The organism is Pseudarthrobacter linnaei (assembly GCF_055412825.1).
In genome coordinates, this window is record NZ_JBVAYX010000015.1 from 1 (window position 1) to 85820 (window position 85820).

General features: G+C 66.5%; 78 protein-coding genes, 3 tRNA genes and 1 pseudogene. 33 read left to right on the top strand and 49 right to left on the bottom strand.

Translation table 11 applies throughout. The features are described 5' to 3' along the window. The 9 genes and pseudogenes from ACZYZ3_RS13370 to ACZYZ3_RS13410 form a co-directional block, all read right to left on the bottom strand. Positions 1-565 (bottom strand): annotated as a pseudogene (locus ACZYZ3_RS13370) (enolase C-terminal domain-like protein); the annotation flags it as partial. A gap of 35 nt (positions 566-600) precedes the next feature. Next, on the bottom strand, positions 601-2037 hold the full coding sequence (locus ACZYZ3_RS13375) for a mannitol dehydrogenase family protein (RefSeq protein WP_463964304.1): 1437 nt from the start codon (positions 2035-2037) through the stop codon (positions 601-603). Next, complete coding sequence (gene uxaC, locus ACZYZ3_RS13380; RefSeq protein WP_463964305.1) at positions 2034-3437, bottom strand: glucuronate isomerase; 1404 nt, start codon at positions 3435-3437, stop codon at positions 2034-2036. Before uxaC ends, ACZYZ3_RS13375 begins: the two co-directional genes overlap by 4 nt. Before the next feature lie 53 nt (positions 3438-3490). Continuing rightward, complete coding sequence (locus tag ACZYZ3_RS13385; RefSeq protein ID WP_463964306.1) at positions 3491-4396, bottom strand: sugar phosphate isomerase/epimerase family protein; 906 nt, start codon at positions 4394-4396, stop codon at positions 3491-3493. Beyond that, on the bottom strand, positions 4393-5625 hold the full coding sequence (locus ACZYZ3_RS13390) for a Gfo/Idh/MocA family protein (protein ID WP_463964307.1): 1233 nt from the start codon (positions 5623-5625) through the stop codon (positions 4393-4395). The genes ACZYZ3_RS13385 and ACZYZ3_RS13390 overlap by 4 nt, the downstream gene beginning before the upstream one ends. Beyond that, positions 5622-6470 carry a sugar phosphate isomerase/epimerase family protein gene (locus tag ACZYZ3_RS13395; protein ID WP_463964308.1) on the bottom strand — a complete coding sequence of 283 codons (849 nt, stop codon included), beginning with the start codon at positions 6468-6470 and terminating at the stop codon, positions 5622-5624. The genes ACZYZ3_RS13390 and ACZYZ3_RS13395 overlap by 4 nt, the downstream gene beginning before the upstream one ends. Before the next feature lie 5 nt (positions 6471-6475). After that, entirely contained in the window at positions 6476-7297 is an 822-nt protein-coding gene (locus ACZYZ3_RS13400; protein WP_463964375.1) for a carbohydrate ABC transporter permease, read from the bottom strand. A gap of 89 nt (positions 7298-7386) precedes the next feature. Continuing rightward, on the bottom strand, positions 7387-8439 hold the full coding sequence (locus tag ACZYZ3_RS13405) for a carbohydrate ABC transporter permease (RefSeq protein WP_463964309.1): 1053 nt from the start codon (positions 8437-8439) through the stop codon (positions 7387-7389). 6 nt (positions 8440-8445) lie between these two features. Next, positions 8446-9804: an ABC transporter substrate-binding protein gene (locus ACZYZ3_RS13410; protein WP_463964310.1), complete on the bottom strand. Its 1359-nt coding sequence runs from the start codon at positions 9802-9804 to the stop codon at positions 8446-8448. 206 nt (positions 9805-10010) lie between these two features. Between ACZYZ3_RS13410 and ACZYZ3_RS13415 the strand changes: the two genes are divergently transcribed. After that, positions 10011-11120, top strand: a complete 1110-nt coding sequence (locus tag ACZYZ3_RS13415; RefSeq protein ID WP_463964311.1) for a LacI family DNA-binding transcriptional regulator — start codon at positions 10011-10013, stop codon at positions 11118-11120. Positions 11121-11166: 46 nt separating this feature from the next. Beyond that, positions 11167-11988: an NAD(+) synthase gene (gene nadE, locus ACZYZ3_RS13420; protein WP_463964312.1), complete on the top strand. Its 822-nt coding sequence runs from the start codon at positions 11167-11169 to the stop codon at positions 11986-11988. Positions 11989-12025: 37 nt separating this feature from the next. Here the strand turns inward: nadE and ACZYZ3_RS13425 are convergent, their stop codons facing one another. Beyond that, positions 12026-12802, bottom strand: coding sequence for an IclR family transcriptional regulator (locus tag ACZYZ3_RS13425; protein ID WP_463964313.1), 777 nt, complete (start codon positions 12800-12802; stop codon positions 12026-12028). A 198-nt stretch (positions 12803-13000) separates the two neighbouring features. On the opposite strand from ACZYZ3_RS13425, the gene ACZYZ3_RS13430 reads away from it, so the two are divergent. From ACZYZ3_RS13430 to ACZYZ3_RS13445, 4 genes are all read left to right on the top strand, one after another. Beyond that, entirely contained in the window at positions 13001-13753 is a 753-nt protein-coding gene (locus ACZYZ3_RS13430; protein WP_463964314.1) for a CoA transferase subunit A, read from the top strand. Between the two features lie 33 nt (positions 13754-13786). Continuing rightward, positions 13787-14485: a CoA transferase subunit B gene (locus ACZYZ3_RS13435; RefSeq protein ID WP_463964315.1), complete on the top strand. Its 699-nt coding sequence runs from the start codon at positions 13787-13789 to the stop codon at positions 14483-14485. Then, positions 14482-15666, top strand: coding sequence for an acetyl-CoA acetyltransferase (locus ACZYZ3_RS13440; RefSeq protein ID WP_463964316.1), 1185 nt, complete (start codon positions 14482-14484; stop codon positions 15664-15666). The genes ACZYZ3_RS13435 and ACZYZ3_RS13440 overlap by 4 nt, the downstream gene beginning before the upstream one ends. Positions 15667-15831: 165 nt before the next feature. Then, positions 15832-18639, top strand: coding sequence for a winged helix-turn-helix domain-containing protein (locus tag ACZYZ3_RS13445; protein ID WP_463964317.1), 2808 nt, complete (start codon positions 15832-15834; stop codon positions 18637-18639). Between the two features lie 12 nt (positions 18640-18651). On the opposite strand, the gene ACZYZ3_RS13450 is transcribed toward ACZYZ3_RS13445, so the two are convergent. The 5 genes from ACZYZ3_RS13450 to ACZYZ3_RS13470 all read right to left on the bottom strand — a co-directional run bounded on the left by ACZYZ3_RS13450 (position 18652) and on the right by ACZYZ3_RS13470 (position 26610). Further along, on the bottom strand, positions 18652-19473 hold the full coding sequence (locus ACZYZ3_RS13450) for a hypothetical protein (RefSeq protein WP_463964318.1): 822 nt from the start codon (positions 19471-19473) through the stop codon (positions 18652-18654). A 121-nt stretch (positions 19474-19594) separates the two neighbouring features. Then, positions 19595-21973 (bottom strand): hydantoinase B/oxoprolinase family protein, encoded by a 2379-nt coding sequence (locus tag ACZYZ3_RS13455; protein WP_463964319.1) that lies wholly within the window; start codon positions 21971-21973, stop codon positions 19595-19597. 64 nt (positions 21974-22037) lie between these two features. Further along, positions 22038-24164 carry a hydantoinase/oxoprolinase family protein gene (locus ACZYZ3_RS13460; protein ID WP_463964320.1) on the bottom strand — a complete coding sequence of 709 codons (2127 nt, stop codon included), beginning with the start codon at positions 24162-24164 and terminating at the stop codon, positions 22038-22040. Between the two features lie 27 nt (positions 24165-24191). Then, complete coding sequence (locus ACZYZ3_RS13465) at positions 24192-24632, bottom strand: acetone carboxylase subunit gamma (protein WP_463964321.1); 441 nt, start codon at positions 24630-24632, stop codon at positions 24192-24194. A 49-nt stretch (positions 24633-24681) separates the two neighbouring features. Further along, entirely contained in the window at positions 24682-26610 is a 1929-nt protein-coding gene (locus ACZYZ3_RS13470) for a hydantoinase/oxoprolinase family protein (RefSeq protein WP_463964322.1), read from the bottom strand. 221 nt (positions 26611-26831) lie between these two features. Here ACZYZ3_RS13470 and ACZYZ3_RS13475 point away from each other — a divergent pair, with 221 nt between their 5' ends. The 6 genes from ACZYZ3_RS13475 (at position 26832) to ACZYZ3_RS13500 (ending at position 33697) form a co-directional block, all read left to right on the top strand. Further along, complete coding sequence (locus tag ACZYZ3_RS13475; RefSeq protein ID WP_463964323.1) at positions 26832-27173, top strand: iron chaperone; 342 nt, start codon at positions 26832-26834, stop codon at positions 27171-27173. A gap of 38 nt (positions 27174-27211) precedes the next feature. Further along, a complete protein-coding gene (locus tag ACZYZ3_RS13480) occupies positions 27212-28267 on the top strand; it encodes a zinc-dependent alcohol dehydrogenase family protein (protein ID WP_463964324.1) in 1056 nt (351 codons plus the stop codon). A gap of 98 nt (positions 28268-28365) precedes the next feature. After that, positions 28366-28683 carry an NIPSNAP family protein gene (locus ACZYZ3_RS13485; RefSeq protein WP_463964325.1) on the top strand — a complete coding sequence of 106 codons (318 nt, stop codon included), beginning with the start codon at positions 28366-28368 and terminating at the stop codon, positions 28681-28683. A 9-nt stretch (positions 28684-28692) separates the two neighbouring features. Then, positions 28693-31437: a PEP/pyruvate-binding domain-containing protein gene (locus tag ACZYZ3_RS13490; protein WP_463964326.1), complete on the top strand. Its 2745-nt coding sequence runs from the start codon at positions 28693-28695 to the stop codon at positions 31435-31437. A 115-nt stretch (positions 31438-31552) separates the two neighbouring features. Then, positions 31553-32698, top strand: a complete 1146-nt coding sequence (locus tag ACZYZ3_RS13495; protein WP_463964327.1) for an alpha/beta hydrolase — start codon at positions 31553-31555, stop codon at positions 32696-32698. A gap of 60 nt (positions 32699-32758) precedes the next feature. Next, entirely contained in the window at positions 32759-33697 is a 939-nt protein-coding gene (locus tag ACZYZ3_RS13500) for an alpha/beta fold hydrolase (RefSeq protein WP_463964328.1), read from the top strand. 366 nt (positions 33698-34063) lie between these two features. Here ACZYZ3_RS13500 and ACZYZ3_RS13505 read toward each other — a convergent pair whose 3' ends face one another. Next, the gene (locus ACZYZ3_RS13505; protein WP_463964329.1) at positions 34064-34822 is read right to left on the bottom strand and encodes a glycosyltransferase family 2 protein; all 759 of its coding nucleotides are present in this window, start codon (positions 34820-34822) and stop codon (positions 34064-34066) included. A gap of 158 nt (positions 34823-34980) precedes the next feature. Here ACZYZ3_RS13505 and ACZYZ3_RS13510 point away from each other — a divergent pair, with 158 nt between their 5' ends. Next, the gene (locus ACZYZ3_RS13510; RefSeq protein ID WP_013599688.1) at positions 34981-35184 is read left to right on the top strand and encodes a cold-shock protein; all 204 of its coding nucleotides are present in this window, start codon (positions 34981-34983) and stop codon (positions 35182-35184) included. A gap of 180 nt (positions 35185-35364) precedes the next feature. Here ACZYZ3_RS13510 and ACZYZ3_RS13515 read toward each other — a convergent pair whose 3' ends face one another. Continuing rightward, positions 35365-35490 (bottom strand): hypothetical protein, encoded by a 126-nt coding sequence (locus tag ACZYZ3_RS13515; RefSeq protein ID WP_463964379.1) that lies wholly within the window; start codon positions 35488-35490, stop codon positions 35365-35367. A 161-nt stretch (positions 35491-35651) separates the two neighbouring features. Between ACZYZ3_RS13515 and ACZYZ3_RS13520 the strand changes: the two genes are divergently transcribed. Continuing rightward, a complete protein-coding gene (locus ACZYZ3_RS13520; protein WP_463964330.1) occupies positions 35652-37430 on the top strand; it encodes a sensor domain-containing diguanylate cyclase in 1779 nt (592 codons plus the stop codon). Positions 37431-37496: 66 nt separating this feature from the next. Here the strand turns inward: ACZYZ3_RS13520 and ACZYZ3_RS13525 are convergent, their stop codons facing one another. Next, positions 37497-38216 (bottom strand): FadR/GntR family transcriptional regulator, encoded by a 720-nt coding sequence (locus tag ACZYZ3_RS13525; RefSeq protein WP_463964331.1) that lies wholly within the window; start codon positions 38214-38216, stop codon positions 37497-37499. 230 nt (positions 38217-38446) lie between these two features. Here ACZYZ3_RS13525 and eat point away from each other — a divergent pair, with 230 nt between their 5' ends. From eat to ACZYZ3_RS13550, 5 genes are read left to right on the top strand one after another with little or no spacing between them, the layout of a single operon-like run. Further along, positions 38447-39901, top strand: coding sequence for an ethanolamine permease (gene eat, locus ACZYZ3_RS13530; protein WP_463964332.1), 1455 nt, complete (start codon positions 38447-38449; stop codon positions 39899-39901). Between the two features lie 49 nt (positions 39902-39950). Further along, entirely contained in the window at positions 39951-41333 is a 1383-nt protein-coding gene (locus ACZYZ3_RS13535) for a glutamine synthetase family protein (protein ID WP_463964333.1), read from the top strand. After that, positions 41314-42063 carry a gamma-glutamyl-gamma-aminobutyrate hydrolase family protein gene (locus ACZYZ3_RS13540; RefSeq protein ID WP_463964334.1) on the top strand — a complete coding sequence of 250 codons (750 nt, stop codon included), beginning with the start codon at positions 41314-41316 and terminating at the stop codon, positions 42061-42063. The genes ACZYZ3_RS13535 and ACZYZ3_RS13540 overlap by 20 nt, the downstream gene beginning before the upstream one ends. Next, a complete protein-coding gene (locus ACZYZ3_RS13545; RefSeq protein WP_463964335.1) occupies positions 42060-43433 on the top strand; it encodes an aldehyde dehydrogenase family protein in 1374 nt (457 codons plus the stop codon). The genes ACZYZ3_RS13540 and ACZYZ3_RS13545 overlap by 4 nt, the downstream gene beginning before the upstream one ends. 41 nt (positions 43434-43474) lie before the next feature. Beyond that, entirely contained in the window at positions 43475-44257 is a 783-nt protein-coding gene (locus tag ACZYZ3_RS13550; RefSeq protein ID WP_463964336.1) for a 3-oxoacyl-ACP reductase, read from the top strand. Between the two features lie 60 nt (positions 44258-44317). Here the strand turns inward: ACZYZ3_RS13550 and ACZYZ3_RS13555 are convergent, their stop codons facing one another. After that, a complete protein-coding gene (locus ACZYZ3_RS13555; RefSeq protein ID WP_463964376.1) occupies positions 44318-45484 on the bottom strand; it encodes an acyl-CoA dehydrogenase family protein in 1167 nt (388 codons plus the stop codon). Between the two features lie 262 nt (positions 45485-45746). Here ACZYZ3_RS13555 and ACZYZ3_RS13560 point away from each other — a divergent pair, with 262 nt between their 5' ends. The 3 genes from ACZYZ3_RS13560 to ACZYZ3_RS13570 all read left to right on the top strand — a co-directional run bounded on the left by ACZYZ3_RS13560 (position 45747) and on the right by ACZYZ3_RS13570 (position 48967). Further along, on the top strand, positions 45747-47486 hold the full coding sequence (locus ACZYZ3_RS13560) for an AMP-binding protein (RefSeq protein WP_463964337.1): 1740 nt from the start codon (positions 45747-45749) through the stop codon (positions 47484-47486). A gap of 41 nt (positions 47487-47527) precedes the next feature. Next, positions 47528-48034, top strand: coding sequence for a MarR family winged helix-turn-helix transcriptional regulator (locus ACZYZ3_RS13565; protein ID WP_463964338.1), 507 nt, complete (start codon positions 47528-47530; stop codon positions 48032-48034). Between the two features lie 78 nt (positions 48035-48112). Next, positions 48113-48967, top strand: coding sequence for a LuxR C-terminal-related transcriptional regulator (locus tag ACZYZ3_RS13570; protein ID WP_463964339.1), 855 nt, complete (start codon positions 48113-48115; stop codon positions 48965-48967). 94 nt (positions 48968-49061) lie between these two features. Here ACZYZ3_RS13570 and ACZYZ3_RS13575 read toward each other — a convergent pair whose 3' ends face one another. Further along, positions 49062-50459 (bottom strand): MFS transporter, encoded by a 1398-nt coding sequence (locus tag ACZYZ3_RS13575; protein WP_463964340.1) that lies wholly within the window; start codon positions 50457-50459, stop codon positions 49062-49064. Positions 50460-50630: 171 nt separating this feature from the next. Between ACZYZ3_RS13575 and ACZYZ3_RS13580 the strand changes: the two genes are divergently transcribed. Continuing rightward, a complete protein-coding gene (locus ACZYZ3_RS13580; protein WP_463964341.1) occupies positions 50631-51059 on the top strand; it encodes a DUF1761 domain-containing protein in 429 nt (142 codons plus the stop codon). Positions 51060-51272: 213 nt separating this feature from the next. Here ACZYZ3_RS13580 and ACZYZ3_RS13585 read toward each other — a convergent pair whose 3' ends face one another. Genes ACZYZ3_RS13585 through ACZYZ3_RS13600 form a run of 4 tightly spaced genes read right to left on the bottom strand, consistent with a single transcriptional unit; the run spans position 51273 to position 55637 of the window. Further along, the gene (locus tag ACZYZ3_RS13585; RefSeq protein ID WP_463964342.1) at positions 51273-52052 is read right to left on the bottom strand and encodes an enoyl-CoA hydratase; all 780 of its coding nucleotides are present in this window, start codon (positions 52050-52052) and stop codon (positions 51273-51275) included. A gap of 60 nt (positions 52053-52112) precedes the next feature. After that, positions 52113-53072: a 3-hydroxyisobutyrate dehydrogenase gene (gene mmsB, locus ACZYZ3_RS13590; protein ID WP_463964343.1), complete on the bottom strand. Its 960-nt coding sequence runs from the start codon at positions 53070-53072 to the stop codon at positions 52113-52115. After that, positions 53065-54138: an enoyl-CoA hydratase/isomerase family protein gene (locus ACZYZ3_RS13595; RefSeq protein WP_463964344.1), complete on the bottom strand. Its 1074-nt coding sequence runs from the start codon at positions 54136-54138 to the stop codon at positions 53065-53067. The genes mmsB and ACZYZ3_RS13595 overlap by 8 nt, the downstream gene beginning before the upstream one ends. Continuing rightward, complete coding sequence (locus ACZYZ3_RS13600; protein ID WP_463964345.1) at positions 54138-55637, bottom strand: CoA-acylating methylmalonate-semialdehyde dehydrogenase; 1500 nt, start codon at positions 55635-55637, stop codon at positions 54138-54140. The genes ACZYZ3_RS13595 and ACZYZ3_RS13600 overlap by 1 nt, the downstream gene beginning before the upstream one ends. 164 nt (positions 55638-55801) lie before the next feature. On the opposite strand from ACZYZ3_RS13600, the gene ACZYZ3_RS13605 reads away from it, so the two are divergent. Beyond that, a complete protein-coding gene (locus ACZYZ3_RS13605) occupies positions 55802-56608 on the top strand; it encodes an exodeoxyribonuclease III (RefSeq protein ID WP_463964346.1) in 807 nt (268 codons plus the stop codon). A 31-nt stretch (positions 56609-56639) separates the two neighbouring features. Then, on the top strand, positions 56640-57563 hold the full coding sequence (locus ACZYZ3_RS13610; RefSeq protein ID WP_463964347.1) for a DUF8083 family protein: 924 nt from the start codon (positions 56640-56642) through the stop codon (positions 57561-57563). Between the two features lie 113 nt (positions 57564-57676). Here the strand turns inward: ACZYZ3_RS13610 and ACZYZ3_RS13615 are convergent, their stop codons facing one another. The 15 genes from ACZYZ3_RS13615 to ACZYZ3_RS13685 form a co-directional block, all read right to left on the bottom strand. Beyond that, on the bottom strand, positions 57677-58789 hold the full coding sequence (locus tag ACZYZ3_RS13615; RefSeq protein WP_463964348.1) for a LacI family DNA-binding transcriptional regulator: 1113 nt from the start codon (positions 58787-58789) through the stop codon (positions 57677-57679). A 154-nt stretch (positions 58790-58943) separates the two neighbouring features. Further along, a complete protein-coding gene (locus ACZYZ3_RS13620; RefSeq protein WP_463964349.1) occupies positions 58944-59198 on the bottom strand; it encodes a hypothetical protein in 255 nt (84 codons plus the stop codon). A gap of 10 nt (positions 59199-59208) precedes the next feature. Next, positions 59209-60096, bottom strand: coding sequence for a carbohydrate ABC transporter permease (locus ACZYZ3_RS13625; protein WP_463964350.1), 888 nt, complete (start codon positions 60094-60096; stop codon positions 59209-59211). Beyond that, positions 60093-61130: a carbohydrate ABC transporter permease gene (locus ACZYZ3_RS13630; RefSeq protein ID WP_463964351.1), complete on the bottom strand. Its 1038-nt coding sequence runs from the start codon at positions 61128-61130 to the stop codon at positions 60093-60095. Before ACZYZ3_RS13630 ends, ACZYZ3_RS13625 begins: the two co-directional genes overlap by 4 nt. 7 nt (positions 61131-61137) lie before the next feature. Next, complete coding sequence (locus ACZYZ3_RS13635; RefSeq protein WP_463964352.1) at positions 61138-62421, bottom strand: ABC transporter substrate-binding protein; 1284 nt, start codon at positions 62419-62421, stop codon at positions 61138-61140. A 232-nt stretch (positions 62422-62653) separates the two neighbouring features. Continuing rightward, the gene (locus ACZYZ3_RS13640) at positions 62654-63265 is read right to left on the bottom strand and encodes a hypothetical protein (RefSeq protein WP_463964353.1); all 612 of its coding nucleotides are present in this window, start codon (positions 63263-63265) and stop codon (positions 62654-62656) included. Beyond that, the gene (locus ACZYZ3_RS13645; protein WP_463964377.1) at positions 63262-63825 is read right to left on the bottom strand and encodes a DUF6286 domain-containing protein; all 564 of its coding nucleotides are present in this window, start codon (positions 63823-63825) and stop codon (positions 63262-63264) included. The genes ACZYZ3_RS13640 and ACZYZ3_RS13645 overlap by 4 nt, the downstream gene beginning before the upstream one ends. A gap of 107 nt (positions 63826-63932) precedes the next feature. Beyond that, a complete protein-coding gene (locus ACZYZ3_RS13650) occupies positions 63933-64313 on the bottom strand; it encodes a hypothetical protein (protein WP_463964354.1) in 381 nt (126 codons plus the stop codon). Further along, positions 64310-64501 (bottom strand): hypothetical protein, encoded by a 192-nt coding sequence (locus ACZYZ3_RS13655; RefSeq protein ID WP_354172807.1) that lies wholly within the window; start codon positions 64499-64501, stop codon positions 64310-64312. The genes ACZYZ3_RS13650 and ACZYZ3_RS13655 overlap by 4 nt, the downstream gene beginning before the upstream one ends. Continuing rightward, positions 64498-64962, bottom strand: a complete 465-nt coding sequence (locus ACZYZ3_RS13660) for an Asp23/Gls24 family envelope stress response protein (protein WP_463964355.1) — start codon at positions 64960-64962, stop codon at positions 64498-64500. Before ACZYZ3_RS13660 ends, ACZYZ3_RS13655 begins: the two co-directional genes overlap by 4 nt. A gap of 207 nt (positions 64963-65169) precedes the next feature. Beyond that, positions 65170-65245: transfer RNA gene (locus ACZYZ3_RS13665), tRNA-Phe, on the bottom strand. A gap of 48 nt (positions 65246-65293) precedes the next feature. Continuing rightward, positions 65294-65367, bottom strand: a tRNA-Asp gene (locus ACZYZ3_RS13670). A 96-nt stretch (positions 65368-65463) separates the two neighbouring features. Next, a tRNA-Glu gene (locus ACZYZ3_RS13675) sits at positions 65464-65536 on the bottom strand. A gap of 159 nt (positions 65537-65695) precedes the next feature. Further along, positions 65696-66334 carry an FMN-binding negative transcriptional regulator gene (locus ACZYZ3_RS13680; RefSeq protein ID WP_463964356.1) on the bottom strand — a complete coding sequence of 213 codons (639 nt, stop codon included), beginning with the start codon at positions 66332-66334 and terminating at the stop codon, positions 65696-65698. Between the two features lie 55 nt (positions 66335-66389). Beyond that, the gene (locus ACZYZ3_RS13685; protein ID WP_463964357.1) at positions 66390-66992 is read right to left on the bottom strand and encodes a LysE/ArgO family amino acid transporter; all 603 of its coding nucleotides are present in this window, start codon (positions 66990-66992) and stop codon (positions 66390-66392) included. Between the two features lie 69 nt (positions 66993-67061). Here ACZYZ3_RS13685 and ACZYZ3_RS13690 point away from each other — a divergent pair, with 69 nt between their 5' ends. The 4 genes from ACZYZ3_RS13690 (at position 67062) to ACZYZ3_RS13705 (ending at position 70484) form a co-directional block, all read left to right on the top strand. Then, entirely contained in the window at positions 67062-67943 is an 882-nt protein-coding gene (locus tag ACZYZ3_RS13690) for an ArgP/LysG family DNA-binding transcriptional regulator (protein ID WP_463964358.1), read from the top strand. A gap of 95 nt (positions 67944-68038) precedes the next feature. Beyond that, a complete protein-coding gene (locus ACZYZ3_RS13695; protein ID WP_463964359.1) occupies positions 68039-69031 on the top strand; it encodes a DMT family transporter in 993 nt (330 codons plus the stop codon). Positions 69032-69052: 21 nt separating this feature from the next. Continuing rightward, complete coding sequence (locus tag ACZYZ3_RS13700) at positions 69053-69553, top strand: metallopeptidase family protein (RefSeq protein ID WP_463964360.1); 501 nt, start codon at positions 69053-69055, stop codon at positions 69551-69553. A gap of 10 nt (positions 69554-69563) precedes the next feature. Next, a complete protein-coding gene (locus ACZYZ3_RS13705) occupies positions 69564-70484 on the top strand; it encodes a cation diffusion facilitator family transporter (RefSeq protein ID WP_463964361.1) in 921 nt (306 codons plus the stop codon). 34 nt (positions 70485-70518) lie between these two features. On the opposite strand, the gene ACZYZ3_RS13710 is transcribed toward ACZYZ3_RS13705, so the two are convergent. From ACZYZ3_RS13710 to ACZYZ3_RS13725, 4 genes are all read right to left on the bottom strand, one after another. Then, positions 70519-71352 carry an ABC transporter permease gene (locus tag ACZYZ3_RS13710; RefSeq protein ID WP_463964362.1) on the bottom strand — a complete coding sequence of 278 codons (834 nt, stop codon included), beginning with the start codon at positions 71350-71352 and terminating at the stop codon, positions 70519-70521. Between the two features lie 7 nt (positions 71353-71359). After that, positions 71360-72346 carry an ABC transporter ATP-binding protein gene (locus ACZYZ3_RS13715; protein ID WP_463964363.1) on the bottom strand — a complete coding sequence of 329 codons (987 nt, stop codon included), beginning with the start codon at positions 72344-72346 and terminating at the stop codon, positions 71360-71362. 43 nt (positions 72347-72389) lie between these two features. Beyond that, a complete protein-coding gene (locus tag ACZYZ3_RS13720; RefSeq protein WP_463964364.1) occupies positions 72390-73547 on the bottom strand; it encodes a LolA family protein in 1158 nt (385 codons plus the stop codon). A 148-nt stretch (positions 73548-73695) separates the two neighbouring features. Beyond that, the gene (locus ACZYZ3_RS13725; protein WP_463964365.1) at positions 73696-74733 is read right to left on the bottom strand and encodes a universal stress protein; all 1038 of its coding nucleotides are present in this window, start codon (positions 74731-74733) and stop codon (positions 73696-73698) included. Between the two features lie 482 nt (positions 74734-75215). On the opposite strand from ACZYZ3_RS13725, the gene ACZYZ3_RS13730 reads away from it, so the two are divergent. Then, a complete protein-coding gene (locus ACZYZ3_RS13730) occupies positions 75216-75842 on the top strand; it encodes an NAD(P)/FAD-dependent oxidoreductase (protein ID WP_463964378.1) in 627 nt (208 codons plus the stop codon). Between the two features lie 150 nt (positions 75843-75992). On the opposite strand, the gene ACZYZ3_RS13735 is transcribed toward ACZYZ3_RS13730, so the two are convergent. After that, complete coding sequence (locus ACZYZ3_RS13735; RefSeq protein ID WP_463964366.1) at positions 75993-76586, bottom strand: copper resistance CopC family protein; 594 nt, start codon at positions 76584-76586, stop codon at positions 75993-75995. 110 nt (positions 76587-76696) lie between these two features. On the opposite strand from ACZYZ3_RS13735, the gene ACZYZ3_RS13740 reads away from it, so the two are divergent. Both ACZYZ3_RS13740 and hutG read left to right on the top strand, forming a co-directional pair. Continuing rightward, complete coding sequence (locus tag ACZYZ3_RS13740) at positions 76697-78139, top strand: NCS2 family permease (protein ID WP_463964367.1); 1443 nt, start codon at positions 76697-76699, stop codon at positions 78137-78139. Between the two features lie 166 nt (positions 78140-78305). Beyond that, complete coding sequence (gene hutG / locus ACZYZ3_RS13745; protein ID WP_463964368.1) at positions 78306-79259, top strand: formimidoylglutamase; 954 nt, start codon at positions 78306-78308, stop codon at positions 79257-79259. A gap of 32 nt (positions 79260-79291) precedes the next feature. Here the strand turns inward: hutG and ACZYZ3_RS13750 are convergent, their stop codons facing one another. Then, positions 79292-80596, bottom strand: a complete 1305-nt coding sequence (locus ACZYZ3_RS13750; protein WP_463964369.1) for a cation:proton antiporter — start codon at positions 80594-80596, stop codon at positions 79292-79294. A 157-nt stretch (positions 80597-80753) separates the two neighbouring features. Then, on the bottom strand, positions 80754-81371 hold the full coding sequence (locus ACZYZ3_RS13755) for a TetR/AcrR family transcriptional regulator (protein WP_463964370.1): 618 nt from the start codon (positions 81369-81371) through the stop codon (positions 80754-80756). Between ACZYZ3_RS13755 and ACZYZ3_RS13760 the strand changes: the two genes are divergently transcribed. Further along, entirely contained in the window at positions 81370-81693 is a 324-nt protein-coding gene (locus ACZYZ3_RS13760; RefSeq protein ID WP_463964371.1) for a cupin domain-containing protein, read from the top strand. The two genes, ACZYZ3_RS13755 and ACZYZ3_RS13760, sit on opposite strands and share 2 nt — an antisense overlap. 82 nt (positions 81694-81775) lie before the next feature. On the opposite strand, the gene ACZYZ3_RS13765 is transcribed toward ACZYZ3_RS13760, so the two are convergent. The 3 genes from ACZYZ3_RS13765 to hutU all read right to left on the bottom strand — a co-directional run bounded on the left by ACZYZ3_RS13765 (position 81776) and on the right by hutU (position 85564). Beyond that, on the bottom strand, positions 81776-82012 hold the full coding sequence (locus ACZYZ3_RS13765) for a hypothetical protein (RefSeq protein ID WP_463964372.1): 237 nt from the start codon (positions 82010-82012) through the stop codon (positions 81776-81778). 150 nt (positions 82013-82162) lie between these two features. Further along, entirely contained in the window at positions 82163-83767 is a 1605-nt protein-coding gene (gene hutH, locus ACZYZ3_RS13770; RefSeq protein WP_463964373.1) for a histidine ammonia-lyase, read from the bottom strand. Between the two features lie 99 nt (positions 83768-83866). After that, positions 83867-85564 carry a urocanate hydratase gene (gene hutU / locus ACZYZ3_RS13775; protein ID WP_463964374.1) on the bottom strand — a complete coding sequence of 566 codons (1698 nt, stop codon included), beginning with the start codon at positions 85562-85564 and terminating at the stop codon, positions 83867-83869. Positions 85565-85820: the final 256 nt, after the last annotated feature.

An 85820-nucleotide genomic window follows, 5' to 3' on the forward strand; every position in this document is an offset into this window, starting at 1 on the left:
CGATCGCCAGCGGGGTGGTGGTGTGCGCCCGGACCAGGCGCAGCGCCTCCTGGTTCTCCGCCGGGGTGCAGTCCTCCAGCCAGAACAGGTCGTAGGGTTCCAGCGCCTTGCCCAGCTTCGCGGCCTGGATCGGGGTCATCCGGTGGTGCCCGTCATGGAGCAGCGGCAGTTCGGGGCCGAACTCGTTCCGCACCGCCTCAAACACACCCGGCAGGTGCCGCAGGTACGCCCGGGTGTCCCAGTCCTCCTCCACCGGGAACGCCCCCCGCCCGGCCGGCTCGTAGTCGTAGCGCTCCCCCGAGGCCTGCGCCTGCGCCGCGACCCCGTACACCGCCTTGATCCCGGGCACCGCGGTCTGGATCCGCACCGACTTGTACCCCAGCTCCAGATGCTCCCGGACCGAATCAAACAACGACGGCAGGTCCGCGCCCGAGGCGTGCCCGTAGGCCCGCAACCCGGTCCGCGACGCCCCGCCCAGCAGCTGGTACACCGGCATCCCGGCCATCTTGCCCTTGATATCCCACAACGCCATATCCACCGCCGCGATNATTACGGGACGGACTGGTCACAAAGACCTCCGCAGCAATGATTTTCATGGGGTCAGCCGTTCTTTCCAGGAAGTGACGCGCTCGGTGACGCCGCCGCGTTCGAAGGGTGGTGGGAATTGTGTTGGGGCCCGGATTGCGGGTTGAAGGTACCGACGAGGCCGTAGACCAGCGCAACGACGCCAGGGTCCTGCGCCAATTCCGGTGATACCAGCGCCAGCAGCGCGGCAACCCGTTCCTCGCCGGCCATGGCGTTGGCGGCAGCGATGTCGTCAGCCAGCGGGTCCTGGACCTTGGGGGCGGTGGAGGTGTAGTCGGCCCACGCTGCCAGCATCAACGCGCTGGCAGACCCCAACTGCCCTCCGGCACGTTCCGCTTTGAGCACCGGCGCTGCCCTCATCCGCAGTTTGGTGGTGCCGTCAGCTGCAATCTGGGACAGGTGGTGGGCGATCCGCCCGTTGCCGAAGCGCGCACGCAATGCCTCGCGATATGCCGGGATGTCAAGGTCTTTGCCGTGCAGATGCGCAGATGCCTCGTCCCAGAACGCCTCAACGGCAGCCAGGCAGAGCGGATCCGCAAGTGCCTCCGCCACCGTGGTGTGCCCGCGGAGTTGGCCAGCATAGGCCATCAGCGAATGGGCTCCGTTGAGGAGCCACAACTTGCGGTTCTCATAGGGTTCGATCTCGTCGACGAACACTGCTCCGGCGTCTTCCCAGCGCGGCCGGCCGGCTGGAAAGTCCCCGCTCAGGACCCAGTCACGGAAAGGCTCGGCAACTACTGCCGAACTGTCGCGGAAGCCGCAGGTTTCCCGGACTTCAGCGAGGTCCTCGGCAGTTGTCCGCGGCGTGATCCGGTCCACGGACGTGCCGACAAAACTGACGTTCCGCCCGATCCAGCCGGCGAGTTCCGGGTCCACGGAGTCCGCCAGGCGCGCCACGGCCTTGCGGGCGACGGTTGCGTTGTCGGAGAGGTTGTCGCAACAGACCACGGCCATCGGCCCAGCACCGGCAGCGCGGCGCGCGGCGAGGGCGTGCACCAGGCGGCCCAGGGGCGTCGTCGGGGTCCCGGGGTCCCCACCGGCGATGGCCGCCGTCCGGTTCGCGATGACTTCCTCCTCGACCCGGTAGGCGACCTCCGTGATGGTGAGCGTCACGATAGAGGTCGTTGGGGCGGCCACGAGTTCGTCGAGTCGCACGAGGTCCCGCCCGTCCACCGCCTCCACGATGCTGCCGATCACCTCAAAAGTATCAAGCTCAGTGGATCGTTCGATCATGGTGAACAGACCATCCTGCGCGGCCAGGGCCTCGGCGGCGTCGGGGCGCCGTCCGGTGAAGGCGGCGATACCCCATTCTGAAGCATCGCCGGCATGGTGGGTGTACCAGGCCTGGTGCGACCGGTGGAAGGCGCCCAGTCCCAGGTGGACTATGCGCACCGGGGCCTTCGGCAGCGCCCGCACCTTGCGGTTGAGTTCCGGGATGGCATGGGTGGTCATAGCTTGAAAACCCGCCTTGGGGCGGAATCGACGACGTCCACGATGAGTTCGTGGGCTCGTTGCTCACTGACCCGGTGTTCGGACACGAGACGGGCCAGGAAGGCCGCCTCGATGCGCCTCGAGGTGTCGTGCCTGGCAGGGATGGAACAGAACGCCCGGGTGTCGTCGATGAACCCGGAAGACCGCGAGAAGCCGGCGGTCTCGGTGACAGCGGAGCGGAACCGAAGCATCGCGTCCGGGGCGTCAAGGAACCACCACGGTGCGCCGATGTAGACGGACGGGTAGAAGCCCGCGAGGGGTGCCAGTTCCCGGGAAAAAACGGTCTCGTCCAGGGTGAAGAGCACCAGGTGGAAGTCCTTGGCGGTTCCGAAGTCCTGCAGCAGGGGCCGGATCGCCTCGGTGTATCCCGCCGCGAATGGGATGTCGTGGCCGGTGTCGGCACCGTAGGCAGCAAGAGTCGGGCCGTGGTGGTTGCGGTAGGACCCCGGATGGATGGTCATCACGAGTCCGTCCTCCACCGACATCCGGGCCATCTCGTAAAGCATGTGGGCTTCGAACACCTCCCGGTCCTCGGCCGTCGCGGCGCCGTTCCGTGCCCGCTCGAAGATCCGCTCCGCGTCCCCCCGGTCCAGTTTGATCGTCGCAGGAGTCCGCACGCCATGGTCCGCGGAAACCGCGCCGTGGTCCACGAAGTGGCGCCGGCGGCCCTCGAGCGCGGTGAGGTAGCCGGAATACCCCGAAGCCCCGTCCCCGGACGCCGCAAGCAGTCGCTCCACATTCGATCCCCACGCGGGGTGGGCGACATTCAGATAGGCGTCGGGACGGAAGGTGGGAAGCACCCGGCCTGCGAAGGCAGGATCCTCGGCCAAGGCCGCATGGCTTTCCAGCCCGTCCAGAGGGTCGTCGGTGGTGGCCAGAACCTCGATGTTGAATTCCTTGAATAACTCCCGGGGGCGGAAGCCCGGTTCCTCCAACTTCGCGGATATGGCGTCGAAGGTCAGGTCCGCGTTTTCGGTGCTTGGCTCATCCCGGAGGCCGAACACGTGCTCGAATTCCTGTCGGATCCAGTATCCCGAGGCCGTTCCCTCGAATTGAGGCCAGGCTGCGCAGAAGTTGCGCCAGATCTGGCGGGAATCGGCTGTCCCGTCCCCCATCCCGAGTCTGTCAAGGGGAACGCCGCCGGCGTGGATGAGCCGGGTGACGTAGTGATCGGGAGTTACCAGCAGGGCCGCCGGATCCGGGAAGGGCAGGTTCTGTTCGATGACGGCTGCATCAACGTGCCCGTGCGGGGAAATGATGGGCAGGTGTTCCACCCGGGAAAACAGTGAGCGGGCTATCTTCCGCACACCGGGATCCGCGGGGAGGAGCCGGTCCGGGTGGGTTGCTAACGACTGTGGCATGGCTTTCTTTCAGAGCGTGGGGCAACGGCCGGCGAGCGGTCGTTCAGGGCTTTTTAGCGGATTCCGGCGGGCACGGAAAGTCCGGCCAGGGCCGCGGTGCGGCGAAGGTATTCCAGGTTCTGTCCCGTTCGTTGCTCCAGCGGAAGTGCGGTGGAGAAATCCTCCACTGTGACCCAGCCGTCGTAGCCGAGCTCCGCCAGTGCCCGGAAGTACTGGAGCACGCTGGCCTGTCCGGACTGGAGGGGCGCCCATTCGTTCGCCCAGACAGCGGCCCCGGATTCGTCGGTGGCAGCGGTCTTGATCCAGCGGGAGTTCTTGACGTGGACGTGTGCCAGATACTCGCCAAGCAGTTGGAGGCCAGGCAGTGGATCTTCCCAGCCCTCAATGACCAGATTGCCGAGGTCATGGATGACGCCCACATGCTGGGGGTCCAGGCCTTCCACCAAGCGGCGGGCAGCGGAGGCGGAGGCGGTGATGGTGCCATGGTGCAGCTCCACGAGGGCCTTCACTCCATGATGCGCCGCGCGGGCCGCCACCCATTCGAAGTGCTCGCGGGCCGATTCGAACAGCAGCGGGTAAGGAAGCCCGCTAGCCGCGTGCCCGCCCATGGTCGAGTTGCCCAGCGGCAGCACGTTCACGCGCACCTGCCTGGCACCAAGGGCCGCAGTTACAGCCAGGATGCGCTCCACGTCCTCATAGTTGTCGCACCGCGCATAGCCCCCGAGCCCGGAGTACTCAAGACCGGACTCCTGCGTGATCCTGGCAATCTCGGGCACGCTGTCCTCCAGCCCTGTCATCGGCCAGGTGGCGCGGTTCCCGGCCCAGAATCCGGGGTCGTCGGAGCCGACCTGGTCCGTGATGCGCCATTCAATGCCGTCCCAGCCCTGCGCCGCCAGCGTGGATGCGGCCTCCGCGGGTGACCATTCGGGGGTGGAAGCGGTGAAGACTGAGAATTTCATGCCGATACCTCTTCCAGTGCGGACGACGCCGACCCGCTGGGGCCGTTGCCCCCGGTGCGGACATCGACGTCGTTGTATTTGCCGGCGAGCACGTCGGCGATGAGAACTGGCTGCCGCAGCGTCGCGGAGACGTAGAGGGCCCGGACTGTGCCCAGCGCCATGATGGCGTCGTCCACGGTAACGCCGGCCCGCCGTCCCGTGTGGATAGCCTCGATGATGTCCCGGTATTGCCGGACGTGGCCGGCCGGATACTCGGTGGGGTCCAGCGGCAGGACAGTCTCGTCCGGGTACCTGCCCAGTTCCTCAGCCGCTTGGTTTCCAGCGCCGAGGAGGCCCATGTCGGACTTTCCTCCGGCGGCAGCGTCTGCCGCGTGGAAGTAGGCGAGCTCGTCCCCGTCGATCACGGCGGAACCCGCGCTGCCCATGATCTGGAGCCGGACGGTAAGTCCGGGGTAGGCGGCAGTGGTTGCATGGAGGACGGCGAGCGCGCCGGACTCAAAGGACAGGGTGGCCACGGCAGTGTCTTCCACCTCCACCCTTTCGTGCGCGAGCAGGGCGGTCTTTGCATTGATTTCCACGGGCCTGCCCAGGTACCAGAGGAGCAGATCCACTGTGTGGACGCCCTGGTTCATAACGGCTCCGCCTCCGTCGTCGGACCAGGTTCCGCGCCACGCACCCGAATCGTAATAGTTCTGGCCGCGCCACCAGGCGACGGACGCGATGGCCGACGTCAGTTGGCCGAAGCGGCCAGCGCGGACCGCGTCGTCGATTACCTTGCTCGCAGCGTCGAAACGGTGCTGACTGATGACGCTGGCAACGATCCCCTTGGCTTCGGCGGCGCGGCAGGCGGCCAGGATCTCGTCGGCGCGGTTGAGGTTCACGTCCAGGGGCTTCTCGATGATGACGTGTTTGCCTGCCTCCAGGACTTCCAGAGCCTGCCGGATGTGCATGCCACTCGGCGTCGCGATGACGACGACGTCAATTCCGGTGCCGTCGAACGCCTCCGCCAGCGTGCGGAACACGGCCGGGCGCGGCCGCCCTTCCGCCTCGATCCTGGCCGCGAGCGCCTCCGCCGGTTCGACGATTTCGTCAATCAGGGCGGCCACTTCGAGCTCGGGGAGCTCCCGGACTGACGCCGCGTGGGTGCGTCCGATGACCCCGCATCCTACGATGGCCAGCCGCAGCGGTGCTGTGCTTCGGACGTTGTCCTTGTTTTCTGCCTCGTTCATTTGCTCTCCACTCCTGCTGCGTCCATGACATTTGCGAAGGCCCTGGCCGCCATGCCAAAGGCCGTCGGCCCCGAGAATCCGCCGAGCCCGTGAGCGCCGGCCAAGTGCGGCTCCAGCGATGCAAAGCCCGAGTAGCCGTCCGCTTTGAGTGCCTCAACCGTACGGAGGAGATCGCCGTCCCCCAGCCCCGCGGGAACCACCTCGCCGGAGGCGAACAGCGCGTCTTTGACCTGGAGATACTCGAGATGCGGACGGAGTTTTGTATACGCCTCGTCGAATGGCTTGACGCCTACCTGGACAAAGTTGGCCGCGTCCCATGCCACCTTCAGTGCCGCCGACCCGACGGTCTCGATGATGTCCAGCACTCGGTCCGGGGTGTCCCCGAAGATATCCTTTTCGTTTTCGTGCAGCAGGACAACGCCGGCCTCTTCGGCCACAGCCGCGAGCGCTTTCATGCGTTCCATTACGGCGTCGCGAATGCTCTCGACTGCCACGCCGTCGGAGTAGTAGAAGGAGAAAATGCGGATGTAGCCGGCGCCGAGGGTCCCGGCTGCATTGATGGCACGGCGAAGCCTTTTCACCTCATGCTCCACCGGCAGGGAAACATCGACTTTGCCGATCGGGGAGGCGATGGCGGAGACCCCCATGCCGTGTTCCCGGAACAGGCGGTCCAGCCGGCCCAACCGCTCCTGGTCCAGGTCCACGATGTTAGTGCCCCAAGCACTGCGCACTTCGATGTGGTTCGCTCCCAGAGCCTGAAGCACGGCGATCTGGATGGCGGGATCGTCGTCGATCTCATCGCCAAATCCCGACAGCATCCACGCGGGCGAACTGTTTTCACTCATGATTGTCACTTGACTCCTCCGGCGGTAAGTCCGCCCACTAGATAGCGCTGGAAAACGAGGTAGAGAATCACCACTGGAGCTGCACACACCAAGGCGGAGGCCATCATCTGGCCGTAGAAGGGAATGGCGCCACCTTCAGCTGAGGAGCCGAACACCTGAAGGGCGACGGCGGCTGTCTGGCTTTCAGGACGGGTCATCACGGATGCGAACAAGACATCGTTCCACCCGAGAAGGAAGGCGAAGATCCCCGACACCACGATTCCTGGCCAGCTAAGCGGCAGCACGATCCTGAAAAGGATCCCCAACGACCCGGCGCCGTCAATCCGGGCGGCCTCTTCCAGCTCCCGCGGAAGCCCCCGCAGATACGTGACCATGACCCAGGTGGAGAAAGGCATTGCAAAGGTCAGATAGGTAAGGAACAGTCCCCACTGCGTCCCGATGATGTGTACCCCCAGATAGGTTGCGGCTGAGGAAAACAGTACAAAGACGGGCAAGAGCATCAGGGTGCCGGGAATTGACTGAAGAGCCAGCAGGCCCCGCAGGATAGTCAGGCGCCCGCGGAAGGTGTAGCGGACCAGGACGTAGGCAGTTGCAACGGAGAGAGCTGCCGAGACCACCGCCGTCGAACCGGCCACGATGACACTGTTCATTAGCCCGTTCGCGAGACCAACGCTGGTCCAGATTTTTGTGTAATTGGCCAGAGTGACCTCGGCGGGCCAAAAGTCGCCTTGGGCCACGCTGATGTCCGTGTTGATTGATGCCAGGAAAATATAGAGCATCGGCAGCAAAACGACGGCGCCGAGTACCGCGACAATCGACACGATCATCGGTGTTGGCAGCAACCGGGTGACTTCATGCTGTCGGCGGGACCCCGGGCGGAGGATCCCCGGGTCCGGCCGGTTGGACGTTGAGGTGCTCACTTACGGCCTCCTGGTGTTTCCGCGTCATCGAGTTTGACGGCGCGGAGGTAAACGAACAGCGGGATAGCAACGAGCACCAGGGAAACGAATGCCATCGCTGCACTGAGGCCGAAGCGGAAACTCTGGAAACTCGTGACGTAGGTCAGCATCGGGAGCACATCAACATCGATGGGCGCAGGCAGTCCGAAGAGTACGAACGGCAGCGTGAAGTTGTTGATGTGGTGCAGCATACCGATCAGGAATGCCAGCGAGAGCGGCCCCTTCAGGTAGGGGAAGACGACGTAGCGGAGCTTGTTCCACCAGAGCGCCCCGTCGAGTGCGGAGGCTTCGTGAACTTCGTGATCCACTGACTGCAGTCCGGATAGGGCCAGCAGATATATGAAAGGCCAGGATGCCCAGATCTGCACGATGATCAGGGTCCAGTAGCTGTTTGGTCCGTTGAGCCACAGACCGCCGCTGATACCGATTCCGCTGAGTGCGTTATCTACGATTCCCCCCGGCTGAAACATCGTGCGCCACACTGTGGCGACCACAAATGTGGGTAGAACGTAGGGAATCAAGAACACGGAGCGGACCAGTGCCCGGCCCTTGAAGGCGTTCTGCGTTGCCACGGCCGCCCCAATGCCCAGCGGCAGGGTGATCAGCATGGCCACGAGGGAGTAGCTGACGCTCAGCCACACGGCCCTCAGGAGGGGAGTTGCGGTGAGCGCCTCCACGAAGTTGCCGACGCCGATGAAGGGCGCATTCACCCATTTGCGAAGTGAATACTGGTCCAGGTCCAGCATCGACATGTAGATGCCAAGCAAGAGCGGCACCACAACGATGATGACCATCAGCGCACCGCCGGGGATCAGCATCCACAGCGGTCGGTTCTTCTCGCTGGATACCCGTCGCCGGCGCACCCGCCCCGCCTGTGTGGCCGGCGGGGGACCCGGTTCATGTCCGCCGGGTGCCGCGGGCACCGCCTGTAGTTCGTCGGCTGCCAAGGGCGCCACCGCAACGCGAGTCGCCAGCCCCGAGTCCCCGCTCGCCTCCAGTTCCGTGGGCATTACGCTTTATCCCTTCTTGGCGCGGTCAAGGGAGGCCTGGACCTTGGACTGGCCGTCCTTCAGCCGCTGGTTCAGCGCCGAATCAGGAACGGAACCACCCGCGAGTTCAGGAACGGACTGGACCACGACGTTCATCAGGGCAAGTTGGTAGTCTGCCCATGCACCGGTGAAGGGCGTGGCCTGGGACTTCGTGGCTGCGTCAGTGATGGCGGCGAACTTAGGATCCGAGCTGAGCTGTTTGAGGGCCTCAGCATTGGCCGGCAGGTCACCGAAGATCTTCTGGTAGTTCAGCTGTTCTTCCGTGGACGTGATGAGCTTGATGTATTCGAAAGCCAGATCCTTGTTTTGGGAGTAGTCGGCAACGACAAGGTTGTCGCCGGACAAGATGCTGGCTGCCGGGGTCTCTTGTGTCGGCTTGCTATCACCGGGGGCTGCAAGCGGCATGAGTGCGTAGTCGTATTTTCCAGCCATGGCAGATTTCTCCAGAGTTGGAATGGAGTTGGAGGTAGTCATCGGAAAGAAAGCTGTTTTCCCTGCTGCGAATGACGCGAGCGCCTGGCTGTTGCTCCATCCGATGGCAGCCGGGTCCACGATCTTGTCCTCGGTCAGCCATCCGAAATAGGTCTCGTAGGCCTTCTTGGTGGCGGGGTCTTCCATCTTGGCCGCATCCCCGTCAACCAGCTTGTTCCCTGCCTGAACGGACATGGCCCAGATGAACTTCCAGGGATCAAAGCTGTCCTTGTAGGCGACGGCCATTCCGTAGGTTCCTTCGGAGGCGTTTGTAGTTTTCTTTGCCTGTTCCCTGAGCCCGTCCCAGCTCGTCGCAGGCTTATCGATCCCCGCGGCTGCCAGCAGTTCCTTGTTGTAGGCCATCACAAAGGGACGGCTGACGAATGGAATGCCTGCCAGGTTGTCCTTGTCCGGACCCGATATGCCCAGCGCCGCTGCGTTGAAGCGGTCCTTGCCGCCCACCTTTTTCCAGTCCTCGTCCTTGAGGGTGACGAAGGCCTTGGTGGCGTAGGCGGTGGGGGTGAAAGTCGTGCCGAGGCTGTAGACGTCCGGACCCTGCCCGGAGACCACGGAGGTCTGGATCCGGGTCAGTTCTTCATTGGCGTTTGCGAATGTCTCGAATTTCACCTCGGCACCCGTCTGTGCCTTGAACTTGGAGACTATGTCCTGCATCCAGGCCTTCTGCTGTTCCGGATACGCCGCGTTGACGTTGACCAGGACGTTGAGGGTCTTCCCCTTCCCGTCGACGGGCCCTCCGGAACTGCTGGGCTCCGAGGATCCCGAACCACAAGCTGTCAGTGCTAGAGCCGCAGCCGTCAAATATGCTGCGAATCGGGTGGACGTTGCAAACTTCATTGTTTCCTCCTCTGGCCCGCCCACACGGCCACAACTTCCTGTGGCGCACGTCACTGCGGGAGATCCGAGCCCCAGTCTAGGAATTGGGAAATTGCATGGCAAGCGATTGCCAAAAGTTGCCAAATGTGGTGATATCAACGCAGGGCGGCCGTTCCCTGGGCGTGCCCACCCCAGGGTTCGCTCGCACACAAGGGAAGGCAAACAGGATGAGTCCGGTAAAAAATGACTCCAGTGACGGGGCGCCAACGGCACGGGTCGTGGGCTCTGGCGACGGTCCGCCGGTCGACAGGGTTCCGACCATCAAGGACGTAGCCGAGCTGGCCGGCGTGGCCACCTCGACAGTTTCCCGTGCCCTCTCCAACCCCGGCAGGGTCAATCCGCGGACGCGTGCACGCATCGAACAGGTAGCTGCGGCGCTGAACTACGTGCCAAGTTCCCAGGCCAGGGGCCTGAGCTCCGGCCGGACTAACGTCGTCGCCCTCTTGGTTCCTGACATCACCAACCCCTTCTACTTCGACATCATCCGGGGAACCCAGAGACAACTGAAGGCGGCGGGGTACACCCAACTGCTGGTGGACACTGAGGAATCGCCCGAGATGGAACTGGACGCGCTTCAGAAAATGCGAAAATCGGCAGATGGCTTCATCCTTGCGGCCTCGAGACTGACCGACGCCCAATTGGCCGAAGTCTCGGGCACGCACCCTTTGGTCACCATAAACCGCGCTTCGGCTGTCGCCCCAACTGTTGTGATAGACACACCGTCTGCGATCATCCAGGCGCTGGATCATCTCGCCTCCCTCGGTCACCACAGTGTCTGCTACGTGAGCGGGCCTCCGACGTCGTGGTCCAACCAGATGCGATGGAAGGTGTTCCAGGAGGATTCGCGCAACCGGGGAATGGAGACTCACTGCATTGGGCCGTTCGTCCCAAAAACCACGTCCGGGGCCGCTGCGGCGGACGCCGCTGTACGCACCGGCGCCACGGCGTGCATCGTGTTCAACGATCTTCTAGCCATCGGCATGCTGCAGAGGCTTCGGGAACGGGGAATCCGCGTCCCCGACGACATCAGCATTGTGGGATCGGACGACATCTTCGGCGCGGATTTCTGCAATCCGCCACTGACCACCATCGCCAGCCCCATTGAAGAGGCAGGGCGCGTGGCGGTTTCCATGCTCCTGTCCCAGCTGAACCCCATCTATGGCGGCGGAAACCGCAAGCTCGCCGTAATGCCTACTCATCTGACCGTGCGGTCATCCACGGGCCCGGCGCCCCTCAGCGCCCACAACGCCGCCCCCGCTGCGGGCGCACCGGCCTGACGGACATAGTTGAGCGCGGTTGACACTGCTGACTAGGCTTTGAGTCATGCGTGAACTCCAGGCGAAGATCATCGAAGAAATGGGCGTGCTGCCCCGGATCGACCCAACCGGGGAGGTGCGTAAACGTGTCACATTCCTCAAGGACTACCTGAAGACTACCCACACCAGGGGATTCGTCCTCGGGATCTCGGGCGGGCTCGACTCCTCCCTCGCCGGCCGGCTGGCCCAGCTGGCCGTCGAAGAGCTCGCGGCCGAAGGTGTGGAGGCGAACTTCGTCGCTGTCCGCCTCCCCTATGGTGTGCAGCACGACGAGCACGACGCCCAGGCCGCCCTGGACTTCATCCAGGCCAAGACCGAGTGGACGTTCAACATCTCCGCGGCCGTGGATGGCTTTGAGGACGAATTCGAAAAGACCGTGGGCAACGGCATCTCCGATTTCCACAAGGGCAACACCAAGGCCCGCACCCGCATGATCGCGCAGTACGCCCTCGCCGGCGAGCACAATTACCTGGTCATCGGCACCGACCACGGCGCGGAATCGGTCACCGGCTTCTTCACCAAGTACGGCGACGGCGGCGCGGATGTCCTGCCGCTGTTCGGACTGAATAAGCGCCAGAACCGCGCCCTGCTCGCCGAACTGGGCGCCCCGGCCCGGATCTGGGAGAAGGTGCCCACGGCCGACCTCCTCGACGGCCAGCCCGGCCGCACCGACGAGGACGAACTGGGCCTCAGCTACGACACGATCGATGACTACCTTGAGGGCCGCGACATCCCCGTGGCCGCAGCCGAGCTGATCGAAGAAAAATACCTCCGCACCCGGCACAAGCGCACCGTCCCGGTCACCCTCTTCGACACCTGGTGGAAGTAGCCCGGATGGCGCCCGGGACCCAGGTGGTGCCCTGCGCCTAGGTGGTGCCCTGCAGCAGTGTGGAGACCCGGTGGGCCTCGTCCATCAGCAGGCGTCCCAGCATCGCCTGGCGTTCCCCCTTGAAGCGCGGTTCGATTCCGGTCAGTGACAACGCCCAGGCCGGGCGCCCGCGCTGGTCGAATACGGCCGCTCCCATCCCCCAACTGCCTTCCAGCACGAGCCCCGGATTCACCGAGTAGCCGGCCTGCCGCGTCGCGGCCAGGTTGGCCCGGACCAGGGCCTCGGTGTGGGCCGCCGCGAAACTGCCCGCGTGCGCGGGCCAGTCCGCCAGCAGTTCCTCCTGCTCCGCCTCGGGCAGGAACGCCATAATGGCGGTTCCGGCGGAGGCGACGCCGAGCGGGAAGCGGACGCCCTCGTGCAGCACGAAGGACCGCACCGGGAAGCTGCCCTCCTCCCGCAGCAGGCACACCGTTTCGGTACCGCGCCGGATGGAGAAGAATGCGCTTTCGCCGGTCTCCTCGGCGAGCCGGCGGAGGCTGGGCCGGGCGATGTCCTCCAGCGGGAACCGCGCCGAGGCCACCGAACCCATCAGAAGGATCTCCGGTCCCAGCACCCAGTTGCCGCTGGCCTGGTCCTGGTCCAGCAGCCCCTCGGCGGCCAGCGAACTGAGCAGGCGGTGCACGGTGGGGCGGGTGAGCCCGGACTCCCTCACGAGTTCCACCAGCGGGGAGCCCTCCGGCTTCCGCCCGACGATGCGCAGCAGGGACGCGATGCGGCTGACGACCTGTGCGCCCTGGACCGGTAGTGCAGTCAAAATTCCTCGAAACTTGATGCCGATCTGCTCGAATCATCCACATTGTGGATAGTACCCAGCTTACCGTCCACACTGTAATAACGGCACCTTTGAACTCACAAACATCCATTGACAGCCCCCAATTCGGCACCGTAGGCTCCGACACCAGAGGAACAGTCCACAAAGTGGATTGCGTCAAGGGCTCAATGAGGAGATGCAATGTCAAAGCTGAAATCCGGAGCGGCCGCCGCGCTGCAGGACGTACTGCGGGACGGCATGACGCTCGCCGTCGGAGGCTTCGGCCTCAGCGGCATCCCGGCTGACCTGATCGAGGCGGTCCGCGACTCGGGCGTGAAAGACCTAACGGTGGTGTCCAACAACATGGGCGTGGACGGCAAGGGCCTCGGCGTGCTGATTGAAGCCGGCCAGGTCCGCAAGGTCATCGCCTCCTACGTGGGCGAGAACAAGCTCTTCGCCGAGCAGTACCTCGCCGGCAAGCTCGAAGTGGAGTTCACCCCGCAGGGCACCCTGGCCGAACGCCTCCGCGCCGGCGGTGCCGGCATCCCGGCGTTCTACACCAAGACCGGCGTCGGGACCCTAGTCGCTGAAGGCAAACCACTCGCGGAGTTCGACGGCGAGACTTTCGTCCTGGAACGCGCGATCAAGGCCGACGTTTCCCTGGTGCACGCCCACACCGCCGACACCGACGGCAACCTGACGTACCGCTACACCGCGCAGAATTTCAACCCCGTCGTCGCGGCTGCCGGCGCCGTGACCGTCGCGGAGGCCGAGGTCATCGTCGAGCCCGGCGTCCTGGACCCCCACCACATCATCACTCCCGGGGTTTTCGTCCAGCGCCTGGTCCAGGCCAGTGACCGGGTTAAGGACATCGAACAGCGCACGGTCCGCCCCCGCGCCGAAGCAGCCACCGCCGAGACATCCGAAACAGCTGCCGCCGCCGTTCCGGCCTAAGCGCCGCCCCTACTTTCTTCAGGAGAAATCATCATGGCTTGGACCCGGAATGAAATGGCTGCGATCGCGGCCGAAGAGCTCAACGACGGCGACTACGTCAACCTCGGCATCGGCATCCCCACGCTGGTCGCCAACAACCTGCGCGAGGGCGTCCGAGTCGTCCTGCAGAGCGAGAACGGCCTGCTCGGCATGGGCCCGTTCCCCTACGAGGGCGAGGAGGACGCGGACCTCATCAACGCCGGGAAGCAGACCGTCACGGTGCTGCCCGGCGGCAGCATCTTCGACTCCGCCGCCTCCTTCGGCATGATCCGCGGCGGGCACGTCAAGGTCGCCATTCTCGGCGCCATGCAGGTTTCCGGTAACGGCGACCTCGCCAACTGGACCATCCCCGGCAAAATGGTCAAGGGCATGGGCGGCGCCATGGACCTCGTCGCCGGCACCCCGCGCGTCGTGGTCCTCACCGAGCACAACGCCAAGGACGGCACCGCCAAAATCGTCAAGGAATGCACCCTGCCCCTCACCGGGCTGAGCTGCGTTGACCGCATTATCAGCGACCTCGCGGTCTTTGACCTGGTCAAGCCGGAACCCGCAGCCGGCGGCGGCCGGCAGCTCACGCTGACCCGCCTTGCCCCCGGCGTCACCGTGGAGGACCTCCGCGAAAAGACCGAGGCCCGGTTCGACGTCGCCCCGTCCCTCGATGCCACCCCCACCCTTGAAGGAGCCACCGTATGAGCCTGCGCGAACAGTTCGGCAAAGATGTGCTGCTGACCGGCTGGGGCCACAGCCGCTTCGGCAAACTCACGGACGAAACCCTCGAGTCCCTGATCGTCCAGGTCGCCACGGAGGCGATCGGCAATGCCGGGATCGAGCCGGGCCAGATCGACGAAATCTACCTCGGCCAGTTCAACTCCGGCATGATGCCGCTGGCGTTCCCGTCCTCGCTGGCCCTGCAGGTCTCGGAGCAGCTGGCCAACGTCCCGTCCACCCGGGTGGAAAACGCCTGCGCCTCCGGCTCCGCAGCATTCCAGCAGGGCACCAAGTCCCTGCTGGCCGGCACCGCGAAGACCGTCCTCGTGATCGGCGCCGAAAAGATGACCCACGCTGGGGCCGACGTGGTGGGCGCGGCCCTGCTCGGCGCCGACTACGACATGGCCGGCAAGGCTTCCAGCACCGGCTTCACCGGGCTCTTCGCCGAGGTCGCCAAGCATTACGAGAAGCGCTACGGACCGGTGTCGGACGTCCTGGGCACCATCGCCGCGAAGAACCACCGCAACGGCGTGGACAACCCCTACGCCCAGCTCCGCAAGGACCTCGGCGAGGCGTTCTGCCGCACCGTCTCGGACAAGAATCCGATGGTCGCCGACCCGCTGCGCCGCACCGACTGCTCGCCCGTGTCCGACGGCGCCGCCGCCGTCGTGCTCAGTGTCGCCCCGACCGGCGGCGCCACCGCCCCGGTCCGGCTTGCCGGGTTCGGCCACGCGAACGATTTTTTCCCCACCGACCGCCGCGACCCCACCGCCTTCACCGCGACGCGGGCCTCCTGGCAGCGCGCGCTGGGGATGGCCGGCGTCGGGCTCGATGAGCTGGACTTCGCCGAGGTGCACGACTGCTTCACCATCGCCGAACTCCTGATGTACGAGGCCATGGGACTGACCGAACCGGGCCAGGGTTCCCGCGCCATCGAGGAAGGCTGGGTCTTCAAGGACGGCAAGCTGCCCGTCAACGTCTCCGGCGGGCTCAAGGCCAAGGGCCACCCCGTGGGGGCGACCGGCGTCTCGCAGCACGTCATCGCGGCGATGCAGCTCACCGGCACAGCCGGAGCCATGCAGCTGGCGAACCCCCGCCGCGGCGCCGTGCAGAACATGGGCGGGGTCGGCATCGCCAACTACGTCAGCGTGCTTGAAGCAGTCTGAGAAAACCAACGCGGGGTCAGATACGGCCGATGCCGGGCACCTTAATGGGCCGTATCTGACCCCGCGTTGGCAGTTTGCCCCCTGTCTTTGGCGCCGCGGTTCCCATAGGATTCCAGAGGGCCAAAATGCATTCTTGGCGGCCGCCGGACTACAAGGAGGTGGCTGATGCCCACAGGGCCACCCAGCGCATCAAGCAAGTTCCGGGCGCCCGAGCCCGTCGGCCAGTGGGTCCACCGCACGAGACTGACGGAGATGCTCCACTCGGACCGGAAACGGCGGCTCGCGTTGATCCACGCCCCCGCCGGATTTGGCAAGTCAACCCTTGCCGCCCAATGGATGGAGGTCCTCGCCGCCCAGGGCCTCGTAACCGTCTGGCTGTCGTTGGACCGCGATGACAACAACACCATCTGGTTCCTGTCACATCTGCTTCAGGCAATCCGCAAAGCCCGTCCCGGACTTGACGAGGAACTGCAGCAGCTGCTGGAGGAGCGGCCCGATGACGCTGAGCACTATGTGGTTCCCGCTCTTATCAACGTGATCGATGAGGGCGGCCAGGACATAGTTATCACCCTGGACGACTGGCACCTAATCACGGAGCCCAGAACCAGGGCGGTCGTGGAACGGCTGCTAGAAGCCGGCGGCTCACATCTGTCCTTTATTATTACCAGCCGCAACCGGTCTGGCCTGCCACTGGGCCGGCTGATGGTGCGGGACCAGCTGATCGAAGTGGACGCCGTCGCCCTGCGTTTCGATGAAAACGAGTCCCAGGACTTCCTTGTCGGCATCAACCGGCTCGATCTGGATGCGGGGGACGTGGCCAGCCTCCACCGGACGACTGAGGGCTGGATCGCTGCGCTTCAACTGGTCTCGCTGTCCCTCAGAGACCACCGCGAGGCCTCAGACCTGATAGAACGGCTCTCCGGCAGACACGCGTCCATTGGTGAGTATCTCGCCGAAAACGTCCTCGACACCCTGGACCCCGAAACACTCGATTTCCTCCTGATGACATCGGTCCCGGAACGCCTCTGCGCGGGTCTGGCGTCCGCGCTCTCCGGGGTCGAACTGGGCCAGGCCATGCTGGAGAAGGTCCAGGCACAGGATCTTTTCCTGCAACCACTGGACGACGACGGTACGTGGTATCGCTATCATCACCTGTTTGAGGACTACCTGCGCCGCCGCCTGGAGCGCGACTACCCGGGTCGGACCAGGGATCTGAACCTGATCGCCGCCCGCTGGTATTCGGAAAACGGATTCCCCAGCGACGCGGTGGACCATGCCCTCGCCGCCGGGGACGTTGAGCTCGCGGTGGAAATCGTCGAACTCCGCGCGATGTGGCTGGTGGAGCACTCGAACATGTCGACCCTGCTGGCACTCGTCGGCAAGATCCCCGCCGATCATGCGGCCGGGCAGGCCCGGCTCCAGACGGCAATAGCCTGGGCCCATACATTGCTAAACCAATCCGGAGCGGCGCAGAGTGCCCTGAACATGGCCGAAGCCGTGATGCCCGCGGATGCGACGCTGACCGAACACGACCGTTTTGAACTGGGCGTCGAAGGACTCGTGGTTCAGAGCTGCATCGACATGTACGGCGACAGAGTAAATCACGTCGATGAATTGGACGAAAAATGCTTCTCCCAGGCCAACCTGCTCAGGCCCTGGATCGTCTCGGTGGCAGCGAACGTGTCAACGTTCAAGAAGATCCACGACGGCGACTACAGTCTCGCCTTGGAACAACAGCGCTGGGCCTCGAAGTTCCACGGCCAGACTTCGGGTCCCTTCAGTGGCGTGTACGGACACTGTTTTGCCGGTCTTGCCGCCTACGCCCTGCTCGATCTGGACCGCGTGGACCAGCACTTCACCGCGGCCGTGGAACTCGGCCGGCGCAAGGCCGGACGATACTCGCATGCGGCCCGGCTGGCGGGAGCGATGATGGGCCAACTCCTTTATGAACGCGGCGAACTCGATAAGGCCGAGAAGTTACTGGAGGAAACCCGTGAGCTGGGTTCCGAAGGCGGGGTGGTGGACTTCATGGTGTCCACGTACGCCACGCTGGCAAGAATAAAGGCGCTCCGCGGGGACACCCCTCGGGCCCGGGAAATACTCGACGAAGGCGATCTGGTGGCCGGCAGCCTTGGCCTGGACCGGCTCAAACTGGTCATGGATCTGGAACGCGTCCAATTGGGAATCAGCCCACGGCCCGCCAAGGTGGAACCCCGTGGGGACTTCCCGGGCCCGGCTGCGGCCCAGGAACCGGCGGACACCATCGGACCGCGGCTGGAAGGGCTGGCCGAAACCAAGCACCAGATCCGGCTGGCCACGCAGCTACGGTCCGCCATGGCTGGCGCCGGGCGGGAAGGCCAGGCCTCCCCCGGGCAACTGGCCACGGTGGAAGGCGCCCGCCGCTTGCTCTCGCGGGCAACAGCCTATTTGGGGCCGAGGGCGGAACTTAATACCCGGATCCTGCTGGCGGCCGCTCTCGAACAGGCGGGGAACCGTGAGGAAGCCGAAACGACGCTCTTGCCCGCCCTCGACACATGCTCCCGCCTGGGCCTGGTCCGGCCCGTGCTCGACGGCGGCCCAGGCTGCCTGGAGCTGGTGCGCGCCATCTCAGCCAGGCTGCGGCGGGAACCCGCCCCGGGCCAGGTCAGCCACGAGCTGACGCGGTTCCTCAGTATCCTCATCCGGCTGGATTCCCAGGCCCGGACCAGCCGGGATGCCGGGTGGTCTGCCGATGCGGTCCCTCCAGCCACCGGCCCGATGTCTGTTCCGGAACCTGGCCTGTCCCAGCGCGAACAGACGATCCTGCGTCTGGTCGAGAAGGACAGGTCCAACCGCGAAATCGCCCAGGAGCTGCATCTGGGCATCAATACCGTCAAGTGGTATCTGAAGAGCCTGTTCAACACGCTCGGCGTCAGCGACCGACGGGCCTGTGTCATAGAGGCCCGGCGCCGGCACCTGCTCCCGCCGAAGTGACCACGGAGGCGGTTACCCCAGGATTTCGAGCCTGGCCAGCACGCCCTCCGGTGACGCGGCGCCGGGGAGCTCGCCCAGGTAGAAGTCCCCGGCAGGGAGTTCCACGTCCGGCTCCAGCCAGAACCGCGCGGGGATGTAGGCTCCAACCGCAGCTTCCCCGTGTAGACGAGCCTGGTCGTCGTCGAGCTGCCCCAGCGTCCACCGGTAGTTGCCGGCCAGATTGGCGATCGGGGTGTAGGCCTCCAGCGGTACGTGCACGCCGCCGGATGCGCCGGCAGGCGTTCGATTGTCCAGCAGGAGTCCCGCGATGGGCAGCCCGGCGAAAGCCCGCAACCAGTCGCTGACGTACATGGAGGCATTCTCGGCGGTGTCGGCGTCGAGGTCGCCGGTGTCCGCTGCGCCCGAGAAGTGGTGCGTGCCGGTGAGCCAGGCCATCGGCGACGGGATGCGCAGCACCACGGGCTGGCGGGCCGTCTTGGCGAACACGGTAACGAAGTCCAGCACCGCCCGGTTGAGGTCATCGTTTCCCAGCAATGTCCTCAGCGCGAACCCTGTCCGGGATCGGGCCGCCATGTCCGTCTCGAGCCCGGTGTTGCCGGCCGTTAGGTGACCGTACAGCCGGTTCAGGTCCAAGAGCGCGACGTCGGGCCGGAGCAGCCCCTGCGCCTGGGCGAAGAAAGCCGCGTAAGCAGTGGCGTTGTCCCAGGGGACGGGCCGGCCGCGAAGAATCACGGAAGCGGCGTAGTGGTGGTGGTCGAACACCACGGCCTTGGGCCGCCCCGGCGGAGGGGAGGCAACAACGTTGGCGAGGGTGGTGGCAGTGGAAGCGGTCATGACGCTTTCTCCAGACTTTGGCTTTAGCGGCCTTCAGCGCCGCACCGTCCTGGATGGGGAGGAGGCGGCGCTGAAGGCTTCTTGAGATGGGGCGTTTCGGTTCGGGACGTACCCTGACGGGCTAGGACTTACGGTGGATAATTTCCCCGTGCTTCAGTTCGAGCTCGCGGATTCGGTCCTCCAAGGCGCTGATTTTGACTTCCCTGCGGTCCGGAAGCATTATCAGCGGCAGCTTGTCGATGGTCGCCTTGACCCGTTCCGGTCCGTTGTTGGTGAAGTGGGTGGCGGTGAGTTCCTCGGTGTCGTCGCCCCAGGACCCGTAGTAGAGCAGGTCCTTCGGGGGCTCGGCTTTCACGTAGCCCTCAAGGAACTCCTTGTACGGCTTGCCGCGGGCGAGCCGGGCCCGCCGGGAGTCGCGGCGCAGCTGGGTGGTTGCCTCCTGGTCCACCACAAAGGTTTCAGGATCCCAGACGACGCCGTAGATGCTGGTGGCAACCTTCGGTGAGATGCGGCCGAGTTCCAGATCCTTGGCCACCGCTTCCGGATCACGTTCCAGGACGTCGCCGTACCCGCCGCCGGAGCCCTGGGCGATCATGTACATCTCGCCGTCCTTGGCGACGTCGAACTGCAGGCCCATATGGGAAGTGGTGTATTTACCGCCCTCATAGGGCTGCTCGTTCATGATCCGCTCCATGGACAAATCGAACTTGCTGGAATCCTTGCGGATGACGTCGTAGATGTTGATGCCCTTGACCATGGCCAGCGGTGTGGTGCTGCAGCCGTAGCCGCCGAACATTCCCGTGACAGAGGAGAACTTCGACCCCGAGGTAACGGTCATGAAGCCCCACATCGGGGTTCCCTCGGCAGCAACGATCATCTCGTAGCCCATCCCGCCGCTGTTCTTGCCGAAGCCCTGGTTGTCGCGGACGATCCGCTTGCTGACCAGCTGCATGAAGGGAACTTCTTCTTCCATGACCTCCTGTTCAGCAGTGTCTGCCATGGCACAGAACAACGGTGAGACGGCGTCTTCACCGTCGCGGAATGCTTTGGCACCGCCGCCCATGCCGTTGAGGTCAGCACACAGGTTTCCCACCTGGTCGCCGTGCTGGGTCAGCCCTCCCCAGAGGAAGGTGTTGATCTGGTTGAACCACGGAGCCAGCACATTGGAAAACTTTTCCGGGTTGGAGAACTGCATCTTGGCAAAGGCTGTCTGCAGGGCAGAGAATCCCCGGAACGAGGCCTGCAGCGACTGTCCCATCGGCGCATCGTAACCAGCGTCGGCCCACGTGTGCTCGTCCGAGATGATGTCGATGGGCGACATCGCCGAGGTGCAGCGGGGCAGGTCAGGCCACCAGAACGCCAGGATCGCCTGCATCATCATCGACTTGACCGAGCACAGCGGGGAGTTGATGGCACGGTTGAGGATCTCTGGTCCCGTGCCCCTCAGGTCCACAGTCATTTTGTCACCCTTGACAGTCACCTTGCAGGCGAACTTGATCAGGATGTTCTCTTTGAGCGTGGAGTCCATGAACTGGTTGAAGGACACCGTTCCGTCCGGCAGTTCGCTGATGCGGCGCTTGACTTCCTGCTCCACGTCTTCCACGGTGACGCGCAGGGCCGCGACGAACGTCTCCACTCCCACTTCGTCGATGATGCTGTCGACGCGTTCCTGGATGCGCTGGACGGCCCCGATCTTGACCTTGAGGTCGGCCAGCTGCAGCTTGGGGTCGCGAACCGAATGCTGCAGGAACGTCAGCAGGTCCCGGCGCAGGTCACCTTTCTCCACGATCTTGAACGGGGACATCCGGAGCCCGTCGTCGAACGGGGTTTCGGAGCCTGAGGGCATTCCGCCGGGCTCGCACGCCCCGTTTTCGCCTTCGTGAATGGTCGCCGCGACCCAGGCGATGATCTTTCCCTCGCGGAAGATCGGCATGATCATCGACTGGTCCGTGTTGTGGACGTTTCCGTACCGGGCATCATTGTGGATGAAGCCATCGCCGGGGTTGATCCCCACTGTCGGCTCGTCTTTCCAGTACTTCATGATGTAGCGGATCGGGTGGTGCAGGATCGCCGAGAACGCGATCACGCCGTGGCAGGACAGGTAGGTGACGTCCCCTTCGGCGGTGTAAATCGCCGTCGTCAGGTCCCCCCATTTGGCTCCGGGAGCGGCACCCATGGCCTCGCACATTTCGTAGCCCTCATCCAGGGCGCCGGCGAGGCGCTTGCGGATGCGGTCGACCTTGATCGGGTCCACGCCCTTGGAGATGCACTCGTCCTCGTAGGCGGAGCGGGATGTGATCTGGTGGCTGCGCATGATAGCCGGGTCGGGGCCGAGGAAGAGGGTTGTTTCGTCCATAAACTGGTCCACCCACTGCTGCTCCTGGGCAGTCAGCGGCTGGGAAGCGTCTCCGGCTGTGTCCCGGGCTGTATCTCCGGCTGTATCTCCGGCTGTATCTCCGGCTTCGCCGGTGGTGCTGTTTTCATTTGCTGTAAGCGTCATTGCTGTCGAGCTCCTTCAATGGGATGAGCTGGAAGGTCTGGATGTGGATCCGTGCGGAACGGGATCAGTCTTTGAGGAACCACACGGCTCCCTGGGATGTCGGTTCCAGGCGCCATCCGGGTTCAACCAGGTACGTCGTGTTTTCCGTGGTGACGATGGCCGGGCCGTGGATGACGTGTTGGTGGTGGAGGGCCTCGGCGTCGTACACCGGGGTATCCACCGCTCCATCGATCTTCACGAAGTGGACCTGCCGGGTCCCGACTGGGCTGGGCATGGTCCGGTCATGTCCTGTGTCGATTGAATCGAACTTGACCACGTCCCCTTCCACGTAGGACGACACCCTCACGGTCTGGGCCCGGATGCCGGCCTCGGGGGCCTGGCTGCCGGAACCGTAGCGCTTGCCATAGATATCCGAGAACGTCCGGATCAGGTGCAGCACGTCGGCGACGCCGTTCACGCGGTTAATGTCGAACACGACGGCTGTGGTCACCAGCTGGTTGCCGTAGCGCATGTCCATTTCGAGGCTGTAGCGGATATCTGCGGCGTCGTACCCCTGACGGATGAGGTCTTCCTTGCCCTTGGCTTCCAGCTCCTGAATGACGCTGTTCAGCTCGTCGTAGCTTTGGTAAAGGCTGCGGTCCGTGGGGTTGTACAGCACCACATGGGAGCCGCGCTCGTGGATATGGAGGGGTTTCATGTTGCCGGCGCCGCAGGCCGAGAAAACCGAGGAAAAGGGCGGAGCGAGGATCCTGCGGATACCGGCGTGATCGGCGATGCCGCAGGCGTGCAGGGGTCCGTTGCCGCCATAGGCCAGCATGGTGAAGTCTTCCGGTAGGTATCCCCGGACCCGCAGCTCCTTAGCCATTCCGATCGCCATCTGCTCGTCGACCGCATTCTTGATGATCTTGGCGACCTGGATGGTGCCCATGTTCAGGTCGTCAGCGAGAACCTCATCGATTGCGTAGATGGAGCGCTTTTTGTTCAGTTTGATGTAGCCGTTGGCGTAATTGTCCGGATCCAGGTATCCCAGGACCAGGTCAGCGTCCGTGACTGTGGGGCGAAGGCCGCCGCGGTCGTAGCAGGCGGGGCCTGGATCTGAGCCTGCTGATTCCGGCCCGATCTGTACCGCATGGTGGATGCGGTCATAACTGGCGATCGAACCGCCTCCCGCACCCAGCGTCAGCAGGTGGATCATGGGTACCGATACCAGCCAGCGGCCGATGGTCGGCTGGAAGTCGTAGTGCTTGACTCCGCCTTCCGGGACCAGGCCGATGTCGAAGGACGTGCCGCCCATATCCGTCGAAATCACGTTTCCCAAACCGGTGCTGTCGGCCAGGTGCTGGGCAGCGCCCACGCCGGCGATGGGGCCGGAATGGATGGTCTGCAGGGCGTCCGTCGAGTTGGACTGCGCCATACCGCCCGAGTTGTGGATCACCAGCATGGGCTTGTCGTAACCGGACGTACGCAGGTTGTTGGACAGCTGCCCCAGCGCGTGGAACATGATCTCGTGCAGGAACGCGTCCACGATCGTCGACGTCGCCCGGACGTACTCGCCTTTTCGGCCCGACACCTGGCTTCCCAGCAGGACGGGGATGGCCCCGAGCTCGTGGGCCGGGTACTCATCCAGGATGATCTCCAGGATCTGCTGCTCATGGACCGGGTTCTCGGTCGAGTTGACCAGGGAGACCACGATCGCTTCCGCCCCGGCGTCCACGAGTTCACGCACCTGGGTGCGGACATCGTCTTCCATCAGCGAGACGACCACCTTGCCGGCCGAGTTGATTCGCTCCTTCACGGACCGGATCAGGGCGCGGGGCACGAGCGGATCCGGACGGGTGGCGTCAGGCATGTTCTGTTGCTTGGAAGGGTCCAGCCCTTCGCCGTAGCCGCGGCCGCGGGAGAGCGGGATGGTGTCCTCGAAGCCGTGAGTGACCAGCGCCCCCACACGTGGGCCTTTGCCTTCGATCAGGGCGTTAGTACCGAGTGTGGTGGCATAGCGGACGGAGTCGACTTCCTTCAGGACGAGGTCCCGGTCCAGTCCGGCGCGTGAGCAGGCGAGGTCGAGGGCTTCATTGAAGCCCTGGGCAAGATTGTGGTGCGTTGTGAGCGCCTTTGCTTCAACGTACTGGTCTTCCCAGGCAAAAAAGCAGTCGGTAAATGTGCCGCCGATGTCGACGGAGATTCGTTTCATGACCAGTGGTCTCCTTTATTCCAAGTACTAGCTGAACGAATGGGGGGAATGGTTGTGGGTGTTGTATGAGCCGAGAGCCGGCGTGAAATCGGCGACCGCCTCTTCGCCCGGTCCGTAGTTGATGACGGTCTCAGGCCTGGTGCCCCGCTTAATCCATGTTTCGCGGAGCGAGTCGATGTCCCACAGCATGTCCACCGTGGGCGGGTGTCCCGGCGGTACGTACTCCGTTTCCAGCTGTGTTCCGCAACCCGGGCAGTAGAACTCGAGAATCCTGCAGAATGTGGGGTCCGGAGCGAACGTGAATTCGTACTTCTCCGGGTCCAGGATCGACTGGTGGATTTCGGTGGGGTCCCGGTCGTAGACCAGTGTCCCCTCCTTGTAGTTGCCGCTGGCCTCGCCGAGGTCCTGGTTGCAGACCCTGCAGTTCCACCGTTCCGTGTCGAGATCGATGATCAGATATTCCGTCATTGGAATTCGCATAGCGTGTCTCACCTGTTTTCTTGCTGGTAGTTTGGGGTCACTTCTTGAGGGTGTCTGTGAGCACGAGGTCACCGGAGACCGTTACGTCGAAGACCCAGCCATGCGGCACACGGGCCGTAAAGTAGGGGCCTTCGACGATTGCGGGGCCCGCCGCCGAGGCCCCGGCCGTCTGGCTGTCCAAGTCGAATACCTGAACCTCGTCGACTTTGTCCACGGCGGAGCGGACCTTTCGGGTGGAGGCGGCGACGGCGGGCGTCTTCGCCACGGCTTCGGCCCGCCCGATCGATGCGTGCGGCAGCTCGAACCGGGCGGTCAGCGTCAGCATGGTGTCGTGGTCGCTGGTGCCGGGCTGCGGGTCGGAAGCCGAGTACGGCAGCTCGGACACCAGTTGCCCTTCGGCGTCCTCCAGCACCACGCTCCATTCGAGCCGGCATTCGTCAATTTCGTGGCCCTCCTGGAACATGTCCCTTGTTGCCCTGGCCAGCAGCATCGCCTTTGTTGCGCCGAAGTTTTCCTCGTCCATTCCCGCGACATTCGCCTCGTAGGTCTGCGCAATGTCGGAAAAGCCGATTCCGAAGGCGGAGAAGACCGCGGCCATCTTCGGCACCAGGACACGGCGGACGCCGGCGATCCGCGCGGCACCACAGGCGCTCATCGGTCCGGCACCTCCGAACGCAGCAACTGTTGTGGCGTCCGCAACTTCGACGTCGGCGGCAAAGGACTGCGACATACGTGCGAAGTAGGCGGCCTCCATCCGGATCAGGGCGTCATTCAGGGTGATCCCCAGGGGTTGCGCAATGACTTCGGTAATGACTGCGCGAGAGCGTTCGGCATCAAGACTGAACCCTCCATCGAGGTAGGTGTCCGGATCGAGCACGCCGAGCAGCAGATTTACGTCCGTGATAGTGGCCTGCTTGCCGCCAAAACCAAAACAAGCGGGACCCGGTGCAGCTCCGACGCTCTCGGGGCCGACAGTGATGACGCCGTGGCGAAGGGCAATGATAGAACTGCCACCCACGCCGCTCGAGTGGACGTTGCTCATCTCGAATGAAACCGGGACACCCTGGATCGAGCCCCTGCGGTCCGTCGAGATGGTCGAGTTCTTGACCGAGCCGACGTCCGTGGTGGTGCCGCCGACGTCGATCATCAGAACGTGCGCGAGTCCATACGCCTCCGAGAGGGCCTTGGTTCCTTCGAGCCCGCCGCGCGGACCGGAAGAGTAGGTCTTCAACGCGACCGACTTCGCTACCCGCGACGAGGCTCCGTCATTGCGGTAGATGAGCAGCGGGTTCTTGACCTTGTGGTCCCGCAGCCGGTGCTCGGTGCTGTAGAGGAACCGCTCCATGGTGGGATGCAGGAAGGAGTTGATGATTCCGGACCATACCCGGCGGGCCTGGACAGTGTCGGGCGTGAATTCCCAGGAGAACAGCATGGGTACCGAGCCCAGCAGGTGCCGGGGGAACTTCCGGAGCAAAACGCCTTTGACGGCCTTCTCCTTGTTGCGGTCGGCCATGGCGATGACCAGCCGGGCGGCGCCGTCGGTCGTCAGCCGGTTGACGTGCTTCACAATTTCCTGGGCGACCTTCTCCACGTCCTGTTCAGCGTGGATGACGGCCACTCGCGTGCCGACGAGGTCGTCAAACAGCTCAGCTGCTGCCCCGCCATTGCGGAGCTCGCCGGCCAGCGTGGGGCTGTCTGTGAGGATGCCAATACGGGGACCCTTGCGCTCCACGAGAGCATTGGTTCCTTGGGTGGTGGAGTACCGGATGTGACGGGTTGAGTGCAGAAGCCCGGGAAGATCCTCTTCGCCGAAGATTTCCTTGGAAGCTTTGGCCATGCCGTCGAAGAGACACTGGGAGAGGTCAAAGGGCGTCGTGAGAGTCTTCGTGAACGAAAAATTCTCACCGTCCCAGACGCAGATATCGGTCAGCGTCCCACCGTTGTCGATGTTAATGAGCCGTTCCATTGATACTCCTTTGTATGTTGAGGCGCGGTGACACCAGCGGCGCATTCCTCACTTGCGACTGTGATTCAAGCCACATTGAGGACTGGTCTCAGTGTGGCTCAGCAGCCGGAGTGGCCCGCAACCACCTGACCGGGTGGACTATTCCGGGCCGGGGCGACTACCCGGGTGGGTAGCGGACTCGAGATCGCTTCCCCGCACCCGTCCGGGAGTAGAATCCGGTCATGGGATCCGTCGATGACGCGTTGGCCGCCCTGCCCGAGCCGGACCGCGATGCCCTGCAGGTGGTCATCGCGGTTGCACGGGCGGCAGTCCCCGATGCCGTGGATGGCGTCAGCTACGGGACACCTGCGCTGAAGGTTCGAGGCAAGCCCCTTATCGGTGTCACGGCGAGCGCCAAACATCTCTCGGTCTTCCCGTTCTCGGCCAAAGTGGTGCAGGCCCTCGCGCACCGGCTGGACGGTTTCTCGGTGTCCAAAGGGACCATCCGTTTCACGGCAGACCACCCCGTCCCGCCCGGGATCGTGGCGGAAATCGTCCGGCTCCGCCTCCGGGAAATCCCCTAGACTCGACTCAAACCGCGACCGCAATCCGAGGAGCCCCCATGCGCGCCACGATCATCCACGGCCCCGGTGACATCCGGGTTGAAGACCGTGACTATCCCACCGTCCAGTTGCCCACCGACGCCGTTGTGAAGGTCACCGCGTCCTGCGTGTGCGGGTCGGACCTGTGGCCCTACCGCGGCGTGCGGCCCACTCGCCGGCCCACCGCGATAGGCCACGAGTTCATCGGCACCGTGGAGAGCATCGGCTCCGGGATCACCGGCCTGGCCGTGGGCGACCTCGTGATCGCACCGTTCGTGATCAGCTGCGGGGCCTGCCCCCAGTGCCTCAACGGCGTCACCGTGGCCTGTGACCATCTGGCCGGCTGGGGCGGCAAGGACGACACTGGCTTGAGCGTCGACGGCGGCCAGGGCCAGGCGGTCCGCGTCCCGCTGGCCGACTCCACTCTGGTCAAGGTTCCCGGCGTCACCGAGCCGGATGACGCCCTCCGGAAAAGCCTGCTGACCCTGTCCGACGTGATGGCCACCGGCCACCACGCGGCCCTCGCCGCGAAAGCCGGGCCGGGCCGGACCGTCGTGGTGGTGGGCGACGGCGCCGTCGGACTCTGCGGGGTGCTGGCCGCCAGGCGGCTCGGGGCGGAACGGATCATCGCGATGTCGCGCCACGCCGACCGCCAGGCGATCGCCCGCGAATTCGGGGCCACCGACATCGTGGCGGAGCGCGGGGCCGACGGCGTCGCCAAGGTCCGCGAACTCCTCGGCGGAGTGCTGGCCGACTCCGTGCTTGAGTGCGTCGGGACCAAGGAATCCATGGACCAGGCGCTGCACTGCACCCGCCCGGGCGGTGCTCTGGGGTTTGTCGGGGTCCCCACCGGCGGCAGCGAGGTCCCGCTGCGCTACCTCTTCGACACGAATATCTCCATCGGCGGCGGCATGGCCCCGGCACGCACCTACATCCCGGAACTGCTGGCGGACGTCCTCGACGGCACGATCAACCCGGGCCGCGTTTTCGATGTCGTTATGCCGCTCGAGGAGGCCGCGGAGGCTTACCGCGCCATGGACGAACGACGCGCCATCAAAGTCCTGCTCACCCCCTAAGGGAACACCCTCTTCTGGCTCTTGTTCTGGCTCTTGTTCTGCCAGGGCACGGGGTCTACCGTGGGCGCATCAGCATCCGCCGCCGTCGAGGAGCCGTCATGGCCAGGTTTGTGCAGATCATCGAATTCCAGACTTCCCGCATCGAGGAAATTGAGGCGCTGGGCCGGCCGTCCAGGACCGAGGGAAGCACTCCGCCCACCTTCCGCCGGATCCTGGCCGCCGCGGACCGCGACCGCCCCGGAACCTATCTCACCCTGGTCGAATTCGATTCATACGACTCGGCCATGGAGAACTCCGCGCGGCCAGAGACCTCCGACTTCGCCGCACGGATGGCGGCCCTCTGCGACGGGCCGCCGGTGTTCCGGAACCTGGAAGTGATGTGGGAGGACACCGGCAGTCCAACGGACCTTCCGTAAGGGCCGGTCATGGATATTGCACGTCCTGACCCGTCGACCAGCAGTTCCCTCGCAGCACCCCTCGTGCTGGACCTCAACCGGACCGGCACGGCGCCCCTGAAGCTGGTGGGAGGCAAGGCCCTGAACCTCGGCAAACTCCTGGCAGCCGGCATGCCGGTGCCGCGCGGGTTCTGCCTCACCACTGTCGCCTACGATCTGGCGGACCCACCCGGACTCGCAGCCCTCGCGGCCGAGCTCGATGCGCCGCGATCGGGGGCGGGAACAGCGGCATCCGAGGCAGCGCGGGGCACAGGAACACCAGGCACCGCAGCGCCGGTCATGGTTGCCGGGCGGGCCAGGGCACTGGTCGAGGAAGCGCCGATCCCGCCCGCGGTGGATGCCGCCGTCCGCACCGCCTACGCGGACATGGGCGGAACCCTGCCGGTGGCCGTCAGGTCCTCCGCCACGGCGGAGGACCTGCCCTTCGCCAGTTTCGCCGGCCAGCAGGACTCCTACCTCGACGTCGTCGGCGCCGACGCCGTGGTCGAGGCGGTCCGGCGCTGCTGGGCATCCCTCTGGAGCGACCGGGCGGTGGCGTACCGGGCCGCCAACGGGATCAGCAACCGCGACGTGGGACTCGCCGTCGTCGTCCAGGCCATGGTCGACGCCGCCACGGCCGGAGTGCTGTTCACCGCCAACCCCGTCACCGGGACCCGGACGGAGACGGTCATCAACGCGAGCCCGGGCTCGGGGCAGGCCGTGGTTTCGGGAGCGGTCAACCCGGACCAGTTCGTGCTGGACACGGCCTCCGGCGCGGTCAGGCTTCGAACGCCGGGAGGGCCGGTCCCCGGTCGCGGCCCGGCCCTGGACGAGCCCCAACTGCAGGAACTCACGGCGCTGGGAGACCGCCTCCAGCGTCTCCTCGGGGCGCCTCAGGATATCGAATGGGCCGTCGACACGGCCGGCCGGATCTGGCTCACCCAGTCACGTCCGATCACCACGCTGTATCCGCTGCCCGAGCCAGCGCCCGGAGACGTCGCCGCCGGCGCCGCGGCGCCCACCAGGGTGTACCTGTGCGGCACCCTGTTCCAGGGGCTGACCCGGCCGATCACGCCGATGGGGCTGGCCGTCCTCGGCGTGATGCGCAACAGAAAGGGGCCCTGGCGGTACGTCAATCCGGGCCTGCGGATGTACGTTGACCTCACGGCGGTGGTCCGCAACAAGTCCGGCCGCGCCTACCTGCTGCGGGTGCTCCCCCTGGCGGACGGCAGATCCGGTGCCGTGATGCCGGCCCTGCTTGAGGACCCCAGGTTCAGCCTCGTCGAGCACCCGTTCCGGGCACGCCTGCGCAAGGGCGGGCCCGCACGCCGTGTCCCCCCGCCGCCGCGACGCACCGGCAGCACCGGCAGCACCGAGAAATCGGCCAGCCTCGGCCTCATCCTGGGGCTCATTCCTGCCATGATCCGCTGCGCATTGCGGCCCGCCGCCGAGCTGCGGCGGGCCAAAAACTACGGCAGGGGGCTTGAGTCCGAGCTCCGTCTGGCCGAACCCGCGAGCTCCGCCCAGCGGCTCGTATACACCGAGCAGATCCTGGGCCGGACCATTGACGGCCTGATCCGGGCCACGCTGCCGGCCCCGTCCGTGGGCTACATCATGCTGGCCGCGGCCCGGCGGTTGCTGCGCGGCATCGCCCCGCCCCGGGAGCTGGAAGCTGTCCTGCGCGGCCTCCCCCACAACATCACGACCGAAATGGACCTGGAGCTCTGGCAGCTCGCCGTCTCCACCGGCGACGACCCGGTGTCGCGCGGGGAATTCCTCGCAAAACGCCCCGAGGAGCTGTCCGCCGAGTATCTCGCCGGCACTCTGCCGCCCCAGGCCCAGGCTGGCGTGCGCGGCTTCCTGGCCCGCTACGGCCACCGCGCCGTGGCGGAGATAGACCTCGGCATGCCCCGCTGGTCCGAGCAGCCCGACCACATCCTCGGCGTGATCTCCAACTACCTCCGCGTCGAAGATCCGGAGCAGGCTCCCGACCGGCAGTTTGCCCGGGCCGCCGAGCATGCGGAGGACCGGATCCGCAGCCTGGTGGACCAGGCGCGAGTCCGGGGCCCCTGGCGCGCACGGGCACTGCAACTCTGTCTGCGCCGTGTGCGGCAACTGGCGGGGCTGCGGGAACTGCCCAAGTTCTACATCGTGCTTGTGCTCGGCGAGATGCACCGGCAGCTGCTGCGGATCGGCGCGGACATGGCCTCGGCCGGCACGATCGCCGCCGCCGAGGACGTGTTCTTCCTCGACTTCGACGAGATCCGCGTGGGCCTGCGCGGCGCGGACCTGCACGGCATCGTCGCGGACCGCCGCCGGCTGTACGACGTTGAACTGCGACGCCGGCGCATCCCGCGGCTGCTACTCTCCGACGGCACCGATGTGGAAGCCGCCATGATGGCGAAGTCTCCGCCGTCCGGGGACCTGACCGGGACACCTGCCTCCGCCGGCACCGCCACCGGACGGGTCAGGGTGATCATGGACCCGGTCGGCGCCCACCTGGAACCCGGCGACATCCTGGTGGCCCCTTCGACGGACCCCGGCTGGACGCCGCTGTTCCTGACGGCCGGCGCGCTCGTCATGGAAATGGGCGGGGTCATCTCGCACGGGGCCGTGGTGGCCCGTGAGTACGGCATCCCGGCCGTCGTCGGCGTCCCGGACGCCACCACCCGGCTGCGGACCGGCCAGACCGTCACCGTCGACGGCGCGGCGGGCACCATCCGCGAGGAGCCGTGACGCAGGCTGGCGGTGCCATGAACCGGGCCTGCCGGGCCGCAGCACGCACCGTGCTGCTGGCCAGGGCAGGCTGCCCTCACAGCTATAGCACAGGTGTGCCAGATAGAATGAGAGGATGACCACCCCGGCCCACCAGCCAATGCATCACCAGTCGTCCTTTCAGCTGTCCCGGCAACGGCCGCTTCCGTCCGAAGGATCGTTCGCCCTGGCCCGCAAGGCCAGAAACGTCCTGCAGCGGGTTCCGGTGTGGACGTGGCGGGTCCTGATGCACTCGGTGAAGGCCAGCGAGAACTCCCGCTTCAACGTCGACCCGATCACCGGCGTCGACTACTTCCACGACATCGACTTCGTGGGCGACGGCATCCGGGCGCACCGCCTCGACGTCATCACCCCCCAACTGCCCGTCAGCACCGCAGCAGCCGGCAACGCAGCCGGTGCCGGCTCGCCGGGGACGTTGCCCGTCTACGTGTACTTCCACGGCGGCGGCTGGACGTCCGGAGACAAGGCCTCGCTGACCAAGTACTGCGCCAGCCAGGCCGAGGGCGGCATGGTGGTGGTCAACGTAAACTACCGCAAGGCTCCGCGTTTCCAGATGGCCCACGTCCTGGCGGACGCCAACGCCGCGCTTGCCTGGGTCCGAGAGAACATTGCCAGCTACGGCGGGGACGGATCGCGGATCGTGCTCGGCGGTGACTCCGCCGGCGGCCAGATCGCGGCCCTCCTGACCGCGGCCAGTTTCCGGCCGGAACTGGCGCGGCACCACGGCCTCACCCCCGCCGTCCCGGCGTCCGATTTCAAGGGGCTGGTCCAGCACTGCAGCGTGGTGGACTTCTCGGTCTTCTTCGAAAAGGGCTTCGTGCTCCACCTGAACTTCATCCGCATGCTGCTTCCCGGCCTCCGTTCCGGCGGCCCGAAGCGCGGCATCGGCGGGGGTCTGCGCGGCGGCCTTGGCAGCAGGTTTGCCGGCTCCGGTCCCAGCCGGCTGGAGGCCCTCCGCAAGGGCGCAGGCTTCCTCTCCCCCATCGAATGGCTTGATTCGCGCTTCCCTCCGGTCTTCGTGACCACCTCGGAACGGGACTTCTTCTACGCCGCCAACATGAACTTCATTGCCCGGCTGCGCGAACATTCGGTCCCCGTGGACAGCCTCGTCTACGGCTGGCACAACTCCAACACCGAACACACCTGGCAGCAGGACTTCCGCTACCCGGAATCGCAGGAAGTGTACCGCCGGCTGCACGCCTTCGTGCGCAAAGTCGCCTAAGGGCTGCTGTTCCGGCCCGGCCGGGTCCCGGCCGCCGCCGCTCCGGGCTATGTTTAGTCCATGGTGTCTGCCGACAGCAACGCACAGGGCGACCGCGATCCTGAGGGATTTGGATCGGCCCTGGTGGACGAGGCCGCCCGCCGGGACGCCGCCCTGGGCGACGTGGACTGGACCGCCCTGCCCGAGGGTGCGGTCCGGGGCGTCTTCGAGGCCCCCAGCGGTCCCCTCGCCACCCTCTCCATGGGGACGCCGGGCAACCCCCGGGTGCTCCTGATCCCCGGGGCCACTGGATCCAAGGAAGATTTTGTCCTGATGTTGCCCGAGCTCGCCGCCGCCGGATATTTCGTCCTGAGCTGCGACATTGCCGGCCAGTACGAATCCGCCGCGGCGGGCCCGGAAAACCTTGTGCCGCCCCGCGCGCACTACGACTATGAACTTTTCACCGACGACCTGCTCGCCATACTCGACGCCGACGACGCGGCCGCTCACGTCGTCGGGTATTCCTTCGCCGCGATTCTCGCCCAGGTGGCTTTCGCCCGGCGGCCGGAAAAATTCCGCAGCCTCACCCTGCTCAGCTGCCCGCCCGAGCCCGGCCAGAGCTTCCGCGGCGTCCAGCGCATCGGACGGTTCAGCAGCTGGGTCAGCCCTAGGATCGGGGCCGCGCTCATGATCTGGGGCATCCGCGTCAACGTCGTGCGTGTCCCGCCCAACCGGATTCGGTTTGTGAACCAACGGTTCCGTTTCACCCGCCGGAGTTCGGTGCGCGACATCGTCGGACTGATGCAGCACGCGCCGGACCTGAGGGGCGTACTGGCGGCGGCGGCGGCGCCGAAGTTCGTCGCCGTCGGGGAACACGACCTCTGGCCGCTGGCGCTGCACCGCCGCTTCGCGCAGTCCATCGGCGCACGCATCGCGGTGTACCGGGGCGGGCACAGTCCCAGTGAGACCTCGCCGCACCAGATGAGCCGGGACCTGATCGCACTCTACGGATCCGCCTAGGAATCGGATTTAGGTCTTCTGCGGCGGCGGCACGAGGGCGATGATGAGACTACCGACCTCCGTCGGCTCGATTCGATCGGAGAAGATCATGCTCAAGGCCTGGCTGTGCAAGCTGAACATCCAGCACGATTGGCATATTGAACACGCCGACGATGGCACCCTATATAAGCGCTGCAAACGCTGTGGCAAAGACGACGATCGTGGAGGCGGCGGGGCCGGTTCCTTTGGAGTCTGGGCAGGTCCGGCTGGGGGCTAGGGTGTCATCAGATCTCGAAGGGCTGCCCGGTTCCATCGCCCCGGCGGTGCCGCCGTGGCCTTATCCCGGCGGGCGGCGGCCCCCGGCTTTGCTCAGGTTGGGGTAGCCAGTCATGGCGACACGCCGTTGCGCGGGTGGTCGCGTTCCGATTGACGACGGCGGCGGCGCCGCCGGCACGGGCCCTCCTGCCTGAACTCGATGCCGAAAGTGGTCCACGCCATGGACAGCCGGCGCCCGACGGAGTGCCAACTCGCCAGCGGCCGCGCGGAGACTTGCACGCGCAGGGTGGGGTCGGCGATCACGGTCACTTCGGGCGGGATCTGGTAGGAAATGTCCAGATCATCGTGCACCGCCGGAAGGCCCCGATGGACGGAGTTCCGGATCCGGTCCCAGACGTCCGAGCGCAGGGCGAAGTTCGAGCCAAACAGCGGAGGATGGCCCAGCAGCTTTTCCGCGGCCCAGAAATACGCGGGAATGTAGACGCTCGTACCCACCCACCGGGCGAACCGGGTTTCGCCGTAGAAGTCGCCGGGACCGGACACGGCGGACAGCGGGCCAGCCTTTTCCAGGATGGCTTCGACCCGTTCAAGCCAGTCCGCGGGCGGGACCGAGTCCGTGTCCAGCCGGGCCAACAGCTCGCAGCGCGCCTCGTCGAATCCGTACGCGGTGGAGGCTGCGATACCCGGCAGTTCGACGGCGATCCGCCGGGCCCCGGCGGCGGCGCAGACCTCCGCGGTGTTGTCCGTGCTGGCGTTGTCAATAACGACGATTTCATCAGCCGGCCGGATCTGCCGCGCGAGTGCCGCGAGGCAGACGGCGAGCATGTCAGCGTCGTTCCGGGTCGGGATAACCACCGAGATTGTTGTCATATTGCCCCGACTATAGTCCGGGAACGGGACGAAATGCCCCCCTTGGACCCTTGCACCACGGCCCCCGGCCCCGTAGGTTGGGCAACAGCGGACGAATGTCTCCGCAGCCGTTGGCCCCCGGGCCGCCGGAGATCAGCAGCATTTCAGAAGGATATGGCATGGCTACAGGCACAGTTAAATGGTTCAACGCCGAAAAGGGTTTTGGCTTCATTGCCCCGGATGACGGGTCAGCCGACGTTTTCGCCCACTACTCGGCAATCGCCAGCAGCGGCTACCGCTCGCTGGACGAGAACCAGAAGGTCGAGTTCGACGTCACCCAGGGTCCGAAGGGCCCGCAGGCCGAGAACATCCGCCCGCTCTAAATACTCCGGATAGCAGCACCGGCCAGCCGGCCGCCATGCTTTCCCCAAGACCACAGACGCCCCGCCCGAGGATTCCTCGGACGGGGCGTCTGTCGCTGTTGGGGGTGCCGTCCTGTCAGCCGCCGTGGACCCACGGCCGCCTCGTCACGTCCGGTTCCGCCTCCCGCAGCACTTCGCGGGTCACCGGCCCTCGCCCCGGTACTTCTCGCCAGCCACGTCCCGGTAGCCGGGACAGGCGCTTAGTAACGCGATGACGACGAGCACGGGGGTGAGGGTTGAGGCCCGCCGACCAGTCTGCGTGGGCACTGGGCTTGAGATCCACAGGTGGGGAAGGCTAGTCCGGGTCTGCCCCCAACCAGGCTCACCGGAGCCCAACGTTCCAGGGACGCCGCGCTTCGCCAACGCTGACTGCCCCGACGACGGGCCGCGTTTACTCCTGCACTGTTTCATGCGTGGATACTTGGATAATGAATTCGCACAGCGCCACCACCGGGGGGACTGCCGACACGGACCCGATGTCGCAGCTGCCGGCCCAGATCTGGGCCGTACTCAACGGCATCCCGGCGATGGTGGGGTACTGGGACAAAGATCTGCGCAACCGCCTCGCTAACGACGCCTACGGCGAATGGTTCAGCGTCGACCCAAGCCAGATGCACGGCCTGCATATCCGCGAGTTGCTGGGCGAGGAACTGTTCGCGGCAAACCGCGGGTACATCGAAAAGGTGCTGGAGGGAAAGCCGCAGGTCTTTGACCGGACCCTTGTGGATACCAGCGGCAAGACCCGGTATACCCAAGCCTCCTACGTACCTGACCTGAGGGGCACCGATGTCCTGGGGTTTTTTGTGCTGGTCACCGACATCACGGAGCGGGTCCTCTCCGAGCAGCGCCAGCAACGCGACATGGCCCGCTACCGAGCCCTTGCCCGCAGCATCCCAGGAGTGTTCGTCCTCCTATTTGACTCGGACCTACGCTACCTGATCGCGGAGGGGCGGGAACTGGAGAGGTTCGGGTACCGCAGGGATGAGATGGAGGGCCGGCTGATCCACGATGCCCTGCGAGACGGGCTGGCGGACGAGCTGGAGCCCCGCTACCGCGCGGCATTGGCGGGTAAGGAAGTCTCGTGGAGTCGCCGGGTAGATGACCGCACGTACCGGCTGACGGCCGGGCCGGTTGCGTCTGACGGTGAGACCGCCGGAATGGTGGTGGCTGTCGACGTGACAGAACGCCGAAGGCAGGAAAAGACATGGGCAGGACTGCACGAGATTTCTTCGGCAATCGCTCGCAACGCGCCGCCGGACGACATCGCCGAGCAGGTCGCCGCCGTCGTGCGCTCAATCTTTGACGTGGATTCGGCTGCGGTCACCCGCTTCACCGGCCCCCTGGCTGCCGAAATCGTGGCGATGGCGCCAGCGCTCCCGTCGACCCTGAGCCGCCGTCACACCTATAAGCCAACGGACGCCCCGGCGACCGTGCGAGTGGCAATGACCGGAAAGCCTGCCCTGGCGCTTTACGTCCCGGGCGGCGGACTAGCGGCGGAACAAATGCTAAAAGCCGGATTCCGGTCCTCGGCAGCCGCACCGATCCGGGTGTCCGGGTCGCTTTGGGGTGCCGTGGCCCTCACCTCGAAGGCGGAGACCAACCTCACCGCGGCCGTCCTCGATGAGCTCGCCCAGTTTGCCGAACTCGTGGAAATTGCCATCGGCAACGCCGAGGCCCGCACGAGTCTTGAGCTGCAGGCCAGCACCGACGTCCTCAGCGGCCTGCCCAATCGCCGGTTCCTCGAAGAAAGGCTTGCCCGCGAAACCGAGCTCGCCGCCGCCCGGGGCACCAAGCTGAGCGCCATTGTTCTCGACATCGACCATTTCAAGATGGTCAATGATTCATTTGGCCACCTGACGGGGGACAAGGTGCTGGCGGAGGTCGCGGCGCGGCTCCAGGACGTTGCCCGGCAGGGCGAGGTTCTCGCCCGTTTCGGTGGCGAGGAGTTCGTCTGGTTACTGCCCGGCAGCAGTGGCGGAGAGGCCCTGCAGGCAGCTGAGCGCGCCCGGCTGGCGGTAGCCTGTCGGCCCTTTAACGGCGTCGGTAGCATTACCGTGTCCGCCGGCGTCTGCGAGCTCCAAGAGGCCGGAACGCATGCCTTGCTGGCCTGCGCGGACCACGCCCTTTACGCCTCCAAACATGCCGGCCGAAACCGCAGCATGCGTTATGAGGCTGCGGCAGCCGAACCCGCGGATCCTAGCGCCTGACCCAGACCCGGCCTGCCGGTGGCCATCCGACGGCCAAGGCCTAGCACCCGCATCCCGCCGGGGGCGTCAGGACAGGAATCCGCGCAGCAAGGAAGCTGTTCCTTCCAGGTGCTCAACCGTGGCCCGCTCAGCCGCCGCGGAGTCGCCACGAAGGATCGCGTCCGCGATTTGCGCGTGCTGCTCGTTGGAGTGCTCCAGGTTCGTGCTCAGGAAAGGGATCCTGTCGAGCAAATCGTTGATCCTGGACCGCGTTTCAGCCACCGCTCCCACGAGGCTCGGCGAACCCGTCAGCTCGGCGATCGCGATATGGAACCGGGCATCCCTCGGCCGGTAGTTGGCCTCGCTGGCGACGGACACATCGGTTAGGCAGTTACGCAGGTGACCCCGGGCGGCGGCGGACAGGTCCGATCCGGCCGCCAGGGAGCTTGCCGCCGGTTCGATGACGCCACGGAACAGTAGTACGTCGTGGACCTCGGCGCGGTCCAGAGGGCGGACCCCCCGGTTGTCTGTCCGCACGTGGTTTTCGGAGACGTAGGTCCCGCCGTACCGGCCGCGTCGAACCACCAGGTATCCCGCAGACTGCAACTCCCCCAGTGCTTCCCGGAGGGTCGCCCGAGACACACCCAGGTGCTCAGCCAGCTCGCGTTCCGGAGGCAACTTATCGGCCGGCGCAAAGATTCCGAGTTTGATGGTCTGCAGAATATGCTCGATGGTTTCTTCGAAAGCGTTTCCCCCGCGCACCGGGCGCAGCATTGAGTACGGCTGCTGCAACGAGAAGTCGGTCAAGATCAGCTCCGCTCGGTCCGCGACTCTATACGTTCTTCGATCATATATTTAGACGTCAATAGAAGTTCGTTCTGCAGACCAATGAAACCGGGCAACGAGCGGGGATTCGCACGATTTAGAGGAAACCCTTGACGAATGTGACCTATGCCACCACACTGGAAAACGTGCCCTTGGACTGATAACAGTCCTTTAGAAAATCTGGGCGACCCTCCTATTATCAAGGGAACCTCATGAAATCAGTAGATCACGTCGCCGGCGTGCAGGACGCGGGCGGCGGCAGTGAATCGGATTACCTTCAGCACCGCAGGCTTAAGCGCGGCGCTGCCGGGTGGATCCTCCTCGCGGGGCTGGGCGTCGCCTATGTCATTTCCGGCGACTTCGCCGGATGGAACCTCGGTCTCGCCCAGGGCGGGTGGGGCGGTCTGCTCATTGCCTTCGTCCTGATGGGTGTCATGTACACCTGCATGGTCTTCGGCCTCGCCGAACTTTCGTCCACTTTGCCCACAGCCGGAGCCGGTTATGCCTTCGCCCGAAGAGCCCTGGGCCCGCTTGGCGGATTCGCAACCGGCGTCGCAGTACTGATCGAATACGCCGTGGCGCCAGCCGCGATCGCCACCTTCATTGGAGGCTACATTGAGGCGCTGGGGCTTTTCGGCCTCACCAATTCCTGGCCGGTTTACCTGGTCACCTACATCATCTTCATCGGGATCCACCTGCGTGGGGTCGGTGAAGCGCTCAGGATCATGTTCGCAATCACCGCGGTTGCCGTGGTTGCCCTGATTGCCGCCGTAGTCGGACTCCTGCCGAGATTCGACCCGGCCAAGTTGTTCGACATCGTGCCGGACGGATCTGTCGGTTCCAGTCCTTTCCTGCCCATGGGCGTCGGTGGAATCCTTGCCGCCCTCGTCTACGGCATCTGGTTCTTCCTCGCCGTTGAAGGTGTGCCGCTGGCCGCGGAAGAATCGGCGGACCCGAAGCGGGACATGCCCCGGGGCATTATCGTCGCCGTCATCACCCTGGTCATCTTCGGGGCCCTGATGCTGGTACTCGTTCCCGGCGCTGCCGGTTCCCAGGCCATGAGCGTCTCTGACAACCCGCTGCCGGAGGCACTCCGGCTTGCCTACGGCGGAAACACAATCCTTGCCGATTTCGTCAACTACGCGGGATTGGCCGGGCTCGTGGCGAGCTTCTTCTCGATCATCTATGCCTACTCACGGCAGCTGTTCGCTCTGTCCCGCGCGGGGTACCTGCCCAAATGGCTTTCGCTCACCGGGACCCGCCGCACGCCGTACTGGGCCCTGATCGTTCCCGGCACCATCGGGTTCCTGCTCGCGGCCATCACACAGGACGGCGCCTTGCTGATCAACATCGCCGTTTTCGGAGCGACGGTGTCCTATGTACTGCTGAACCTGTCCCACATCGTGCTCCGGGTTAAGGAACCGGAGCTGGAGCGGGGCTATCGTACGCCGGGAGGCATCGCCACCACATCCGTGGCCCTCGTCCTGTCCGCCGTCGCGGTCGTCGCCACCTTCGTGGTGGACGTCTACGCAGCCTCCATCACGGCGGCCATCTTCGCCGCCGCGATCGCCTACTACTGGTTCTACAGCCGCCACCGCATCGTCACCGGTTCCCCGGATGAGGAATTCGCCCGGCTCGCGCTGGCCGAGGCCGAACTGAAGCAGTAGCTATTCCCGACCACTCTCCACCCACTGCAAACGACGTTGCGGAGCAATCATGACTGAACAATCACAAAACAACGGCCTGAACGCCCAGCTCACGCTTGATGAACTGCGGGCGGAGGTCGCCACGGGCGGCATCGACACCGTCGTCGTGGCCATCACTGACTCGCTGGGCCGCCTTCAGGGCAAGCGCTGCGGCGCGCGGTCCTTCCTCGAAGACGTCCTCGAGCACGGCGCGGAAGGCTGCAACTATCTGCTGGCCGTCGACGTAGAGATGAACACCATAGACGGTTACGCAATGTCCTCATGGGAAACCGGTTATGGCGACATGATGATGCTTCCGGACGTCTCAACCCTGCGCCGGGTGCCGTGGCAAGAAGGAACCGCGCTCATCCTCTGCGACGTGATGTGGTCGGACAAGTCGCCCGTCGTGGCGTCACCTCGGCAGATCCTGCGCGCTCAAGTGGAACGGCTCGAGAAACTCGGGTACCGAGCCTTCATGGGCACCGAACTTGAATTCCTGATGTTCGACGACTCCTACCGTCAGGCATGGCAGAAGAATTACCACGGACTCGAGGCTTCCACCCAGTACAACGTTGATTATTCGCTGCTCGCGACCGCCAGGCTGGAACCAGTGATCCGATCAATCCGTACCAACATGGAAGCGGCCGGGCTGGTCGTCGAATCGTCAAAGGGCGAGTGCAACCTGGGACAGCAGGAGATCACTTTCCGCTTCGATGAGGCTCTCAAGGCCTGCGACAAGCACACGTTCTACAAGAACGGAGCCAAGGAAATCGCCGACCAGTATGGCAAGAGCGTCAGCTTTATGGCCAAGTACGATGCCCGGGAAGGCAACTCGTGTCATATCCACTTCAGTCTGACCGACCTCGATGGCAATCCCGTGCTGCCAGGGGACGGCGAGCATGGTTTCAGCCCCGTGATGGAGCACTTCATGGCCGGGCAGTTGGATGCGCTGAAGGAGCTCACCTATTTTCTTGCTCCGAACGTCAACTCATATAAACGGTTTGTCGAAGGCAGCTTCGCCCCTACCGCCATCGCCTGGGGAATGGACAACCGAAGCTGCGCGCTGCGGGTTGTGGGCCATGGAAAGGGACTGCGCACCGAAATGCGCGTCGGCGGAGGCGACCTGAACCCGTATCTGGCCGCGGCCGCCCTGATCGCCGCTGTGATCCACGGACTGGAAAACCGTCTTCCGCTGGGCCCGGTCATGCAGGGAAGCGCCTATGCTTCGGATGCCGACCGGCTCCCGACCAACCTCCGAGACTCCCGCGACCTGCTTGCAGAGAGCAGCATCGCCCGGAAGGCCTTCGGTGACTCCGTCGTGGACCACTACGTCCACGCCGCCGGCATCGAACTCCAGGCCTACGACAGCGCCGTGACCGACTGGGAGCGCATTCGTGGCTTCGAACGACTCTGAGGCTTACCGGCCACGGATCGCCCTGACCAGCTACTACCAGGATGCGGCCTGGGGAGTTTGGAACGCCAAGGCCGCCATTGTCCCCGGAACCTACGTCGAGGCCGTGGTCGCAGCGGGCGGCACGCCGATCCTGCTACCGCCGCTGGGCACGGACGAAACTGTACTGGACCTGATGGACGGTCTGATCATCGTGGGCGGACCCGATGTGGATCCCTCCCGCTACGGTGCTGCTGCGCACCCGAAAACGATGCCGCAGCCGCTTCGGGATGAGCATGACACCATCCTGACCCGGGCGGCGATGGAGCGCGGACTGCCGTTGTTTGCCATCTGCCGCGGGGCCCAGATCCTCAACGTGGCCCTTGACGGCAGCCTGATCCAGCACCTCCCGGACATCAATACGACGGCCAACTACCAGCCGGCCCCGGGGGTCTTCGGCGACGCCGCATTCACAACAACGCCGGGCAGCCTGATCCAGTCGTTGCTCGGCGACGCGGCCGAGGCGCCGTGCTACCACCACCAGGCCATGGACACCGTGCCGCCGGGGCTGCGGGTCACCGCGTCCTCCGCGGATGGAACCATCCAGGCCCTGGAGGCAAAAGACGCCCCCGGCTGGGTCCTGGGCGTGCAATTCCACCCGGAACAGAATCCGGAAGACCTGCGGCTGTTCCGCGGCTTCGTCGAGGCCGCCGGCAGCTACCGCGCCAACCGAAATGAGATGTCTACGATATGACAGCCACAACCTTCGACGTCGTCAATCCCTCCACCGAAGAAGTCATCGAGACAGTATCGCTGGCCGGACTGGCCGAAGTGGACGACGCCATCGCCCGCGCGGCCGGTGCTTATGAGTCCTGGCGCGCGGTCGCCCCGTCGGACCGCGCGATGCTGCTAAGGCGCTTCGCTGCGGCGGTGGACGCCGACCTTGAAAACCTGGCCCGGCTCGAAGTCCTCAATGCCGGGCACACCATCGGCAACGCCCGCTGGGAAGCGGGCAATGTCCGCGATGTCCTCAACTACTACGCGGCAGCCCCGGAACGCCACTTCGGCAAGCAAATCCCAGTCGCCGGCGGCGTAAACATCACCTTCCACGAACCCCTCGGGGTTGTGGGGATCATTGTGCCGTGGAATTTCCCCATGCCGATCGCCGCCTGGGGCTTCGCCCCGGCCCTGGCCGCGGGTAACACCGTTGTGCTCAAACCAGCCGAGATGACCCCGCTGACGGCGCTGCGGCTCGCTGGGCTGGCGCGTGAAGCCGGCCTCCCGGAGGGCGTCTTACAGGTGGTGCCCGGCAAGGGTTCCGTTGTCGGGCAACGGTTCGTGACCCACCCCGCTGTCCGGAAGGTCGTCTTCACCGGTTCCACCGGCGTCGGAAAGAAGATCATGGCCGGCTGCGCGGACCAAGTGAAGCGGGTGACCCTGGAGCTCGGCGGCAAAAGCGCAAATATCGTCTTCGACGACGCCGATCTGGAACTGGCAGCCGCCTCCGCGCCGGGCGGCGCTTTCGACAATGCGGGCCAGGACTGCTGCGCGCGCTCCCGCATCCTGGTCCAGCGCAACGTCTATGACCGCTTCATGGAGCTGCTTGAGCCCGCTGTCAAAGCCCTCATCGTGGGAGACCCGTCCGACGCGGCAACTTCGATGGGGCCGCTGATCTCGGCCCAGCAGCGCCGCACAGTCGCGGGCTTCGTGCCGGACAATGCACCTATCGCTTTTCAAGGCCAGGCTCCCACGGGGACGGGGTTCTGGTTCCCGCCGACTGTTCTGACCCCCGGCACGGACTCGCCGTCGTTCACGGAAGAAATCTTTGGTCCGGTGGTGGCGGTAGTGCCGTTCACCGACGAGGCCGACGCGATCCGGATCGCCAACAACACCGAGTACGGGCTCTCCGGCTCCATCTGGACCTCGAGCGTGGACCGCGCCCTCCGCGTAGCCAGGGCCGTTGAGGCCGGAAACCTTTCCGTCAACTCGCACTCCTCCGTCCGGTACTCCACGCCCTTCGGTGGCTTCAAACAGTCCGGGTTCGGCCGCGAGCTCGGGCCGGACGCCCTGGATTCCTTCACGGATACCAAAAACGTCTTCATTTCCACGCCTTCCCTGACCTAAACAATCCCACGGCCCTCACCGCCATGCTTAAAGGAGTTCCCATGCAGACAGTAGTATCCAACCGCCTCACCGGACGCAGCGCAGTCATCACCGGTGGCGCCAGCGGCATCGGGCTGGCCACGGCCCGCCGGATGGCTGCGGAGGGCGCCAACGTTGTCATCGCCGACATCGAACCCACGTCAGGACTCGCGGCAGCGAACGAAGTTGGGGGCCTCTTCGTCAAGGTCGACGTCACTAGCGAGGAAGACGTCCGCAACCTCTACGCCCAGACCAAGGAAACCTTCGGCAGCGTCGACATCGCCTTCAACAACGCCGGCATCTCCCCCGCCAGCGACGGCTCCATCCTGGACACCGGCATCGACGCCTGGCGCAGAGTTCAGGAAGTGAATCTGACTTCGGTGTATTACTGCTGCAAGTACGCCATCCCCTACATGCAGGAACAGGGGAAAGGCTCCATCATCAACACGGCCTCATTCGTGGCGGTTATGGGCGCGGCGACGTCCCAGATTTCCTATAGCGCATCCAAGGGCGGAGTGCTTTCCATGAGCCGGGAACTCGGCGTTGAATTCGCCCGGCAGGGCATCCGGATCAACGCCCTGTGCCCCGGTCCGGTGAACACCCCGCTGCTCAAGGAGCTGTTTGCGAAGGATCCGGAGAAGGCCGCCCGGAGGCTGGTCCACGTGCCGCTGGGCCGCTTTGCCGAGCCCGAGGAACTTGCTGCCGCCGTGGCGTTCCTGGCCAGCGATGACGCCTCGTTCATCACCGCCTCGACCTTTTTGGTCGACGGTGGGATTTCCGGCGCCTACGTCACTCCGATCGATTAGGCCCGGAACCTCGTAGCGCGGGGTGCCGGCCAGGATCATCCCGGCCGGCACCCCGGTGCCTTAAACGAACGCGGACTTGCCCGTCACGGCCCGGGCCACGATCAGTGAGTTAATCTCGTAACTGCCCTCATACGTGTAGAGGATCTCGGCATCACCAAAGAGCTTGCCCATCTCGTAGTCGCTGCTGATCCCGTTGCCGCCCATCAGCGAACGCCCCATCGCCACCGACGCCCGGGCCAGCCGGGTGGTGGTGGACTTGGCCATCGCGGCCTGGACCATCTCAAGCTTGCCGTCCTCCTGGATCCTAGCCAGCTGCGCCATCAGCGACAGCGACGCGGAAGCGTTGCCCAGAATCTCGGCCAGCTGCTGCTGGATCAGCTGGAAGCGCGCCAGTTCCTTGCCAAACTGCTTCCGCTCCAGCGAATAGGACCGCGCGACGTCGAACGCGGCCAGCTGGATGCCGGCGGCCTGCCAGCCCACCCAGGCGCGCGAATCCCGCAGAAGCTCATTGGCCTTGGAGAAGTCCGTGGCCCCGGGGAGCAGGTTGGACTTCGGGATGCGGACCTCGTCGAGCGCGATATCGGCGTTCTGCATGATCCGCAGCCCGATTTTGTTCGCGATCTTGGTGGCCGTGTAGCCGGGACGGTCCGTCTCGACGATGAATCCCTTGATCTGCTGGTCCGCGACGTCCCGCGCCCACACCAGGGCGAAGTCTGCAATCGTGCCGGCGCCGATCCAGCGCTTGGCGCCGTTGATGACCCACTCTCCGCCGTCCAGCCGTGCCGTGGTGGCCAGGCCGCCCGCGATGTCCGAGCCGTGCTCCGGCTCGGTCAGGGCAAAGGCGCCGATCTGCGTCAGGGCCGTAAGCCCCGGCAGCCAGCGCGCCTTCTGTTCCTCGGAGCCGAGCTGGTCGATCATGCCGACGATCAGCTCATTGTGGATCCCCACAAGGGCCGAGAGGGACACATCGGCGCGGGCCACCTCGACGTACATGAGGCCCTTGAACAACTTGGACGTCCCGTCCGTCTGCAGGCTGCCCAGGCCGTACTTGCCGAGCTCGGCGACCAGCCCGAAGGGGAAATCCTCACGGTTCCAGTAATCGATGGATGCCGCCCGGATCCGGGACTGGAGGAAGTCACGGACTTCCTGGTAGCGGGACTGCTCCTCCGGGGGAAGCAGGTCGACGATGTACATCAGGTCGGCGTCCGGGAACGGCGGTGCCGCCATACCGGCCGCGCCCTCCGGGGCTGACGCGGCGGGCTGCCGCTGTGTGGTCTCCTCTGTGAGGGTCGGTCCGCTGGCACGTCCTTGTGGCTGCACGGGCGTGTATCCCTTCGTAGTGATCCGGTCATGAACCGGGTCGGCTCTTCCAAACCCTTGGATGTCCTAGTATATTGCATAGTGATGGTGATCACTAGGAAACCCATGATCACCGGGCAACGGCGCCGGGCTCGAAACGGCTGCGCCACCAGACTTCGAAAGGTGCACCATGACAGTCACTGAGGAATTCCGCGTAGCACGCGACCGCATGCTTGACCTCCGCAAGGATTACGAGGCGGCGCGCAGCGAATTCCAGTGGCCGCGCTTTGAGCACTTCAATTTCGCCCTCGACTGGTTCGACCAGATCGCGGCGGATCCCGCCAAAGCGAACAACCCGGCCCTCGTCATTGTCGAGCAGGACGGCTCGGCCACGCGGCGCAGCTACGCGGACCTGTCCCGACGCTCTGCCCAGGTGGCCAACTGGCTGCGCAGCCAGGGTGTGCGGCGCGGCGACCGGATGATCATCATGCTCGGCAACCAGGTGGAACTCTGGGAACTGATGCTTGCCGGCATCAAGCTGGGCATCGTCATGATCCCCACCACCACCCTGATGGGGCCGGCGGACCTGAAGGACCGGGTGGAGCGCGGCGGCGCGAACTGGGCCGCCGTCGGGAGTGCCAATATAGGCAAGTTCGCCGAGGTACCGGGCGACTACACCCTGGTTGAAATCGCCAGCGACGCCGGCGACGCCGCCAACCCGGCCGCCCTGCAGTACACCGGGTCCGCCGGCGCGGAGGAGGCCTTCACCCCGGACACTCCGACCCGGGCCGACGAGACCCTGCTGCTCTACTTCACCTCAGGCACCACCTCCAAGGCCAAGCTGGTCGAGCACACGCACACCTCCTACCCGGTGGGCCACCTGTCCACCATGTTCTGGATCGGGATGGAGCCCGGCGATGTGCACCTCAACGTTGCCTCGCCCGGCTGGGCCAAGCACGCCTGGTCCAACGTCTTCACGCCCTTTATCGCCGAAGCCTGCGTGTTCGTCTACAACTACGAGCGCTTCGATGCCAAGGCACTCATGGAGCAGATGGACCGCGAATCGGTGACGAGCTTCTGCGCCCCTCCCACGGTCTGGCGCATGCTCATCCAGGCCGACCTGACACTGCTCAAGAACCCGCCCACCAAGGTGGTCTCCGCAGGCGAACCGCTCAACGCCGAGGTAATCGACCAGGTCCAGCGCGCCTGGGGACAGACCATCCGCGACGGCTTCGGCCAGACCGAATCCACGGTGCAGATCGCCAACACCCCCGGCCAGCCGATCAAGATCGGCGCCATGGGCAAGCCGTTGCCCGGCTACGACGTCGTGCTCGTGGACCCGGCGACGGGTGACGAGGGCGACGACGGCGAGCTCTGCCTGCGCCTCGACCCCCGCCCCGTCGGGCTGATGAAGGCGTACTACGGCGATCCCGAAAAGACGGCGGAGGCGTTCCGTGACGGCTACTACCACACCGGCGACATGGCGAGCCGGGACGAGCGCGGCATCATCACCTACGTCGGCCGCGGCGACGACGTCTTCAAGTCCTCCGATTACCGGCTCTCCCCGTTCGAGCTGGAAAGCGTGCTGATCGAACATCCGGCGGTGGCCGAGGCCGCCGTCGTCCCTTCCCCCGACCCGCTCAAGCTCTCGGTGCCCAAAGCGTTTGTAGTCCTGGCGGCCGGGCACGAGGCAGGCCCGGAACTTGCCGAGGACATCCTGCGTTACTGCCGCGACCATCTGGCCCCGTTCAAGCGGATCCGCCGGCTGGAATTCGCCGAACTGCCCAAGACCATCTCAGGCAAGATCCGGCGCGTGGAGTTGCGGCACAGCGAAGAAATCCGCCACGGCGGCGGGACGGTCCCGGCCGGCCTCGGCACCGAGTACTCCGAAGCCGACTTCCCCGGCTTGAAAAGCCCCGCCGGAAGCTAGGCTGAATCCCATGAGATGCAGGATGAGAAGCTGGGGGTGCCGTGGCAACGCCGCTGCCGCGTGATCCGATCGCCGATGCCCGGCTGAACTGGGCACGGCACGGCTGGTCCGACGTCGCCGCACCGATGGCGGCCATCACCGCCATCATGCGGACCCAGCAGATCCTGCTCGCCCGGATCGAGGGCGTCTTGAAGCCGTTCGGGCTGACGTTTGCCCGTTACGAGCTGCTCGCCCTGCTGAGCTTCGCCCGCAGCGGCGCGCTGCCCATGAACAAGGCGAGCGCGCTGCTGCAGGTCCACCCCACCTCGGTGACCAACGCCGTCGACCGGCTGCAGGGCGCCGGGCTGGTGAACCGCTCGCCGCACCCCACGGACGGACGCACCACCCTCATTGAACTCACCCAGGAAGGGCGTACGCTGGCTAAAAGGGCGACGGCGGCACTGAACTCCGACGTATTCGCCCAGTCCGGCTTCGCGGAGCAGGATGTCGACCAGCTGATCCGGATCCTGGGCACCTTCCGCCGCAACGCCGGCGATTTCAGCGAATAACCCCGGCCGGAAGGCCCCAACAGAACTGACGTCCCGTCACACCGCAGTGACGGGTTCCGCGGCACCAGGAGACGACTCATGCAGCCGAACGCCTATTCCCGCCCCGATGACCGGGAGCTGCTCCGCGCCTCCCTGCGCCTGCTTTCCGGCAGGTTCAGGCCCGCCGTGCTCTTCGCCGGACTCGCCAGCGGCGAGCTGCTGCAGCTGACGGATTTCCTGGGCACCGCCACGTCCAGCCTGCAACAGCTCGTCGTCGTCCCCGGCACGGGGCTCGGCGGCCGTGTCTTCACCCAGCGGCGGCCTTACCTCGTCGAGGACTACATCGCCTCCGAGGGAATTACCCATGAATACGACCTCGCCGTCCGGCGGGAACGCCTGACCTCAATGGCGGCCGTGCCCGTGGTGGTCCATGGCCAGTCGCGGGCGGTGCTGTACATCGCCAGCAGGGACAGCGCGCCGCTGGGCGAAAACGCTGTGTTCGAGGCGATGGAGGCGGCAGCTGAAATCGCCGCCGAACTGCGGATCCGGGACGAGGTAGACCGCCGGGTCTCCATCATCGATACCGCAAGGGCCGCGCCCGCCCTCGTCCAGGACCGCAGCTGGCTCGAGCACGTCCGGGAAGCCCACGCCGAGCTGCGGTCCCTGGCCGGCACAGTGTCCGATCCTGACCTGGCGCGGCAGCTGGACATCATCGGCAGCCATCTGGCGCCGCCGTCCGCCGTCGGCATCCATCCGACGGCCAGGCTGGCCCGCCGTGAGCTCGATGTGCTGGCGCAGGTGGCGCTGGGCTGTTCGTACCAGGAAACCGCTGAACGCCTCGGCTTGAAAGCGGTGACGGTCAAGAGCTACCTGCAGAACGCGATGTCCAAATTGTCCGCGCACAACCGGCTTGAGGCCGTCTCCGCGGCCCGCCGGCTGGGGCTCATCCCGTAGGGCGGGGCCACCGGTTTTCACCGACAGCCCCGCCACCACTGCCGGATCCCCAAAGCCCGGACCCCGCAGTTCTTGAGTGCCCCGGTTCAGATCCCTAGGGACCTGCGACGGGCTCGATAAATGCTGCGTCGTCCACGTGCTTCGCGGAGGTGTGCGGACCGCCGTCTTCCAGCGCTTGCTTTTCGCGGTTGGGCAGGGCCAGGGTGCAGAGCACACTGAACACGCCAATCCCGGCGAGCAGGATCCCGATGGACCACGCTCCGGACGTCACGGCGAGCTGTGCCGCCACGAGGGGGACAATGCCTCCGCCGACGACGCCGGCCAGGTTGTAGCCCATGCCGGCGCCGGTGTAGCGGTAGCGGGTTTCGAAGAGCTCCGGCAGCAGTGCCCCGGCAGGGCCGTAGGCGATGGCGAAGATCACCAGGGTGACGGTGAGGCCGAGACCAAAGGCGAAGACGGTGTTAGCGCTCAGGATCGGGAACAGCATGAGCGACCACGGCACAGCGAGAATGCACGAGGTGGCGATGACCTTCTTGCGGCCGAAGCGGTCCGAGAGGACGCCGGAGGCCAGGGTGGCGGCGGCGACAAACAGCGAGGAAACCATGCCCGTGCTCAGCACTTCCACCCTGCTCAGTCCCATACCGGTGGGGCTCGTGGCAAAGCTGGTGAGGTAGGCGGTGCCAATGTAGAAGAAAGCGAACAGGAGCGTCAGGGAGCCGCCGGCGAGAAGGATTTCGCGCGGCTGGCGCTTGACGGATTCGAGGATGGGCAGCTTGGTGCTGGTATGGGTAACCTTGGCGGCATTCTTGAAGACCGGGGTTTCCTCGATACTCAGCCGCACCCACAGACCCACGAGGACGAGCACTGCGCTGAGGATGAACGGAACCCGCCAGCCAATTGTGATGAAGGCCTCGGACTTGTCCCCCAGCGTCAGGTTGGTGAGGAGGAACGTGCCGCTGGCCAGGGCGAAGGCAACTGACGGGCCGAGTTGCGGGAAGGAGCCGAACAGCCCGCGCTTTCCCACGGGAGCATATTCGGCCACGAGGAGCGTGGCGCCGGCCCATTCGCCGCCCACGGCGAGGCCCTGCACGAAGCGGAGCACCACCAGCAGGATGGGCGCGGCCACACCAATTTGGCTGGCGTCCGGAATGAGTCCGATCATCACGGTGGCGATGCCCATCATGAGCAGCGTGGTGATGAGGGTTTTCTTCCGGCCAATCCGGTCTCCGTAATGGCCGAAGATGATCGCGCCTACGGGACGGGCGAAGAAAGCGACGGCAAACGTGCCGAAGGAGGCGATGGTGCCGGCCGCGGGACCCAACGCCGGGAAGAACACGACCGGGAAGACCAGGGCGGCGGCGGTGCCGTAGATGAAGAAGTCGTAGAACTCGATGGTGGTTCCGGCGGCGCTGGCGAAGGCAACCTTGCGCAGCGTCTTCTTGCTGGGCGGCGCTTGCAGCCCGGCCGGCGAAGTCGGTGAAACTGAAGTCATGGCAATCTCCTTTGATGTCCGCCTCGATGCGCGGCTTTGTGACTCAGCTCACCATAGCGAAAAGCTTGGACATCCAACTACCTCCCAAAAGAGGTAGTTCCTAAAACGCGGGACCGCCCGGGCGGTCTTCTAGACTTCGAGGAGAAAGCAACCCTGAACCTGAGGAGCGCAATGATCCCGGAGATCAACATCTGGGCGGTCCTGCTGGCCGCCTTGTCCAGCATGGTGGTCGGATCCGTCTGGTACACGCCGAAGGTGTTCGGCAACTACTGGATGCGCACTGCCAAGGTCACCCCCAGCGGGGATGCGAAGGACGCCGTCAAACCGATCCTGGTCACCCTGGTGGTCAGCTTCGTCAGCGCCTGGGTGCTGGCCGGGTCCGCCGCCATCTCCCAGCACTTCTACGGCGGGAATTTCCTCGTCAACACCCTGGTCACGGCCCTAATCCTGTGGGCAGGGTTCACGGCGGCGCGCTTCATCACCCACGATGCCTTCGAGGGCCGCCCGACCGGACTGACGGTACTGAACTGCGCTCACGAACTCGTAACCCTCACGGTGATGGCCCTCATCATCGGCCTGTTCGGCATCAGCGCGGCCTGATGTCCTGACGGGGCCGGGCAGGCCCGGCGACGCGGGTCCCGCCCGGCGACGCGGGTCCGGCCCGGCGCGGCGGGTCCGGCCCGGCGCGGCGGGTCCCGCCCGGCGACGCGGCAAAGCCCTGGCGCTACCGGAATACGGCAGCGTCAGGGCTTTGGCGCGTCATGGAACTCTTGCCGCGTCGCAGGAAGGTCCGCGTCGCAGGAAGGTCCCCGTCTAGCGGTGCGTGAAGTCCGGCTGGCGCTTCTCGGCGAAGGCTGCCATGCCTTCCTTCTGGTCCTCGGTGGCGAACAGCGAGTGGAACACCCGCCGTTCAAAAAGCACACCCTGGGCCAGGCCGGTCTCGAACGCGGTGTTGACGGCTTCCTTGGCCACCATCGCCACCGGCTTGGACTTGGAAGCAATCACAGCGGCGGCTTTCAGGGCCTCGTCCACCACGTCCGCGGCCGGCACGACACGGGACACGAGGCCGGCGCGTTCGGCTTCCTCGGCGTCCATGAAGCGCCCGGTCAGGATCATGTCCATCGCCTTGGATTTGCCCACTGCCCGGGTCAGGCGCTGCGAGCCGCCCATGCCCGGCAGTACGCCCAGGTTGATTTCCGGCTGGCCGAACTTGGCATTGTCCCCGGCAATGATGAAATCGCACATCATCGCGAGCTCACAGCCGCCGCCCAGGGCGAACCCGGAGACGGCCGCGACCACCGGGATGCGCAGCCGGGTGAAGTCCTCCCAGCCGCGGAACCAGTCCGCCGCATACATGTCCATGTAGCCCTTGGACTGCATTTCCTTGATGTCCGCCCCGGCTGCGAAGGCCTTCGCAGAGCCGGTCAGCACGACCGCCCCCACCTCGGAGTCGGCATCCATGGCCGATACGGCGGCCACGAGTTCGTCCATCGTGACCTTGTTGAGGGCGTTCAGCGCCTCGGGCCGGTTGAGCGTCACGAGCCCCACCCGGCCACGGCGCTCCACCAGAATGTTTGTGTACTGCTCCGTCATGCCTGTCCCCTCAGCTGTTCAGAAATATTAGGTGTCCGGCTTCCCGGTGATCAGAACCGGCTAGTGTTCGGATTTGTCGCGGATGTCGGTGATGATGCCGGAGAAATCCCGGCCCGCCCCGCCTTCCGCGGCAAAGCTATCGTAGATTTCGGACGCGAGCGGACCCAACCGTGCGGCAACGCCGGTGCTTTGGAGCGCGTTGAGCGCCAGCTTGAGGTCCTTCGCCATCAGGGCTCCGGCGAAGCCGGGCTGGTAGTCGCGGTTGGCGGGGCTCGTGGGCACCGGTCCCGGCACGGGGCAGTTGGTGGTCAGCGCCCAGCACTGGCCCGAGGCCGCGGAGGCGACGTCGAACAGTGCCTGGTGGGTCAGGCCCAGCTTCTCGCCCAGCACAAAGGCCTCGCTGACCGCGATCATCGAGACGCCGAGGATCATGTTGTTGCAGATCTTCGCGGCCTGTCCGGCACCATGTTCCCCGCAGTGGACCACCCGCTTGCCCATCACCTCGAGCATCGGTTTGACCGCCCCGAAGTCCTCCGAAAGCGCCCCCACCATAAACGTCAGGGTGCCCGCTTCGGCGCCCACGACGCCGCCGGAAACCGGGGCGTCCACGGCCCGGTGCCCGGCCGCCACGGCGAGTTCGGCCGCTTCCCGAGCCTCATCCACGTTGATCGTGGAGCAGTCCAGGAACAGGGTGCCAGGGGCTGCGGTGGCGAGCAGGCCCGGCTGGCCCGGCTGGCCCGGGGTGCCGCGGTAGGCGTCCAGCAGGTGTTTGCCGCTGGGCAGCATGGTGAGGACGACGGCGGCGCCGGCCACGGCCTCGGCGGCGGTGTCCGTGGTGGCGATGCCGTGCGCCCGGGCAGTTTCCAGCGCGGCCGGCATCAGGTCGAAGCCGGTCACGGTGTAGCCGGCCTTGACCAGGTTGATGGCCATCGGTCCGCCCATGTGGCCCAGGCCGAGGAAGGCGACCGGGCCGGCGTGCTTCCCGGCCTGGACCGGTTCAGCCGTCGATGGTTCAGACATTGTCGTGCTCCTTCAAAAGCATCAGTTCACGGTCGCCCAGCGGCGCAAAATAGGATTCGACGTCGCCGCGGCTGACCTCCGCCAGCGTGGCGGGCTTCCAGTGCGGGTTTCGGTCCTTGTCCACGACCTGGGCGCGGATGCCTTCGCGGAAGTCCGGCCCGGAGAGGAACCGCAGCCCCACCCGGTACTCCTGTTTCAGGGCTTCCTCGAGGCCCCGGCCCCTGACCCGGCGCAGGGATTCCAGCGCCACTTTCACGGCGGTCGGCGCCTTGGCCTCGATGGTGTCGGCGGCGTCGGAGGCTTCCCCGCCCACTGCCCGCAGCCGGCGCACGATCTCCCCGGCGTCGTCGCTTGAATAGCAGGCATCAATCCATTCCTGCTGCGCTGCGAGGACGGAGGGCGGGGCCTCCTCGGCGAAGCGCGCGACGGCGTCGTCCGCCGCCTCGCTCTCCAGTGCCTCGGCAAGTTCCGCGAGCTTCGCGGACGGGACGAAGTGGTCCGCGAGCCCCAGGAACAGGGCGTCGGCGCCGCTCAGGTGCGCGCCGGTGAGAGCCGCATGGGTGCCCGATTCCCCCGGTGAGCGGGAGAGCAGCAGGGTGCCGCCGACGTCGGGCACAAACCCGATGGTGGTCTCCGGCATGCCCATCCGGGTGCGTTCGGTGACGATCCGGACCGAGCCGTGCGCGGAGATCCCCACGCCGCCGCCGAGGACCAGACCGTCCATGAACGCCACGTACGGCTTCGGGTAGCCCGAGATGAGCGCGTTCATCCGGTATTCCTCGGCCCAGAAGTCGGCCGTTGCGTCCCCGCCATCGAGCATGTCCCGGTAAATGGCCACGATGTCGCCGCCGGCGCACAGCCCCCGGTCGCCGGCGCCGTGGACCAGCACCGCCGCGACGGCATCGTCATCTGCCCAGAGGGTGAGCTGGACCAGCATGGCCGATGCCATGCCCGCGGTGAGCGCGTTGACGGCCTGGGGCCGGTTGAGCGTGACCACACCGAGGCCGCCGCGGCGTTCGAACAGCACCTCCGCCGGCGTGGCGTCGGAGGAATGCTTCCCCGCCATCAGCTGCCTTCCGGCATCACGAAGCTGGCACCGGCGCGGATGCCGGAGGGCCAGCGGGTGGTGACCGTCTTGGTCTTGGTGTAGAAGCGGAAGGCGTCCGCGCCGTGCTGGTTGAGGTCGCCGAAGCCAGAGGCCTTCCAGCCGCCGAAGGTGTAGTAGGCGATCGGCACCGGGATGGGGACGTTGATGCCCACCATGCCCACCTGGACCCGGCTGGCGAAGTCGCGGGCGGAGTCGCCGTCGCGAGTGTAGATGGCCACGCCGTTGCCGAACTCGTGCTCGCTGCACAGGCGCAGGGCCTCGTCGTAGTCCTCGGCGCGGAGCACACTCAGCACCGGGCCGAAGATCTCTTCCTTGTAGATAGTCATGTCCTTCGTGACGTTGTCGAAGAGGGTGGGGCCGACCCAGAAGCCGCCCTCGTAGCCCTCGACCTTGAGGCCGCGGCCGTCGGTGAGCAGGGTGGCGCCCTCGTCGACGCCGGCCTGGATGTAGCCTTCGATCCGTTCCTTGGCGGAGGCCGCCACGACCGGGCCGAAGTCCGAGTCCTTGGCGAGGCTGTGGCCGACCTTGAGGTCCGCGATCCGCTCCTCCAGCTTGGCGACGAGCGCGTCGCCGGTGGCCTTGCCGACCGGCACGGCCACCGAGATCGCCATGCAGCGTTCGCCGGCGGAGCCGAAGCCGGCACCCATCAGGGCGTCCGCGGCCATGTCCAGGTCCGCATCCGGCATGATCACCATGTGGTTCTTGGCCCCGCCGAAGCACTGGGCGCGCTTGCCGTTCGCGGCGGCGGTGGCGTAGATGTACTGCGCGATCGGCGTGGAGCCGACGAAGCCGATGGCCTGGACCCGGGGGTCCTCCAGCAGCGCATCGACCGCTTCCTTGTCGCCATTGACGACGTTGAAGACGCCGGCGGGCAGGCCGGCCTCGGTGAAAAGTTCCGCAAGGCGCAGCGGCACGGAGGGATCCCGTTCGGACGGCTTGAGAATGAAGGAGTTGCCCGCGGCAAGCGCCGGACCGGACTTCCAGAGCGGGATCATGGCCGGGAAGTTGAAGGGCGTGATCCCGGCGACGACGCCGAGCGGCTGGCGCAGCGAGTGCACGTCGATGCCGGTTCCGGCGTTGTCCGAGAACTCGCCCTTGAGCAGGTGCGGGGCGCCTGCAGCGAATTCCACGACCTCGATGCCGCGCTGGATGTCACCCTTCGCGTCGAGGAAGGTCTTGCCGTGCTCCGAGGACAGCAGGGTGGCGAGTTCGTCCAGGTTCTGGTTGACCAGATCGACGAACTTGAGCAGGATCCGGCCGCGGCGCTGCGGGTTCATGGCCGCCCATTCGAGCTGGCCCTTCTCCGCGTTGGAGACCACGTTGCGGACTTCCTCGGTACTGGCCAGCGGCACCCTGGCCTGGACCTCGCCGGTGCACGGGTCGTAGACATCGCTGAAGCGCCCCGAGGTGCCTTCAACATGCTGTCCGTCAATGTAATGGGATAGTTCGCGAACCATGATGGAATGCTCCTTTGCACCGTGTGATTGCCGAAGTGACGGCCGGGCCGTGTGACCCACGACATCTTCTGCTCCCGAATATACTCGGACTTCCTACTAAATTCCAGAGGGGCGTGAACGGACCGCCGCTTCGTGCGGCAGCCAAGTTCGGTAAGTTAGGGATTGTGAAGATAGCTACCTGGAATGTGAACTCGCTCCGCGCCCGTGCCGACCGTGTTGAAGCTTGGCTTCAGCGCACCGACTGTGACGTCCTGGCCATCCAGGAAACCAAGTGCAAGGACGACAACTTCCCCTGGGAGCTGTTCGAGAACTTGGGCTACGAGGTGGCGCACTTCGGCTTGAGCCAATGGAACGGCGTGGCGATCGCCTCCCGGGTGGGGATCGACGACGTCGAACGCACCTTCCTGGACCAGCCCGTCTTCGGCAAAAACGGCAAGGACGCCGTGCAGGAGGCCCGCGCCATCGGCGCCACTTGCGGCGGGATCAGGGTCTGGAGCCTCTACGTTCCCAACGGCCGGGCCCTCGACGATGAACATATGCCTTACAAGCTCAGCTGGCTGGATGCCCTGCGGACCCATGCCGAGGGCTGGCTGCGGGAGGACCCCGGAGCGCAGGTTGCCCTCATGGGGGACTGGAACATTGCCCCGCAGGACGAGGACGTCTGGGACATCGACTACTTCCGCGCTGAGAGCCTCACCCACGTGAGTGAACCGGAACGCGCAGCCTTCCACGCCTTTGAGAACGCCGGATTCCAGGACGTTGTCCGCCCGCACACCCCCGGTCCCGGCGTCTACACCTACTGGGACTACACCCAGCTGCGCTTCCCGAAAAAGGAAGGCATGCGGATCGATTTCGTCCTGGCCTCCCCCGCCCTGGCCGCCCGGGTCACCGGCGCCGCCATCGACCGCGAGGAACGCAAGGGCAAGGGTGCCTCGGACCACGCCCCCGTGATCGTGGAGCTGAGTGACTGATGCGCACAGCCCAGGGAAGCAACGTGGTCCTATGACAGGAAACCTCTATCGCGGCCAGGCCGGGCTGCCGTTCTCCTCCGCGTTGCGGGTGTACGAACCCCTGGAGGCGTTCCCGGAGGACCAGCAGGGTCCCCTGCGCGCCGCGGGGGGGCGCAGCGTTTCCCGGGCGGCCGTGGAAAACGCCGAACTGCTGGCTTCCCTCGGCCGCATCACCCGCCCGGGCGGGGACCCGTTTCCGACCGGCGCAACGGACCTGGTCAGGAGCATTGCGGTACCGCGGACCGGAGGCACTGCCCCGGCTTCGCCTCCGGCCGACTCCGGGAGTCCCGCCGCCGCGCCGCCGGACACCGGGGCGCCGGAGCGGCTGTTGTACTGCCCCAGCCAGCTGGTGCTCCGGGCCGGGCTGGCGGCTAACGCCCTGATGGAGGGCATCCACGGGCCACTGGCCCAGCTGCTCATCCCGGAGGAGCAGCGCGACCGGCACCAGGAGCGCATCGACGAGGTACGGTCGCACTCCGGGCTGGGCCGCGTGCACACCCGGGCGTCCACCTGGGGCATCCCCTTCAGCTGGTTCTGCCTGTTCAAGGAATCGGACCCCACGGACGTGGTGGAATCCGAGGGGAGGATCGTCACCGTGCGCATCCGCACCACCATCGGCGAGTCCCTGGAACGGGTCCGCTACGCCGTGGCCCATCTGGCCATGGCTGCCCCGGATCTGGACATGCTCGAGGATCTGACCCAGCTCACCGAATGGCTGGAGCTCTTCCACCCGGAGTCCATGGTGGAACTGGACTACGGCGCCGTGGCGGACAAGGTCTACCCGGATGACTCGCCCATGGACGTCCGGCTGGGCATTGAGTGCCTGGCCGAAGGGGACATGACGGGGGCCGCCGCGGCCTACCGCCGGCTGGCATCCCGCTGGATCCCGATCCGGCAGCTGGCCCGAGCGTCCTGATGTGACCCCGGCGGCGGCCGGTGCTATCCGGCGGCCGGTGCTATCCGGCGGCCGGTGCTATCCGGTGCAATACGAGGGCCGGTGCTATCCGGTGCTATACAGGGGGCCCGGTGCTACGGGCGGCCGGCCTGAGGGGTGAGAGTCCCCGGCGCGCCTTTCCGGGCCGCCGCCTCCGCCCCCGCGGGCGGCGCCGTCGTGCTACGGACAACCAGCTGGTGCGGGGCCACCGTGGAGCGCACTGACCCGACGATCCCGTCGAGTTCGTCCAGCAGCATTTTCGTGCCCAGTTCGGCCTGCTCGTCCGGGCGCTGCCTGACCGTGGTGAGGCCCATGGCCTCGGAGAAGTCGTGGTCGTCGATCCCGATGACGGAGAGGTCCTCCGGGACTTTCACTCCGGCCCGCGTGGCCTCGAAAATGACCCCCATGGCCATCTCATCCGAGGCGCAGAAGATTGCCGTCGGCTTCGGTCCGGGCGTGTCCCAGAGCCGGTGGAAGGCGTCCTGGCCGCTGCGGACCGTGAAGTCCCCCCATTCGTCCCATTCCTCCCGGACGTTCAGGCCTGCTTCGGCCATAACGTCCTGGAAGGCCTGGATCCTGACCCGGGGGACGTCGAAGTTGATGTCGGTGTCGTCGTCGCCGTGCAGCAGGGCGATCTCCGTGTGCCCGAGGTCGATCAGGTGCCGCACCGCTGTGGCGGCGGCGGCGTAGTCGTCGATCCCGACGTAGGGGCACTCCTCGACGTGGCCGCCGACGACGACCAGCGGGATGTCGATCTTCTGCAGGTGTTCGATTTCCTCGTGCGTCAGTGCCATACACAGCACCAGCAGCGCGTCGATCTGTTTGTAGACCATGGTCTTGCTGAAGAGCCGCTCACGGTTGCTGCCGTGGCCGCCCAGGTTGAAGAGCGAGAGGTTGTACTGGCGGGCGTGCAACTCCCGGTCGGCGCCCTCGATGGCCTTGGAGAAGAACCAGCGGCTGACGAAGGGGGCCAGCACGCCGATGGTCTTGGTGCGCCCGGTGGCCAGCCCGGACGCCGAGGAGGAGGCGACGTAGCCCAGGTCTGCGGCGATGCCCAGGATTTTCTGCCGGGTAGCCGGCGAAACCCTGGGCAGGCCGCGGACCGCGCGGGACACGGTGGCGGTGGACACTCCGGCGGCGGCGGCCACATCTTCGATGCTGACACCGGAGTGGCCTCCGCGTTGCGCCCTGTCTGCTGTCCTTGCCACCGTGTCCCCTTGTCGACTGGCTCCTGAGGCAACCCGCGCCCTCCGAAGTACTCCATTAGCCTGCCTCCCCAGCGGCAACAAATGCCCTCCAAGCAACGCGGGGTCACTTGCCGCCCATAAAGCCCCTCGGGACGGGCGCTAGGTGACCCCGCGTTCACCTGCGCCGGGTTGCCGTTCTTTCCGGCAGGCGCCGGCGCAGCCGGATCAATCCGTACAGGGCCAGCACCATGACCAGCAGGCCCAGGGCCCAGCCAAGAGCGGGCTGGGCGGTGACCTCCATCCAGACGGTGATCACCAGCAGCACAAGTGCCCAGAACCCGAGGAGACCGATGATGATATCGAAATCTTCCGCGGAGCGGACGCGCCGGTGTTCGTTGCGCACCAGGCCGTGGCTCGATTTGGTGTTCATTGCCAGGCCGTCACTTCACAGCGCCGGCGGTGAGGCCCGCAACGATCTTACGCTGGAAGACCAGCACCAGAATGACCAGCGGAATTGTGACGATCGTTCCGGCGGCCATGATGGCGGTGTAGGGAATCTGCTGCGGCTGGGCCCCCGCGAAGTTGGCAATGGCCACCGTCACCGGCTGGGTCGCATCGTTGGAGAGCTGGCTGGCAATCAGGAATTCGTTCCATGAGGAGATGAACGCCAGGATCGCCGTCGTGAAGATGGCCGGTGCCGCCAGCGGCATGATCACACGGCGGAACGCCTGCCCCTGGGTGCAACCGTCCACGCGGGCGGCTTCCTCGAGCTCCCACGGCATTTCCCGGAAGAATGACGTCATGGTGTAGACCGTCAACGGGAGGACGAAGGAGATGTTCGGAATGATCAGCGCCTGGTAGGTGCCGATCCACCCGATATTGGTGAACAGCTGGAACAGCGGGGTGATCAGCGCGACTCCGGGGAACATGGACGCCCCCAGGATGAAGCCCAGCACAAGGTACTTGAACCGGAAGTTCAGCCGGGCCAGGGCATAGGCTGCGAAAACGCCGAGTACCAGCGAGATCAGGGTCACCGTCACGCCGATGAACACACTGTTCAGCAGCGCCTGGCCGAACCTGTTACCGAACGAGGTATCAAAGGCAGTGGCGAAGTTGTCGAGTGTCACGTGAGTGGGCAGGAGCGAGGTGTCGTACGTGAAGCCGACATCGCGGAACGCCGTCACCACCATCCAGTACGCCGGCGCGAGGCACCAGATCAGGATGATGGCCGCACTGATATAGGTGCGGACGCTCGCCCACTTCTCGCGGTTCTGGGCTACTTTGCGGCCTCGGTCCTGCCGGGCCCTGAGTTCGGTCGCGGCGGTCATTTCTTCCCCTTGCCTGTACCGGTCTGCTGCTCCACGACGTTGGCTCCAAGGAAGCGGACGAAGATGAAGGCCACCATGAAGATGATGATGAACGTAATGGTGGACAAAGCGGCAGCGGAGTTGAAGCCTTGCCTGATTTGGTTGACCACCAGAATGGAGAGCGTGGTGGTGTTGTTGGCGCCCTCCGTCAGGATGTACGGGAGGTCGAACATCCGCAGGGCGTCCAGGGTCCGGAAGAGGATCGCGACCATCAGCGCCGGTTTCACCAGCGGCAGGGTGATCATCCGGAACCGCTGCCACGCAGAGGCGCCGTCGACCTTGGCCGCTTCGTAGACATCGGCGGGTATCATCTGCAGCCCTGCCAGGATCAGCAGCGCCATGAACGGCGTCGTTTTCCAGGTGTCCGCGATAATGACGGCCCACCGGGCCGGGATTTCGCTGCCCGTCCACAGGATGGTGGTGTTGAACAGTTTGTTGCCGATGCCCTCAAAGGCAAAGATGAACAGCCACAGCTGGGCCGTGACGGCGGTGGGAATGGCCCACGGCACGAGGACGGCTGCGCGGACCAGGCTGCGGCCCCGGAAGGTCCGCGCCATGATGATCGCCATCCAGAAGCCAAGGATCGTCTCCAGCGTCACCGTGATGATGGTGAAGTAGAAGGTTGTACCGGTGGCCGACCAGAACTGCGCACCGAGGGTCCCTGGCGGGCACGCCACGGTTCCGCCGCCCGGGGCGGCGCACTGCTGGAAAATCCAGTTGATGTAATTTGAGAATCCGGCCGGGCCGCCGGCGGTGAAAAGCCCCGTGACGGGGTCAAGGCCGGCATCCTTCTGGAATGACATCACGATGGCGCTGATGATCGGGTAGACGATCACAATGGCCAGCGCGACGATGGTTGGCGCCAGGAGCCACGAGGCCCACTTGCCCTGGCTCGCAATCGCGTTGTCCTCACCCACGCCCTTGGGTGCGTGGTGGACCGGGGTACCGCCCGACGCCGGTTCCTTGACCGGCGTCGGGCCCAATTCCGTTGCCATGGCTAGGCTACTGTCCCGCGCTAGCGGACTCGATGGACTTCTGCATATCGGACAAAGCCGCGTCCACGGTCTTCTCGCCCTTGATGGCTGAGTAGGCATTTTCCTGGATGGCCTTGGTGACAGCCGGGTAGAACGGGGTGACAGGACGCGGCACGGCGTTCTCTATGGAGGTCTTCAGCACCGGGAGGTACGGCAGCTTGGCTACGAGTTCCTGGTCGTCATACAGGGCCTCGAGGACCGGGGCCAGTGAGCCCTGGGTGGCGAAGAACTTCTGGTTTTCTTCGTTGACGAGGAACTTTACGAAGTCCAGGGCAGTGGCCTTGTTCTTGGAGTAGACGCTGATGGCCGCGCTGTGTCCGCCCAGAGTCGATGCGCCGGGGCCATCTTTGCCGGGGAGTGCCGTCATTCCGAGGACGTCCTTGACCTTGGACGAACCTTCCGTGGCGGCCAGGTTGTAGACGTACGGCCAGTTGCGGTGGAACAGGAGCTTGCCGTTCTGGAAGGCCTGGCGGCCCTGTTCCTCCTGGAAGGTGATGCCTTCTTTCGGGATGTTGCCGTCGGCGTAGGCCGTGGCGAGGTTTTCGAGGCCTTCCTTTGCCTCGGGGGTGTTCAGGCTCGGCTTGCCGTCCGCGTCCAGCACGGAACCGCCGGCTGAGTTGATCGCCTCCGAGGCGTTGACGGTGAGGCCCTCGTACTTGGCGTACTGGCCGGCGAAGCAGCCGATGCCGTTCTCTTCAGCGATGGAGCACATGCCCATCATCTCGTCCCAGGTCTTGGGCGCCGTGGGGACGAGGTCCTTGCGGTAGTAAAGAATGCCGCCGTCGGACGACACCGGAGCCGCGTAGAGCGTCCCCTTGTAGGATCCGGCTTCAATGGTGGGCTTCAGCATGCCCGCCGTGTCTACTGCCATCTTGTCCTTGAGCGGCTGCAGCCAGCCCTTGGCAGCGAACTCTGCCGTCCACACGACGTCGACACTCGCGACGTCGTAGTTGGCGTTTTTGGCCTGGTAGTTCTGGACGAGGTCATCGTGCTGCTGGTCGGCCTGGTCGGTCTGTTCCTTGAACGTGACCTTCTCGTTCGGGTGCGCCGCATTCCACTTCTCGATCAGGGGACGGACCACATTGCTGTTGTCCTTGCCCTGGACGTACGTGATGGGGCCGCGGCCGTCGAGGCCCTGCTCGGCGTCCGTGCCGGCGGTCGTGCCGCCTCCTCCTCCGCCGCCACAGGCGGAGAGAGTCAGGGCTAGCACGCCTGCTGCGGCTACGGGAAGTAAGAACTTCGGTGTTTTCATGCTGGGGGCTCCTCGCTGAGTACCGGACAAAAATCGGCGGGCGTTCGTGTGGTGCCCATCACGATAATCAACACCCGGCGAGGAATGCAAGCGTTTACACAGAACCTTTACGGAAAGGAGACCCGTGTGCCGAGGCCTTTTCTGTGTGCCAGCCCGCGCCGATTCAACAAAATCCGGCCACGGGGCGCCTCCAGCGGGCCAGGCAAAAAATGCTGCCGAAAGCTCACCCCGGTCAGCGGACCCGTTCGGCCCGGCCAAACCTAGACCGGGCACCCGAGGCGATATGAATGAGCACCAGGGTGCGTTTTCCAAGCGCGACGTCGAGTGCCTCCACGAGGGCGGAGACCTCGGCCGCGAGCCGGTGCGGGGCCACACCATGACGGGGCTGGATCCTGATTCTCAGGGCCGGTTCGCCACGGAAGTCGTAGGTGGCGACGGTCGTGCCGGTCAGGTCCGGACGGTCTGCCAGCGCGGCCCGAAGTGCCTGCTCGGCCACTCCGCTGCCGACCCTGACGTTTCCAGGCACCTCGCCGGGATCCTCTTCGGACAGAAGAGTGTTGGCCCGACCCTTGCCCTGCTGGGCAACCCAGGCCACCATGGCACCAATCAAAAGGAGCAGCATCAGGACGACCACGATCCAGAGCCAGCTCTCCGCGCGGCCCGGGAAGCGCGTGCGCTCGAAGAGGTCCCGCCAGATGCTCCAGACGCCGGCAGCCCAGCCCTGCCACCATGCCGCGACCGCCGGCACGGCCGCCAGCAGGATGAGCAGTACTCCGATGGCGAGCAGCTTGAAGCCCAGGACGCCGATCAGGACCCGGTTAAGGGTTCTGGGGGTGCCGTTCATGCGCCGACCACCCCCGCCGAGGCGACATTGATGCGGGCCTCCGGAGCGGGGGTCAATCCCATCTCCTGGAGCTCATCCTGGACGGCTGTGAGGACGGCATTCCGGCTCAACGGCACGCCGGAGGTGGGACGGACGTTGACCTCGACCTGCTGCCGGGAAACCGTCACCATCACCTGTTCCGGGCTCACGTTGGCGGCCAGCCGCGCCCGCCGCGCCAGCGCGGAAGCGATCACTTCGTCGTCCACGACGACGGCGGCGCGGCGGTCCAGCAGGACGTGGCGGGCGCGGCGTCCCGGCAGAACCGCGTTCAGGAAGAAGAACAGCCCGGCCATGACCAGCACCGCGCCAACGACGCCGAGCAAGAGGGGCGGGACCCCACTCGGGAGCGACACGACCTGCTGCGCGGCGGTCTGCGGATCCACCAGCCAGGGCGGCTGGCCGACGGCCCGGACTGCGGTTTCCAGGAGGGCATAAACGCACAGTGCAATGACGAGCACAGCGGCGATGATCGAGGCCATGGCCCTGGAGGAGTGCGTCTCGCGCCTGAGGATCTGGTCCATGCCTTCGACGCCCGTCCCGGCAGCCGCCGGGCTGCCGGCGGACGGTGCAGTGACGGGAGCCGGCGGGACCTGGCGTCCGCTGCTGGAATGACGGTCGGTGGCGTGGCTCAATGGACCCGCCCTCCTTCGCTTACGCTGGCGCCGCTGATCCGGATGTCGACCCGGCTCAGCCGGGCACCGCTCAGCTCGGTCACGCGACGCAGGATGTCGGCCTTGGCGGCCACGGCCCGGTCCCAGACGGAACCGCCGAAGCCTGCAACGCGTCCGGGCTCCCGCAGGACTGCCGCCAGCGGCGGGACGGTGATGGGAGAGACGAGGGACAGCGCCAACAGCCCGTCATCGTCGGACCACTCGGCCCGCACTTCATGCGGCGTTACGCCGAGCGCTTCTGCCGCGGCAGCCCGGGCCACGCTGGTGAGCGCCTGAGTGCTGATCCTGGTGTGTCCAGCCATCGCGGCGGCGCGGACGGCACCAGCTGTCGCCCTCATGAGGAGGAACGCCGGCCTGTCAGGGCGTCCAGCACGCTGCGCAGGTCCAGTTTCCCTTCCGCGGCGCGGCCCAGCAGGGCTCCGATTCCCATGAACAGCAGGGCGCCCAGGAAACCCCATACGCCGAACTGGAAGGACATGAACGCAGCGAAGGCGCCCATCGCGATTCCCACAACCGTCAGATTCACTGGATTGCCTCCCTTGATGGCCGGGTCTCGGCCGGGGTACCGGGCTTCGCCGGGCCGGGCACGTAGACGTCGTTGATCTCGATGTTCACTTCGATGACCTGGAGCCCGACGAGTTCCTCGACCGCCGCGTACACGGCGGCGCGGATCTGGTCCGCCAAGGCGTGCAGGGGCGTGCCGTAAAGCGCCACCAGGTCAATGTCGACGGCGACCTGGGTTTCGCCGACCTCGGCGCGGACACCGGCGGCGTGGTCCGAGCTGCCGACGGCATCCCGGAAGGCGCCGAGCGCGCGGGACGGGCCGCTCCCCAGGGAGTACACGCCGGGGACGGAACGGGCGGCGATGCCCGCGACCTTCGCGACGGCGGTTTCGGAAATGACGGTGCGGCCGGCACCGGGCAGCGGCAGGTCGGTAGCCAACCCTGGCACCGGGGCCGCTGCAGGCTGGGAATTCTGGTATTCCATAAGGCACTCCCCCTTCTCTTTGTGACCACCCTAGTACCTGCCAACGACAAGGTGGCCCCAGGGAGCGGGATTGGCCGCCGTCGCCGCCGTCGACCTTGGATCGATTGCTCCGGCACTGCCCTTTTGCCCCGCCAGAAGGGCAGTTGCGGAGCAACCGATGGGGTTAAAGCAGAAAAGCACCAGTTCCGAAGAACTGATGCTTCCCAGTGGTGGCTCCGACCGGCGTCGATCCGGTGACCTCTCGATTTTCAGTCGAACGCTCTACCAACTGAGCTACAGAGCCTAGGTGACATGTCACCGTGAGAGCCGGAATTTCTTCTGGCAATCAGAGCGACCCTGACGGGACTTGAACCCGCGACCTCCGCCGTGACAGGGCGGCGCGCTAACCAACTGCGCTACAGGGCCTTGCTATTTTCTTGTTTCTCTGCAGTATCGCTACTGCAATTTTTCAAGGCCTTTAGCCTACCAGACTTTCACACCCGGTTTGACCAGTTCCTTGCGTACCCCCAACGGGATTCGAACCCGTGCCGCCGCCGTGAAAGGGCGGTGTCCTAGGCCGCTAGACGATGGGGGCCAGAACGCCATTCGGATGGACACGATAGAAACAAAGACAAAAATTAAGGGCCTAGGCCTTTCGTTTTTGTCCTTTCGGGTTCCTCCGAACTGGACTATAAAACTATAAGGGCAGACCCCCGGATTATCCAAAATCGGCGGTCGCCGCACTCCGGGGCGCTCAGCTCCGCCGGCCCGACTCCTGCTGCGCCCGCTCCACGTCGCAGGCCGCCTCCAGCTCGCCCCTGGCCCGCAGTCCCGCGATGACGCCGTCCACATCGGCCGCCGGCCGATTCTGGCTCAGCTTCCGCTTCGCCTCCACCCTCGTGATGACAAGTTCGACGCCGACAATCGCCCGGAGCTGCCCGGCAATGAAACGCGCGGGCGCATCGTCCACGCTCCAGGGCTCTGGCGAAAGTGCTTCATGCAGTGTGGTCAGCCGCCGGACCAGGTCTTCCACCCAGGCCGGGTCGTCATGGATGACCAGCCGGCCATAGACGTGCGACGTGGTGTAGTTCCAGGTGGGAACCACCCGGCCATGTTCGGCCTTGGACGGGTACCACGACGGGGAGATGTACGCGTCGGGGCGCTGGATGATGACCAGGGATTCGCCCAGTGCCGGCAGCAGCCATTGGTCGTTGTTGCGGGCGAGGTGGCCCAGCAGTGCCCCGTGGTCGCCGGCCTCCGGGTCATAGACGAACGGCAGCAGCGTCGCGAGCAGTCCGCGCTCCGTCGAGGTCACCAGATTGGCTGCACCCGGGTTCGAGAGCAGTTCGTTGACGGCGTCCTGGTCGGCGGCGAAATGCAAGGGGACGTACATGGGGGCTTCCTTGTCGAGTTTTGTTGTGCGGTGAGATGCGGGACGACTGACAAGCTCAGGCCACGAGCATGACAGCCAGTGTGAACATAACCAAGGCGATGCCGCCGTCGAGCACGCGCCAGCTGCCCGGCCGGGCGAACACCGGCGCGAGGAACCGGGCACCGGCGCCAAGGGACGCGAACCACGCGATGCTCCCCAGGCCGGCCCCGGCGGCAAACCACCAGCGCCCGTCCGGGCCGTGGGTGCCGGCCAGGGATCCCAGCAGCAGGACCGTGTCGAGGTAGACGTGGGGATTGAGCCAGGTCAGCGCCAAACTGGTCCCCAGCGCAGCCGCCCAGGCTCCCTTTTGCCCGATCGCCGGCTCGGACGCCTGCGTTCCGCGGATGGCCCGCACTGCAGCCATGCCGCCGTAGGCCAGGAGAAAGGCGGCTCCGGCCCAGCGCACGACCTCGAGAACGCCGGGTGCCTGCTCGATGAGGACGCCCATGCCGGCCACGCCCAGCACGATCAGCACGAGGTCGGAGAGGGCACACACGGCAACAACCAGCAGAACGTGCGAGCGCTGGACGCCCTGACGGAGTACGAAGGCGTTCTGCGCGCCGATGGCGACGATAAGGGACAGCCCACTTGCCAGGCCCGAAAGGAGAGAGACGATCACGGGTTCCACGCTAGAGGGCCCGGGAACATGAAAGCAGTTAATCATTTGTGAGCAACATAAGATGAGCTAATGATCGACATCCATCCGGACCACGCCCGGACCCTCGCGGCCATCGTGGTCCACGGAAGCTTCGAGGCCGCCGCCAGCCACCTGCGCGTCACGGCGTCTGCGGTGAGCCAGCGCGTCCGGGCCCTCGAAGTGACCGTCGGCCGGCCGGTGCTGAAGCGGACCCGCCCCGTCGAACTCACGCCCTCCGGCCATGCGGTGGTGCGCTTCGCCCGGCAGCTGGACATGCTCTCCGCCGATCTGGCCGAGGAGCTGCAGCCCGGCGCGCAGCCTGCCAGCATTCGTCTGACCCTCGTCATCAACAGCGATTCCCTGCACACCTGGGCGCTGCCCGGGCTGGCGGCCGTGGCGGACAAGGTCCAGCTGGAGATTCTGCGCGAGGACCAGGACTACTCCCTGGAGCTCCTCCGCAGCGGCGCCGCAGCCGCTGCCATCACCACCACGGCGAAGGCGGCACCGGGCTGTTCCTCCCGGCGCCTGGGCGTGATGCGCTACCTGCCGGTCTGCACGCCGGACTTCGCCGCCCGGTGGTTCCCCGCCGGGGCGGCGCCGGAAACGCTCGCCGCCGCCCCGGTCATCATCTTCGACCGCAAGGACGACCTGCAGGACCGGTACCTGCGGTCAGTGAGCCGCCAGGCGCTCCTGCCGCCCCGGCACTATGTCCCGGCGGCCCACGAGTTCGGCGAAGCCATCCGCTGGGGGATGGGCTGGGGGCTGCTCCCCGAAATCGAAGTGTCGGAGGAACTGAAGCGCCGCACGCTGGTTTCCCCGGACCCCGCAGCGCATGTCGATGTGCCGCTCCACTGGCAGCAGTGGCGCTACGGATCGGCGGCCCTCGACGAGGTCGCCGCAGCAATCCAGGCCGCCGCCCGCCCCCTCCGGTGAGCCGGCCCGGGTGCTGCGCCCCGGTTGGCAGGAACTCGACTAGACATGGCCGATTTCCGCCAGCCCGCGGCCGCTGTCCGGACTAGATTGGCAGCATGGCCACAACCGCCCAGACAGGCTCCCCCCAGCCGGACAGCACGCACCCGGACGGCACCCACGAAGTGCCGCCGCCCGCTCCCGCCCCCGATCCCCCGTCCAAGACCCTGCAGCCTGGCCAGATCAGCCGGCTCGGCATCGCCGCCGTCGTGGTCACCGTGGTGCTGTGGGCGTCCGCCTTCGTAGGCATCCGCGCCGTGGGACCGAGCTTCTCCCCCGGCTCCCTGACCCTGGGCCGGCTGGCGATTGCCGCCGTCGTGCTGGGCCTGGTGGTGCTGCCGCAGCTCCTGAAGACCCGTCACCTCCCCCGGGGCCGCGAATGGTGGCCCATCCTGGCCTACGGCGTCATGTGGTTCGGCGGCTACAACGTCGCGCTGAACGCCGCGGAGCACCTCCTCGACGCCGGCACGGCCGCCCTGCTGATCAACGTCAACCCGATCCTGGTCGCCATCATGGCCGGCGTGATCCTCAAGGAGGGCTTCCCGCGCTGGCTGATCATCGGCAGCCTCGTCGCATTCAGCGGGGTCGCGGTGATCGCCCTGGGCTCCGGCCAGCGGTCGGCGGCGGACGTCGCCGGGGTGCTGCTGTGCCTGCTGGCGGCGGCCCTCGCCGCAGTGAGTGTGATCGTGCAGAAGCCGGTGCTGCGGAAGTTCCCCGCCGCCCAGGCCACCTGGTTCGGAATCATGGTCGGTGCCATCTGCTGCCTGCCCTTCAGCGGCCAGCTGGTCGCCGAACTGCAGGCGGCCCCGCTGCCGGCTACCCTGGGCCTGGTCTACCTCGGCGTTTTCCCCACCGCGATCGCGTTCACCACCTGGGCCTATGCACTGTCCCTGATCGACGCCGGCCGGCTCGCCGCCACGACTTATCTGGTGCCCGGCACCACGATCCTGATCTCCTGGCTGGTGCTCGGCGAGATCCCCACCGTCTGGGGCCTGCTCGGCGGCGCCGTCTGCCTCGTGGGGGTGGGGCTGACCCGGCGCCGGTCCCGCTGATTCGGCGCTAGAGTTTCAGCTATGCCCCCCTCCCTGCCGCCAGGTCTCCCGATCATTCCGGACGGCCCGGACGGCCCGGACGGCCCGGACACGCCGGAGAGCCCGGACGACGGCGGGAACGACGGCGGGAACGACGGCGGCCACGACCACGCGCCGTTCCCGATGTCCGAGGCCGACTTCGAAGCCGCGGTGAGCGACGCCCTGGACCGGATCCCGCCGGACCTCGCAAAGACCATGAACAACGTGGCCATCTTCATCGAGGATGACTACACCCCCCAGCCCGGCGAGGATCCGGACACCGTGCTGCTGGGCCTCTACGAGGGCGTGCCCCTGACCGAACGGGACTCGTGGTGGGACGCCGGCTCGCTGCCGGACCGCATCACCATCTACCGCCAGCCGATCCTGGACATCTGCGAAACACGCGAGGACGTCATCGACGAGGTGACGGTCACCGTGGTCCACGAGATCGCGCACCACTTCGGGATCAGCGACGATCGCCTGCACGAGCTCGGCTGGGGCTAGCCTTGTAGGCATGGGACACGACCACAGCCACTCACACGGCCTCACCGGCACGGCCAAGCACCGGAAGCGCCTGGTCGCCGTCCTCGCCATCACCCTCGCCGTCGTCCTGATCCAGATCGTCGGCGCGCTGATGTCCGGCTCCCTGGCCCTGCTGGCCGACGCCGGCCACATGCTGTCCGACGCGGCCGGGGTCTTCATCGCCCTGCTGGCCGCCTGGATCGCGGCCCGTCCGGCGAGCGAGCAGCGCACCTATGGCTACCAGCGTGCCGAGGTGCTGGCCGCCCTGGCCAACGCCCTGGTGCTGATTGTGATCTCGGTGGTGATCTTTACGGAGGCGATTCGCCGCCTTGGTTCCGCCCCCGAGGTGCAGACCGACGTCATGCTTGCCGCGGCCGTCCTCGGCGCCATCGCCAACCTCGTGTCACTGCTGATCCTCCGCGGCGCCCAGAAGGAGAGCCTCAACGTCCGCGGTGCCTACCTTGAGGTCCTGGGCGACCTTCTCGGCTCCTTCGCCGTTATCGCCGCCGCCGTGGTCATCATGGTCACGGGCTTCCAGGCGGCGGACACCATCGCCTCGATCGTCATCGCGCTGATGATCCTGCCGCGGGCCTGGCACCTGCTCCGCGACGTGGTGGACGTGCTGCTCGAGGCGACCCCCAAGGGCGTGGAAGTGCAGATGATCCGCGAGCACATCCTCGCCGTGGAGGGTGTGGTGTCGGTGCACGACATCCACATCTGGACCATCACCTCCGGCGTGCCCGTGTTTTCCGCCCACGTGGTGGTGGAGGATGCGGCCCTGGGTGCCCGCGGCGCCGACCAGATCCTGGACAAGCTCGTCAGCTGCCTGGGCTCGCACTTCGACACCGAGCACTGCACCTTCCAGCTGGAACCGGTCTCACACGCGGAGCACGAATCACACCAGCACGCCTGAGCCCCGGCCCCGCATTACTGGCCGGAGTCCCCTGTTAGGAGAGCACGTCCTTGGTGACGAACCGGCCGTAGGCGAGCGCCCCGAACACGGCGACGTAGCCGCCCTGCAGCAGTGCATTGGTGAGGAAGGATTCCCAGGCGATGGGCTGGCGGAGCAGGTCGGCGAAGTCCAGCCAGTAGTGGCTGAACAGCCACGGGTGCAGCCACTCCAGCTGCGGCAGCGCGTCGAGGACCTGCGAGACCACCGAGAGCACCACCGTGGACGCCATCGCACCCACGGGGACGTCGGTGAGGGTGGACATGAAGAGCCCGATCGCCGACAGCCCCATCAGCGACACGGCAAGATAGGCGGCAATCAGCAACAGCCGCTGCAGTGCCTCCGCTGCCCCGATCGAATCCCCGGAGAGCAGCGTGACCGGCCCCACGGGGAAGAGCGCCGCACCGATGCCGGCCCCGACCAGCGCCACCACGAGCGGCGCCGCGACGGCGAAGGCCACGGCCCCGGCGTATTTCACGAGCAGCAGCCGGATGCGGCCCGCGGGCGCCACCAGCAGGTACCGCAGCGTTCCCAGTCCGGCCTCGCCGGCCAGGGTATCGCCTGCCACCACCCCCACGGTCAGTGGCAGGAATAGCGGGACGGAGACCAGCATGGCGGTCACGCCGACAAACAGGCCGTTTTGCGTAATGCGGTCAAGGAACGCCGGTCCCCGGCCCGGCGGCACCGCGGAGGACAGGCGCACCGCTACGGCGATCAGGATCGGAATGGCCGCCAGGGCGCACAGCATGGCCCAGGTCCGGCGGCGGCGGAAAAGCACCCCGAGCTCGGAGGCGAGCAGACCGCGGCCCCACTGTCCCCGCGGAGTGGACACCGATTCTTTACTGGACAACGTCAAAGCCCTCCCCCGTCAGCGCCACGAAGCGGTCCTCCAGGCTGACCTGCTCGGTGGCGAAGCCCCGGACCCGGACGCCGGCCGCCACCAGGGCGGCCACCACCTCCTCCGGTGCCACGGCTCCATTCCCTGCCGCTTCGGGAAGCGGCGCGTAGAGCACCTCGCCGCCGGGCGCTGCACTGCCGGAACTTGTGGCCGCGCTCAGGCCCAGCCGGGACAGTACCTCGGCCGCGGTCCCGGCGTCGGGCGTCAAGACCCGGATCCGTGCCTGCCCGCCCTGGCGCAGTTCCTCGAGGGTTCCCTGCGCCACCAGCCGGCCCGCGCTCATGATGGCGGCGTGGGTGCAGATCTGTTCCACTTCGGCCAGCAGGTGGCTGGAGACAAAAACGGTGGCGCCGTCGGCCGCGAGCGAGCGGACCAGACTGCGGACCTCCCGGGTGCCCTGCGGATCCAGCCCGTTCGTGGGTTCGTCCAGGATCAGGAGGTCCCGGGGGGCGAGCAGGGCATTGGCGATGCCGAGTCTCTGCTTCATGCCTAGTGAATAGGCCCGGACCTTTTTGTCCGCGGCATGCGTCAGCCCCACCCGTTCCAGCGCTGATTGGACCCGCGCCTTCCGGGTGGCTGCGGGTACATGCGGGTCAGCGGCGTCGAACCGGTGCAGGTTGGCCGCGCCGGAGAGGAAAGGATAGAACGCCGGTCCCTCGACCAGGGCCCCCACACGGGGCAGCACCCCGTGCAGCTGCCGCGGCATTTCCTCGCCGAGGAGCCGGACGGAGCCACCCGTGGGCGCGGCGAGTCCGAGCATGAGCCGGATCGTGGTGGTCTTTCCCGAGCCATTGGGACCCAGGAAACCGAAGACCGAACCCTTCGGCACGGCCAGATCAACGCTGTTGACGGCCAGCTGGTGGCCGAAGCGCTTGCTGAGACCGGTCGTCTCGATGCTCAGTTCGGTCGCCGGCGCGGCGGCGGTCACGCCGCCGACACCGGGTGGTCCGCCAGGTGGTTCACCGGGCGGTTCACCGCGCAGTGGCGGCGGCCTGCAGCCGCTCCACCGGCACGGAACCGGCGAGGATGCGCCCGTCGTCGAGGATCAGCACATTCACCAGCGACGTCGAAAGGAGACGCCCGCCCGGGACGGAGACCGCGGCCTGCTCAAGCAGGGCGGCCGCGCCGGACCGGGTTCCCTCCTGGTCCGAGAGTCCAGGCTTCAAAGGGTTGGCGGTTGCAGGATCCAGGGCTCCGTCCTGCGGCTGCGCCTGGCCTGGCAGCGCCAAGGCCCCGGCCGGGAATTCGAGTACCGAGGCCCAGCCCGTGCCGGTGACGGTCGGCCGCCTGGCAGCCTTCGCCGCTGCAGCGTCCGACGGCGGCAGGGCGGCGGCGGACTTGTGGTCCGGCACCGGGATTTCCTCCACGGTGGCCCCGGGCGGCGGGGTGAAGTTGAAGATGGCGGCATCCGGGGCCTCAAGGGTGAGGCTCGTGTAGGCGACGCTGAACGCCGGCTCGGCCTGTCCCCTCGCCTTCACTTCAACGCCGAGCGGAAGTCCGCTTTCGCCGTCGACCGCGATGGCGACGGAATCCACCAGGGTGGCATCCGACGCCGGGGTCAGCAGGAGATTGTAGGCGGCACGTCCGGCGACCTGGACATCCGGTCCGACGGTCACCTCAGTGCTCGCGTCGAGTTTGGCGAGCAGCTTGTCGGCCACGTCCTCGGGGGTCGCTACGGTTCCGGGGCGGGCTTCGTGGCGGGCGCCAGCATCGGCGGGCAGCTGGGCGTGGGCGGCCGTGTTGTCCTTGGAGTTGTAGAACCAAAGCTCATCACCGTTCCGGACCGCGTTCCGTTCCGCCATCCGGTCCATGATCTGCACCCGGGCCTTCTCCGGCCCGTCCCGATAGACGCGGGCGGTGTGCGGTCCGGTCAGCAGTTCCAGCCAGGCGGTCTCCGGGGACCCGGCACCTGCCTTCGGCAGTTCCGGCAGGCCCATCTCGGAACTTTGCTCCAGCGTCCCGGACAGGGATTTCTCGCCGTGCTGGGCGATCATGAGCAGCACCTGCTGCGGGGTCTTCTCCGGCAACGGGTCTCCGGCACTCGCGGGAAGGGATCCGGACAGGACGCCGGCCGCAATCACGGCAGGCACCACCACGGCGGGCATCCAACGCAACCATTTGCGCGTCACCGTGACCGCGCTCCAACCTTGCAGTTCATGATTCAACACTACGCCCGGGAGTGCCCCGTTTCACCCTTCGTGGTCAATTCGTGGTCAAACAGAAACCGGCGGGAACCGGCCGCGGTCCCGGTCCGTCCCGGGCCCGGACCGGTGAGGGCTATGAATCGCCGAGGATGGGTCCGAAGTTCACCCGGTCCGCCAGCCGGGGATCGTCCCGGTCCGGGACCACCATGACGGGGCCTTTGGCGTGGTGCAGGATCCCGTCCGAGGTGGAGCCGAGCAGCATCCCGGCGAAGCCGCCGCGGCCGCGGGTGCCGACGACCACCAGGACCACATGCCGGCTGGCCTCGACGAGGATGTCCACGGGCGAGCCGTCCACGAGCTGCGTCTCCACTGTGAGGTCGGGAAAGTGGCTCCTGATCCAGGCGGTGCCGGCCTCGAGCTGGGCCCTGATGTCGGCGAACAGCGCGTCACGGTCCATCGGTGCGGGTACCCAGGCGAGCGAACCGTTGTACTGCGGGACGGCGCACACCACCCGCAGCGGCGCCGCGAGCCGCTCGGCCTGCGCTGCTGCCTCCAATACCGCCACGCGGGCCTGTTCGGAGCCGTCGACGCCCACCACAACCACGTTTTCGACCGGTACGTGACCGGACTTCGCCCGCTCGGCGAGGACGTGCTTGTCGTCGGTGGTCTCGCCCAGGCGGTCGGCGCAGATCAGGGGCACGGTGACTGTGGGGCATTTGGCGTGTGCGGGGAGGGCGCTGCTGACGGAGCCCAGCAGCCGGCCGACGAATCCGCCCCGGCCCCGGGTGCCGAAGACCAGCAGCTCCGCGGTTTCGGACATTTCCAGCAGGACCCCGGAGGCATCGCCATTCTCGACGGAGGCGTCGACGTCGATCACGTACCCGGCCACCTTGTTCACGGCCTGCTTCAGGATGGCCTCCGCGCCTTCGCGGATCACTGAATCATCAACGGTGGCGTACCCGCCGTCGAGCCCTGACGCCGCGAAGATCGGAACAGAATAGGCAGTGACGATGTGCAGCGGACGATTGCGGCGCTCGGCTTCGCGGGCAGCCCACACGAGGGCGCACTTGCTGTGGTCCGAACCGTCCACGCCGACAACGATCCCCCGGGGAGCCGCCGACCCACCAGGGGTATCCCCTGCCGGATCCGGATGCACCTGTTCTCGGCCCATGGGGTCCGCCTCCTCGCGATTCTTGCCTGATGTTGCGGCTATTCTGCCAGACCTGTCCGCGTGCAGCGTCCACCGGCGACGCGCCCGAATAATCCGCGGGCCAGAACCCCTGGTTTCTACAACTATTCTCGGTTTTCGGGGAACTGGCAAGCGCGCCGGAGGACCTCTGGACCTGCGGTCGTCACGCCGGCTTTACCCAGTGTTTACGGGGCTTCGGGCGGCCCCGGAGGGCCGCGGAAAAGTCCGCGGCGCCGCCCGAAAAGCCCGGGAATTCCCGGATGGGCGAATGTGGCGGCTGCTCTATCCAAGGCCGGAAATGTTGGGTAGTCTTCGAGACGTTGCTGAACCGAGACTCGTGTTTCAGAACGCGGATCCCCGCTGTTGATGCGGTGGGAGCCGTGTTCGGGGCGGGCAGCGGAACGCGTCCGGGGCGTCGGCCCCGCGGCTGGCACCATTCGAGAAGGGACCCTGCAGTGTCGACCATGCCTATGTCCGGTGGTATCGAACGGACCGCAGCCGTCGTGATCGGCACCGGTCTGTCCGGGCTGGCGGTTGCCAGCGAGCTGCAGCGACGCGGCGTGGACTCCATCATCGTGGACGGGCTCGATCTGCTGGGCGCCGGGCATCCGGCCAACACCTCCTCCCTGCAGCGCTGCGACGCGGCCGACGCCGGCAGCCTCCGGGAGCGCAACGAGATCCTCCGGCACCTGCGGAACTACGCCGCCAGCCACAAGCTGGACGTCCGGAACAACATCCGGGCCCTCCAGCTGGACCACATCGACGCCGGCGTCACCGGCCCGGCCCAGCAGTGGGCTGTCCGCACCCCCGGCGGCGTTCTGCTGGCGGACCACCTCGTCCTGACGCGCTGTGCCCACAGCCAGCTGCGCCGGATGCTCTCCGAGCTCGGCATGACCGCGGGGCAAAACCTGATGGCCGCCATGCACGCCCTCGGGATGTACCTAGTGGGTGTGGGCGAACTCATCACACCGACGCCGAAGGAAGTGCTGCGCCAGGCGAAGGTTGTGGGCCAGGCGATCTCCGCCAAGGTCCACCCCGACGGCTTTCCCGCCGTGCTCCCGGGCTACTACGACCTCGCTGCGCCGGCCTAAGGCTCGGCTCAACGCGGGGCGCAACGCCCGGAAGTTCGGCGGTGCCCGGAGCCGGTGTCTCAGTGCGCGGCGCCCGGAAGCAACGCGGGGTCAGTTACGGCCCATCACAGGGCCCCGGATGGGCGCGGAGTGACCCCGCGTTGCTTCTGGTCAGCTTTCGGTGCCGCTGCCGGAGCCCGGTTTGAGCCGGGTCTTGGCCATCAGGCCCAGGACCACCAGGATGCCGAGGGCCGTTCCGACAAAGATCACAAGGCTCCAGGGGAACGGTTCCGCGGCGCTGGCTGGCTGCGCCGGCGCCGGTGTGATGCCAGGCTGGGCGGTTCCCATCGAGGGAACCGCTGCAGCCGCCGTCGAAGCTGTGGCTCCGGCTGCGGCCGTGAACATGAAGCTGCCTTCGATCGGGTGCCCGTCCGAGCTGGCCACGCGCCAGGTGACGGTGTAAGCCCCGGCCGGGGCGCCGGCTTTGAGCTTCTGCGCGGCGACGTTGTCGACGATCTCGACGTCGCCGTCGGACCAGTTGGTGCCGGCTGCATCGCTGACCAGTATCTGCGCACCCAGCGCGAGCGGATTTTTGTTGAAGGTGACCGAGACCTGCGCCGGCGGCGCCGCCAGCGTGGCGCCGCCGGCCGGGCTGGTGGATTCGGCGGCATCGTGGGCCGAGGCCGGCGCAACCGCGCCCAGCAGGACAGCGGCGAGGACCAGGGTGCCCAGGAGGGCACTCAAAAGCTGGCGGATGAGGCGCATGGAAAAGCTGCTCCTAGTGTTGGCTTCCTTACAGACTAGGCGAAATCGGCCGATCGCCCGCTGCGCGCCCAATAGGATTCAAGTAACTATCCACATCTCCCGGAGGACTAATGCTCAAGCAGGGCTCTGCACTGGACCGGTATTTTAAGATATCCGAGCGGGGGTCGGACGTCTCGCGGGAGATCCGGGGCGGCTTCGCCACGTTCTTCGCCATGAGCTACATCGTGGTGCTGAACCCGCTGATCCTCTCCGGTCCCGATTCCTCCGGCGCCACCCTCGGCTTCCCCGCCGTCGCCGCCGTCACCGCCTTCGTGGCCGGCATCCTGACCATCCTGATGGGCGCGTGGGCCAAGCACCCCTTCGCGCTGGCAACGGGCCTGGGCGTCAACGCCTTCGTCGCCGTCACGGTGGCCACCAACCCCGGCCTGACCTGGCCGGACATGATGGGCCTCGTGATGCTCTCGGGCATCACCATGCTGATCCTGGTCCTCACCGGCTTCCGGACCGCAGTCTTCAAGGCAGTCCCGGAAGGGCTGAAGACCGCGATTGTGGTGGGCATCGGCCTGTTCATCGCCCTGATCGGCCTGGTAAACGCGGGCTTCGTGCGGCGCATCCCGGACGTCGCCGGAACCACCGTACCGGTCGGGTTGGGCTTCGACGGCAAGCTCGTCGGCTGGCCCACACTGGTCTTCATCTTTGGCCTGATCCTGACCATCGCCCTCGTGGTCCGCAAGGTCAAAGGCGCGATCCTGATCGGCATCGTCGCCTCGACCGTCCTGTCCGTGATCCTGGAATTCACCCTGCACATCGGCCCCAGCTTCGACGGCAAGACCTACAACCCGGCGGGCTGGTCACTCGTGGCCCCGGCGTTCTCCGAATGGGCGGCCCCGGACCTGTCGCTGATCGGGCAGGCCAACCCGTTCGGCGCCTTTGAGCACCTCGGCTTTGTCGCCGCGACCCTGCTGGCCTTCGTAATCCTGCTCAGCATCTTCTTTGATGCCATGGGCACCATGGTGGGGCTGGCCACGGAGGCCGGCAGCATTGACAAGGACGGCAACATCCCGAACGTGGACCGTGTGCTGCAGGTGGACGCACTCGGCGCGATCATCGGCGGCGGCGCCTCGGTCTCCTCGAACCAGATCTACGTCGAATCCGGCGCCGGCATCGGCGAAGGCGCCCGGACCGGCCTGGCCTCGATCGTCACCGGCCTGCTGTTCCTCGTGGCCATGTTCTTCACGCCGCTGATCAACCTCGTGCCGTTCGAGGCCGTGGCCCCGGCGCTGGTCGTCGTCGGCTTCATGATGGTCTCCCAGGTCGGCAAGATCGACTGGCAGGACCTGGGCATCGCGATCCCGGCCTTCCTGACCTTCACGCTGATGCCGTTCACCTACTCGATCGCCAACGGCCTGGGTGCCGGCTTCATCACCTTCGTCCTGATCCGCACCTTCCAGGGCCGCGCACGCGAGGTGCACCCGCTGATGTGGGCTGTGGCCGCGGCGTTCCTGCTGTTCTTCGCCATCGGCCCGATCGAGGCCGCGCTGGGAATGCACTAGGCACCTCCACTCCCCCTCCGCCGAGGTGACACTTCGCGCCCCTGTTTGTGCAAGACATCGGCGCGACGTCTCACCTCGGCGGTGTTTAAGCGCGGATTCCGGGATTACGGACACTCCGACGGCGGCGCGGCTGGTTTTCCGGCCCGGGCTGCGGTGAGCTAGGGGCATGGTTTCCCGCGCGCCCGCCGTTGATGTCCCGCCACGGCCCTGGACCGGACGGTTTGACGGCGACGGCCCCGAGCACCGCCGCTGGTGGCAGGCCGTCACGCCCTACGCCCCGCGCCGCGTCCAGACCGCCTCCGCCCGCCCCGCCGTCATTCTCGGCTTCGGCAGCGACGCCGGGGTGCGCCGGAACAAGGGCCGCACCGGTGCCGCCGCGGCCCCCGCCGCGATCCGGGCCGCCCTCGGTCCGCTCGCCTTCCACCTCACCCGGGAGGTGCACGACGCCGGCGACGTCACCGTGGCCGGGGATGCCCTGGAGGCGGGTCAGGCGCGTGCCGGGCTCGCCATCACCGGCCTGCTCGACGCCGGGCAGCTTCCCGTGGTGCTGGGCGGCGGGCACGAGACCGCGTTCGCGAGCTACCTGGGCGTGGCAGGCTCGGCGGCGGTCCGCGAGGGCCTGCGCGTGGGGGTGCTGAACCTGGACGCGCACTTCGACCTCCGCGACGAGGCGGTGCCCAGTTCCGGGACACCGTTCCTGCAGATGGCCCGCGCGGAAGCCGCCGCGGGCCGCGAACTGAGGTACGCCGTCGTCGGGATTTCCGAGCCGAACAACACCCGGGCGCTGTTCCGGACCGCCGAGGAGCTGGGCGTGGACTACCTGCTGGACGAGGACTGCTCAGCCGGGGCCGCGCACGCGTTCGTGGCCGCGTTCCTGGCGCAGGTCGACGCCCTGTACCTGACCATCGACCTGGACGTACTGCCGGCCTCGGTGGCGCCGGGCGTGAGCGCACCGGCAGCATTCGGCGTGCCGTTGCCGGTGGTCAGCGCGGTGTGCCGCCAGGTCGCCGCGAGCGGAAAACTCCTGCACCTCGATATTGCCGAGCTGAACCCGGAGTTCGACGTCGACGCCCGGACCGCCAAGGTGGCCGCGCGGCTTATCAACACGCTGCTGGGGTAGCCGGCGGCCTGGCGGGCTCGGCGTGCGGACCGTCAGATGGGTGTTTTCGGCGCCTTGCCCCCGTCGCCATGCTGCTGCACGGCCTTCTGTTCGCGGAGCCGGTCCAGCCGGTTCATGACCGGCGCCGTGGTGGCCCCGTGCAGCACGATGGACATCGCCACCACCAGGCCGATGAACGCCCACAGCTGCTCGGCCTGGGCGTCGAAGTCGCCCTTGCTGAGCGCGTAGGCGAGGTAATAGAGCGAGCCGATGCCGCGGATGCCAAAGAAGGCGATGGCGATCCGTTCGCGCGGCCCGGTCTTGCCCCGCGCCAGGCCAATCCAGCCGGCCAGCGGGCGCACGACCAGCAGGAACGTCAGCGCCACCAGGATCTCCGCCCAGCCAATGCCGGCCAGCAGGCCCCGGGCAATCGCGCCGCCCAGAAGCACCAGGATGACCACCGTCATGAGCCGTTCGAGCTGCTCCACGTAGGAGTGCATCACACGGTGGAATCCATGTGTCCGTTCCGCGGCCCGGATGGTCACCGCACACACAAAGACGGCGATGAACCCGTAGCCTTCCAGCATTTCCGTCACCCCGTAGGCCAGGAAAGTCGCCGCCAGCGCCACAAAGCCCTCGGAGTGGCTGGACAGCCGGATGCTGTCACGGGCGGAGAAAAAGAGCATGCTCAGCGCCTTCCCGGCCAGCCAGCCGAGGAGCACCCCCATGCCGATCCGCCACACGACGTCGGTGGCGAACCAGGAAACGAACCATTCGGACGGCGCGGGGCCCACCAGGCTGATGGCGATGGCGAGGTAGACGAACGGGAAGGCCAGCCCGTCATTCAGGCCGGCCTCGGAGGTGAGGCCGAAGCGGATCTCGTCTTCGCCCTGCTCGGATTCGTCCTCATCATCGGCGGGCTCCCCCACCTGGACTTCGGAGGCCAGCACCGGGTCGGTCGGGGCGAGCGCCGCCCCGACCAGCAGCGCGGCTCCGAGCCCCAGCCCCAGCGCCCCGAGGCCCAGCAGGGTGAGGGCAACGATGCAGATCGGCATGGCCACCCCCAGCATCCGCCAGGTGGTGGACCAACTGCGTCTGCCCACGGGGCGGTCGAGCGCGAGGCCGGCGCCCATCAACGAGATGATGACGCAGATTTCGGTGAGGTGGGTGGTGAACTCCCCGTACTGCAGGGGGTCCGGGTCCGGCAGTTCCGGAATGAACGTGAAGGCCAGTATGCCGGCGGCCAGGAAGACCATCGGCATGGACAGCGGCGCCTTGCGCAGCAGCTTGGGCAGAAGCGCAGCGGCGAAGACGGCCAAACCTGCCGCTGCAAAAATGACACTGGGAGCCTCAAACACTGCGTATTCCTCCTGACGGGACCCGGATGCCCGGGAACGAGCAAGGCGCCGTTCCTGCGGACGGCGCCCCCTCACCAAGATACGCGCGAGCGGCGCGGTATGCCGCCGGGTCGCCGCGGGCGGGCAACTTCTGCCCTCGATATCGCTGGGGCAACCGTCAGCCCTGGACCCCCGGCGGGGGCCCGGAGACGAGTGTCTGTTGGAGCAGCGCCCGCGCGGACCAGCGCATCGACGCCATGGCCTGCTCCCGCGAGAGGCCGCCAATATCGGTCAGCCAGACAAGGGCTTCGATCCCGATCGCGCTGCGCACCGCCAGGGCCAGGGCGCGGATCTCGGGCGCGGAGAACCGGTCCCGGAGGGGTTTGAGGGCTTCCTCGATCCACGCAATCGCCCGGCCCTGGCGCAGCGGGAGTGCGGTCTCGGCCGGGTCCGTTTCCAGGGAAAGCCTGAGCATCGTGCGCTGCTGCGCTTCGGTGTCCACAATCAGCTGGGTGAACGCCCGCACGACGGCGTCTAGCCGCGCCTCCGGGTCTTCCGGTGCGTCTGCCGGCAACAACGACTTCCTGGCAGTTTCCGGGTGGGCTGCCGCGAGGAGCTCCCGCTGGCCCGGGAAGTAACGGTAGGCGGTGCTCCGCGCGACGCCGGCCGCCGCCGCCGTGCTGTCCACAGTCGGTGTCTCCCCCGCGGCCACCGCATCCCGGGCCACCGCCACCAGAGCCTCGAAGGTGCGGCGCTTCTGGCCGGTGCGGCCGGCGTTCTGATAGGGGGTTGACATGGATTCGGATGAGTCCATGTACATCCTGGGTGGCGAGATCATCATGCACATGGACGGCGTCGAACACCGGATCGGCGCCGGGGGCCTGGCCGTGGCGCCGCGGGGCGTTCCGCATGCCTTCATGGTGGTTTCTGAGTCCGCGCGGATGCTCTGCCTGCACACCCCCGGCTGCTGCGAGGCCTTCTACTGGGACGCGAGCACAGCGCTCGCCGACGGGGATCCCGGCGGGACCGGCCCAGTGGATTTTGGCAAGGTGCAGGCGTCTGCGAGCCGGAACGGCGGCATCGAACTGCTGGGGCCGCCGCCGTTCGTTCCGCGCTGAGTGGAGCGCCGCTCAAAAGGCCCCGGAACGCAGAAAGCCCCGCCGGCTGGGACGGGGACTTTCTGGCCGCAACCCGGCGCGGCTAGCTGCGCCGTAGTTCCACGCCGTCGGACTTGAGGAAGAGCTGGGTCTCGGACGGTACGGCCGGGACCAGCCAGAGAACGTTTCCGCTCAGTGAGACCTCCTCGACCTCACCGGCGGCTAAAACCTGGGCGTGCTTGAGGATTTCAACCCGGTCCCCCGCCTTGAGGCTCCGCCAGTCGGAAACCGCGCTGACCGAGGCCAGACGTCTGGACATTACCGTCCCGCGTGCTTTCATGAACTTTTACCCCTTTGTATATGTTCCTGGTCACAACTTCGTTGGTGTGACTTTCCCTTTGTACTACAGTTCCCGCGCCCCCGCCGGGTGTTTTGCCCACTAAGTCGGGGGCGCCGGGAATTGTCTCCTCAGACTGAATTTTGTTTTCCCTCAGGCGAGATTTCCGACGGCGGATTCGGCCGCCGCCCGCACCCTGCCGGAGGCGACGAGGCGGTCCGCCGCCTCCAGCTCCGGGGACAGGAACCGGTCCGTGCCGGGACCGTCGACGACGCCGCGCAGCGCGGCGATCACGGCGGCGCCCGCAGGACCCGGGCTGAGTTCACCGCCCGAGAGCTGGGTGCGGATGTCGAGTGCCCGTGCCGAGGTCACCAGCTCGATTGCCAGGACGCGGCGCAGGTTCTCCACGGCACGGCGGAGCTTTCGGGCCGCGTGCCAGCCCATCGACACATGGTCCTCCTGCATCGCGGAGCTGGGGATCGAGTCCACCGACGCCGGGACAGCCAGCCGCTTGTTGTCCGAGACCAGGCCGGCCTGGGTGTACTGGGCGATCATCAGGCCAGAGTCGACGCCGGGGTCCGCCGCAAGGAACGCCGGCAGCCCGTGTGAGCGGGCCGGGTCGAGCATCCGGTCGGTGCGGCGCTCGGCGATGGAGCTCAGGTCCGCGACCGCGATCGCCAGGAAGTCCAGCACGTAGGCGACCGGGGCGCCGTGGAAATTGCCGTTGGAGCTGACCCGGCCGTCGGGAAGCACCACCGGGTTGTCGATCGCGGCGGCCAGCTCGCGGGAGGCGACCATGGCGGCATGGTCCACAGTGTCGCGGACGGCGCCGGCCACCTGGGGGGCGCAGCGCAGCGAGTAGGCGTCCTGGACCTTGGTGTCGTCGATCCGGTGCGAGGCCACGATCGGGGAGCCGGAGAGGACCCGGAGCATGTTGTCTGCAGAGGCGGCCTGGCCCGGGTGCGGGCGGAGGGCCGCGTGCAGCTCGGGGAGGAACACCTGGTCGGTGCCGAGCAGCGCCTCGACGCTGAGCGCGGCGGTGATGTCCGCCGTCGTGAGCAGCTGGCGGATGTCCGCGATGGCCATCAGCAGCATGCCCAGCATGCCCTCGGTGCCGTTGACCAGCGCCAGGCCTTCCTTCTCGGCCAGGGTGACCGGCTCGATTCCGTGCCCGGCGAGGAGCTCGGCGACCGGGCGGCCGTTCCGGCTGCCGTCCAACCCCCCAAACAGTTCGCCGTCCGGGCCGGTGGCTTCTCCTTCGCCCATCAGGACGAGGGCGCAGTGCGAGAGCGGTGCGAGATCGCCGGAACAGCCGAGCGAACCGAATTCGCGGACCACCGGGGTGATGCCGGCGTTGAGGACGTCCACCATGGTCTGCAGGACCACGGGGCGGACGCCGGTGCGGCCGGACGCGAGGGTCTTGGCGCGCAGGAACATGATGCCGCGGACCACCTCGCGTTCCACGGCCGGGCCCATGCCGGCGGCGTGGCTGCGGATCAGCGACTTCTGCAGCTGGGTGCGCAGTTCGGTGGGGATGTGCCGGTTGGCCAGCGCCCCGAAGCCGGTGGAGATGCCGTACGCGGGGACCTCGCTGTGGGCCAGGCCGTCGATGTGGGCACGGACCTTGGCGACGGCATCGAGGGCGTCCGGGGAGATGGCCACCCGGGCGTCGTGGCGGGCGACGGCGACGACGTCCTCGGGGGTGACGCCGCTGGAGCCGAGGGTCACGGTGAGCGGCGAGTGTGTGGTGACAGTCATGGGATGTTCCTACTTCATTCTCATCGACTGCTCCGTGAGTGCCCTTTTCGTGGCTCAAAACGGCAGTTACGGAGCAGTCGATGTGGGTTGGGACCTTGCTTAGCGGGTTTCGGACATCGGGATGCGGACGCCGCGTTCGGCGGCGACTTCGACGGCGCGGTCGTAGCCGGCGTCGACGTGGCGGATGACGCCCATGCCGGGATCGTTCGTAAGCAGGCGTTCGAGCTTCTGCGCGGCGAGGTCGGTACCGTCAGCGACCGAGACCTGGCCGGCGTGGATGGAACGGCCGATGCCGACGCCGCCGCCGTGGTGGATGGAGACCCAGGTTGCGCCGGAGGCAGTGTTGAGCAGGGCGTTGAGCAGCGGCCAGTCGGCCACCGCGTCCGAGCCGTCCGCCATGGCTTCGGTTTCGCGGTACGGGGACGCGACGGAGCCGGAGTCCAGGTGGTCGCGGCCGATCACAATGGGTGCCTTGACCTTGCCCTCCTTGACGAGCTGATTGAACAGCAGCCCCGCCTTGGCACGGTCGCCGTAGCCCAGCCAGCAGATGCGGGCCGGGAGGCCCTCGAACTCAACGCGCTCGGCGGCGGCGTCGATCCAGCGGTGCAGGTGCTTGTTCTCCGGGAAAAGTCCCTTGATGGCCCTGTCCGTGACCGCGATGTCCTCCGGGTCACCGGAGAGCGCCACCCAGCGGAACGGGCCCATGCCCTCGCAGAACAGCGGCCGGATGTACGCCGGGACGAAGCCGGGGAACTCGAAGGCTCGGTTGTAGCCGCCCTTGCGGGCCTCGTCGCGGATGGAATTGCCGTAGTCGAACACTTCGGCGCCGGCGTCCTGGAATTCGACCATGGCCGCCACGTGCCGGGCCATGGAGGCCTGGGCCTTCTTGGTGAAGCCCTCCGGGTCGGCCGCGGCCTCGCGGTGCCATTCCTGTACCGTGATGCCCTCGGGCAGGTAGCTCAGCGGGTCGTGCGCGGAGGTCTGGTCCGTGACGATGTCCACGGTGAGCTCCCCGGCGTTGTGGCGGCGCAGGATCTCCGGGAAAACCTCCGCGGCGTTGCCGACATAGCCAACGGACCAGCCGCGGCGCTCATCCTTGGCCGCCAGGACCTTGGCGATCGCGGCGTCGAGGTCGGTCTCCACCTCGTCGAGGTAGCGCTTGCCGAGGCGGCGGCGCAGGTGGCTTTCGTCGACGTCGACGATCAGGCAGGCGCCCTCGTTCAGGCTGACAGCGAGCGGCTGGGCGCCGCCCATCCCGCCGCAGCCGCCGGTGAGGGTCAGGGTGCCGGCGAGGGTGCCGCTTTCGTCGCCGGTGAGCTTGCGGGCGATCGCGGCGAAGGTTTCGAAGGTGCCCTGCAGGATGCCCTGGGTGCCGATGTAGATCCAGGACCCGGCGGTCATCTGGCCGTACATCATCAGGCCCTCGGCCTCGAGCCGGCGGAACTCGGGCCAGTTCGCCCAGTCGCCGACGAGATTGGAGTTGGCCAGCAGCACCCGCGGCGCCCATTCGTTGGTGCGGAAGACGCCGACCGGCTTGCCGGACTGGACCAGCAGGGTCTCGTCCGCTTCCATGGTTTCCAGGGTGCGGGTGATCGCGTCGAACGCCGCCCAGGACCGGACCGCGCGGCCGGTGCCGCCGTAGACCACCAGGTCATCGGGGCGTTCGGCGACCTCGGGGTCCAGGTTGTTCATGAGCATGCGCAGCGGGGCTTCCGTCTGCCAGCTCCTGGCGGTGAGCGCGGTGCCGCGGGCTGCTTTGACCGGGCGGGCACCGGTGGTGAAATCGGCGGGTGCCATGAGGGGCTCCTTTATGTCTTGGTGGTTCCGCGAATGAGGTTCTGTATCCACTAAAGCCTGTCCGGGGCCGCGGAAACAGGGCCCACGGAGGGGTGCTGTCCGGGATTCCAGACCCGGCCGCCACCTCCCCTCCCGTGTTGCGCTATCACTTTCAGTCCCCAAAATGCCGGCAAAGTCAAGCAGTCGGAGCAACGCCGGGGGTTTAGGCTGCGTGCAGCAGCTGGTTCAGCCGGTTGGCTGGGGTCTCGAGGTTGAG

Bases quoted from the DNA above. Each gene is read 5' to 3' on its own strand.
- ACZYZ3_RS13390 (WP_463964307.1), bottom strand. From the start codon at position 5,625: ATGAACGAGGCAGAAAACAAGGACAACGTCCGAAGCACAGCACCGCTG.
- ACZYZ3_RS13580 (WP_463964341.1), top strand. From the start codon at position 50,631: ATGATCCCGGAGATCAACATCTGGGCGGTCCTGCTGGCCGCCTTGTCC.
- ACZYZ3_RS13635 (WP_463964352.1), bottom strand. From the start codon at position 62,421: ATGAAAACACCGAAGTTCTTACTTCCCGTAGCCGCAGCAGGCGTGCTA.
- ACZYZ3_RS13650 (WP_463964354.1), bottom strand. From the start codon at position 64,313: ATGAGGGCGACAGCTGGTGCCGTCCGCGCCGCCGCGATGGCTGGACAC.
- ACZYZ3_RS13620 (WP_463964349.1), bottom strand. From the start codon at position 59,198: ATGAACACCAAATCGAGCCACGGCCTGGTGCGCAACGAACACCGGCGC.
- ACZYZ3_RS13630 (WP_463964351.1), bottom strand. From the start codon at position 61,130: ATGGCAACGGAATTGGGCCCGACGCCGGTCAAGGAACCGGCGTCGGGC.
- ACZYZ3_RS13475 (WP_463964323.1), top strand. From the start codon at position 26,832: ATGGGATCCGTCGATGACGCGTTGGCCGCCCTGCCCGAGCCGGACCGC.
- ACZYZ3_RS13550 (WP_463964336.1), top strand. From the start codon at position 43,475: ATGCAGACAGTAGTATCCAACCGCCTCACCGGACGCAGCGCAGTCATC.
- mmsB (WP_463964343.1), bottom strand. From the start codon at position 53,072: ATGTCTGAACCATCGACGGCTGAACCGGTCCAGGCCGGGAAGCACGCC.
- ACZYZ3_RS13440 (WP_463964316.1), top strand. From the start codon at position 14,482: ATGAGCCTGCGCGAACAGTTCGGCAAAGATGTGCTGCTGACCGGCTGG.
- ACZYZ3_RS13545 (WP_463964335.1), top strand. From the start codon at position 42,060: ATGACAGCCACAACCTTCGACGTCGTCAATCCCTCCACCGAAGAAGTC.
- uxaC (WP_463964305.1), bottom strand. From the start codon at position 3,437: ATGCCACAGTCGTTAGCAACCCACCCGGACCGGCTCCTCCCCGCGGAT.
- ACZYZ3_RS13400 (WP_463964375.1), bottom strand. From the start codon at position 7,297: ATGATCGTGTCGATTGTCGCGGTACTCGGCGCCGTCGTTTTGCTGCCG.
- ACZYZ3_RS13570 (WP_463964339.1), top strand. From the start codon at position 48,113: ATGCAGCCGAACGCCTATTCCCGCCCCGATGACCGGGAGCTGCTCCGC.
- ACZYZ3_RS13510 (WP_013599688.1), top strand. From the start codon at position 34,981: ATGGCTACAGGCACAGTTAAATGGTTCAACGCCGAAAAGGGTTTTGGC.
- ACZYZ3_RS13730 (WP_463964378.1), top strand. From the start codon at position 75,216: ATGCCTATGTCCGGTGGTATCGAACGGACCGCAGCCGTCGTGATCGGC.
- ACZYZ3_RS13610 (WP_463964347.1), top strand. From the start codon at position 56,640: ATGACAGGAAACCTCTATCGCGGCCAGGCCGGGCTGCCGTTCTCCTCC.
- ACZYZ3_RS13660 (WP_463964355.1), bottom strand. From the start codon at position 64,962: ATGGAATACCAGAATTCCCAGCCTGCAGCGGCCCCGGTGCCAGGGTTG.
- ACZYZ3_RS13535 (WP_463964333.1), top strand. From the start codon at position 39,951: ATGACTGAACAATCACAAAACAACGGCCTGAACGCCCAGCTCACGCTT.
- ACZYZ3_RS13725 (WP_463964365.1), bottom strand. From the start codon at position 74,733: ATGGGCCGAGAACAGGTGCATCCGGATCCGGCAGGGGATACCCCTGGT.
- ACZYZ3_RS13465 (WP_463964321.1), bottom strand. From the start codon at position 24,632: ATGACGGAATATCTGATCATCGATCTCGACACGGAACGGTGGAACTGC.
- hutG (WP_463964368.1), top strand. From the start codon at position 78,306: ATGGTTTCCCGCGCGCCCGCCGTTGATGTCCCGCCACGGCCCTGGACC.
- ACZYZ3_RS13480 (WP_463964324.1), top strand. From the start codon at position 27,212: ATGCGCGCCACGATCATCCACGGCCCCGGTGACATCCGGGTTGAAGAC.
- ACZYZ3_RS13700 (WP_463964360.1), top strand. From the start codon at position 69,053: ATGCCCCCCTCCCTGCCGCCAGGTCTCCCGATCATTCCGGACGGCCCG.
- ACZYZ3_RS13625 (WP_463964350.1), bottom strand. From the start codon at position 60,096: ATGACCGCCGCGACCGAACTCAGGGCCCGGCAGGACCGAGGCCGCAAA.
- ACZYZ3_RS13555 (WP_463964376.1), bottom strand. From the start codon at position 45,484: ATGGCGGCACCGCCGTTCCCGGACGCCGACCTGATGTACATCGTCGAC.
- ACZYZ3_RS13600 (WP_463964345.1), bottom strand. From the start codon at position 55,637: ATGGTTCGCGAACTATCCCATTACATTGACGGACAGCATGTTGAAGGC.
- ACZYZ3_RS13415 (WP_463964311.1), top strand. From the start codon at position 10,011: ATGAGTCCGGTAAAAAATGACTCCAGTGACGGGGCGCCAACGGCACGG.
- ACZYZ3_RS13500 (WP_463964328.1), top strand. From the start codon at position 32,759: ATGGTGTCTGCCGACAGCAACGCACAGGGCGACCGCGATCCTGAGGGA.
- ACZYZ3_RS13520 (WP_463964330.1), top strand. From the start codon at position 35,652: ATGAATTCGCACAGCGCCACCACCGGGGGGACTGCCGACACGGACCCG.
- nadE (WP_463964312.1), top strand. From the start codon at position 11,167: ATGCGTGAACTCCAGGCGAAGATCATCGAAGAAATGGGCGTGCTGCCC.
- ACZYZ3_RS13755 (WP_463964370.1), bottom strand. From the start codon at position 81,371: ATGTCAACCCCCTATCAGAACGCCGGCCGCACCGGCCAGAAGCGCCGC.
- ACZYZ3_RS13695 (WP_463964359.1), top strand. From the start codon at position 68,039: ATGGCCACAACCGCCCAGACAGGCTCCCCCCAGCCGGACAGCACGCAC.
- ACZYZ3_RS13445 (WP_463964317.1), top strand. From the start codon at position 15,832: ATGCCCACAGGGCCACCCAGCGCATCAAGCAAGTTCCGGGCGCCCGAG.
- ACZYZ3_RS13385 (WP_463964306.1), bottom strand. From the start codon at position 4,396: ATGAAATTCTCAGTCTTCACCGCTTCCACCCCCGAATGGTCACCCGCG.
- ACZYZ3_RS13435 (WP_463964315.1), top strand. From the start codon at position 13,787: ATGGCTTGGACCCGGAATGAAATGGCTGCGATCGCGGCCGAAGAGCTC.
- ACZYZ3_RS13405 (WP_463964309.1), bottom strand. From the start codon at position 8,439: ATGCCCACGGAACTGGAGGCGAGCGGGGACTCGGGGCTGGCGACTCGC.
- ACZYZ3_RS13640 (WP_463964353.1), bottom strand. From the start codon at position 63,265: ATGAACGGCACCCCCAGAACCCTTAACCGGGTCCTGATCGGCGTCCTG.
- ACZYZ3_RS13485 (WP_463964325.1), top strand. From the start codon at position 28,366: ATGGCCAGGTTTGTGCAGATCATCGAATTCCAGACTTCCCGCATCGAG.
- ACZYZ3_RS13375 (WP_463964304.1), bottom strand. From the start codon at position 2,037: ATGACCACCCATGCCATCCCGGAACTCAACCGCAAGGTGCGGGCGCTG.
- ACZYZ3_RS13645 (WP_463964377.1), bottom strand. From the start codon at position 63,825: ATGGACCAGATCCTCAGGCGCGAGACGCACTCCTCCAGGGCCATGGCC.
- ACZYZ3_RS13395 (WP_463964308.1), bottom strand. From the start codon at position 6,470: ATGAGTGAAAACAGTTCGCCCGCGTGGATGCTGTCGGGATTTGGCGAT.
- ACZYZ3_RS13585 (WP_463964342.1), bottom strand. From the start codon at position 52,052: ATGACGGAGCAGTACACAAACATTCTGGTGGAGCGCCGTGGCCGGGTG.
- ACZYZ3_RS13505 (WP_463964329.1), bottom strand. From the start codon at position 34,822: ATGACAACAATCTCGGTGGTTATCCCGACCCGGAACGACGCTGACATG.
- ACZYZ3_RS13740 (WP_463964367.1), top strand. From the start codon at position 76,697: ATGCTCAAGCAGGGCTCTGCACTGGACCGGTATTTTAAGATATCCGAG.
- ACZYZ3_RS13495 (WP_463964327.1), top strand. From the start codon at position 31,553: ATGACCACCCCGGCCCACCAGCCAATGCATCACCAGTCGTCCTTTCAG.
- ACZYZ3_RS13450 (WP_463964318.1), bottom strand. From the start codon at position 19,473: ATGACCGCTTCCACTGCCACCACCCTCGCCAACGTTGTTGCCTCCCCT.
- ACZYZ3_RS13575 (WP_463964340.1), bottom strand. From the start codon at position 50,459: ATGACTTCAGTTTCACCGACTTCGCCGGCCGGGCTGCAAGCGCCGCCC.
- ACZYZ3_RS13460 (WP_463964320.1), bottom strand. From the start codon at position 24,164: ATGAAACGAATCTCCGTCGACATCGGCGGCACATTTACCGACTGCTTT.
- hutU (WP_463964374.1), bottom strand. From the start codon at position 85,564: ATGGCACCCGCCGATTTCACCACCGGTGCCCGCCCGGTCAAAGCAGCC.
- ACZYZ3_RS13705 (WP_463964361.1), top strand. From the start codon at position 69,564: ATGGGACACGACCACAGCCACTCACACGGCCTCACCGGCACGGCCAAG.
- ACZYZ3_RS13680 (WP_463964356.1), bottom strand. From the start codon at position 66,334: ATGTACGTCCCCTTGCATTTCGCCGCCGACCAGGACGCCGTCAACGAA.
- ACZYZ3_RS13560 (WP_463964337.1), top strand. From the start codon at position 45,747: ATGACAGTCACTGAGGAATTCCGCGTAGCACGCGACCGCATGCTTGAC.
- ACZYZ3_RS13470 (WP_463964322.1), bottom strand. From the start codon at position 26,610: ATGGAACGGCTCATTAACATCGACAACGGTGGGACGCTGACCGATATC.
- ACZYZ3_RS13490 (WP_463964326.1), top strand. From the start codon at position 28,693: ATGGATATTGCACGTCCTGACCCGTCGACCAGCAGTTCCCTCGCAGCA.
- ACZYZ3_RS13410 (WP_463964310.1), bottom strand. From the start codon at position 9,804: ATGAAGTTTGCAACGTCCACCCGATTCGCAGCATATTTGACGGCTGCG.
- ACZYZ3_RS13735 (WP_463964366.1), bottom strand. From the start codon at position 76,586: ATGCGCCTCATCCGCCAGCTTTTGAGTGCCCTCCTGGGCACCCTGGTC.
- ACZYZ3_RS13595 (WP_463964344.1), bottom strand. From the start codon at position 54,138: ATGGCGGGGAAGCATTCCTCCGACGCCACGCCGGCGGAGGTGCTGTTC.
- ACZYZ3_RS13690 (WP_463964358.1), top strand. From the start codon at position 67,062: ATGATCGACATCCATCCGGACCACGCCCGGACCCTCGCGGCCATCGTG.
- ACZYZ3_RS13760 (WP_463964371.1), top strand. From the start codon at position 81,370: ATGGATTCGGATGAGTCCATGTACATCCTGGGTGGCGAGATCATCATG.
- ACZYZ3_RS13455 (WP_463964319.1), bottom strand. From the start codon at position 21,973: ATGACGCTTACAGCAAATGAAAACAGCACCACCGGCGAAGCCGGAGAT.
- hutH (WP_463964373.1), bottom strand. From the start codon at position 83,767: ATGACTGTCACCACACACTCGCCGCTCACCGTGACCCTCGGCTCCAGC.
- ACZYZ3_RS13430 (WP_463964314.1), top strand. From the start codon at position 13,001: ATGTCAAAGCTGAAATCCGGAGCGGCCGCCGCGCTGCAGGACGTACTG.
- eat (WP_463964332.1), top strand. From the start codon at position 38,447: ATGAAATCAGTAGATCACGTCGCCGGCGTGCAGGACGCGGGCGGCGGC.
- ACZYZ3_RS13765 (WP_463964372.1), bottom strand. From the start codon at position 82,012: ATGAAAGCACGCGGGACGGTAATGTCCAGACGTCTGGCCTCGGTCAGC.